This window comes from Brevundimonas sp. GCM10030266 (genome assembly GCF_042666595.1).
Lineage (GTDB): Bacteria > Pseudomonadota > Alphaproteobacteria > Caulobacterales > Caulobacteraceae > Brevundimonas.
Genome location: NZ_JBHTCY010000003.1, coordinates 329,513 through 444,855, shown reverse-complemented (window position 1 = coordinate 444,855; position 115,343 = coordinate 329,513). Strand labels below are relative to the sequence as shown.

At 68.4% G+C, this 115,343-nt stretch carries 85 protein-coding genes (2 of these 85 running past the window's edge); 52 read left to right on the top strand and 33 right to left on the bottom strand.

The genetic code is table 11. The features are described from left to right. The 5 genes from ACFQQC_RS11860 to ACFQQC_RS11840 form a co-directional block, all read right to left on the bottom strand. On the bottom strand, positions 1-1,594 hold the 5' end (the start) of the coding sequence (locus tag ACFQQC_RS11860; protein ID WP_376862599.1) for a helicase-related protein. 1,712 nt of this gene lie to the left of the window's left edge; only the first 1,594 of its 3,306 coding nucleotides appear in the window; it begins with the start codon at positions 1,592-1,594; its stop codon lies beyond the left edge, outside the window. Further along, the gene (locus ACFQQC_RS11855; protein ID WP_376862598.1) at positions 1,587-3,752 is read right to left on the bottom strand and encodes a catalase; all 2,166 of its coding nucleotides are present in this window, start codon (positions 3,750-3,752) and stop codon (positions 1,587-1,589) included. The genes ACFQQC_RS11860 and ACFQQC_RS11855 overlap by 8 nt, the downstream gene beginning before the upstream one ends. Before the next feature lie 238 nt (positions 3,753-3,990). Next, the gene (locus ACFQQC_RS11850; protein WP_376862597.1) at positions 3,991-7,284 is read right to left on the bottom strand and encodes a PAS domain S-box protein; all 3,294 of its coding nucleotides are present in this window, start codon (positions 7,282-7,284) and stop codon (positions 3,991-3,993) included. A gap of 139 nt (positions 7,285-7,423) precedes the next feature. Next, positions 7,424-7,828, bottom strand: coding sequence for a response regulator (locus tag ACFQQC_RS11845; RefSeq protein ID WP_376862596.1), 405 nt, complete (start codon positions 7,826-7,828; stop codon positions 7,424-7,426). Next, complete coding sequence (locus ACFQQC_RS11840) at positions 7,825-8,868, bottom strand: sensor histidine kinase (protein WP_376862595.1); 1,044 nt, start codon at positions 8,866-8,868, stop codon at positions 7,825-7,827. Before ACFQQC_RS11840 ends, ACFQQC_RS11845 begins: the two co-directional genes overlap by 4 nt. A gap of 348 nt (positions 8,869-9,216) precedes the next feature. On the opposite strand from ACFQQC_RS11840, the gene ACFQQC_RS11835 reads away from it, so the two are divergent. The 4 genes from ACFQQC_RS11835 to ACFQQC_RS11820 all read left to right on the top strand — a co-directional run bounded on the left by ACFQQC_RS11835 (position 9,217) and on the right by ACFQQC_RS11820 (position 10,313). Further along, entirely contained in the window at positions 9,217-9,516 is a 300-nt protein-coding gene (locus ACFQQC_RS11835; protein WP_376862594.1) for a GFA family protein, read from the top strand. 130 nt (positions 9,517-9,646) lie between these two features. Beyond that, the gene (locus ACFQQC_RS11830) at positions 9,647-9,910 is read left to right on the top strand and encodes a DUF2171 domain-containing protein (RefSeq protein ID WP_376862593.1); all 264 of its coding nucleotides are present in this window, start codon (positions 9,647-9,649) and stop codon (positions 9,908-9,910) included. Between the two features lie 6 nt (positions 9,911-9,916). Then, positions 9,917-10,123, top strand: a complete 207-nt coding sequence (locus ACFQQC_RS11825; RefSeq protein WP_376862592.1) for a hypothetical protein — start codon at positions 9,917-9,919, stop codon at positions 10,121-10,123. Then, positions 10,089-10,313, top strand: a complete 225-nt coding sequence (locus ACFQQC_RS11820) for a helix-hairpin-helix domain-containing protein (RefSeq protein ID WP_376862687.1) — start codon at positions 10,089-10,091, stop codon at positions 10,311-10,313. The genes ACFQQC_RS11825 and ACFQQC_RS11820 overlap by 35 nt, the downstream gene beginning before the upstream one ends. 327 nt (positions 10,314-10,640) lie before the next feature. Here the strand turns inward: ACFQQC_RS11820 and ACFQQC_RS11815 are convergent, their stop codons facing one another. Both ACFQQC_RS11815 and ACFQQC_RS11810 read right to left on the bottom strand, forming a co-directional pair. Then, positions 10,641-10,874, bottom strand: a complete 234-nt coding sequence (locus tag ACFQQC_RS11815) for a hypothetical protein (protein ID WP_376862591.1) — start codon at positions 10,872-10,874, stop codon at positions 10,641-10,643. Positions 10,875-11,101: 227 nt separating this feature from the next. Then, the gene (locus tag ACFQQC_RS11810; protein WP_376862686.1) at positions 11,102-11,344 is read right to left on the bottom strand and encodes an OmpA family protein; all 243 of its coding nucleotides are present in this window, start codon (positions 11,342-11,344) and stop codon (positions 11,102-11,104) included. 650 nt (positions 11,345-11,994) lie between these two features. Between ACFQQC_RS11810 and ACFQQC_RS11805 the strand changes: the two genes are divergently transcribed. Together ACFQQC_RS11805 and ACFQQC_RS11800 are read left to right on the top strand one after the other, a co-directional pair. Then, positions 11,995-12,237, top strand: a complete 243-nt coding sequence (locus ACFQQC_RS11805; RefSeq protein ID WP_376862590.1) for a hypothetical protein — start codon at positions 11,995-11,997, stop codon at positions 12,235-12,237. A 616-nt stretch (positions 12,238-12,853) separates the two neighbouring features. Then, positions 12,854-13,291 carry a hypothetical protein gene (locus ACFQQC_RS11800; RefSeq protein WP_376862589.1) on the top strand — a complete coding sequence of 146 codons (438 nt, stop codon included), beginning with the start codon at positions 12,854-12,856 and terminating at the stop codon, positions 13,289-13,291. Positions 13,292-13,796: 505 nt separating this feature from the next. Here the strand turns inward: ACFQQC_RS11800 and ACFQQC_RS11795 are convergent. Next, complete coding sequence (locus tag ACFQQC_RS11795) at positions 13,797-13,961, bottom strand: hypothetical protein (protein WP_376862588.1); 165 nt, start codon at positions 13,959-13,961, stop codon at positions 13,797-13,799. 317 nt (positions 13,962-14,278) lie between these two features. Between ACFQQC_RS11795 and ACFQQC_RS11790 the strand changes: the two genes are divergently transcribed. Together ACFQQC_RS11790 and ACFQQC_RS11785 are read left to right on the top strand one after the other, a co-directional pair. Further along, complete coding sequence (locus ACFQQC_RS11790) at positions 14,279-14,548, top strand: hypothetical protein (protein WP_376862587.1); 270 nt, start codon at positions 14,279-14,281, stop codon at positions 14,546-14,548. 353 nt (positions 14,549-14,901) lie between these two features. After that, the gene (locus ACFQQC_RS11785) at positions 14,902-15,102 is read left to right on the top strand and encodes a hypothetical protein (protein ID WP_376862586.1); all 201 of its coding nucleotides are present in this window, start codon (positions 14,902-14,904) and stop codon (positions 15,100-15,102) included. 306 nt (positions 15,103-15,408) lie between these two features. Here ACFQQC_RS11785 and ACFQQC_RS11780 read toward each other — a convergent pair whose 3' ends face one another. Together ACFQQC_RS11780 and ACFQQC_RS11775 are read right to left on the bottom strand one after the other, a co-directional pair. Beyond that, positions 15,409-15,618 (bottom strand): hypothetical protein, encoded by a 210-nt coding sequence (locus ACFQQC_RS11780; RefSeq protein WP_376862585.1) that lies wholly within the window; start codon positions 15,616-15,618, stop codon positions 15,409-15,411. 286 nt (positions 15,619-15,904) lie between these two features. Beyond that, the gene (locus ACFQQC_RS11775) at positions 15,905-16,237 is read right to left on the bottom strand and encodes a hypothetical protein (protein ID WP_376862584.1); all 333 of its coding nucleotides are present in this window, start codon (positions 16,235-16,237) and stop codon (positions 15,905-15,907) included. Positions 16,238-16,918: 681 nt separating this feature from the next. On the opposite strand from ACFQQC_RS11775, the gene ACFQQC_RS11770 reads away from it, so the two are divergent. Next, complete coding sequence (locus tag ACFQQC_RS11770) at positions 16,919-23,356, top strand: IPT/TIG domain-containing protein (RefSeq protein ID WP_376862583.1); 6,438 nt, start codon at positions 16,919-16,921, stop codon at positions 23,354-23,356. 263 nt (positions 23,357-23,619) lie between these two features. Here ACFQQC_RS11770 and ACFQQC_RS11765 read toward each other — a convergent pair whose 3' ends face one another. Then, the gene (locus tag ACFQQC_RS11765) at positions 23,620-24,528 is read right to left on the bottom strand and encodes an AraC family transcriptional regulator N-terminal domain-containing protein (protein ID WP_376862582.1); all 909 of its coding nucleotides are present in this window, start codon (positions 24,526-24,528) and stop codon (positions 23,620-23,622) included. Between the two features lie 153 nt (positions 24,529-24,681). Here ACFQQC_RS11765 and ACFQQC_RS11760 point away from each other — a divergent pair, with 153 nt between their 5' ends. Next, the gene (locus ACFQQC_RS11760) at positions 24,682-25,617 is read left to right on the top strand and encodes an oxidoreductase (protein ID WP_376862581.1); all 936 of its coding nucleotides are present in this window, start codon (positions 24,682-24,684) and stop codon (positions 25,615-25,617) included. After that, positions 25,614-26,870: an MFS transporter gene (locus ACFQQC_RS11755; protein WP_376862580.1), complete on the top strand. Its 1,257-nt coding sequence runs from the start codon at positions 25,614-25,616 to the stop codon at positions 26,868-26,870. Before ACFQQC_RS11760 ends, ACFQQC_RS11755 begins: the two co-directional genes overlap by 4 nt. A gap of 128 nt (positions 26,871-26,998) precedes the next feature. On the opposite strand, the gene ACFQQC_RS11750 is transcribed toward ACFQQC_RS11755, so the two are convergent. Both ACFQQC_RS11750 and ACFQQC_RS11745 read right to left on the bottom strand, forming a co-directional pair. Next, positions 26,999-28,192: a glycoside hydrolase family 5 protein gene (locus tag ACFQQC_RS11750; protein WP_376862579.1), complete on the bottom strand. Its 1,194-nt coding sequence runs from the start codon at positions 28,190-28,192 to the stop codon at positions 26,999-27,001. 72 nt (positions 28,193-28,264) lie between these two features. Continuing rightward, positions 28,265-29,437: an MFS transporter gene (locus ACFQQC_RS11745; RefSeq protein ID WP_376862578.1), complete on the bottom strand. Its 1,173-nt coding sequence runs from the start codon at positions 29,435-29,437 to the stop codon at positions 28,265-28,267. Positions 29,438-29,616: 179 nt separating this feature from the next. Here ACFQQC_RS11745 and ACFQQC_RS11740 point away from each other — a divergent pair, with 179 nt between their 5' ends. From ACFQQC_RS11740 to ACFQQC_RS11715, 6 genes are all read left to right on the top strand, one after another. Next, positions 29,617-30,651, top strand: coding sequence for a LacI family DNA-binding transcriptional regulator (locus ACFQQC_RS11740; protein ID WP_376862577.1), 1,035 nt, complete (start codon positions 29,617-29,619; stop codon positions 30,649-30,651). 138 nt (positions 30,652-30,789) lie between these two features. Beyond that, complete coding sequence (locus ACFQQC_RS11735) at positions 30,790-33,513, top strand: TonB-dependent receptor (protein ID WP_376862576.1); 2,724 nt, start codon at positions 30,790-30,792, stop codon at positions 33,511-33,513. An 84-nt stretch (positions 33,514-33,597) separates the two neighbouring features. Continuing rightward, positions 33,598-36,090 (top strand): glycoside hydrolase family 3 N-terminal domain-containing protein, encoded by a 2,493-nt coding sequence (locus tag ACFQQC_RS11730; RefSeq protein WP_376862575.1) that lies wholly within the window; start codon positions 33,598-33,600, stop codon positions 36,088-36,090. Between the two features lie 321 nt (positions 36,091-36,411). Beyond that, the gene (locus tag ACFQQC_RS11725; protein ID WP_376862574.1) at positions 36,412-37,341 is read left to right on the top strand and encodes a HEPN domain-containing protein; all 930 of its coding nucleotides are present in this window, start codon (positions 36,412-36,414) and stop codon (positions 37,339-37,341) included. Between the two features lie 109 nt (positions 37,342-37,450). Continuing rightward, entirely contained in the window at positions 37,451-37,708 is a 258-nt protein-coding gene (locus ACFQQC_RS11720) for a hypothetical protein (RefSeq protein ID WP_376862573.1), read from the top strand. A gap of 747 nt (positions 37,709-38,455) precedes the next feature. After that, positions 38,456-39,106, top strand: coding sequence for a GntR family transcriptional regulator (locus tag ACFQQC_RS11715; protein ID WP_376862572.1), 651 nt, complete (start codon positions 38,456-38,458; stop codon positions 39,104-39,106). Here the strand turns inward: ACFQQC_RS11715 and ACFQQC_RS11710 are convergent. From ACFQQC_RS11710 to ACFQQC_RS11695, 4 genes are all read right to left on the bottom strand, one after another. Beyond that, a complete protein-coding gene (locus tag ACFQQC_RS11710; RefSeq protein WP_376862571.1) occupies positions 39,103-39,711 on the bottom strand; it encodes a GntR family transcriptional regulator in 609 nt (202 codons plus the stop codon). The two genes, ACFQQC_RS11715 and ACFQQC_RS11710, sit on opposite strands and share 4 nt — an antisense overlap. A 182-nt stretch (positions 39,712-39,893) precedes the next feature. Further along, on the bottom strand, positions 39,894-41,225 hold the full coding sequence (locus tag ACFQQC_RS11705; protein WP_376862570.1) for a HipA domain-containing protein: 1,332 nt from the start codon (positions 41,223-41,225) through the stop codon (positions 39,894-39,896). Between the two features lie 5 nt (positions 41,226-41,230). Further along, the gene (locus ACFQQC_RS11700) at positions 41,231-41,797 is read right to left on the bottom strand and encodes a helix-turn-helix transcriptional regulator (RefSeq protein ID WP_376862569.1); all 567 of its coding nucleotides are present in this window, start codon (positions 41,795-41,797) and stop codon (positions 41,231-41,233) included. A 143-nt stretch (positions 41,798-41,940) separates the two neighbouring features. After that, positions 41,941-43,341, bottom strand: a complete 1,401-nt coding sequence (locus tag ACFQQC_RS11695) for a tyrosine-type recombinase/integrase (protein ID WP_376862568.1) — start codon at positions 43,339-43,341, stop codon at positions 41,941-41,943. Between the two features lie 308 nt (positions 43,342-43,649). Between ACFQQC_RS11695 and ACFQQC_RS11690 the strand changes: the two genes are divergently transcribed. The 17 genes from ACFQQC_RS11690 (at position 43,650) to ACFQQC_RS11610 (ending at position 74,130) form a co-directional block, all read left to right on the top strand. Continuing rightward, on the top strand, positions 43,650-44,270 hold the full coding sequence (locus tag ACFQQC_RS11690) for a secretin and TonB N-terminal domain-containing protein (protein ID WP_376862567.1): 621 nt from the start codon (positions 43,650-43,652) through the stop codon (positions 44,268-44,270). Positions 44,271-44,347: 77 nt separating this feature from the next. After that, a complete protein-coding gene (locus tag ACFQQC_RS11685) occupies positions 44,348-44,974 on the top strand; it encodes an energy transducer TonB (RefSeq protein WP_376862566.1) in 627 nt (208 codons plus the stop codon). A 4-nt stretch (positions 44,975-44,978) separates the two neighbouring features. Further along, positions 44,979-45,524: an RNA polymerase sigma factor gene (locus ACFQQC_RS11680; protein ID WP_376862565.1), complete on the top strand. Its 546-nt coding sequence runs from the start codon at positions 44,979-44,981 to the stop codon at positions 45,522-45,524. Beyond that, a complete protein-coding gene (locus ACFQQC_RS11675) occupies positions 45,521-46,510 on the top strand; it encodes a FecR family protein (RefSeq protein ID WP_376862564.1) in 990 nt (329 codons plus the stop codon). Before ACFQQC_RS11680 ends, ACFQQC_RS11675 begins: the two co-directional genes overlap by 4 nt. Positions 46,511-46,646: 136 nt before the next feature. Then, complete coding sequence (locus tag ACFQQC_RS11670; RefSeq protein ID WP_376862563.1) at positions 46,647-48,230, top strand: ShlB/FhaC/HecB family hemolysin secretion/activation protein; 1,584 nt, start codon at positions 46,647-46,649, stop codon at positions 48,228-48,230. Next, complete coding sequence (locus tag ACFQQC_RS11665) at positions 48,230-49,963, top strand: DUF2341 domain-containing protein (protein ID WP_376862562.1); 1,734 nt, start codon at positions 48,230-48,232, stop codon at positions 49,961-49,963. Before ACFQQC_RS11670 ends, ACFQQC_RS11665 begins: the two co-directional genes overlap by 1 nt. Before the next feature lie 15 nt (positions 49,964-49,978). Next, a complete protein-coding gene (locus ACFQQC_RS11660; RefSeq protein ID WP_376862561.1) occupies positions 49,979-50,389 on the top strand; it encodes an ExbD/TolR family protein in 411 nt (136 codons plus the stop codon). 4 nt (positions 50,390-50,393) lie between these two features. Continuing rightward, positions 50,394-51,083 carry a hypothetical protein gene (locus ACFQQC_RS11655; RefSeq protein ID WP_376862560.1) on the top strand — a complete coding sequence of 230 codons (690 nt, stop codon included), beginning with the start codon at positions 50,394-50,396 and terminating at the stop codon, positions 51,081-51,083. A 19-nt stretch (positions 51,084-51,102) separates the two neighbouring features. Further along, the gene (locus tag ACFQQC_RS11650) at positions 51,103-52,866 is read left to right on the top strand and encodes a putative porin (RefSeq protein ID WP_376862559.1); all 1,764 of its coding nucleotides are present in this window, start codon (positions 51,103-51,105) and stop codon (positions 52,864-52,866) included. Between the two features lie 660 nt (positions 52,867-53,526). Continuing rightward, positions 53,527-66,036, top strand: coding sequence for a filamentous haemagglutinin family protein (locus tag ACFQQC_RS11645; RefSeq protein WP_376862558.1), 12,510 nt, complete (start codon positions 53,527-53,529; stop codon positions 66,034-66,036). A 58-nt stretch (positions 66,037-66,094) separates the two neighbouring features. Next, a complete protein-coding gene (locus tag ACFQQC_RS11640; protein WP_376862557.1) occupies positions 66,095-66,901 on the top strand; it encodes a SapC family protein in 807 nt (268 codons plus the stop codon). Between the two features lie 4 nt (positions 66,902-66,905). Further along, positions 66,906-67,550 (top strand): OmpH family outer membrane protein, encoded by a 645-nt coding sequence (locus tag ACFQQC_RS11635; RefSeq protein ID WP_376862556.1) that lies wholly within the window; start codon positions 66,906-66,908, stop codon positions 67,548-67,550. 11 nt (positions 67,551-67,561) lie between these two features. Continuing rightward, positions 67,562-67,999, top strand: coding sequence for a hypothetical protein (locus tag ACFQQC_RS11630; protein WP_376862555.1), 438 nt, complete (start codon positions 67,562-67,564; stop codon positions 67,997-67,999). Positions 68,000-68,341: 342 nt separating this feature from the next. Next, positions 68,342-68,809, top strand: coding sequence for an RNA polymerase sigma factor (locus ACFQQC_RS11625; RefSeq protein ID WP_376862554.1), 468 nt, complete (start codon positions 68,342-68,344; stop codon positions 68,807-68,809). Next, on the top strand, positions 68,806-69,732 hold the full coding sequence (locus ACFQQC_RS11620) for a FecR family protein (protein WP_376862553.1): 927 nt from the start codon (positions 68,806-68,808) through the stop codon (positions 69,730-69,732). The genes ACFQQC_RS11625 and ACFQQC_RS11620 overlap by 4 nt, the downstream gene beginning before the upstream one ends. A gap of 114 nt (positions 69,733-69,846) precedes the next feature. Continuing rightward, the gene (locus ACFQQC_RS11615) at positions 69,847-72,729 is read left to right on the top strand and encodes a TonB-dependent receptor (RefSeq protein WP_376862552.1); all 2,883 of its coding nucleotides are present in this window, start codon (positions 69,847-69,849) and stop codon (positions 72,727-72,729) included. Positions 72,730-72,783: 54 nt separating this feature from the next. Next, positions 72,784-74,130, top strand: a complete 1,347-nt coding sequence (locus tag ACFQQC_RS11610) for a metallophosphoesterase (protein WP_376862551.1) — start codon at positions 72,784-72,786, stop codon at positions 74,128-74,130. A 123-nt stretch (positions 74,131-74,253) separates the two neighbouring features. Here the strand turns inward: ACFQQC_RS11610 and ACFQQC_RS11605 are convergent, their stop codons facing one another. The 3 genes from ACFQQC_RS11605 to ACFQQC_RS11595 all read right to left on the bottom strand — a co-directional run bounded on the left by ACFQQC_RS11605 (position 74,254) and on the right by ACFQQC_RS11595 (position 78,293). Further along, complete coding sequence (locus ACFQQC_RS11605; RefSeq protein WP_376862550.1) at positions 74,254-76,668, bottom strand: TonB-dependent receptor domain-containing protein; 2,415 nt, start codon at positions 76,666-76,668, stop codon at positions 74,254-74,256. Between the two features lie 7 nt (positions 76,669-76,675). Continuing rightward, on the bottom strand, positions 76,676-77,668 hold the full coding sequence (locus tag ACFQQC_RS11600; RefSeq protein WP_376862549.1) for a FecR family protein: 993 nt from the start codon (positions 77,666-77,668) through the stop codon (positions 76,676-76,678). Between the two features lie 91 nt (positions 77,669-77,759). After that, entirely contained in the window at positions 77,760-78,293 is a 534-nt protein-coding gene (locus tag ACFQQC_RS11595) for an RNA polymerase sigma factor (protein WP_376862548.1), read from the bottom strand. A gap of 236 nt (positions 78,294-78,529) precedes the next feature. Here ACFQQC_RS11595 and ACFQQC_RS11590 point away from each other — a divergent pair, with 236 nt between their 5' ends. From ACFQQC_RS11590 to ACFQQC_RS11550, 9 genes are all read left to right on the top strand, one after another. Beyond that, a complete protein-coding gene (locus ACFQQC_RS11590; protein WP_376862547.1) occupies positions 78,530-79,303 on the top strand; it encodes a phosphatase PAP2 family protein in 774 nt (257 codons plus the stop codon). Then, positions 79,300-80,448 carry a glycosyltransferase gene (locus tag ACFQQC_RS11585; RefSeq protein WP_376862546.1) on the top strand — a complete coding sequence of 383 codons (1,149 nt, stop codon included), beginning with the start codon at positions 79,300-79,302 and terminating at the stop codon, positions 80,446-80,448. Before ACFQQC_RS11590 ends, ACFQQC_RS11585 begins: the two co-directional genes overlap by 4 nt. Positions 80,449-80,452: 4 nt before the next feature. Continuing rightward, positions 80,453-82,027, top strand: coding sequence for a glycosyltransferase family 39 protein (locus ACFQQC_RS11580; RefSeq protein ID WP_376862545.1), 1,575 nt, complete (start codon positions 80,453-80,455; stop codon positions 82,025-82,027). Positions 82,028-82,276: 249 nt separating this feature from the next. Further along, the gene (locus ACFQQC_RS11575; protein WP_376862544.1) at positions 82,277-83,077 is read left to right on the top strand and encodes a DUF3313 family protein; all 801 of its coding nucleotides are present in this window, start codon (positions 82,277-82,279) and stop codon (positions 83,075-83,077) included. A gap of 87 nt (positions 83,078-83,164) precedes the next feature. Further along, entirely contained in the window at positions 83,165-83,734 is a 570-nt protein-coding gene (locus ACFQQC_RS11570) for a DoxX family protein (protein ID WP_376862543.1), read from the top strand. Then, a complete protein-coding gene (locus tag ACFQQC_RS11565; RefSeq protein WP_376862542.1) occupies positions 83,734-85,155 on the top strand; it encodes an efflux transporter outer membrane subunit in 1,422 nt (473 codons plus the stop codon). The genes ACFQQC_RS11570 and ACFQQC_RS11565 overlap by 1 nt, the downstream gene beginning before the upstream one ends. Next, positions 85,152-86,399 (top strand): efflux RND transporter periplasmic adaptor subunit, encoded by a 1,248-nt coding sequence (locus tag ACFQQC_RS11560; protein ID WP_376862541.1) that lies wholly within the window; start codon positions 85,152-85,154, stop codon positions 86,397-86,399. The genes ACFQQC_RS11565 and ACFQQC_RS11560 overlap by 4 nt, the downstream gene beginning before the upstream one ends. Beyond that, on the top strand, positions 86,396-89,482 hold the full coding sequence (locus ACFQQC_RS11555; protein WP_376862540.1) for an efflux RND transporter permease subunit: 3,087 nt from the start codon (positions 86,396-86,398) through the stop codon (positions 89,480-89,482). The genes ACFQQC_RS11560 and ACFQQC_RS11555 overlap by 4 nt, the downstream gene beginning before the upstream one ends. Further along, positions 89,479-89,952, top strand: coding sequence for a DoxX family protein (locus ACFQQC_RS11550; RefSeq protein WP_376862539.1), 474 nt, complete (start codon positions 89,479-89,481; stop codon positions 89,950-89,952). Before ACFQQC_RS11555 ends, ACFQQC_RS11550 begins: the two co-directional genes overlap by 4 nt. 47 nt (positions 89,953-89,999) lie before the next feature. Here the strand turns inward: ACFQQC_RS11550 and ACFQQC_RS11545 are convergent, their stop codons facing one another. The 8 genes from ACFQQC_RS11545 to ACFQQC_RS11510 form a co-directional block, all read right to left on the bottom strand. Then, on the bottom strand, positions 90,000-91,352 hold the full coding sequence (locus tag ACFQQC_RS11545; protein WP_376862538.1) for a metallophosphoesterase: 1,353 nt from the start codon (positions 91,350-91,352) through the stop codon (positions 90,000-90,002). Beyond that, positions 91,352-94,270, bottom strand: a complete 2,919-nt coding sequence (locus tag ACFQQC_RS11540; protein ID WP_376862537.1) for a TonB-dependent receptor — start codon at positions 94,268-94,270, stop codon at positions 91,352-91,354. The genes ACFQQC_RS11545 and ACFQQC_RS11540 overlap by 1 nt, the downstream gene beginning before the upstream one ends. A gap of 84 nt (positions 94,271-94,354) precedes the next feature. Beyond that, positions 94,355-95,302 carry a FecR family protein gene (locus tag ACFQQC_RS11535; protein ID WP_376862536.1) on the bottom strand — a complete coding sequence of 316 codons (948 nt, stop codon included), beginning with the start codon at positions 95,300-95,302 and terminating at the stop codon, positions 94,355-94,357. Continuing rightward, positions 95,226-95,840, bottom strand: a complete 615-nt coding sequence (locus tag ACFQQC_RS11530; protein WP_376862535.1) for an RNA polymerase sigma factor — start codon at positions 95,838-95,840, stop codon at positions 95,226-95,228. The genes ACFQQC_RS11535 and ACFQQC_RS11530 overlap by 77 nt, the downstream gene beginning before the upstream one ends. Before the next feature lie 85 nt (positions 95,841-95,925). Then, the gene (locus tag ACFQQC_RS11525; RefSeq protein ID WP_376862534.1) at positions 95,926-96,726 is read right to left on the bottom strand and encodes a phosphatase PAP2 family protein; all 801 of its coding nucleotides are present in this window, start codon (positions 96,724-96,726) and stop codon (positions 95,926-95,928) included. Between the two features lie 22 nt (positions 96,727-96,748). Beyond that, on the bottom strand, positions 96,749-98,326 hold the full coding sequence (locus ACFQQC_RS11520; protein WP_376862533.1) for an alkaline phosphatase D family protein: 1,578 nt from the start codon (positions 98,324-98,326) through the stop codon (positions 96,749-96,751). Between the two features lie 74 nt (positions 98,327-98,400). After that, positions 98,401-100,620 carry a TonB-dependent receptor gene (locus tag ACFQQC_RS11515; RefSeq protein ID WP_376862532.1) on the bottom strand — a complete coding sequence of 740 codons (2,220 nt, stop codon included), beginning with the start codon at positions 100,618-100,620 and terminating at the stop codon, positions 98,401-98,403. A gap of 273 nt (positions 100,621-100,893) precedes the next feature. Continuing rightward, the gene (locus ACFQQC_RS11510; RefSeq protein ID WP_376862531.1) at positions 100,894-102,147 is read right to left on the bottom strand and encodes a TetR/AcrR family transcriptional regulator; all 1,254 of its coding nucleotides are present in this window, start codon (positions 102,145-102,147) and stop codon (positions 100,894-100,896) included. A gap of 147 nt (positions 102,148-102,294) precedes the next feature. Between ACFQQC_RS11510 and ACFQQC_RS11505 the strand changes: the two genes are divergently transcribed. Genes ACFQQC_RS11505 through ACFQQC_RS11495 form a run of 3 tightly spaced genes read left to right on the top strand, consistent with a single transcriptional unit; the run spans position 102,295 to position 106,210 of the window. Further along, positions 102,295-103,905 carry a DUF4173 domain-containing protein gene (locus ACFQQC_RS11505; RefSeq protein WP_376862530.1) on the top strand — a complete coding sequence of 537 codons (1,611 nt, stop codon included), beginning with the start codon at positions 102,295-102,297 and terminating at the stop codon, positions 103,903-103,905. 2 nt (positions 103,906-103,907) lie between these two features. Beyond that, the gene (locus ACFQQC_RS11500; protein WP_376862529.1) at positions 103,908-104,618 is read left to right on the top strand and encodes a response regulator; all 711 of its coding nucleotides are present in this window, start codon (positions 103,908-103,910) and stop codon (positions 104,616-104,618) included. Further along, the gene (locus tag ACFQQC_RS11495) at positions 104,615-106,210 is read left to right on the top strand and encodes a histidine kinase dimerization/phospho-acceptor domain-containing protein (RefSeq protein ID WP_376862528.1); all 1,596 of its coding nucleotides are present in this window, start codon (positions 104,615-104,617) and stop codon (positions 106,208-106,210) included. Before ACFQQC_RS11500 ends, ACFQQC_RS11495 begins: the two co-directional genes overlap by 4 nt. Here the strand turns inward: ACFQQC_RS11495 and ACFQQC_RS11490 are convergent. After that, positions 106,207-106,614 (bottom strand): DUF983 domain-containing protein, encoded by a 408-nt coding sequence (locus tag ACFQQC_RS11490; RefSeq protein WP_376862527.1) that lies wholly within the window; start codon positions 106,612-106,614, stop codon positions 106,207-106,209. The two genes, ACFQQC_RS11495 and ACFQQC_RS11490, sit on opposite strands and share 4 nt — an antisense overlap. A 194-nt stretch (positions 106,615-106,808) precedes the next feature. On the opposite strand from ACFQQC_RS11490, the gene ACFQQC_RS11485 reads away from it, so the two are divergent. Beyond that, positions 106,809-109,628, top strand: a complete 2,820-nt coding sequence (locus tag ACFQQC_RS11485) for a tetratricopeptide repeat protein (RefSeq protein WP_376862526.1) — start codon at positions 106,809-106,811, stop codon at positions 109,626-109,628. 46 nt (positions 109,629-109,674) lie between these two features. Here the strand turns inward: ACFQQC_RS11485 and ACFQQC_RS11480 are convergent, their stop codons facing one another. From ACFQQC_RS11480 to ACFQQC_RS11470, 3 genes are all read right to left on the bottom strand, one after another. After that, a complete protein-coding gene (locus tag ACFQQC_RS11480) occupies positions 109,675-109,953 on the bottom strand; it encodes an HU family DNA-binding protein (RefSeq protein WP_141627534.1) in 279 nt (92 codons plus the stop codon). A gap of 120 nt (positions 109,954-110,073) precedes the next feature. Continuing rightward, positions 110,074-110,865 carry a flagellar type III secretion system pore protein FliP gene (gene fliP / locus ACFQQC_RS11475; RefSeq protein ID WP_376862685.1) on the bottom strand — a complete coding sequence of 264 codons (792 nt, stop codon included), beginning with the start codon at positions 110,863-110,865 and terminating at the stop codon, positions 110,074-110,076. Between the two features lie 32 nt (positions 110,866-110,897). Then, positions 110,898-111,173 carry a flagellar biosynthetic protein FliO gene (locus ACFQQC_RS11470; protein ID WP_376862525.1) on the bottom strand — a complete coding sequence of 92 codons (276 nt, stop codon included), beginning with the start codon at positions 111,171-111,173 and terminating at the stop codon, positions 110,898-110,900. Between the two features lie 148 nt (positions 111,174-111,321). On the opposite strand from ACFQQC_RS11470, the gene flgB reads away from it, so the two are divergent. The 5 genes from flgB (at position 111,322) to ACFQQC_RS11445 (ending at position 114,345) form a co-directional block, all read left to right on the top strand. Then, the gene (gene flgB / locus ACFQQC_RS11465; protein ID WP_376862524.1) at positions 111,322-111,732 is read left to right on the top strand and encodes a flagellar basal body rod protein FlgB; all 411 of its coding nucleotides are present in this window, start codon (positions 111,322-111,324) and stop codon (positions 111,730-111,732) included. 17 nt (positions 111,733-111,749) lie between these two features. Next, positions 111,750-112,169, top strand: coding sequence for a flagellar basal body rod protein FlgC (gene flgC / locus ACFQQC_RS11460; protein WP_376862523.1), 420 nt, complete (start codon positions 111,750-111,752; stop codon positions 112,167-112,169). A 9-nt stretch (positions 112,170-112,178) separates the two neighbouring features. Next, the gene (locus tag ACFQQC_RS11455) at positions 112,179-112,478 is read left to right on the top strand and encodes a flagellar hook-basal body complex protein FliE (RefSeq protein WP_376862522.1); all 300 of its coding nucleotides are present in this window, start codon (positions 112,179-112,181) and stop codon (positions 112,476-112,478) included. Positions 112,479-112,594: 116 nt separating this feature from the next. Beyond that, positions 112,595-113,908, top strand: coding sequence for an amidohydrolase family protein (locus tag ACFQQC_RS11450; protein WP_376862521.1), 1,314 nt, complete (start codon positions 112,595-112,597; stop codon positions 113,906-113,908). 53 nt (positions 113,909-113,961) lie between these two features. Then, positions 113,962-114,345 carry a VOC family protein gene (locus ACFQQC_RS11445; protein ID WP_376862520.1) on the top strand — a complete coding sequence of 128 codons (384 nt, stop codon included), beginning with the start codon at positions 113,962-113,964 and terminating at the stop codon, positions 114,343-114,345. 3 nt (positions 114,346-114,348) lie between these two features. On the opposite strand, the gene ACFQQC_RS11440 is transcribed toward ACFQQC_RS11445, so the two are convergent. Continuing rightward, a protein-coding gene (locus tag ACFQQC_RS11440) for an acyltransferase family protein (RefSeq protein WP_376862519.1) crosses the window boundary here: on the bottom strand, positions 114,349-115,343 show its 3' portion. 157 nt of this gene lie beyond the right edge of the window; 995 of the gene's 1,152 nt are visible here — the last part of the coding sequence; its start codon lies beyond the right edge, outside the window; its stop codon occupies positions 114,349-114,351.

Here is a 115,343-nt window from a genome sequence, read left to right as displayed (position 1 = left end):
TCTGCGCGCTGACCTCCGCGCGCCGCCGCAGCCAGGCGTCCGACCCGAGCGTGTCGAGGGTCACCGCCGACGGCTCGGAGCCGTAACGCCAGATCCGGCCGAATTCCTCCATCGGCGCGAGCACTGTCGCCCCGCCCCGATACTCAAGCCTCAGCACGTCGCGCTCGAAGCCGTCGACCGAGACGCGCTCCAAAGCCTGGAGCACGCCGAGGCCATGCGCCTCATGGATGACGACGTCGCCCACCCGAAGCTCCGGCTCGCCGATCACACTGGCCGCCTGGGACACGGGTCGGGCGACGCGGCCGCCGAGCACATCGGTCGCACTCAGCAGGGTCAGGTTCGTCGCCGGGTCATCGTATCCCGCGCCCGGATCGGCGACGAGGGCGACAAGCGCGCCCGGGGGCGCCGCGCAGGCGTCGGCCCAGCGCGGGACAGGCGGCGGGAGGTCCAGCGACTGGCGTTTCAGGAGGCGGGCGATCAGGCGCAGCTCCGTTTCGGTCGCGGCGAAAACGACGCGTCGGCCCGCGGCCTGACGGTCGCCGATGAAGGTCTTCAGCGCCCGCCCGGGGCTGCGTTCGCTCGCGAAGACCGGCAGGGCGGCGGCGTCCGCCGGCGGGTCCAGCAAAACTGCGGAGGCCAGGGCCGTCTTCGCCTCCGCGGCGGTCAGGTACAGGCCGGCGGGGTCGGCCGGTCGCGCGGGGGACGCGCCGAAGGTCCCGGCGGCGGCGTGGCCCTCCCGGACGACGTCGAGGAAGCGTTCGCATCGGGCCGCCGTGTCCGCCTCCACGAAGAGCGTCGCCCCGCCGATCAGATCGAACAGGGTCTCAAGTGGACCAACGGCCTCCGCCATCCGGTGCTCGCAGCCGTTGTCCCGCTCGACGTCGTCCGGGAGATGCAGTTCGGAGGCACCGATGAGAACCGCGGCGTCGAGATCGTCCTCAGACCGCTGCGACAAGGGATCGAACCATCGCAGGGTCTCGATCCGGTCGTCCACGAGGGTGACCCGGATCGGGCGCGGCGCTGCGGGCGGATAGACATCGACGACCTCCCCGAGAAGGGCGATCTCGCCCGGCGAATCCACGCGGTCATCGAACAGGTAGCCGGTCCGGCGCGCGAAGGCCGCCAGGGCGTCCCGATCAAGCGGCTCTCCGGCCCCAAGGGAAAAGGTCGCGGCCCGGGCCTCCGGCGGGGGCAGGCGCTGGAGCGCCGCATCGGGGGAGACGACCAGCACCTGGCGCGGGCCCGGTTCCGACAGGCGGCGGAGCACCGCCAGGCGTCGCCCCTGGCATTCCCGGGAGGGCGAGGCGTGGTCGTAGGGCAGGCTGTCCCATGGCGGAAGAACCAGGACCTCGACCTCCGGATCGGCCAGACCGGCGAGCGCCCGACCGATCTCGTCCGCCCGGGTCTCGCCGGTGGTCACCAGCACCGTCTGACCGTCCGTCATCCGCTCGACGAGCCGGGCGGCGATCAGGGCGGGGCTGGACCGGCCCGGTTTGCCGGCCGGCTCCGCCTCCGCGGCGCCCCCGACCAGCGGGGTTTCGCCCAGCGCCCCCTCAGGCGACCCGTCGGCCGCCGTCGATCGGGGCTCAGGCAAGGTCTCGCACCTTGGGTTCGCGATCCCACTGACGCGTTGCGGCGGCGGACGTGAAAGCCTTGACGGACTTGCCCAGGACGATCACGCCCGCATCCGGCTCCACCGACGCCTTGTCGAGCAGCGGTTGCGCCTCCGCCGTATGGCCGATGGCTTTCAGGTGCCCGAAGGCGTCCCGCACGAAGTCCACGGCGGCGCTGTCCTCAACCAGCCGGGCGCACCCCTCTTCGGAGAGAACCAGGGCGACGGCGTCAAACAGCACCGAGGGCGCACCCTGGAGCTGCCGGTCGGCGAGGAGGGCGGAGCCGTCCTTCAGCGTCACCCCGCCGATCTTCGGCGCGATGATCTGCACCTGCGCTCCGGCGGCTTCGGCCGCGGTCTTCACCCGCGTCACCGCGTCGCCGTCGGTTCCGTCAGCGACGAGCAGGCCGACCAGGCGCCCCTTCAGCGTGTCCGGATACTTGCCGACGATCCGCAGCGCGGGGCTGTCCGCCAGATCGACCGGCGGCGCGGCGGGAACCGAGGCGTCCGGCAGGTCCATGGCCAGGCCGTCGGCGACGCGGGCCGCCAGGTCTTCATCGACGTTGCGCAGATTGGCCAGCACGCGCAGGCGCACATGGGGAAGCGTGACCTTCGACAGTTCGAACACCAGGGCGCTGGCCAGGTGGGCCTGTTCGATTTCGCTCTGCGACCGGTAGAACAGCCGCGCCTGGCTGAAGTGATCGGCGAAGCTTTCGGCGCGCAGCCGGACCTTGCCCTCCTCGACCGGCGTGCGGAAGCTGCGGAAGCCGCCCGCCGGGTCCTCCCGCGGGCCGCCCGCCTCTCCGGCCTCGGCCAGGCTGTTGGGCTCGTAGTTGGCGCGCCCCTTCGGCACGGCCATCTGCATCTGTCCGTCCCGCTGGAAATTCTGGAAGGGGCAGCCCCTGGTCTGGTTGATCGGGAGCTGATGGAAATTCACCGTGCCCAGCCGGGACAGCTGGGTGTCCTGGTAGGAGAACAGCCGTCCCTGCAGCAACGGGTCCTCCGAGAAATCGATGCCGGGCGGGATGTTGCTGGGCAGGAAGGCGACCTGCTCGGTCTCGGCGAAGAAATTGTCCGGGTTGCGGTTGAGCGTCAGCTTGCCGATCACCCGCAGCGGATGGAGCTCCTCCGGGATCAGCTTGGTCGCGTCCAGGATGTCGAAGGGCAGGGCGTCCGCCTCGGCCTGGGTCAGCACCTGCACCGCGAAATCCCATTCGGGGAAGTCGCCCTTGTCAACGGCGTCCCAGAGATCCCGCCGCAGATAATCCGGGTCGGCCCCCGCGATCTTCACCGCCTCGTCCCAGCAGGTGGACTGGGTTCCCAAGCGTGGCCGCCAGTGGAATTTCACGAACACGGCCTCATCCGCCTCATTGAGCAGGCGGAAGGTGTTGACGCCGAAGCCCTCGATCATGCGGTAGGAGCGGGGGATGGTCCGGTCCGACATCTGCCACATGACCATGTGGGTGGCTTCGGGCATCAGGCCGATCCAGTCCCAGAAGGTGTCGTGCGCGCTGGCGGCCTGCGGGAAGCCGCGATCCGCCTCCATCTTCACCGCATGGACCAGGTCGGGGAATTTGATCGCATCCTGGATGAAGAAGACCGGGATGTTGTTGCCGACGAGGTCCCAGTTGCCTTCCCGGGTGTAGAATTTGACGGCGAAGCCGCGCACGTCGCGGGGCGTGTCCACCGATCCGGCCCCGCCGGCGACCGTCGAGAAGCGGACGAAGACCTCGGTCTTCTCGCCGACCTCGGTCAGGATGCGGGCGCGGGTCAGGCCCGCCAGGCTTTCAGTCAGTTCGAACACGCCGTGGGCGGCGTTGCCGCGGGCGTGGACGATCCGCTCGGGGATGCGCTCGTGGTCGAAGTGGTGGATCTTCTCGCGCAGGACGAAGTCCTCGAGCAGGGACGGTCCACGGCGTCCGGCTTTCAGCGAGTTCTGGTTGTCGCTGACGGGGACGCCGTGGTTGGTGGTGATCCGCTGGTCCGGGGCCGCGGCGTGCTCGTGGCGCTCGCCGCCGTTCCCGGTCGCGGCCCCTGTTGCCGCTCCCGATGCGGCGCCCGACCCGGTGTCTGACACGGCCTTCCGACGGGGCGCGGTGGCGGGCTTGCTGCGGGGAGCGGATGTCTTGGCGCGGGCCATGGGCGAACCTTCTGGTGAGAGGAGGCGCGGACCGTCGCCCCTGCGACCGGGCGTCCGCGCCCCGTCTGCCAATCCGTCGCCCGCCTGCCGGTTCCTAAGTCCGTTCGCCGACGTCGCGATCGGCCGTCGCCGGCCTCGTTAGCCGGCGGCGACGCTGATCCACTCAGCTGAAACCGTTCGCCAGGGCGGACCGGCGCGGAGCCTGGGACATGACAGGCGATGCGTCGCCGGGGCGCCGTCAGCCTTCGAGGCTGGTCGCCAGGTCGCGCAGGCGGAAGGGCTTGACCAGCCGCGGCAGGTCAGGGTCGATGCCCTCGACGTCGGCGTAGCCCGAGATGATCAGCAGGCGCCGATCCGGGAAGCGGCTCCGGAAAACCCGGGCCAGGTCCGTCCCGGACAACCCCGGCATCAGATGATCCGTGACCAGGACGTCGGGCGATGCGCCGCCGTTCAGGAGGTCGAGCGCGGCTTCCGCGGACCCCGCTTCGATCACCTCATAGCCGAGGTCCGCCAGCATGGCGGCGGTGCTGGAGCGGACAATGTCCTCGTCATCGACCAGCAGCACGACGCCGGTTGCGGCGAAGGCGGTCGTGTCGGGCGCCTCCGCATCGACGGCGGCCATGCTGGTCGCCGGCAGCCAGAGGCCGACATCCGTGCCGACCCCGGGACGACTGTCGATGGTCAGCGCGCCGCCGAGCTGGGCCGCCAAGCCATGCACCATGGACAGACCCAGCCCGGTGCCCTGACCGATCCCCTTTGTCGAGAAGAACGGCTCGATCGATCGCCGGAGCGTCTCGGCGTCCATGCCCTTCCCCGTGTCGGCGACCGAAATCCGGACATAGGGGCCGGGCTCCAGGCCGGCCGGGTGATCCGGACCGACGTCCTCGACCTGCGCCGACAGGATCAGTCGTCCCCCGTTGGGCATGGCGTCGCGGGCGTTCACGCTCAGGTTCAGGATCGCCATCTCGATCTGGTTCTCGTCCGCCACGGCCGACGGCAAGCCCTCGGCGACGTCGACGATCACCCGGGTCTGGGGGCCGGAGGTGCTGGCGACCAGTTCCGCCATGCCGCTCACCAACGCGCCGATGTCGACCGGTCGGGGCTGCAGGGGCTGACGACGGGCGAAGGCCAGCAGGCGCTGGACGAGCACGCGGGCGCGCTCCGCGGACTGGATGGCGCCGTCGATCAGGCGCCGCTCTCGCTCATCGCCCACGCCGCGGCGGTGCAGGAGATCCAGGCTGCCGACGATCGGCGTCAGCAGGTTGTTGAAGTCATGGGCGACCCCGCCGGTGAGGCTGCCCATCGCCTCCATCTTCTGGCTTTGCCGCAGGGCCTCCTGGGCCGCCAGCAGTTCCGCCTCGGCCTGCCGACGCTCGGAGATATCGGTGGCGACGTGGAAGGCGGCGACGATGGTCCCGCGCTCGTCGCGCAGGGGGGTGTAGGTGATCTCCCACTCCGGCTGGCCGTATTCGGGGCGGCCGAACACTTCTGTGACGGTGAAGCTTTCGCCGGACAGGGCCCGCGCCATCAAGGTCCGCATCGCCGTGCGTTGCGGGTCGTCGAACAGCTCGGGGAAGACGTCGCCGATGCGCGTGTCGAATCCGTTGACCCGTCGGAAGGCGTCGTTGTGCGCCTTGTTGAAGGCGACGAGACGGAAGTCCTGATCGAAGGCGCAGATCGCCGACGCCGTGGCCTCCACGATGTCATGGTACTGGCGCAGCTCGGCGGTCCGCTCCGCCACCTGGCGCTCCAGGGTGTCGTTGAGCTGAAGCAGCTGGGTCTCGGCGGCCTTGCGGGCGCTGATGTCGTTGAAGAGGATGGCGACCCGGTCCTCCCCGGGCTGGCCGGTCGGGAAGGCGTGGACGTCGAACCAGCGGCCCATGGCTTCCGATCCGTTCTCGAACCGGGTCGCGACGCCGCTTCGGGCGACCGCCCCATAGCTCTCGAACCACTGCGGCTCCAGGCCAGGCACCAGTTCGCTCGCCCAGCCGCCGACGGCGTCGACCAGACCGGTCTGACGCTCGAACGCCGGATTGGCCTCGATGAAGCGGTAGTCGACGGCGCGATCCCCTTCGAACCGCATCTCGACGACACAGAATCCGACGTCGACCGCCTCGAACAGGGTGCGGTAGCGGGCCTCGCTCTCCCGGAGGCGCGCCTCGGCCCCGACCCTCTGGACCTGCGCCCAGCAGCGCTCGACGACGGTCTCCACGAGCCGGATGTCCTCGTCCGTCCAGTCCCGCGGCCGCGTCTGGTGGACCGCCATCATGGCGACGAGGCGATCGTCCTTGACCAGCGGGCAGCAGACGATGGCGGCGATGTCGATCGACAGGAACATGTCCCGGCCGTCGGCGGGCTCCAGCTCGCCAGCTACGTCCTTCACCACCAGCGTGCGACCCGACCGCATGTCGGCCGCAGCCCGCGAGCCGAACAGGTCCAGGCTGTAGGCTCCGGCGGAGGTCTTCACGCCCGGGGCGGTGTAGTCGTCGCGGATATGGAACTGGTCATTGTCCGCATCGACGTCGGCATAGGCGCACCGGGACGCGCCCAGGCGTTCGGCGAGCAGGCCGGCCGCCAGCAGCATCGCTTCGGGTGCGGTGGCCGCCTCCTGCAGCGACTCGTCGAGCGTGCGGAGAAACCGCAGGCGGCTCTCGCTCTCTCTCAGGGCGCGGTCCGCGGCCTTGCGGGCGGTGATGTCGATCGCCGTCCCGACCACCCGAACGCAGGCGTCCGTCTCGTCGAACAGCCCCCGACCCTTGGCCGCCACCCAGCGGACGACCCCGTCTCCCTTGCCGACCGTGCGATACTCGACGTCGTAGAGGGCGCGCTGGACGGGATCGCACGCCGCGTGGAAGGCCGCGACCGCCTGGTCCCGGTCCTCCGGGTGCAGGCCTTCATAGAAGTCGGTCATCGAGACGGGTTCATCCGGCGAGATGCCGAACATGCCCTTGACGATCGGCGGCCAGATGAGTTCGTCCCTGACGATGTCGACATCCCAGAAGCCGACTTCGGCCGCCTGGGTCGCCAGTCGCAGCCGTTCCTCGCTGACGGCCAGGGCGATGCGGCTCGCCTGGAGTTCGGACAGGTCGAGCATGGCCCCGATCATCCGCTCGGCCCGCCCTTCCGAATTCCGGATGATGCTGCCCCGATCCAGGATTTGTGCATAGGATCCGTCGGCGCGCCGGAAGCGGTATTCATCGCTCCAGCTCATCGCACCGCCGTCGATCGCCGAATGGATGCTCTCGTCGATCCGGTTGCGGTCCTCCGGATGGATCTGGGCGATCCACCACTCGCCTGTGCGATCGACGTCCGAGGGCGCATGGCCGTAGCTGGCTTCGAGCGCCGCATTCCAGGCGACGTGATTGCTCGCGAAATCCCAGTCCCAGATCGCATCGTTCGTGGCCAGGGCGGCGAGCCGGTAACGCTCTTCGAGGGCCGCGAGCGCGGCTTCGGCCAGGCGTTGGCCCTCCAGGGCGGCGGCGAGGCGCGCCTCCGGCGCAGTATCGCAGGGGGAGGGAGGCGACGCCGTCATTAATCGCCAGCCTGAACCGGGCGCCAGGCGCGGGGAAGGGCGTCGCGTCGCGGACGCGCTGTGTCAGACTGAGGTCCGTTCATGGTCTTCCTCTTATCCCCCAAATACCCGTCACCCGACGCCGCCCCGCGTCCAGCGGTCAGTTTGGCTGTCCGTCGCCGACGAAAGACCATAGCGTCCTGGCGAGTTTCGCATCCGAATACGGCTTGGCCAGGAAGATGGATCGCGCGGGCAGCAGTTCGGCCGCCGGCCGAAGGTTGCCGGAGGTCAGGATGATCTCGATCGGCGGCCACCGGTCCCGGATGGCGACTGCGAGCTGCGCGCCGCTCAGGCCGCCGGGCATATCGATGTCCGTGAAGACGATGCGGATATCCGTCCGCGCCTCCAGAATCTGCACGGCTTCAGCGGCGTTGCGGGCCTCGACGGGCGTAAAGCCGGCCTCGGCGACCGCCTGCAGGGCGGCCATGCGCACGATGGGTTCGTCCTCGACGACGAGGACGTATCGCTCGGGGTTCGGAGGAGGCGAACGGTCGTCGCTGATCATGACAGGCGGAGCTCCTCAAGCGACGCCGTCAACACCGCGTTTAATCCACGGGCCTCGTAACGCAGATCGACCTTTCCAGATCCAATCAAACCGGCCTGGATCAGTTTGGAGCCGAATCCCCTGCGTGCGGGCGGGGACACCGGCGGACCCCCGCGCTCGGACCACTCCAGGAGCAGGTCGCCCCCTTCAATGCGCCAGAGCAGGGTCACCCGGCCCTCCGTGTTCGACAACGCGCCATGTTTGAGCGCGTTCGTGGCCAATTCATGGGCGATCAGGGACATGGACAGCGCAGCCCTGGCCCCCAGAACGACGGGCGGACCGCGAAGCTCGAAGCGTTCAGCGGGAGCCAGACCGGTCAGCACGTCGGTCAGCAGACCGCCCAGGTCGACGTCCTCCCAGTCGTCGCGGAGCAGGACGTCGTGAGCGGCGGACAACGACTGCAGGCGGCCCTGGAAGTCCGCCAGGGCGTGGGGCGCCGACTCCGTGCGCAGCGTCTGGCTCGCAATGGCCTGAACCAGCGTCATCGTGTTTTTCAGCCGGTGGGTGGTCTCCTGCTGCACCAGGCGACGCTGTTCCAGGAGTTCGTCCTTCTGGAACAGGACGCGTCTCAACTCGAGCTGCGACATGACCTGCCGTCCCAGAACATCCAGGGCCTGGCGCTGGAGCGGATCCAGCGCGCGCGGCCGCGTGTCCAGCACGCACAGGGTGCCGATCGGCAGTCCCTCCGCCGTCTTCAGCAGCTTCCCGGCATAGAACCGCAATCCGTTCTCGGCCGTCACCAGGGGATTGCATTCAAAGCGTGGATCCCGCCGCGCGTCGGGCACTTCCAGAAAGTCTTCTTCCAGAATGGCCTTGGCGCAGAAGGATGTGTCGAGCGGCGTCTCGCGCACGCCCAGACCCACCTCAGCCTTGAAGAACTGCCGATCCGATCCGATCAGGTTAACCACGGCGATGGGCGCATCGCAAATGCGCGCCGTGAGGGTGGCGACGTCATCGAAGTCGCGTTCCCGGGGCGTATCCATGATCCGGTAGGACGCCAAGGCGTCCAACCTGAGTTGCTCTCGGCTCAAACCGTCCACCGCAATGCTTATGGCTGCGCTTGCTAAAGGGGCGGCCCCGCAAGATCGTTCCGCCGCTGCGCGCCCCGTCCGGAAGCGTCTACAGCCCGCCCCCTGGATAAACCCTTCGCTCGACGAGGCCGGCCCCGGCGCGAGTAGGGCGGGTGGCTCGGTCGTGAACCTGGACCCTCGACGACGGATCGAAGCGCCGGGGTCGGCGTTGGAGGCCACATGCCAGCCGACGTAAGATCTCTCCGCGGCGGATGCGCCTGCGGTGCTATCCGCTTCAAAACTCTGTCCGACCCTTTGCGGACAGGGCTCTGCCACTGCATGGTCTGCCGGAAGGCCCACGCCTCGGCCTTCAACCCGTTCGTCGTCTTCCCGGCGGAGGCCGTGGAAGTGACGGGCACGCCGCGCAGCTGGTTCAGCTCGTCCGGCTACGACCGACGGTTCTGCGGTGACTGTGGTTCACGCATCCTCGCCGTCAACGGCGATGAGGTGGAAATCTCGCTGGGAAGTCTGGATGAGCCGGGCTTGCTCGCCCCTGAATACGAGTCCTGGGTTTCGCGCCGTGAACCCTGGCTTCGCCCCCTCGACACACCGCAGCACACGGCCAACCGCCTTGCCTGATGTTCGGCGACGGCGACGGTGTGTCGTCCCCGGCGCCGACCCGAAGTTTCCCGGGCATGGCGCCTGGTCCGACGCTCGGGAACGTCGGGCGTTCGGCCCCGTTAGCTGTGGCTGTCAAAAGGAGACCCACATGACGGACCTCTCGCAGATCAAAGAGCACATGGAAGTCATCGGCGCCGACGGCGTCCATCTCGGCACCGTCGACAGGGTTGAAGGCGACCGGATCAAGCTCACCAAAGCCGACAGCGGGTCGCACAGCGACCATCACCACTACCTCTCCGGCGGTCTCGTCGCCGAAATCGAAGGCAATCAGGTCCGGCTGTCCGCCAACTCAGACAACGCGGCGTTGCTGGAGGAAGAGGAAGGCGGCGAGGCGATCGCCGACCGGAAGTAGCGCCGAATGAACCTCGACAGTACGGCCATCGCCACCCGCCTTGTGGCGCTGCGCGAGGCGCTAGAGGCCAAGGTCTGGCCGACAGCCGTCGACGCGGCGATCCATGGCAATCACGACCGGATCCGGGATCTGGTCAAGCTGAAGGTGGACATAGAGGCGATCACATTCGCGCTCGAACATCGCCCGGTCGACCCTGCTGAGGGCGCGCCTTGAGACTCGACCTGACACAGCGACGGCGGAGGAGCTTGACCGCATCGACGGCTTGCGCGGTCATGGCTTCGAGATTGTTCGCTATCGCGAGGCGTGGGGGCGCTTCACCCATCTTCGTCAGTTGAGCGAGGTCCCCGGCCTGGCGGGCAAGACCGATGACGCTGGCGCCCATATCGCAGTCGAGACCACCTGACGCCCCCGTCCCGAGGCGAGAACACCCCGCGAGTATCGAGGCGGACGATCCGTCCAGCGAAGACGCTCTTGCGGCGTGGAAAGCCGGGAGGCGGCCCGACGGGATTTGCCCGGGGGAGGCTGTCGGGCCGCCGCGCCCGCTCCCAGGCGAGGTCTCGGACGCGCAGACCCTGTAGACCGATCCGGTCGGGAGGTCTGTCCGCTGGCCGACGGCGCGCGGATATGTCTCAGCGGCGATGTCGACGGTTGCCGCCCAGCACGGCGATGATGCCGAGCAGCAGAAATGCGGCCATTATCCCGATGATAACGAAGACGATCTGCAACTCCATCAAATGCGACCCCGCTCGATTGACTGTTGCACCGAGGGGGCGCTGCTGGAGGCGATGATGTCCGGGTCGACGGCGTCCAGCGCAGCCCATGCGTCGGTCAGCAGGCGCGGCTGATCGGGTTCAAGCGTGGTCACCCGATCGTGTGTGGAGCGGGCGTTCAGCCCGTTCTCCGACGGCTCGTCGCCCTGGATCAGCCTTGTGCCCTGCGTCTGTCGCAGGGGTGTCTTGCGCATCGGCACGGTGTGATCTCCCCGTTTTCCCCATGGTTCAGTGCGACACCCGCGTGGCGGTTCCTGTGTCGGTTTCCCCGCACGACCCGATCGCTTCTCAAAGCCGCAGCGGTTCTCCACGTGCGCTTCGCGGTTTGGCGCAGATTGGCGGATTTGCATTCTCATAGGATCAAGGCGAGGAGGTCTCCGCTTTCGAACCGTTCCAGACCGGTCCTGCGGTCGCGGGACAGTCACCGCGCATCATTGGCTATGATGACCGTGAGCGTGTTGCGGTTCCGTGCCAGACCATCAACGCTCGAACCTTCGGCGACCGGTCGATCCTCGCCGAAACTGATCGCCTCCATCCGGCTGGGCGCGACGCCGTGATCGATGAGATGGTCGCGGACGGCGTGAGCGCGACGGTCGCCCAGCGCCAGGTTGTAGTGACGTGAGCCTCTAGGTCCGTGTTGCCTTCGATCCGCGCAGTGGCCCACGGATTGTGCAGCAGCCACCTCGCCTGTGCATCGAGTTTCGGCGCGGCCTCGGGGCGAATCTCGGCGCTGTCCAGGTCAAGATACACCACACGGTACAGTCGGTCTGCGGCGAGGATATCCTGGTCTGCTTGCGTGGATTGCCGCGCCACGGCGTTGCCGGCGGCCAGCAGAATGACCTGACCCAATAGAACCGCGCCTATCGGCGCGAATGTGAGGAAAGCGCGAGTCATAGCACCCCGTTTCTCTGAGATGTCTGCGTCGCCCGGAGGGCCAAAAAAGGCTCTGCTCTCGCTCACGGTCGACGTCTGCGTCCCACCCCCTCGCGGACGAATGCCGGGTCCGTTGAATGGGCCCGGCTGCTGCTGCGGATTTCATTCAACGCGCTTGCGGCTCACGCATGATTTGGGCGCGCAAGGGGCGGTCATGTCGGTTCGGCCTCAGTCTCCAAACGATCTCAGGATTGATACGCAGTCCCGGATCGATGGCCGGGACCTTGCATATTGGTTTTCAGGTCAGACGTCAGGCTCGACGGCTGGCTACGGCGGCGGCGCACCAAACCTTCACCGGCTCAGGAGCGCCGTCGCCGGCCATGGTTCGCCCTGATAACTTATGGTTAGTTCCGGATTGCGCTTGCACGTTCGGAGGGTTTCATGGCTCACTCCAACAGCGACGCTTCCGTCGCAGTGGAGGGACTATCGATGAAAAAGAAACTCGGTCTCCTGAGCGCCGTGGCGCTCTTCGGTTCGATCATCATGCCTTCGGTCGCCGCCGCCGATCCGAACTGCAACTGCTGGTGGGTTGAAGAACGAAACGCCTACGGCGACGTCATCGGCGGTCACTGGGAGTGTCCGAGCGTCCTCATCTGCCAGATCACCGTCACGCCGGAAGGCTGACGACGATAACCCCGGGGGAAGGCCCGGGGTTATTTTATTCCGTCGGTGCCGCCTGTCGCGCGCGAACCGACCCGATTTCGCGACCCACGTGTCGGAGCGCAGACATCCGCATATCCAAGCGCTGTTGGGCACAAGAAGCCGGACCCTACGCTCGGATACACCGGGTTAGCGCTGAAGACGTTGGTCCAGGTGAGAGTCCATCGCACTGTCGAAGTCGAACCGAGCGGTCAGCTCGGACAGGTCTTTCGTCTCCGAAGCCATGTCGTTGTCACCCTCTGCTGTCAGGGCTCCGACGAATCGGATGGAACGGTCATCGACTCCGCCGCTTAGCGACGGCATGCAGTCGGAAGTCGCGAGGTTAAGGATTGAAGCCCATCAGGCTAGAGTGGTGGCCCTGGTGTCGAAAGATCCCCTCCTGGCCCTTCGTCTCCTCCAGATTGCCAGCGATTGTGACCGACAAGCCGGCCGCATCGAGGCCGGCCTCGTGAAATCGCACTAAAACCATCGCGCGCTTCCCCTTTTAAAGCCTTCTCCGGAGATCAAGCAGTGCGATCTGAAGCAGCACTCGACTGTGCGCAGGGCCTTCGGGATAGTGGGCGACAACTGGAGAGTACCGATGCGCTCATTCCTCCTGGCTCTCTTCGTCCTGGCCCTGCCGCTGGCTGCGGAGGCGCAGGACTTCCGGTACATCCCGACCGACAACAGCATTGCCGTCGCCCTTGATCTCGACAGCGTCGCGCGCGTCGGGTCACGCCGTACGTTCTCCATGATCGCAACAGCCAGAGGGGTGGCGCCGAGCCCGGGGTACATCCTGGTGGAGCACGACCTTGATTGTTCAAGCTCGACGATCCTGACCGTGGCCATCACGGGGTTTCGAGGTAGGGGCGAAGGACAGCGCCTGGCGCACGACGCCGAAGCGGCGCCGCTCATTCAGGACCCGGGATTACTGGCAGTTGGCCGGCTGCTGTGTGGGGGCGAACCGCCGCCCGAACTGAAGTTTCAGTCCGTGGGAAGTTTCCTCGAATGGGCCTCGCGCCAGGCTTCCGTCGATTAAATCTGATGTGGACGCGCGCGACGCGACATCCGCTGACGCACATCCGTTCGCAAACGTCGACGCCGCGGGAACCTCAAGATGTCCAACCGCCCGTCAGACGGGGGCGTCCGCATCTGCCGGCGCCGCGTCGGCTCGTCATGGCGTCCGGAGGCGACAACCAGAAGCGCAGCCTTGCCAATGCGAGGCGCCGAGGATGACGACGTTTTCTTTTGAGCGGTCAAGCCGACTTCGGGCAGAGCTCGGCATGCAAGGCGGACTGCCAAGCCTATTCGAGGCAGCACATTTCCGAACGAAAGCGGCGGCCTTCTCCCCAAGGCCGCCGCTCGTGCCCTAACAGGCGCCTCCGCCGTAAGCAGAGACCTCGGAACGTTAGCGCGAGGTGCCTAAGCGTTCCTGAACAAAAGGCGGCGACTCCCTGCTCGGAGCCGCCACACCGCCCTCAAGGGCCTTCCCCGCCGGGGCGGAGGTCTGGGATGCAAACCGCGTAGCCCAATAAGCGTTCCAATCAGTCCGGCGGGGTCTGGACGATCCCCTCGACGGGATCGCCGGCCGGGCCCTGGCGGTTCTTCTCCGGACTGTCCGACTGCGGATCGTCAGACGGTCGGGTTTCTTCCGGCCGAGCGGTGTCGTTTTCGGTCGGGAGTCGATCAGGGGAGTTGGCGTCGGTCATGGGGTTCTCCTTAGGCGGAAATCAACCCGACCGCCGACTGACCGTTCCTCAGCTTTGCCTGCCGCGCCGGCGCGCGTCTAGGACTTGGGAGCCGCCACATACGAGGCAATCCAACTCGCAGAGGGGCCAAGCGGTGATCGTCCCGATCTCGCGATAGCGTTGCGAATAACGATCCACTTCCTCCAGCGGCCTCAATATTGTCGGGCGTCGCGTCCCTCACTCTCGAGACCTCTCATTCGCCTCTTGACCCCAGCCCGACTGCTCCCAAATCGACCGCCCGAAGGACGAGGGGGCCTTCGTCGATAAGAGGGAGAACCATGCAGAAGGTCATCGTTGAGCCCGTTGAAGGAGGTTGGACGGTGAACGTCGAGGACGTCGACAACCCGATGATGTTTGCGAGTGGAAGAGCTGCGGAGGACGCAGCCCGCAACCTGGCGATGAAGCTGGCGGCTGGTGGCGCTGATGTTGAACTGGAGTTGCGACTTCGCGGAGGCGAACGGGCGGCCAGGTTCGTCGTCCTGGCGCCGGTGGAGCATGAGGAGGGACCTCTGATACTCAACACCAGCCGGGAAGCGGCCATGGCCTGATCGAGGGCGGTGGCGGGGCCTGCTATCCGGCCCTCCACGCCCAAGGCTTCTGGAAATTGCCGGACCACGTTCCCTGGCGGTTCCGTTGAGCGTCAGCTTCGAACACCGCATGGGCGCTGTGGCGTCTGAAGTTCCAGACGCGAAGAAGCCCCGGCGACAGGGGCGTCGGCGCCGGGGCTTCCCTTGATGGGGACGTTGGAGACGTTCCGAATGTCGAACGGAGCCGTCTCCGCGTGGTTCCATGTCGGACTTGCGACTCAGGAACCCCGCTCGCCGAACGGCGCTGACTCCTCTAGAAACAGGGAGGTCGCGCGATGCCGATGCGAAAGACACCCCTGCGAGAGACGCAGGGCGTGGAGCTGATCCAGGTCGAGGACATCTCGACCGACGGGACGAAGGTGCGATCAACGCGCTACCGATTGACCACACTCCGACCAGACCAGCCTCGTGTGATTGCCGACGAGCGCGAGGCGCTGGATGCTTTCGATCTGGAAGTCATAGCCTCCAGCGCTGATCCGGGGGTACAGAAGTTGATCGACGCGGAGCGGCGCTAGGATGGCCGGACCTATCACACTCGCCGCCGTGTTCGCCATTGCGATGGCTCTCGGCGTGACCCTTTTCCTGATCATCGGAAGTAGTGGCCGCAGCAACTGAGGCCGACATCCCCGTCACCGAGCGCTGCGAGCAGGTGACGGAGAGGAGCGCAGCCCTGGAGGTGTTCGGCGAAACGAACCCTGACCTTCGGCCGGCGGCTCCAACCAAGGTTACCCGGGTCAGGTTCCGCCCAGCCCCTGAACGAAAAAAAGCCCCCGCCCGCTTTCCGGCGAGGGCGGAAGTTCTGAGATAGGGAATCGGGGGTCTCAGCAGGCGTAGTCCTGAGCCTGCTGGTAACACCAGCCGTAGTCGCCCCAGATGACGTAGCAGCGGGCGAGGTGCTGAACCTGGCACTCGGTCAGGTCCACAACCCGTTTGGTCGTCGGGATCTGGGCCGGCGTGATCGTTGCGGAACCCGCGCTGGTGGCCGAGGTCGTGGCCAGTGCGATGGCCAGGAAAGCAGCTTTCAGTTTCATGGTGTCCTCCCGTTATTGGAGCGTTCAGTAATCTACGGTTGCCGTGTCATGGCAACCCCAATTAGTCTCGGGCGCCGAACCGGGGGACGACATGGCGCATCAGATCCGCGAAAACCAGCGTCGTGCGCGCTGCGCTGGGCGAGCTGTGGGAGGCGCGTTTCCACACGCTACTCTCTCCATCCCTGACCAACCGGGACGCCTGGCTGACCCTCAGTGAATGTGGCGTGACACAGGAAAATCTTCAGGCCGCTATCCGGCGCGCATTCAAGCCGCCGCCCACCGAAGCCTAACAGCCCCAGAGAAGGAGGCCGCCCCGGCGAACCGGGGCAGCTTCGAACGCCTCATGGAGAAGGGTATTGGAGCCTCGCTCGTTCATCAGCCGGGCCATAATGTCCCGCGCCCCCAGCGTTTCGTGCTCGTTCGCCTGGACGCCCGGCGCCGTGGCGCCCAGCTCGCGGATTTTGCGCCTGATGACGGGGCTGTGTCTCAGGCCGGCGACCGCCCGCGCGCCGGGCTGGGCGCGCGCGCGGTTCAGCCATGCCGGGGCGGGAATGACGGTCTCCAAAATAGTTAACGTGAAGCGTGCGTCCGAGCGGTTTCCGTTGTAAGATCTGTGCACGCTCGGCATTTCCATCGGCTGGCCGGCCGTCGGCGGCGTCGCACCGGACCTTCATTGGACGAGGTGCGACGCCGCTTTCATTTCAGGCGGTCATGGCTAGAATGATCGCGCGCGCATCGTGCGCAGCGGCCCGGCGCCACCATCCCGCCCCCCGCGGCGCGCGCCGGGCCGCGAGCGATGGACGAACCGCGGTCACCTGTGGCAACCAGGGGTATGCAAGGACGCCGCCCGGACTGGTTCGAACTGATGCTGATCACCCTTCTGATCGGCGCCTTGGGGCTTATGGCTGTTCTGACCCTCATGCAGGGGCTCGACTGATAAGTCCCGGCGTTAGATGCGTGAACACCGGCATCCCGGCCAGCACCACGATTGCGCCCCGCTGATCGCCGGCTGCCCTGACGTCGGCGCTTCGGCTCGTCGCGCGGCGTCAGGTCGCCACCTGCCGCAAGCGGAACGGCCATGGCCGCGAACTTCGGATCCATTCTGACGGAATAACGTCGCCCGTCTTACGAACTTCACAGGTCGGCGGCGATGATAAGTCGTGGGTGTATCAGGGAAATCACAGTTTCCCGTAGCGTCGTTTGGCGTTAGGTTGCACGCCACTTTCGATCACCTTCGGGCTGATCGACGCCGTTTGGGGGCGGGCTCGAGGGGGGCCGGCGGACGGTGGGATGGACGACCATGGCTTTCGATCTGATGACGCGATCCGGCGGGGTTGCAGGGCGCGAACACTCGTTCACGGCAGGGGCCAGCCGCGTCGCCTCACAGGCGATGCTCCTTTTCGCCCTGCTTTTCATCGCCCTGTTCGCCGCGGGTCCGGCCGCCGCGCAAAGCCAGGTGACTGTCAACGGCGCCCGCTCCGGCGTCGGCTGGAACGACCAGAACTACTATCCTAACGCCGGCGTGCTGTACGGCGAAACGCCCTCGAACGGCACGGGCTATGAACTGGCCTATTTCACTTTCGCGGTGCCGGCCAACCGGGTCTTCGACTCGGCCGAGCTGAGCTACAACTACTGGCAATACAGCGGCGCCGCTCACACCATCACCTTCGTCTTGCTGAATGGAACGCCGTCAACGGACGGCGGCGGCCAGGCCACGGTGCGCAACGCCACCGCCATCGCCACCCGGACCTCGACCGCCGGGAGCGACATCACGCTCGGGTCCAATGTTCTCAACCGCATCAACAGCCTTTCGGCGGCAGGGGGCGGAACCCTGGTGATCGGCGCCTGGGCGCCCCAGGGCGTGGATTATTTCGGCGAGTTCACGTCGGCGACGCTGAACGGCGTCGCGCCGGTTCCACCAACCATCACGAGCCTGAACCCCAGCGCCGGACCGACGACCGGAACCACCGCAAGCCTCCAGGGCACGAATTTCGAGAACCCGACCCTGACAGTTGACGGCGTCTCCGTGACGCCGAACACGACGACGACCACGGCCATCACTTTCAACCTGCCAGCGCACGCGGCCGGCCCGGTGCCCGTGACTGTCACCACCATCGGCGGGACGGCGACCGCCACCTTCACCTACGTCAACCCGCCCACCGTAACCGCGATTGCGCCCCAGGCCGGGCCCACGGCCGGCGGGACCAGCGTCGTCATCACCGGCACGGGCTTCAGCGGCCTGAGCGGGGCCTCCGCTGTCCGGTTCGGATCGGCCAATGCAACCCAGTACACGGTCAACAGCGCGACCCAGATCACGGCCGTTGCGCCTGCGAACGCGCCCGGAGTCTATGATGTCCGGGTCACCACGCCGGGCGGAACCAGCGCGATCTCCGCCGCGGACAAGTTCACCTATGTCGCGGCGCCCACCGTCACTGCGATCTCGCCCAACGCCGGCCCGACCGCCGGCGGCACGTCGGTGACCATCACCGGCGCCGGCTTCTCGGGGGCGCCGGCCGCCGGCGCGGTCCGGTTCGGGGCCGCGAGCGCGACCTACACCGTCAACAGCGACACCCAGATCACGGCCACCTCGCCGGCCAACTCAGCGGGGGTCTACGACATCACCGTCACGACGCCGGGCGGAACGAGCGCCACCTCGACGGCGGATCGCTTCACCTATGTGGCGGCGCCGACTGTGACCTCGGTTTCGCCCAACGCCGGTTCGCCGACCGGCGGCCAGAGCGTGACCATCACCGGGACCGGGTTCTCGGCGGCGAACGCCACCGGGGCGGTCAGCTTCGGCGGGACAGCGGCCACCTACACGATCAACAGCAACACCCAGATCACGGCCACATCGCCGGCGAGGACCGCCGGGACCATCAACATCCAGGTCGCGACACCGGGAGGGACGAGCGCTGCAAGCGCCGCCAACCAGTTCACCTACGCCGCGTCGCCGGTGGCGACCTCGCAGACTTACGGGTCGATCATCGCCTACAATGAGGGATCGAACCTGACGACAGGGATCGATCTCAGCTTCTATCTGTCTGGTGGCGGTGCGCCGACCAGCTATGCGGTGGGTTCGGCGACGACGGCGCAGGGGGGCTCGGTCACCGTCAACAGCGCGGGCCAGGCCACCTACACGCCTCCCGTCGGCTACCGGAGCGCCAACGACAGCTTCACCTGGACCGCGAGTAACCAGGGCGGGACCTCCAGCACGGCGACGTTAACCGTCACGATCGGCAATCCGACCCTGGCCGTCACCCTGCCGTCGGTGACCGCCACGGTCGGAACCGCCTATAACAGCGGCGCTACGGCGCTGGAGTTTTCGGGCGGGCGAGCCACCTATTCAGTGACCGGCATCAGCGGCCTCCCCAACGGAATGACCTTCAACGCCGGGACCCGCGTCCTGTCGGGGACGCCGACCGTTGCCGGGACCTACACCCTGAATTTCACGACTACCGACAGTTCGTTGGGGGCCGGTCCCTTCACGGCGACAGTCTCGGCTGTCCTGACCATCAGCGCCCCTCCGGCGCCGGTGGCGTCTTCCTCGACCATCGGGACGCTCGCCTATAACAGCGGCGGCGCAGCGCCGACCGTTTTCAGCGTGGCCGGCCAAGCCAGCAACAGCCCCACGAACTACGCAGTGACCTCCGCACAGACGGTTCGCGGCGGCTCGGTCAGCATCAGCAATGCCGGTCTGGTGACCTATACGGCCCCCGTCGGCGTGCGCGGCAATGACAGCTTCGGCTGGACCGCGAGCAACGCCGGCGGCACGTCCAATACGGCGACGGTCACGATCCCGCTCGGCGATCCGACCTTCTCCGGCGCACTGCCGGCCGCGAGCGGGACGGTAGGGACGCCCTACAACGGCGGCGGCGCCGCCGTGACCGTGACCGGCGGCGTCGGCCCCTATTCCGGCTTCTCGGCCAGCGGCCTTCCGGCCGGCCTGACGATGAGCAGCTCGGGCGTCATCTCCGGCACGCCGACGACAGCCGTAAACGCCACCGTCATCGTCACGCTGACCGACAGTTCGACCGGAACAGGCGCTTTCACGAGTTCGTTCTCGGCGCCCCTATCGATCACGGCGCCCAGCATCAGCCTTTCACCGGCTGCCGGGTCCCTCCCGGGGGCGCAGGCGGGCGTCGCCTACGCCCAGTCGCTGACCGCCGCCGGCGGGATTTCCCCGTACACCTACGGCGTGACCGCCGGCGCGCTGCCACTAGGCCTGACGCTGCAGAACGGCGCCATCGCCGGGACCCCCACGGGCAGCGGAACCTTCAACTTCACCGTCACCGCGACCGACAGCAGCGGCAACGCCTATTCGGGCAGCGCCGCCTACAGCCTGACGGTTGGCGCGCCGACCATCGTCGTCAGCCCGACCGCCTTGCCCGGGGCCACGGTGAACGTCTTCTTCAGCCAGACCCTGACCGCTTCGGGCGGCACCGCCGGATACAGCTTCGCCCTTGACGGCGGCGCGCTTCCCGACGGCGTGACGCTCTCGGCCGCCGGAGTCCTGTCGGGGACGCCGACTGAGGCGGGCGCCTTCCCGATCACCATCCGCGCCACCGACGCCACGACCGGCGGGACCTACTCCGGCACGCGTTCGCTGGTCCTTACGGTAGGCCAAGGCGCCCAGACGATCACCTTCGACGTCCTGGGGACCGCCTCGCTGTCGGCGTCTCCCCTGACCCTGGCGGCGACCGCGACCTCCGGTTTGGCGGTGACGTTCACCTCAGAGACCGGCGCCGTGTGCACCGTGGCCGGAAGCAGCCTGACCCTGGTGCAGACGGGGACCTGCACCATTCGCGCGGAGCAGGCGGGCAATACGGCTTGGAGCGCCGCGACGCCGGCGTCTCGCAGCTTCACTGTCACCCCCGCCCATCTGGCCCTCGGTGCGGCTCCCGCATCGGGCCAGCAGGTCGGAGCCGACTACAGCCAGGCGAACACCGCGACGGGCGGCGTGGCGCCTTACGCCTATGCCCTGAACGCCGGCGCCCTGCCGCCCGGGGTCAGCCTGGACGCCGCGACCGGCCTGGTGTCCGGCACACCGACCGTGGCGGGTGCGTTCAGCTACCAGCTGCGCGTCACCGACGCCCAGGCGGTCCCGGTCACGGCCATCGGCCCGATCATTTCGGTGATGATCGCTAGGGGCGTCCAGACAGTGAGCTTCACCTCCGCGGCCCCGGCTCCCGCGACCGTTCCCGGCCCCGACTACACGGCGACCGCGAGCGCGACCTCGGGCCTGACGGTCGAGATCCGTCTGGCCCCCTCCAGCACGGGCTGTGTCTTGACCGGGTCCACGGTGCACTTCACCGGCGCCGGCTCCTGCATTCTCAACGCCGACCAGGCGGGGGATTCTAACTGGAACCCCGCCCCCCAAGCGCAGCAGAGCTTCGTTGTGAACCTGAGCCCGCCAGTCGTCGCCGACGTCTCGGGGATTTTCGTGTCCTACAACAGCGGCGGTTCCCGGATCGACCTGTCGAACGCCATCAGCGGCGGTGCGCACACCAGCGTGTCGATCACGTCGGGACCCGCCCATGGCGCGCTCTCCGTTAGCGGGGATGTGGTCACCTACACGCCGACAGCCGGCTATTTCGGTCCGGACAGCTTCAGCTTCGCCGCGACGGGGCCCGGCGGGACCTCGTCCCCGGCGACGGTCAGCCTTACGGTGGCGGCGCCGCCTCCGCCGGTGGTGACCCCGCCGACGGACCCGGTCGTGGTGACACCGCCCGCGGGCGGCGGCGTCCAGCCGGTGACGGTGGATCTCAGCGCCCTGTCCTCGGGCGTCTTCGATGACGTCCGCGTGGGCGCAGATGGCCAGAACGGCTCTGCAACGATCAGCGGCGACGGCTCCGCCGGCGCGCCCTGGACCCTGACCTATACACCGGCGGCCGACTTCATGGGGACGGACACCGTCTCGGTAATCGCCTCCGGCCCCGGCGGGGAGTCGGCTCCGGCTGTCTTCACCTTCCAGGTGGCGGGCAAGGCGCCCGACCTGACGGCCTCGACCGCTTCCAACGCCTCGGTGACGATCTCGCCGACGTCGGGCCTGGTCGGCGGACCGTTCAATGCGGTGCGGATCACCCGCGCGCCGGACTTCGGGACGGCGACCGTCAACGGGCTGGACATCGTCTTCACGCCCGGCGTCGCCAATGGCGGGGCGACCTCGCTGGACTATGTCATCGACCTGCCATTCGGCAGTTCGGCGACGGGCCGGATCGACCTGGTGTCGAACCTGGTCCCCGGCGCCCAGGCCCTGACGGCGGAGACCCTGCAGGGCGTGCCGGTGACGGTTCGCATCAGCGACACGATCGGCGGGCCCTTCAGCGGCGCGGCCGTGGTCTCGATTGATCCGGCCGATGCCGGTACGGCGACCATCGCCGGATCAGGCGCCGCCTGGGATCTGACCTTCACCCCGGACGGCGCCTTCAGCGGCGAGGCGACGGTGACCTTCAGCCTGACCAACTCGACCGGCACGACCGACGGAACCCTGACCATCGCGGTTGAGGCCCGGCCGGATCCGTCCCAGAGCGCTGAGGTGCGGGGCGTGGCGACCGCCCAAGTCACCTCGGCCCGACGCTTCGCCGACGCCCAGCTCAACAATTTCCAGCGTCGTCTGCAGGCGCTGCACGACGGGACCAACGACTCGTCGAACGGCCTGAGCCTGAATGTGGGCTTCGGCGGTCAGTCCGATCTGGACAATGACCCGCGGACGGCCCTGCGCCGTCAGCTGGGGGTGCGCGATGAGGTCGATCCGGGCGCCCGCGACGATCGTTCGCGAGAGATGCTGGGGCTCGATCTCTGGGCCGGCCGCAACGCCGGACCGCAGGCCTCGACCTCCGGCGGGGACCGTCTCGGCGCCGCGCCGTTGGTCGGCGGCGCCGGCCGCGAGGGCGGCTCGAGCGTCGGCTTCTGGACCGCCGGTTCGGTGGACTGGGGCCGCCAAGACGCCCAAGGCCAGCGCGACTATCGCTTCACCACGCAAGGAGTGACGGCGGGCCTGGACGTGCGGGTCGGCGACAGCCTGATCCTCGGCGGCGGCCTCGGCTACGGCGAGGACAAGACGAAGATCGGCGACAACGGATCGGTCTCCGAAGGCTCGGCCCTGACCGGGGCCCTGTACGCCAGCTGGCGTCCGGCCGAGGCCTTCTATGTGGACGGGGTGATCGGTTACGCCGACCTGGACTTCGACGCCCGGCGCTGGGCGGAGGGTCTGGGCGGCCAGCCGGACGGCTATGCGATGTCCGAACGCTCGGGCGACGTCCGCTTCGCTTCGGCGGCCTTCGGGCGGCTGCTGCGCGGCGGCGGAATGACGGCGGACCTCTACGCCCGCGTGGACGCCCGTGAGATCAGCCTGAACGGTTTCACCGAGACCGGCGTCGGCCGTGCCGCCCTGGTCTGGGATGCGGTCGACCAGAGCAGTCTGTCGGCCAATCTCGGAGCCGCCTGGCGCTGGACGGTGGAGACGCGTCGCTTCGGCCGGATCACGCCCAGCGCACGTCTGGAGTGGTCGCACGAGCTGGAGGATGTCGGGGCGCAGGGCGTTCGCTACGCCGACTGGGCCGCCAGCCCGACCTATCTGGTCCCGCTGGACGCCTGGTCGCGCAACGCGATCAACCTCGACCTGGGGGCCGAATGGTCGCTGAGCGACCGGATGATGCTCAACCTCGGTTATCGGGCCAACCTCGGCGACGCGAGCACCAGCCAAGGCGCGAACATCCGCCTGAAGTACGGCTGGTAGGGACCGGACAGGAGCCGCGGCGATCCCCGCGGCTCCGATCAGTTCGGACATGAAACGCCGCGCGGTCCCTGCGGATCGCGCGGCGTTTCTGTCTGGCGAACGCACGTGTCGCGTGCCTCGCGCTGCCGCGGAATCGACCAGACGGCTCACCGCCTCAGCGGGCTGGTAGGCCTGTTTCGTCAGCCCTTCGCCAACAGCGACCACAATCCGAGACCGAACCGCGACCTCGACGCGCACTGCCGGCCCGCAAACGTCAGGACGCTCTAGTGAACCGACTGAGTCTCGGCAGCCGCTGCGCGCGCGGCCTGGGTCTCCCGCCGGGGCGGTGAGCCAAACATGCGGGCGTATTCGCGACTAAACTGGGAGACACTCTCGTAGCCGACGGAGTGGGCGGCGGTACCGGCTTTCTCCCCGTCCGTCAGCATCCGGCGGCGCGCTTCCAAGAGCCGCAGGTGCTTTTGATACTGAAGCGGCGCCATTGACGTCATGGCCTTGAAATGCTGGTGGAAGGCCGACGGACTCATCCCCGCCGCCCCCGCCAGTTGGGCCACGCTGAGCGGCGTCTCGAAGTGATCGCGCATTTGATGGATCGCGCGAACGATCTTCTGGGAAGGCCCATCCGGCAGCACCATTCGGGCGATGTTCCGGCCGGCCGGTCCGGTCAGCAGCCAGTAGGCGATCTCTTTCATGACGCCCGGATAGAGGATTTCGACAGCGTCCGGCTGATCCGCGATCTCAAGCAGTCGGATCAGGGACCATGTGATCCGGTCATCGAGATCAGTGACTGTCATGCCAAAGTCAGAGATTCCACGCGCAGGCACGTTCTCGAGGCGAGACGCGACGTCGAACAGAATGTCCGGATCCAGATTCAGCACGCACCCCGCGAACGGTCGTTCGGGCGACGCCCGGACGATCTGGCTGAGCACCGGCGCCTCGATCGTCACGACCAGGCACTGCATCTCGCCATAGGTCACTGCGGTGTCGCCGACGAGCATTTCCTTGGCCCCCTGGGCGACAACGCAGAGAGACGGGCGATACCCCATGTGGCGGGGCGGCACCCCCGTGTGCGTTCTCAGAACGCGAAAGCCCGGGACCGGGGTCTCGTACGCACCGTCGACGATCTCCCGGTCATCCAGAAGGGTGCAGATGGCGGTCGTCAGGGCATTCGACATGGTTGCAGATCCTTATCGGACGATGGAGGCAAGTTAGTCAGGCCCCTCCAGGGCGCCAACCGAGGCTGGAGGATCAGGCAAAAAACTTGAGAGTTCCGACATTCGCAAGATGACGCGGAGACGACAGGCTTTGGGCGTTCGAAGCCCACATCGATGAAAGCCTACGCCATGACGCGATGGACGACCCGTGACATTACCCCCCAAGCCGGCCGAACCGCGATCGTGACCGGCGCCGGCGGACTCGGCTTTGAGGACGCGCTGGAGCTGGCGCGGGCCGGGGCCGACGTGATCCTGGCCAGCCGAAATCCGGACAAGGGCGCAGCCAGCGTCGACCGCATCCGGCGAGAGGTCTCGTCGGCGCAGGTTCGCTTCGAGGTCCTGGACCTGGCCGACCTGACGTCGATTGAGAACTTCGCGTCGCGCCTGACGAACCAGATCTCCCGACTGGACATTTTGATCAACAACGCGGGCGTGATGCGGCCGGTCCGCCGCATGGAGACCGCCGACGGCTTCGAGCTGCAACTCGGCACAAACTACCTTGGGCATTTCGCACTTACCGGGCGGCTCTTGCCGCTGCTGCGAGCGGCGGGCAGCTCGCGCGTCGTCACGCTCTCCAGCGTTGCGGCTCGTCGCGGAGCGATTGACTTCGACGACCTTCAGGCAAGCCGCAAGGCCTATGATCCAATGGCGATCTACAGTCAGTCCAAGCTGGCCTGCCTGATGTTCGCGCTCGAACTCCAGCGACGCAGCGAGACGAACGGATGGGGTTTAAGCAGCTTGGCCGCCCACCCCGGCCTGTCGAGCACCGAACTGCTTGATAACGCGCCCGGCGCAGGCCGCCGCGTTCCGATGATCTATCGCGTTGTACGCGCGGTGATGATGCAGCCGCCGTCGCAGGGCGCCCTGCCGACCTTGTACGCAGCGACCGATCCAGGCGCGAGGCCGGGCGGCTACTACGGGCCGGATGGACTGGCCGAGACACGCGGTCATCCCAGCTCGGCGCGTTGTCCCGCTGCGGCCCTCGACACCGCCGCCGCGGCGAGATTGTGGACTGCGTCCGAAAACCTCACCGGCGTGACCTTCCAATGACGACGGCAAGCCGAGAGTTCGTGCACGGTCCGCGCGCTTGGGCCCTACTAGCCGCGCTAACCCTGGTCAGCATCTTCAGCCAGATTGATCGGATCCTGCCCTATATTCTGGCCGAATCCATCCGTACGGACTTGGGTCTGAGCGACACCGAGCTTGGCCTGATTACCGGTTTGGCGTTCGCGGTCTGCTACACCCTGTTCTCCCTGCCGTTGGCGCGGGCGGCGGATCGTGGATCACCGCGGCTCGTTCTTCTGGCCTGTTTGCTCGTCTGGAGCCTGATGACGGGACTCGGCGGTCTCGCCAGCGGCTTCGTCGTGCTGGCCTTGACCCGGCTGGGCGTCGCCGTGGGGGAAGCCGGCGGAACTCCGTCAGCCCATGCCCTGATCGCCCGCCGGATCGCACCGGAGAAGCGCGGGGTCGCCATCGGTCTGTTCGCCATGGGCATTCCGTTGGGCACCATGATCGGCTTCATTGGCGGCGGGCTCATCGATGAGGCCTTCGGCTGGCGCGCCGCCTTCCTCGGCGCCGGCGCGCTCGGCCTGACAGTGGCTCTGATCGCCTGGTTTGCGGCCGGTTCGACGCCGCCGCTCCGGCCCCGGCCGGAGCAGGTTGAACCGTTCTCCCGCTCCGCGATGCGCCTCCTGACAGTTCCGGCCTTCCGCTGGTTGATGGTCGCGGCGCTGGCCGTCGGATTCGCCACTGCGCCCTTCTATACCTTCACCGCTCCTTTCCTGATCCGCACGCACGGGTTTACGACCGCTCAGGTCGGCCTGTCATTCGGCCTGCTTCAGGGTCTGACCGGCGTCATCGGCGCCTTGGCCGGGGGACGCATGTTTGATCGCGCCATGCGGCGCAATACGCGTCATCCTCTCCTCGCGCCGGCAATCCTGCTCGTCGTGGGGGCGGCATCCACGACAGGAGCCCTGTTCGCGCCAACGGGGTGGATGGCGATAACCCTGTCCGTCCCGGCCATGCTGGGCTTCGCCTTCCTCCTGCCTTGGGTGTTTGGCGCGGGGCACCGGATCGCCGGTCCGGGAAAGGAAGCCTTGGCGTCGAGCCTCGGGCTGATCGCATCGGGCCTGTTAGGCCCCGCCCTCGCACCGGTAATGGTCGGACTCGTTAGCGACGGTGCAGCCGAGGCTGGCCTCGCTAACGGCTTGGGACTGGCGCTGCTCATCGGACCTGCATTTTCAGTCCTGACAGCGCTCGCGCTGACGGCCGCAGGCAACCGTATGAGATCCAGTTCTGCCTGACCCATCCGCTGGCAGTCGAGCGGGAGTGGTCCAGAGGTTTCCAATAAGCGCCAGCGCCAGAGTGTCGCGGGCGAGAGGCCCCGCGAACCACGCAATCGGGACACTCGAAGTCGGTTTGAGGCTTGGGCTCAGGTCGACCGGGCGTCCGCTGGGCGGGTGTCCAGGCAACCGGGATTGAAGCGCTCCGAACCGTCCCAGCTGCAGGCGCCGTCGATGCAGTCAATCAAGTTGCTGGAGAAGCGCTCCGAGCCATGATCATAGAGCTCGAACCACCCGCCATCGTCCCAGACGGCAGTGGGCATCGCGTGCGCCCTGGCATGACGGGCAACAAAGAGGGCGTACCACAGGCGCACATTGTTGCAGGTCATTGTGGGGAGGATGCTGTTCCAGCCCACGCCCCATTCCCCGATGAAGACCGGCATGCCGCCGCCAGGGCCATCCGCCCAGGCCGCCATGGTCCGCATCGGGCCGTCCATATCCTCTTCGGTCCAGGGATCGGCGTAGTCGCCCTGATTGTCTCCGTTGAAAGCCCACGGATTGTAGTGGTGAAAGGTCGCCATCAGATACTCGTCCGCGCCGCCGCCCACGACGTCGAGCGTCGGCCAGGCCGCCGCCATTTCGGCGGCGCCGAACCATTGGTTCCCCCCGATGATGAGGATGCGCTGCGGATCGCGGGCGCGGATCCGCGCATAGGCTTCGCCGGTCATCGCGCGCAGCGTCTCGGGCGCCATCGGCTCATGGTTGGACAGATGGGGTTCGTTGAGGATCTCATACATAAGCCGCCCGTCCCGGTCGCGGAACTGCGTGGCGATATCAGACCAGAGGGTGGCGAGGGCGCCGGCGTCGCCACGATCCTTGAGCCCGCGTTCATGGTGAGCGTTGAGCACCACATACAAACCCGCCTTCGACAGGGCATAGTCGATCACGGCCGCCAGTTCGGTGAAGCGCGGCGCCTCCGAATCCAGCAGGCCTGACTGGGGATCGGCAAGGGTGCTTCCGCTGACCGGTTCCGTCCAGGTCACCGGGATCCGCACCACGCGAAAGCCTCGGGCGTAATAGGCATCGATCTTACCCCGGGCGGCGGCAAGCGTCGGCGGGTGCTGGTCGTTGTCGAACATCTGACCGAGATTGAAACCGTGACCCATGGCGTCGCTCGCTTCACGCGCCGTGGGGCGTTCCGCAGGCATGGCCCTGGTCAGCGGCAGGACCTTGTCCGCGGCGACGGGCGGCGCTGCGGCGGCAACGGTTGATGGTTCAACGGTCGCCGACAGCAGCCCCGCGAGGACGGCGGCGGCGAGGCGCGGGGAATAGAAAAATGGCATGGCAGCTCTCCAGCGGATCCAGGTCTATGCCAGCAGGCGGAATCAGAGGCGGCGCGTCCTGCCACGAAAGCATCAGCGCACCTTGCGCACGCCCAGAACCATCAAGCCGCCGGCGATCGCGATGACCGCCAGTAGTGTCATCAATCGGGGCCAATCCGCGCGGTCGGGCCCGAGAGCCGCGAGCGCCAGAGCGGGGGCGAGGATGGCCGGCAAGGTGTTGGTGAGATTCATGATGCCGAGGTCACGGGCCGAATCGCGACGGGACGGCAACACCTGGGCGACAAGGGCTGCGTCGACCGTCGTGTAGAGACCAAAACCGACGCCGTAGACGACGTAGCCGATGAGGGGGCCGGGCCAGCCGGGCGAGACGGCGAAAACGATCAGGCCGGTCGCCATCAGAAGTGCGGCCAGCACGATGAACCCCTTGCGGTGGTTCAGGCGGTCCGACGCGAGACCGCCAAGAAAGCCGGACAGCACCGTGAAGAGGGTCGATAAGGCGATCAGCCGCGCCAGTCCGCTCTCGACCGAAGCGCCGGGGAAATGCTCCGCGTACCGGGCGTGGTCAGCGAGGTAGAAAAGCATATAGGCGTTCACAACGCTGGCGGCGATCTGCAGGCAGAACCGGGAGCTCCAGGTAAAGCCAAAATCCCGGGAGAGGCGATCACGTGGGAGCGCGTGACCGTCTTCGGACGGCGGCGGCGTCGTATCCCGCAGGCACAGCAGCAGGGGCAGAAGGCAGGCCGTGACCAGCAGGCCCAACACGAACAGCCGCAGTGCGCCTTCAGGCAGGGCAGGGGCGGTGACCAGCACGCCGCTGGCGGCGCCCACGGGGGCGCCCAGACCGAGAAAGGCGGCGACGCCACCTTTCTGCCGGTCAGGCGCCTGGTCCGCCAGGATGGCGGTGAGCGGGGCGAACAGCATGTTGAACGCCAGCTGGAACAGCATCACACCCGCGATCAGCCGCCCGGGCGTCGGCGCCGTCGCGATGACGCCGTAGGCGAGAAGCACCCCGACCAGGCCTGCCAGGATCCAGGGACGGCGCCGGCCCAGCGGATTGCGAGTCCGATCGCTCGCCCAGCCCACGGCGACATTGGCGACGCTGGCGATCACCGCGCCCCAGAGGGTGACCAGGCTCAGGAGGCCGACTTTGTCAGTCGGCGCGAGCGCTTCGGCCCGAAGGGGCACCAGCAGGGTGAGCAAGGGAACAAAGGCGACGAAGGCGCCGATATAGGCCAGCGTCAACATCAGGACGAAGCCTGCGCCAACGGGCGTTTGCGGACTGTCCGCCCGGTGTTCGACTGCCCTCATGGCGGCGAGAGTGGCGAAAACGGCATTCGGGCGCGAGCGGAATCTTGCGCCGGGGCGCACGTCCGCCGCATATCGGCGGAACGGCGGCGGACTGCGCCGGTGAGGTGACCGCAACAATGACCGCGACCATTTACGATGTCGCCGCCTTGGCGGGCGTATCCATCAAATCGGTCTCGCGGGTTCTGAACCGGGGTCCCAACGTCAGCCCGGCGCTGGAGCAGAAGGTGCAAAGCGCCGTCGCGACGCTCAACTATCGCCCGAATCTGTCGGCCCGGAGCCTGGCGGGGGCCTCTTCCTATCTCATCGCAGCGTTCGTGGACGCCGAACTGACGCTTGAACACTGGCGCAGCGGGCGCGGCAACGACTACCTCAGCCGGCTGGAATACGGGGCGCTCGTGGAGTGCCGGAAAGCGGGCTACCACCTGATGGTCGAGCTGGTCGATTACGGCTCGCCTACCCTGGAGACCTGGCTGTTCTCCCTGTTGCGGTCGTTGAAGCCGGATGGCGTTTTGTTGACCCCGCCGAATTCGGATGACGCGCGGGTGCTTGATGTGCTCGAGCGCAACGGCACGCCCTTCGTCCGGCTCGGCGCCGAGGTCGACCTGGAGCGCGGCATGAGGGTCTTCATGGACGACCGACAGGCGGCGGCGGACATGACCGCCCACCTGATCGCCCTGGGCCATCGCCGCATCGGATTCATCGCAGGGCCGTCTGGCTATGCGGCCAGCCGCAAGCGGCAGGAGGGCTTCGAAGCGGCCATGGCGCGCCAAGGCCTTCCGGTCGATCCGGACCTGATCGTGGACGGCGACTTCACCTTTGATTCGGGTCGCCGGGCGGGCGCCGCCATCCTGGGGCATGCCGAACGGCCGACGGCGATCTTCGCCAGTAATGACGACATGGCGCTGGGCGTGCTCAACGCAGCGGCGGCCCTCGGGGTGGCCACGCCCGCCTCGCTCGCGGTCTGCGGGTTCGACGACACGCCGAGCGCCCTGCTCAGCACACCGCCTCTCACGACCATCCGCCAACCCGTGGCCGAGATGGCGGCGGCCGCAACCCGCCTGCTTCTGCCGAGCTCGGCCGGAAAGCCCGGCCATGCCGAGCGCGTCGACTTCGTGCTTGTCGACCGCTCATCCACACGGCCGCTCGACTGAACACGTTTTATGACAGCGCTGTCAAAGCGCGTTGACAGCGCTGTCAAATCCGCACAGGTGTGTTTCAGGGAAACAGGCGGGCTGCGGCGCGTCATCACGAGGAACCTCGGCAAACGGGGGCCGCGGGGAGGAAAAATAATGATCCGGTTGAAACGTTCGCTGCTGCTTGGCTGCGCCTCGCTGGCGCTGGGGTCCGTGTCGGGTGGCGGTCTGGCCAACGCCCAGGAGGTCGATCCGGCGCCGACCACGCAGGATGAAACCGCAGAGCTTGGCGAGGTCGTCGTCACCGCCGAGCGGCGGGAGCAGTCGCTGCAGAATTACGCCGGCGTCGCCCAGGCCATCTCGGGCGATGACCTTCGCGCGGTGGGCATCGACCAGATCGAAGACCTGCAGTCGGCCATCCCCGGCCTGTCGATCTCGAACCAGGAAGGCAACGTCCAGATCTACATCCGGGGCGTCGGCACGGCCAACAACACCGAGCTCGGCGACCCTTCCGCCGCCACCCATCTCAACGGCGTGTATCTGCCGCGACCGCGAGGCCTGGGCGGCCTGTTCTTCGACCTGGCGCGTGTTGAGGTCGCCAAGGGTCCGCAGGGCACGCTGCGTGGACGCAACGCCGTCGCCGGCACCCTGAACATCATTCCCAACATGCCGCGTCTGGGATCGAACGAAGGGTTCATCCAGGGCGAGGTCGGCGCCCTCGACACCTATGGTTATGAAGGCGCGGTCAACCTGCCTCTGGGAGAAGACCAGGCGCTTCGCCTGGCCGTTTACGGCGTCGACCGCGGCACGGCCTATGAGAACGTCGGCAATGACCAGAGCCTGGATCCGACCGGGGAGCAGGAACTGTTTTCGGCGCGGGCGACCTATCTGTACCAGCCCAACGACCGATTCCGCCTGACCTTCATGGGGGATTTCGAGTCGGAGCGCGGCACCGGCTATCCCGCCACCAACATCCGCAACGGTCTCGTCGGCGGCGGAACGCCGGACCAGCTGGAGCTGCGCGAGGTCCTCTATCGCGGGCCGCAGGGCCTCGTGGAGAACGACAACTGGGGGCTGGCGCTGAACGCCTCCTATGACTTCGGGCCCGCCGTGCTGGACTACACCGCCAGCCGCCGCAGCGTGGACTACTACCAGGTGAACGCCGCGAGCGAGGGCGTGGTGCGACCGGGCTATGGCGCGGAGGATGTGGACTATGACAACTTCGGCACCCAGTACTGGCTGACCCTGTCGGAGTCGGATGTTCACGAACTTCGCCTGTCGTCCGCGCCCGGCGCCGGAACCGTCTGGTCCACGGGCCTGTTCTATTTTGAGGAACGACAGCAGGTCGGCTTCCTGTCGGTGGTCGACAAGGGCCAGTTCTACTCCGGCACCGAATTCACCTTCCCGGATGTCCGCTCCGACTCCTTCGCGGCCTATGCCGACATCACCTATCCGCTGACCGACCAACTGCGGGTGAAGGGCGGCTTCCGCTATACCGAGGAGAACAAATCGCGGCGCGGGATCGGAGGCAACTGGTCGCTGGGCCTCGGTTCGGACGGCTTCGCCTGTTGCTTCACCACCCGCCTGGGCACCGAGGGATTCCGTCCCATCTTCACCGGTCGCGACAGCTACGCGCCGCCGACCCCCGGGGACAACCAGGCCGCCGCCCGCTATTTCCTGGGCGCGTTCAGGCCGGGCGCGCGCGACACCTTCCTTGACCAGATCGCCGGCGTCGCGGACGGCTCGCGCCCGAACGGGACGTGCGTCAACCGCCCCGACACCCAGCCGTCATACGGCGGTCAGGTCTGCCCGGCGAACGGGCAGCACAGCTTCTTCCAGATTTCGGCGCCGGGCGAGCAGGTCGGGTCCTACGAGGACGCGTTCAGCGACTGGCGGGTCGGTTTCGAATACGACCTCACTTCGGACCACCTGTTTTATGGCGCGATTTCGACCGGTCACAAGTCGGGCGGTTTCAACGACACCATCGTGGTCAACGGCGTCTCGACCGCGCCGACCTTCGCACCGGAATCGGTGACCCTGTACGAACTGGGCGTCAAGAACACCTTCCGACCCGCCTTCGGCCGCGTCGACATCAACGCCAACGTCTTCTTCTATGACTACGCCGACCAGGTCTTCCAGACGCTGGTTTCGCTCGGCACGGGGCCCGGCGGCGCCAGCGCCGGGTTCTCGCAACAGAACATCAATGTCGCCCAGTCGACCATTCAGGGCTTCGAACTCGAGACGCGCTTCAGCCTTCCGTTCGGCATGCGGCTGGACCTGATCGGCTCATACATCGACGCCCAGGCCGACAATGGGGTGCTCACCGACACCCGAGGGACGGATTACGGCGACGGTACGCCCAATTTCAACATCGATATCGGCGGCAATGACCTTCCCAACGTGTCGAAGATCAATCTGAACGCACACCTGCAGCAGACGATGGATCTGTTCGGCGGTCGCGCAGACTTCCACCTGCTCGCCAACTATCGCTCGTCCTACTTCCTGAGCATCTACAACGAGCTGCCGGTGATCCAGTTTACGGCCCGCCCGACCGATCCCGCAGCGGCGGCGGCGTACGACGCCTTCAAGACTGCCATGGCCGGCGCGACGGTGGATCCGCGCGCCGCCCTGACCAGCCCTTTCCTGCGCAGCACCGACGCACGCGAGGGCGGCTTCTGGGGGCGCCAGGAGGGTTATGTAACAGTCAACATCGGCGCGGGCTGGGAGCCGTCGAGCGGTCGCTACCGGATCGAGGGCTACGTCAACAATCTGTTCGACGAGACCGTCGTTGAGAAGCAGCTGGTGTCGGACCAGGTGGTGAACGTCCTGTTCCTGAACCAGCCGCGCACCACCGGCATCCGCCTGCGCGCCAATTTCTGACGCGCCGGCCCTGAGTCTCCTGACTGGGACGGCGTGGTGGAACCCCGCGCCGTCCGTTTTTTTGAATCGCGCCTGAGGTCCAGCATGTCCGCGTCCCGTCGAACGCTCCTCACCGCCGCCGCCCTGGCGGTTGTTCTGTCTGCTGGCGCTGCCCCCTGCGTGGCGGCGCAGGAGACGCCGTCGGCGGGCGCCAATCCCGCTGTGTGGCCGCAGGCGGCCAGCCCCGCCGCCTTGACTGATGCTGCGACGGAAGCCCGGATCGACGCCCTGATGGCGCGTATGACCCTCGAGGAGAAGGTGGGGCAACTGATCCAGGCCGACATCGGCTCGATCACTCCTGCAGACCTCGCGGTCTATCCGATCGGCTCTATCCTGGCCGGCGGCAACTCGGCGCCCGAAGGCAATGAGCGCGCTCCGCTAGCCGACTGGGTGGCGCTGTCGCGGGCCTTCCGGGCGGCCGCCGCCGACCGTCCTGGCGCGGCTATCCCGCTGATGTTCGGCATCGACGCCGTACACGGTCACAACAATATTGTCGGCGCGACGCTGTTCCCGCACAACATTGGCTTGGGCGCGGCGCGGGACCCGGACCTGATTGAACGCATTGGGGCGGCGACCGCTCAGGAGGTGGCCGCCTCAGGCGCGGACTGGACCTTCGGTCCCACCCTGGCCGTTCCCCGCAACGACCGCTGGGGACGCGCTTATGAAGGCTATGGCGAACATCCAGAGATCGTCACCCTCTACGCGGGCCCGATGACTCGGGGGTTGCAAGGCGTGCTGGTCGAGGGACGTCCGCTCGCGGCCGAGCATATCGCTGGCTCCGCCAAGCATTTCCTGGCAGACGGAGGCACTACCGACGGTATCGATCAGGGTGACGCCGTCTTGTCCGAGGCCGACCTCATCGCCCTGCACGCCCAAGGCTATGTGCCGGCGATCGATGGCGGGGTTCTGACGGTCATGGCCTCCTTCTCCAGCTGGAACGGGGTCAAGATCACCGGCAACCGGTCATTGCTGACCGACGTCCTCAAGGACCGGATGGGATTTGCCGGATTTGTGGTGGGGGACTGGAACGCCCATGGGCAGATCCCTGGCTGCAGCAATGAAAGCTGCCCGCAGGCGATCAATGCGGGACTGGACATGTTCATGGCGCCCGACAGCTGGCGGGGGCTGTATGCGAACACCCTCGCCCAGGCACGGGCCGGCGAGATCTCCGCCGCCCGGCTCGACGATGCGGTGCGCCGGATCCTCAGGGTCAAGTTCAAGCTCGGCGTATTCGACCGCGATCGGTCGCTGGAGGACCGACCCGAGGTGCTCGGCTCCGCCTCGCATCGTGATCTTGCCCGGGAGGCGGTGCGCAAATCCCTTGTCCTGCTCAAGAACGAGGGAGTGCTGCCCATCCGTCCCGGCGCCCGGGTGCTGGTCGCCGGGGAGGCGGCGGACTCGATCGGCCAGGCCTCCGGCGGCTGGACCGTATCCTGGCAGGGCGCCGACACGACCAATGCGGACTTCCCGGGCGGGACCTCGATCTGGTCCGGCCTGAAGGCGGCGGTCGAGGCGGCCGGGGGTTCGGCGACCCTCAGCGCTGGCGGCGACTACGAAGCGCGTCCGGACGTGGCGATCGTGGTGTTTGGGGAGACGCCCTACGCGGAGTTTCAGGGCGACGTGGAAACCCTCGACTACGGTCCCGAAGAGCCCCTGGCCCTGTTGCGGCGGTATAAGGCGGCAGGCATTCCCACGGTTTCGGTGTTCCTGAGCGGTCGGCCGCTGTGGACCAATCCCGAAATCAACGCGTCAGACGCCTTTGTCGCGGCCTGGCTGCCCGGAACGGAAGGCGCGGGCCTGGCGGATGTGCTGGTGGCCGGTCCCGATGGGCGTTCAGCCCATGACTTCAGCGGTCGGCTGTCCTTCTCCTGGCCCCGTGAGGCCGGTCAAGACGTGCTGAATGTCGGGGACGCCGAGTACACGCCGCAGTTCGCCTATGGCTACGGACTGGACTATGCGGCGCCGGCGCACATCGGCCGCCTGTCGGAGGAGCCCGGCGTCACCGCCCGTCGCGCCAACGTCGACGCCTATTTTTCGGATGGTCGGATCCAGGCGCCCTGGTCGCTGATGCTGCGGGACGGCGGCGGCGACAGCCGGGTCGGCACGGTGCTGGCGGCGACCAGCCCCCGCGGCGCTGTGGCCGTGCGACCCACCGACGGCGCTGCGCAGGAGAGCGCCATGGCGTTGACCTTCACCGGGGCGGGACAGGTTCTGATCACAGGACCGGCGGTGGACCTGTCGCGGCAGAGCAATGGAGATATGGTCCTTGGGCTGTTGATCCGACTGGATGCGCCCCTCGCTGATCCGGTTGAGGTCGGTTTCGGCGGTCGCTGGCTCGACATCACGGTTCCCCTGGCGGCGGCAGGAAACGGACAATGGATTCCGGTCCGCATTCCTCTGAGCTGTTTCCCGTCCGCCGACCTTAACGCCATCGAGACCCCGTTCGCCCTGCGGACCGCAGGGTCGCTGCGCGTGTCCCTGGCGGACATTGGCCTGACGACCCGGACAGCGGAAGCGCGCTGTCCGTCCGCTCGCTGATCTTGGGCCCTCCACGCCCGCGACCGTCACAGTAAGGCTGGACCTCAAGCTGACCGCGCTCACGCACCTCGTTCGCACGATCCTAGGCGGGGAGCGGACGTTCAGCAGGTCTCTAGCGAGTCGAAACCCGGCCCTCACCATACGTGATCGTTTGCGCTATTCTTCAATCCGCCCGGTGCGGCCCCCGCGTATGTCCAGGCTTCGGCTAAAGGCGTGGGCGCGTGTCATCTCACATGTTCTCAACGCCCGGCGCACTCTCTGTCGCAACCGGTGGTGTTCATCAACGCTGGCCCCAAGCTTCAAACGCGCTAGACTCCTCCTATGAAGTCGACCCTCGACCATCTGCCGGAGCGTCAGCAGCAGGAGCTCGCGCATATCCGCACGACCCTGCTGACCGAGTTTGAGGCCGCCCTGCGTCAGGGCGCCGGCGGCACGGCGGAGTGGCGCAAGGGGGGGCAGGTCCTGAAGATCATCCTGTTCGGCAGCTATGCGCGCTCGGACTGGGTTGATGAACCGGACAATGGCTATCTCTCCGACTTCGACCTGCTGGTCATTGTCAGCCACGCCAAGCTGACTGACATCGCCGACTACTGGTGGGTGGCCGAGGACAAGATCCTGCGCGACGTCAGCGTCGGTCGCACTGTCAATCTCATCGTCCACGACCTCGCCGAAGTGAACCAAGGCCTCAGCCGCGGGGAATACTTCTGGACCGACATCGCCCGCGACGGGGTCATCCTCTACGAGCTCCCAGGCCATCCCCTCGCGGCGCCGAGGCCTATGACGCCGGCCGATGCAGAAACTGCGGCGCAACGATACTTTGACATCAAGCGCGCCGATATCGACGTCCGGCTCGATACGGCGACCCACGTCCTGTCTCAGGATACTTCTCAGGCTCGACGAAAGAACGCCGCCTTCCAGCTTCATCAGGCTGTTGAAGCCGCCTACATCTGCTTCCTGCTGGTCCACACCTTCTACTTCCCGCGCTCCCACAACATCAAATTCCTCCGCTCCCTCGCCGAGGACGTCGACAAGCGGCTGGTTGCTGCGTGGCCGCGGGAGCACCGTCTGGACCGCCGTCGCTTCGAGACGCTGAAGCGCGCCTATGTGGAAGCCCGTTATTCGGATCAATACGATGTCGGCGAGGAAGACCTGGCCGCCATCGCCGGTTCGGCGACGCGTCTGCGGGATCTGGTGGCGGAGGCCAGCCGGGACTGGATCGCCACTCTCCGAACGGCGGCGGCAGGATCCTGAGCTCCTCCCCGAACCGGCTTCCCTGTGTCGCGCCGGCCCGAAACGGGCAGGGGTGGAACCCGGGCCGTGATTGCGGCATCGTAGCGCTTCTCTCGACAGGCCCGATCGTATGAATACAGACGCTCTGCTGGACGACCCTAACTATCGGTTCGGCGTCATCATGGGCCGGATGCAGGCGATCACCGAGGTGATGGCGCTGTTCGCCCCCGGGGCCGACCAGCCGGACGACCTGCCGGGTCAGCTGAGAGACATCGTTCTTCGGGAGGATCGCCTCGCGACCTGGCTGGAGCAGTCCCGGACCGAGTGCGACCTCGAAACCGAAATGCTACAGGCCGAACTGGCCCGCGCCGAGTTGACCCAAGGCTGAGCCGCCCACTGAGAATTATGAGGCGATCGGATCGCCGTCTCGGGCGCCCGCCCACGCCGTGGTGGAACGCCGTCCAGGCCTCTTCCAAACGAGGGGAGGGGCGGGGGCGAAAGCCCCCTCGCCAACCCTCGCCGTGCATGCAGCACTAAGCGCCCTGAACCACCCGCGCCCCACGCGTTCAGGCGCGTGTGAGTGGTATCGGGCGCTTCTTTCCACCTTGGGGTGGCGCCCGCTTGCAAACCCGACGACCTTGATTCAAGTTCAGCGGGCGTTGACCCGAGGGAAGACGCCGAGGCGTGAGAACCTCGCTTGAGACGCTCAATCCATCTTCACTCCGCAACGGCGGCGTGGCCGGCGCGCATGTCCAGGCCTTCGGGCTAAGGTTCGCAAGGGGAGGTTCATCGCCTCGGCGACCTGTCTCGCCGTCATGCCACGCGCGCGCCGGACAGACCGTGCGGCCTGCCCGATCAGGCGGGCGTCGCTCAGAGTGTCCGAGGGTGCGGAGGGCATCGATGTTCACCTTTCGCTACCAAAGGTGCGGTTTTCGTCCGGGGGGATCAATGCATGCGTGTGCGACTTTTGTGGGTGGATGCAGAGTATTTTTCACGCCCCGCCACAAACTGGCGGGCGGTCGACAGGCGTGTGGCGGATCGACCGAGGAAGTTTTTCGCAGACGCGGCGCGGCGCTTCGCGCGACGATGAAGGCCCCTTCAGCACTCTCGACGGAGCGAACCGGCCGGAGTTGTCATGGCGCGTAATCGCGACCCCTTCACCCAGGCGCTGACCGCCTTGCGCGACCGGATTCAGTCCGGGGCGCTGGCGGGCGGCGCCCCGGTCATCGTCCAGGATGAGGCGGCCCGTCTGCGTCTCTCCACCACGCCCGTCCGCGAGGCGCTGGCGCGGCTGAGCGGAGAGGGGCTGGTCGAACGGGCGGCCTCCGGCGGCTATGTCACCCGTCGGCTGGACGCGGCGGCGGCCCGGGATCGCTACGCCATGCGCGAACAGTACCTTCGGATCGCTCTGGATCTGAACCAGAGCGCGCTGGGCGGCCTGAAGCCGCCGGCGCCGTGCTTCGACGCCGAAGACCCGCTGGCCGCGGTGGAGCAACTGTTCACCCTCCTCGTCTGCAGCGCCGGCAACCAGGTGCTCGTGGAGGCCTTCGGCCGCGTGTGCGGGCAACTGTCGCGCTTTCAGGCTGTCGAGGCGCGGCTTTTCCGCGACCTGGCCGACGAAGCCTCGGACCTCTACCGAACTTACGGCGAGGCGCCGGCGCCGGCTGTGTGGGCGGCGATCGCCCGGTATCATGATCGTCGCCTTGCGGCGGCCGGACCGCTGGCGGCTCTGGTCTGGAGTACGGGTTCGGTCTCGGGCGACGAGGCGATCAAGGCGGGTCGCTAGGCCGCAGCCAGCATTCGGGTGAGCCGCTCGACCCGGGCGCAACGCTGCTCATGATACTGCTGCACCTGATCCAGCAGGTCGGGTATCCGACCAGCGGCGATGATCGTGGTCATTGCGCGGATCGCTGAGCCGTCTTCCGGATCGAGATGGCGTTCCGCCTCCAGGACGGGTTTCATACGGTCGCGAACCCGGCGCGACGCCTCGATCAGGGCGGCGTTCGCGGACTGCTGTACAATGGCGTCGAACAGCGCCTGGACGCCGTCGTCGATCCTGATCTCCGCCGCCGCTTTGCGCAGGGACGCCAGCCCCCTCGGGCACAGGATGAGTGCGGCGTGCAGATAGGCCAGTTGCAGCTCGAACAGATCAATCAAATCCGACGCGCTCAGTGCGGGATAGAAGTAACCGTGGCCTCGCCGGCGGTCGATCAGCCCCTCTCCGGCGAGGCGGGCGAGGGCTTCCCGAACCGGCGTTGGACTGAAGCCGACCTCCGCCGCCACCTCGGTGACGACGATCGGTTCGCCGGGAACAAAGCGACCGGCGTCTGTCAGACGGCGCACGGCGCCCAGGGCGGCGTTGTAGGGGTCTCGGGGGATCGGCGCGTTCATCTCGCCCTCTACGCTTACGGGTGGACCGGCCCCTCCCTCGCCGATCCCGACGTCCGTAAGCAGATCAAATATACCGCATTCAACGCAAGGTTATATTTGTCACGTCAAACTTTGGCGGATCACCCGCCAAAAATTGGCGGCCAGTCGCGGTGTCGGCGCACTGTCGTTCCGCTCACGCCGGCCTAGCTGCCGCTGAGCCAGCCGCCGCCGCTGAGCTGGAAATGATCCCGTTCGCGCAGATCCAGCTCCAGCCCACAGGCTGCAGCGACGCGCTCGAGGTTGGCGCCGATCAGGTCGTCCAGATCTTTGGGCGCGATCTCCCGGTCAGCCGCCGCCCGATCCAGCGCAAGCATGAGGGACGCCAGATCGCCCTGTGCGAAGCGCAACGCCGCGGCGTCGCCGAAGCCGAACGTTCTCAGCAGGATCGCCATGTCGGCCGCGGTAATGTCTTCCACCTTTTCGGCCGCGCCCATCCTGAACCCCATCTCCGGCCGCAGGTTGGTCGACAGGCGCGTCGGGAGCAGGTCGTAGGCCGGCGCGAGGTCCGGGATGGCGCCTCGCGCATAAAGGAGGGAGTGGTTCTTGGCGTGGTTGTCGGCGTTGCCGACGCAGGCGTTGAAGACCGTGAGCTTCAGGAACTCCCGCAGGGCTCTGGCCGGCGCGGCGGTCCGCTGCAGCAGGTCGTACACGCCTGCGGCCGTGAAGGCCCGCTCCGGTCCGCCGTTGCGTTCATATTTCAGGGAACCGGGCAGGCCGAGCGCCTGCGCGAAATCCTCCTGATGGAGCCGCCGCACGGTCCCGTGCTCGATCACCCGGTCGTAACGCTTCACGAGGATGGTCGGATGTCCGTCGAACTCCGGGGTTTCGGGCACCACCACGTCCAGCCCAACGGCGCGCGCCAACTGCGCCGAGGCGCGCTCCAGCTCGGCGTCCCGGCGGTCCTGGACCTGAGGCGTCTTGAGGATGTGGGTGGTCGGCGCGCCGGTTCCCGGACGCGGCAGGGCGAAGCCGCCGTCCGGCAGACGAGTCAGGGCCATCTTCTGCTGAAAGCCCGCTACGGGGGACGGATCGCGGAGCTCGTCAGGCAGGGTGTCGCCCCGCGCCATGCGGCGCACGAAGTCGGCGAGCTCTTCTTGCGGGAGGGCGATGTAGTCCGTGTCCAGGACGCCCGGATTCTTGACCGGGCCTGCGCCTCTGGGGACGCACGAAATGGCGCCGGGGCAATCCGCCCCCAGAAGCTCGAGCAGCGCGACGAAGTCGCCTCGGTCGATGGCGTTCAGATCCATCAGACGACGCATCTGGTCGTTCTCTGGAAGCAGGTTCTCGAAAAAGGCGCGTGTCGCCGCGTCGCCGTAGGCGTTCAGATCGAACGGCATGGAGAGCGACAGGGGGATCGCCTCCGGACGGGCGACATAGGCTTCCTCGTAGGCGAACACGGCGGACCGATCTTCCCGGGAGACGAGGATGCCGGCCGGGCCGAACTGGCCGTCAAGGTAGACGTCGAGAACACGCACGGCCGCTACCGAACACGCGCGAAGAGATCGACGCCGACATAGCGGCAGACCTTTAGGACCTTGTCGATCTCCAGCGAGGCCTTGCCGGTTTCAAGCTCCGAGATGAAGCGACGTCCCGTTCCTGCGGCGTCCGCCAGGTCCTGCTGGGTCAGCGACATGGCCAGGCGGCGCTCCCGCACGATCCGACCGAGGTCTGATACGGATTGAATGGGCAGGGCGGTCGTCGCGGGTTTTGGCGGAGGCGGCAGTGCAGCCTGGGGCGCACCCTCGGCCCCCTCTGGGGCCCGCGCCGTTGAGGTGAGGAGAGCCGGATCCAGGAGCGTGGACGGCAGGGTTAGGGTGCTGACGGTCCTGCCGATCCGGTCAAGATGGGTCAGTCCGCCGAGGCTGGTCAGCGCGCTGACCCGGCTGCCGAGGTTCGCCAGGTTGCCGATTCCCGAAAGGGACAGTGGCGTCGTCAGTTGGCTCACCTTGCCGAGTGGCGTCTGGCTGGCGCTCTTCAGCGCCTGCTCCAGGGCGCCGGTCTGTCGAACCCCGCCGCACGCTGTATCGCGTTTCGCCTCGTCAGACATGATCTGCTCCTGTTCGGGAACATAATCCTCTAGGAAGCGCCGTTCAAGGGCTTATGATGCCGTTCGGGGTCAGATCCTCCGCGAAAGACATCTTTTCTGAGCTGTGCACCCGATCGGTATCATCTCTGTCAGAGCTGGGCAGATCACCGTGCGTGATGGGATGACAACCAATCGGTGTCGTTGGCCACCTCCAGGCCGAACATCATGCCCCTGATGATGCCTGTTCTTTGCGGGGCAGGCTTATGATCATCCTTGTCGACGATGTGCAGCAGCAGGGATTGCCATGCCTTCAGCGCGGCGCGCTTGTCGCTCATGTACTCGTTGACGTCATAGTGAGCGCTCGACACCTGAGCGCCGCCGCCGGCGTCCGACCCATGCCCCAGCACCTTGGACCGGATAAACGGCGAGACCCGCAAACGTTCGCTTGTGAGCGCCGTTGAGCCGGTGCGGCGCAGATCGTGGACGGTGCGGTCCTCGACCCCGATGCAGACTCTCAACCGGCTCATGGCGCGGGTGAGGGCTTCGGCGTTGATGGGCTGGGTGTTGTCCTGGGGCGTAGGGAAGACGGGGCCTGTTCGACGGTCCGCAGGAAGCTTTGACAGGACGATGGCCTCCCGGATGAGGTCGATCGCCAAGGAGGGCAGGGGCACTTGATGCGGCCTGCCGGATTTCATACGCTCGGGCGGGATGGTCCACACGGCCTGGTCCAGATCGAGCTCGTCCAGATCCATGCCGACAATCTCGGCCCGGCGCTGGAGAAGGAGCGTCGCCAGTTGAAGGGCGATCCGAACCTGCCGACCGATGTAGACCTCGGCCCCGTCAGGTGATCTGAGCGGCGTGCGCCCGCTGAGCGCGTTCCAAAGCAGCTGCAGTTCATGATCGCGCCAGATCTTCAGGCGCGGTTTGCCGGCATGCAGGGTGGGAAAGCCCATGGCCGGGTTGACCTCCACCACCTCTTCGTTGATCGCGAAGTTGAACACCTGCCGGATCAGGGCCTGGACGCGGTTGGTCTGGGCGCCGATGCCCTTGGCCGTCATGTCGCGCAACAGCGCCTTGACCGTTGCGCGCTTGATCGACGAGACCGGGAGGCTGGCGAGGACCGGCTCGATGTGACGCTCGCAGAGGCGCTGCTCATAAGCCAGGGTGCTGGCCCGCTTGATCTTCCGCTTCGGCTGCCACTCCCCGGTGGCGCACGCCAGCCAGTAGGCATCAAGTAGATTGCCAAAGGTCGCCAGGGCGTCCTTACGCGCGGCCTCTCGTGCGTCCTGCTTCTCGCGAAGCGGGTCCCCGCCTCCGTCAATGAGGTCTCTCAGCCGCCCCGCTTCCAGCCTCGCCGACTTGAGGCTCATGACCGGATAGTCCCCCAGCTTGTGACGCGCGTTTCGCCCGTCCAGACCCCGGTAGCGAAGAAGCCAGGTGCGGCTGCCCTTGTGCGTGCACCGTATTGCCAAGCCGGTGCAGCCCGCGTCTGATACCTCCAGTCGTTGACTTGGATTCGGTTTCAGGCTGCTCAGAAAACGGTCTGTGAGGGTGACGCTGGGCATCGCTCAATCCTCCAAAACTGGGACCCCTGTGGGACACAAAAGGCCGCAACTCAAGGATACGCGATGAAACGGTAGGGTCAACTAAACAGCTGAATATATTGTGTTTTGGAACCCTGTGGAACGCGACGAAACTGGCTGAATACAACCCTGGGTTGGTTCCTAAAGCCGAGGTCGCAGGTTGGAGTCCTGCCGGGGTCGCCAAGGTCTTCCATCGGACCGACGATATCGCCCGCAGATCTGCGGTGAAGTGGTGCGATTAGCTGGGGTAATTGCGTCGAATGTGGTCGGTGCGATCCTTGCGAGCGATGGTGCTTATCGCGGTCGCGCTGTTCAGCGGCGGCGTCGGCGCGCAATCCACCTACCGGTTCGACCTGCCGTCACAACCGCTTGAGCAGGCGCTGACGGCCTTCTCGGAGCGGACCGGGCTGCAGATGCTGTACGACAGCGAACTGGCGCGGGGACGACAGTCAACGGCGATTTCCGGACAGTACGAGCCGCGCGAAGCCCTGGCTCTGATGCTGGCCGAGAGCGGGCTGGCGGCGCGTTTCACGGCGGCGGGAGCCGTAGTGATCTATGCCGGCTCGTCTTCGGCGGTGACACTGAGCCCCCTTACGGCGGTCGCGGCGCCGGTGATTGGCGGCGCTGCAGACGGTCCCGCGGCTCGCGCCTACGCAGCGACGGTTCAGGCGCTCATCACCGAGCGCTTGCGGCGATCCCCGGAACTCGGTGTCGGGGACTATGGGGTCAGCATCCGGCTCTGGGTGGGGCCCGAAGGCGGCGCCCGGCGGGTCGAATTCCTTTCCGGATCAGATGACCCCCATCGGGACGAGGCCTTTGCCGCCCTGATCCGATCGCAGGCCTTTCCAGCCCCGCCCGAGGGACTGCCCCAGCCCATGCGCATCGCTTTTCGCGTCCGGCGCGGGGGCTGACATCAAAGCTTCACGGGATTGTCGCGGCCTGTGGTCTAGGGAGCGAAATCCGCAGAGGCTCCGATCAGGCGGCCGCCATGATTACGCGAAACTGGGTATTGGGTGCGTCCATCTCGGCGGTCCTGCATGGCGGGGCCGTCGCCATGCTGCTCGTGGCGGTGAACGCGCCGGGCGGCGCTCCGGCGCAGGAAACAGCCCAGCCGGTGATCGAACTGGAGCTGTTTTCCACGCTCCGTTCGGCGCCGGGCCTTGATGCGCCAGCACAGGCGGCGCCGGATCGACCCGGCGAGACAGAGCGCGCGGCGAGCGAAGTGGTGGCGAGCGGCCGAACACAGTCCGAGCTGAAGCGAACCTCGTCGGATACGGCTCCTTCTTCCAGCGCCGCCGCCAGCGCGGCGCCCGACGCCCGGCTGGTCTCCGAATACTATCGGAACCTCGAGAGCCACCTCGCCCGCTATCATGCCTATCCCGAAGCCTTGCGGGCGCGCCCGCGGGGGACGGTGCAGGTCGGTCTGATCGTCGGGCGCGACGGCAGGTTGATGGATGTCTGGATTCAGCGCAGCTCGGGCGTCGCGGGCCTTGACCAGGCGGCGCTGGCGACGGTGCGTAATGCGGAGCCCCTGCCGAGCCTGCCGCCGGACCTGCCCGGCGCGATCGATCTGGTGGTGCCGCTGAACTACGAAGCCCGACCGGCGGCGAGTTGATCGCATGGTGACGGAAGCGACGGCCCGCCTGAGGGGGCATCTGGTCGAGAAGTATGAGTTCCTGCTTCTGCGGCTCAGCGCGCGGCTCGGTTCCCGTGAGCAGGCCCGGGACGCCCTGCAGGACGCCTATGTGAAGCTGTCGCACACCGAGGCGCGTGATGAGGTCCGGCATCCGACCGCCTACCTGTTCCGGATGGCGATGAACCTGGCTTCCAACGCCCGGCGTCGCGACCGCCGTCTGTTGGGCTTCGACGAGGTTGCGGCCCTGCTGGATATCCCGGACGAGCAACCGGATCCCGCCGCCGTGATCGAGGCGCGATCCGAGCTTTCCCGCATCAAGACTGCAATGGCCGACATGAGCCCGCGCCGCAGGGAGATTTGCGAAGCGGCCTGGGTGGATGGAGTGTCGACCCAGGAGATCGCGGATCGCCATGGTCTCGCGCAGCGAACCGTGCAACTGGAATTGCAGCAGGCCGCCAAGGCCTTGCAGCAGGTTCTGGATGGAGCCGCGATCATTCCTTTGCGCCGTCGGGAAGATGGCGTGTCATGACTTATGGGAAGACCTTGTCGGGCGGAATGAACCCCGGAGAGCAGGACGTGAACGAGGCGGTGACGCTTGAGGCGCGCGGCTGGGTAGGTCTGCTTCTGTCGGGAGCGGCGACCCGGGAGGATGCGCTGGCGCTGAAGGCCTGGCGCGCAGCGGATCCGCGCCACGAAACGGCTTTCCGACAGGAAGGGCGGCTGTTGCGGCTGGCGCGTGAGGCGGTCGACGAACTGCGCACGGAGGCGGCGGCGACGCCCGTCCGCGCGCGGAAACGTCTGAACCGACGAATGGTGATTGGCGGGGCGCTCGCGGCCTCGGCAGCCGGCGTCGTCGTCATCACCGGTCGGGAAGCCCTGCCGGTATTGCTGGCGCCGGGCGCGGACTTCGCCACCGGCAAGGGGGAAAGTCGGCGGGTCGATCTGGCCGGCGGGGTTTCGGTGCAGTTGAACACCCTGACCCGGATCGCCCTGCGTCCGGAACTCGGTGCGGGCGCCTTCCAGATATTGAACGGTGAGGCTGTCGTCGATGTGGCGCCCCGATCCGCTGCACTGGCTGTGGTGGCCGAAGGCGGGGAGACCCGGACGTCGGGTGGCCGTCTGTCCTTCAGATGCATCGGCGGCGAGGTGAAGGTCTCGTGTCTCGAAGGTCTGGCCCAGGTTCAGCTGGGCGCTTCGACCGCGACCCTGCAGGCGCAACGGAGCCTGACCTACGCAAACGGCGCCCTTCAGGCCGTCATCCCGATCGATCCGGGCGTCGAGGCCGCCTGGCGGCAGGGGCTGCTGATCTTCCGTGACCGGCCGCTCGGCGATGTGATCGAGGAGATCAATCGCTATCGTGAGGGGCGGATCATTATCGCCGACCCGCGGCTGGGCGCGCGGCGGGTGAACGGGGCCTTCCACACCGCCCGTATCGATCAGATCGTAGACCAGATCCGGCTCGCCTACGGGGTGCGCGCGACCCGTCTGCCGGGCAATGTGGTGCTGCTCGCCTAGGTGACGGAAAACCGCCCCGAAACCATCGCGAAAACTTCACGATAAATCTTTGCGCGCGTCTCCGGCGCGCGTGTCTCTCCCCTGACGGCCAAGTGCGGCGCGTTCGCGGCCCGGCCGCGGCGTCACCGGGGGATTGATGCTTTATCTGAAGACCAGCTCCGCGCTTCGAGGCGCGACGGCGGCGCTCGTTCTGGGCGCCGTGTTGTCGGTTCCTGCTGCAGCTTTCGCTCAGGAGGCGCCGGCCCAGACCTTCGATATCCGCGCATTCCAGGTTCGCGGAAACACGGTGCTGGCGCCGGATGCGGTGGAGCGCGCGGTATATCCCTTCATGGGACCGGGGCGGTCGGAGGCCGATGTCGAAAGCGCCCGGGCGGCGCTTCAGCAGGCCTTCGAGGACGCGGGCTACATCGCCGTTGCGGTCTACATTCCCGAGCAGTCCGTCGAGGGCGGTATCCTGCAGCTGGAAGTGCAGCCGCAGGTGATCGGCCAGGTCACGGTGGAGGGCGGCGACCGGGCGAGGATCCTGGCCCAGGCGCCGTCGTTGACGCCGGGGGAGACGCCGAACCTGCCGGCTTTCCAGCGCGACGTCGTGGCGCTGAACCAGAACCCGAACCGTCGGGTGACCCCGGAACTTCGCGCCGGAACGGCGCCGGGTTCACTGGATGTGGTGCTGACGGTCGAGGAGACCACCCCATGGAAGGCCTCGATCGAGGCCAACAACTACAGCTCATCGGCGACCTCGGAATACAGGGCGTCTGCGACCGTGCGTCATGACGATCTCTGGGGGCGCGGTGACAGTCTGAGCTTCACCATGCAGACGGCGCCCGAGCGGACAGACGACGGGACCGTCTGGTCGTCGAACTACCTGCACCGCCTGGGGCAGGGCGCACAGCTGATGGTCTATGGCGTCCATTCGGACAGCGACATCGCCGTGATCGGCGGCACCAGCGTTGTCGGTAGAGGCAATATTGTCGGGGCTCGCTACATCCGGTCGCTGGGGGCGACGGAAGGGTTTTACCATGCGCTGACCCTGGGCGTGGACTGGAAGGATTTCCAGGAAGACGTGCGGCTGGGCGCGGATCGGGCGTCGGCGCCGATCGAATACTTCCCGTTCACGGCGTCCTGGCGCGGCGACTGGATGGGCGAGACGGGAACCAGCGACCTGTCGCTGTCCGCGACCTTCGCCTTCCGGGGACTGGGCGATGGCTGGGAAGAGTTCGACGCCAAGCGATACAACGCCCGTCCCGGCTTCCTTGTCCTGAAGATGGACAGCGGTCACACCGAGGAGCTTCCGGGCGGCGCCCAGTTCCATGGCCGTCTGACCGGCCAGTGGTCGGCTGACCCCCTGATCTCGAATGAGGGCTTCTCGATCGGCGGGATCAGCACGGTGCGCGGCTATTCGGAGTCCGAAGTCCTGGGCGACTGGGGCTTCGCGCTGCAGAGCGAGCTGCGCTCACGCGATATCGCGCCGGACTTCGACCTGTCCGGCTTCAACGAGCTGCGGGTTCTGACCTTCGTGGATGTCGGTCACGCCACAATCCACGACCCGCTGATCGGTCAGTCGGCGTCCGATGGCCTGATCAGTGCGGGCGTCGGCGCCCGCATCCGTCTCTTCGACCATTTCAACGGGGCGCTCGATGTGGGCGTGCCGATCCTTGAAGGACCGAGCACCGATACGGGCTCGCTGTTCGCTCGCTTCCGCATCTGGGGGGAATTCTGATGTTCGCTAAACGTCTCAACAAGGGCGTGGCCGGAGGGCTTCTGGCCGCCGTCGCCGCCCTCGCGGTGGCCACGCCGGCCCTGGCCTGGTGGGAGCAGGAGTTCGCCTATCGGACCCGCATCAACCTGAACACCGCCGCCGCAGGCGTCTCCGCCGAGGTGGCGCGCGCGCCGGTTCTGGTGCGTCTGCACACCGGCAATTTCAACTTTGCTGACGTGAAGGCGGACGGCTCGGATCTGCGCTTCGTCGCCGGTGACGACCGCACCCCCGCCAACTTCCACATCGAGCGCTGGAATGCGCAGGAGCAGCAGGCGCTGGTCTGGGTGGATGTGCAGAACCTGCAGCCGGGCCAGCCGGCGGCGATCTACGCCTACTACGGCAACGAGAAGGCCGAGGCCGGTCAGAACCGCGCCGGGACCTATGGCGACGACTACCGTCTGGTCTGGCATTTCGACGAGGCCGGCGCGCCGCGCGACGCGACCTCGAACGGCGTCAACGGCGTGGGCGGCGAAGGCCGCAACGCGGGCGGCCTGATCGGCTCCAGCCTGATGCTGGATGGACAGGGCGCGACCCAGGTTCCGGCCTCGGTGTTCAGCGGCGGTCCGTTGAGCGTCAGCTTGTGGGTCAAGCCGACCTCGGACGGCGCGATACTGAACGTTCCGGGCGTGATGGCCCTGACCGCGCATGGTGGCCAGCTGGTCCTGCAGGCCGGGACGGGCACGGCGACCTCGGCGCTGGAAGCCGGCGCCTGGACCCATGTGGCGATCAGCGCTGACGGTCAGACCACCCGACTGTTCGTGGGCGGTCAGCCGGTCGGCGAGATCGCCGGCGCCCTGACGGCGGCGACCGGACCGGCCCTGCTGGGGCAGGGCTTCGCGGGTGAGGTCGATGAGTTCCGCGTGGCGGGCGTCGCCCTGCCGGCCTCGGCGTTCCAGCTGGCGGCCGCCAGCGAGGGGCAGGGCGCGCGTCTGGTCGCGGCGGACACCGCCGAGGCCATCGAGAGCGGCGGCGGCCACGACTATTTCGGCATCCTGTTCAAGGCGCTGACCTTCGACGCCTGGGTGGTGATCATCATCCTCGGCTTCATGCTGGCCGCCGCCATCGCGGTCATGGCGTCCAAGGGGATGACCATCGGCCGGGTGCGCCGGGCCAACGAAGACTTCATGGACGCCTATCGTCCGTCGGCGCGCCAGTCGAACGGCCATGACGGTCTGGGCGACCTGCCCGCCGATCTGGCCAAGGGCTCGACCCTGGCGCGGCTTTACCGGATCGGTCAGCAGGAGCTGGCGCTGCGTCTGTCGGAAGGCCGCTCGTCGGGCAGCCGCTTCGCCCTGCGCGCCCAGTCGATCGCGGCCATCCGCGCGGCCATGGACGCCGGTCAGGTGCGGGAGAGCCAGAAGCTGAACGCGCGCATGGTGCTGCTGACCATCGCCATCTCGGGCGGTCCCTTCATCGGCCTGCTGGGCACGGTGCTGGGCGTCATGATCACCTTCGCCATGGTGGCGGCGGCCGGCGAGGTGAACATCAACGCCATCGCGCCGGGCATCGCCGCGGCCCTGCTGGCCACCGTCGCCGGTCTGGCCGTCGCGATCCCGGCCCTGTTCGGCTACAACTACCTGCTGTCGCGGATCGAGGAGATCACCGCCGACAACCAGATCTTCGTCGACGAGCTGGAAAAGCGCATCGCCGAAACCTGGCAGGACGTCCCCGCTTCGCCCATCGCGGCCGAATAAGGGAGCGCCCCAGCCATGCAGGTCCAGGGCAAGAAACCCTACAACGAGATCAACATCACGCCGCTGGTCGACCTGACCTTCGTGCTGCTGATTATCTTCATCCTGCTGACCACGGCGGCGGTGCAGGGGATCAAGGTCGATCTGCCCAGCGCTTCGTCGGCCCAGACGATGAACGAGCCGAAGTCACGGGTGATCGCCGTGTCGAACGACGGGACCCTGTCGATCGACGCGGTGCCGGTGTCGATGTCCGAACTGGAAAACGAACTGCGGACCAGCATCGCCACGACGCCGGATCTGGCCGTCATTCTGCGCGGCGACCGCACGGTCCAGTACGACCGCGTCATGCAGGTGCTGGACCTGTGCTCCAAGGTGGGCGTGCCCAGCCTGGGCATGGCCGCCACCCGTCCGCCGGGCGGGGGAGCCTGAGGCCATGAGCTACGCCTTCATGGCCGAGCCGCCGCCGCCCAGACGCAGGGGCCGGATCAACTGGGTCCTCGTCGGTGGCGTGCTGGCGCTCGGCGCCATCGTGGCGGCGGTGCTGATGCAGCCCGCCACCGTGTCGGATCGCCCCAATGAGCTGAAGACGACGCGGGTCATCCAGCCTCCGCCGCCGCCCCCGCCGCCGCCGCCCGAGGTGACGCAGGAGCGGCCGCCCGAGCCGGTTCCTTCGCCGGTTCCGGTGGAGCAGCCGGTGGATACGCCGCCGCCGGAGGCTCCGTCCTCGGAGCCGACGGTGGGCGACAACGCCCTGACCGCCCGCGAGGGCGCCGGCCCGTCCAACTACGGACTGGTCGGAGGCGATGGCTCCGGCGGCCGCATCGGCGGACGGCCGGGCGGCGGCGGCAACGGCTTCGCGGCCTATGGCGGCATCGCCCACGCGGCGGCCCGTCAGGCGGTCCAGGCCGATCCGGTGCTGAGCCGGGGCCGGTATTCGGTGCAGCTGCAGGTGCGGGTGGATGCGGAGGGCCGGATCAGTTCGGTCAGCATCATCCGAGGCACCGGTGACGCGCGCCGCGACGCCCGCCTGATCGAGGTCCTGACGGGCCTGCAACTTTCTCAACGTCCGCCTGCCGGTCTTCCGACCATGCGGATCGAACTGAACGCCCGACGCGGCGGCTGACACTCCCGGGGATAGAACCATGAACCGTACGAACCGAATGAAGCCGGTGCTTCTGGCCTGCGCTGCGGGGATCGCCCTGATGGCGGCTCAGCCCGCCGCCGCCCAGCAGGTCGACTCGACCCGTCTGCTGGAGCTGATGGTGACCAAGGGGCTGGTGACCCGCGAGGAGGCCGACGCCCTGCTGGCCGAGGCCACGGTGGCCCCGACCCCGGCGCCCTTGCCGCCGGTTCCGGCCGGGGGCGTGGACGCTCAGGGCGTCCAGACCATCCCCTACATCCCGCAGGTCGTACGCGACCAACTGCGCGACGAGCTGCGCGCCGAATTGGGCACCCAGGCCCAGGCCGAGGGATGGGCCCGTCCGGGGGAGGTCCCGGAGTGGACCCGCCGCATCCAGGTCTATGGCGATGTCCGCCTGCGCGGAGAGGGGCGCTTCTTCGACGACGGCAACGCCGACATCTTCACCGACTATGGCGCGATCAACGCCGGGGACCCGCAGAACCTCAATGATCTGACGCCCGGCTATGTGGCGCCGCCGTTCCTGAACACGCTGGAGAATCGCCAGCGCCTCCAGTTGCGCGCCCGCCTGGGCGTGAAGGCGCAGATCGCCGATTGGATCAGCGCTGACATCCGTCTGGCCACCGGTTCGGATCGTTCGCCGGTCTCCACCAACCAGACGCTCGGCGCCAATGGCGGTTCAGGCTACGAGATCTGGCTGGATCGGGCGGCGATCCGCCTGACGCCGGTGGAGGGCGTGGCCGTGGATTTCGGCCGCTTCGCCAACCCCTTCTGGACCGGTGATCTGATCTATGACGCCGATCTGAATTTCGACGGTCTGGCCTACAGCGCCAACGCGCCGATGGGCGATAACCTGACCCTGTTCGCCGCTGCCGGGGCCTTCCCGGTGTTCAACACCAGTCTGAACTTCGGTTCACGCAATGCGCCGATGGGCAGCGCCTCCACCGGCCCGTACGAAAGCCAGGATCGCTACCTGATCGGCTCGCAGGTCGGCGCCGACATCCAGGCGAGCGAGACCATCCGGCTCAAGGCCGCCGTCGGCTATTTCCACTACGACAATGTCGAGGGTCAGCTGTCGGCGCCTTGCAACTTCGACGAGGTCGTCTGCTCCACCGACGCCACGCGTCCGGCCTTCCAGCAGCACGGCAACACCCTGTTCCCGATCCGGAACATTCTCGCTGATCCGGCGAACCCGACCGCCAGCCCCGAGAACCAGTATTTCGGTTTGGCCTCGCAGTTCGAGATCCTGCATCTGCGCGCCGCCATGGAGTACCGCCCCTCGGCCCGCTTCGGGCTGCGGCTGGACGGGGAGTTCGTCAAGAACCTGGGCTGGGACGAAGACGTGCTGGCGGTGCGCGCCGTCAACAATCTGGGGCCGGACATCCTGGTCCCCAATCCCGCTACGCCTGATCCGAACGACACCATGCCGGCGCCCGGCCCTTATGACGGCGGCGACACCGGCTGGCAGCTGAAGGTCAACCTGGGCTCGATGCTGGACCTGGGTGAGGGCTCCGCCTGGGTCGCCCAGCGCGGCGACTGGTCGACCATGATCGGCTACCGCCATCTGGAATCCGATGCGGTGATGGACGCCTTCGCCGACTCGGACTTCCACATCGGCGGCACCAACGCCAAGGGCTGGTTCATCGGCGGCCATTACGCCATCGGTCCCAACACCCTGCTGAGCGGTCGCTGGATTTCGACCGACGAGATCGCCGACGCCCCGTTCTCGGTCGATCGCCTGTTCGTCGACCTGAGCACGCGCTTCTGATCATGATCGCCGCGCGTCCGTCCTTCCTGTTCAGCCGCCCGGCCGCGTCCCTTGACGCCGCCGGAGGCGACGCATGGGCGGCGAACGGCACGGCTTCCGTCACGTGCTCCGAGCTTCGCCAGTTCCCGGTCCACGTGATGGCGGACCCGCCCGGTCGATCCCCGGTCGGGCGGGTCTTCGCCCTCCTTTGTCTGATCCCCCTGATCGTTGCGCCAGCACAGGCGCTGGCCCGGCAGGCCTCCCCTGCGCCGTCAACACCTGCACCGACCCTGCAGATAGGGGCGGACGCGCCCCGGTCCGGGCCCTGTGTCCAGGTCGATGTCGGAGGGGAGCGCGTCGGGCATCTGGACTGCGCCACCGAGGCTTTGCAGGCCGCGGCGCGGGTCGCTCGCGATCAGGCCCGCGCCCCGTTGGACGCGCCTGTCGTTGGTGCGGGAGCGCCGGATGCAGCCGTCGGGGTCTCCAGCCTGTCAGGCGCGCGACTGCGTCTTGGGCCGGCGCTCGGCGCCTCGGTCCACCGGCCTCCGCAGGGCGCCGCTCCGCCGGCTCGAGGACGCTGATGAGACCGCCCTTCGATCTTCCGACGCGCCCCACGGCCGTCGTTCTTCATGACCCTTATTCCGCCGCGCTCGCGGCGCCCGTCCTTGCGGAGCTCGACCAATGACCGTCTCCAAAACCACCAACCTGCGTGACCGCCTGCTGATCGGCGTGTCGCTGGGCTCTATCCTGCTGGCCGGCGTCGCCGAGGCCCAGCAGGATGCCCGCGGCCGTGGCGGTGCTGTCGATCCGGCGGCCGCCGCCGCCCGCGCCGCGCAGGCCCAGGCGGCCCAGGCCGCGCAGGCGAACTCCGCCAGCCAGCGCGCCATCGCCTCCTTCCGCCGCGCCGCGGACGGTCGGGACGCCATGCGCGCCGCCCAAGCCGCTGCCCGCGCCGCTGCGCTGGCCGGTCAGTCCGGTGTCCCCAATGGACTGGGACAGGGCGGGCTGCAGGTCGCGGACGACGTGGAACTGGACCCCAGCCTGTGGGTGGGCGCCAATGGACCGACCCAGACGGTGGGCGCTGATGGCCGCACCCTGGTCAACGTCGATCAGACTCAACAGCAGGCCATCCTCACCTGGAACAGCTTCAACGTCGGTCGTGAAACCGACCTGCGCTTCAACCAGCAGGGCGCCGACTGGGTCGTCCTGAATCGGGTTGTCGGAAACTCAGCCGATCCGTCGCAGATCCTCGGCACGATCAAGGCCACCGGCTCGGTCTACATCATCAACCAGAACGGCGTGATCTTCGGCGGCGCCTCCCAGATCAACACCCGGAATCTGATCGCCTCGTCGGCCAACATCAGCAACGACCAGTTCCTGAATCGCGGCATCTATTCCAGCCTGTCCAACGGCGCCTATGTGCCCACCTTCACCAACGCCGGCGGCACCGTGCGGGTCGAGGCGGGCGCCCAGATCACCACCAACACCCCGACCAGCGTGACGGCGGGCGGCGGCTTCGTGCTGCTGATGGGGACCGAGGTCCACAACGCCGGGACCATCACCACCCCGCGCGGCCAGGCGGCCCTGTCGGCGGGCGACAACTTCATCCTGCGCCGCGGTTACGGCACCGAGGAGAACCCCTATTCGACCACGCGCGGCAATGAGGTGCGCGGCCTGATCAACGCCGGCTCGGCCAGCGGGACGGTGACCAACACCGGTCTGATGGAGGCCGCCCAGGGCGACATCACCCTCGCCGGGCGCACCATCCGTCAGGACGGCGTCATGGTGGCGACCACCTCGGTCAATCAGCGCGGCACCATCCACCTGCTCAACTCCGCCACCGACGCCGAGGGCTCGGTGACCCTGGGTGAGGACAGCCTGACGCTGATCCTGCCGGAGCTCGAGAGCACGGATACGGCCCTGAACGGGCAGCGCGACGCCCTGATCACGGCCTCGAACACGGCCAACCTGAACCGGGGTACGACCACCAACGGCGGCTTCAACGACCGCTCGCTGCTGGCTGACCGGCTGGATCAGTCCCGCATCGAAATCGTCACCGGCGGTGACGTGGTGTTCGAGGGCGGCTCCCAGACCATGGCCCAGGGCGGTCAGGTGGCTGTTCAGGCCAACAGCGGCCGGATCACCGTCGAGGACGGCGCCACGATCGACGTCTCCGGCGTCATGGGTGTGGCGCTGGACATGGAGTCCAACTCCATCCGCGTGAACATCCAGGGCAATGAGCTGCGCGACAGCCCCGGTAACCGGGACGAGGACGACATCCGCAGCCGCGACGTCTGGGTCGATGTGCGCGACCTGGTCCTGCTGCCGGACGGCACGGGTGGCTATGAGGGCGACCGCTGGTACACGCCCGGCGGCCTGCTGGAGGTGGGCGGCTACCTTGGCAACATCCGTCGCGGAATCGGCGAATGGACCGCCGTGGGCGGGACCATCACCCTGGCCGCCAGTGAGGTCGTGGCCGAGCGCGGCGCGGTGCTCGACATCTCCGGCGGCTCCATCGACTACGCGGCGGGCTACAGCCGCTCCAGCCTGCTGCTGGGTGAGGACGGGCGCCTGTACGACGTCCGCAACGCCCCCGCGACCATGCGCTTCGTCGGTCTGGGCAACGCCTATCTCCGCCAGCACGACCGTTGGGGCGTCCAGTATGAGGAGGTGTTCAACAACCGCCTGTTCTCGCGCGCCAACACCCTGCGCTGGGAGGAGGGCTACACCGTCGGTCGTGATGCAGGCCGCCTGATCCTGTCCACCCCCACCGCCGTCATGGAGGCCGACATCCTCGCCGGCGTCATCAACGGTTCGCGTCAGACGCTGGCGCGCCCGGAGGGGATTACGGATGGTTATGCGCTGTCGCAGCACACGGTGGCGCGCGCGGGAACGCTGGTCGTGGGCGGCCATACCGCGCTCGGCGCCACGAATCCGCAGAACACGGACATCGTCATCGGCGACATCGAGGCCGTCACCGGCGGTCTGAACACCGGCGACGCCCTGCCGGCCGATCGCGCCAATACGGTCCGTCTGGATGCCGACTATCTGAACGCACAGGGGCTGGGCGGGCTCGAGCTGCTGACCGGCCGGACCATCTCGATCGAGGGCGACCTGACCCTGGCCAACGGCGGGCGCGTCAGCCTGACGGGGCCGCAGATCGACATCACCGGCTCGATCACCGCTCACGGCGGCTCGTTCATTGCCAGCAACATCCTGCGCTCGCCGGCTGCCGGCGCCGTTCCGACTCCGTTGACCCTGAACGGTCAGGCCGGGTTCCGGCTGGCGGATGGCGCACGGATCGATCTGACCGGCGAATGGATCGATGCGCGCGGCGCGGCCACCGCGCCGAACCTCGGCTTTATCAACGGCGGCGACGCGCGCGTGGAGTTCACCCATGACGCCATCCTCGAGGCGGGCAGCCGCATCGACGTCTCGTCTGGCGGCGCGGTCCTGAACGACGGGCGCGTGCGCGGTGGCGTCGGCGGCGATGTGCGCCTGACCACCAATGCGCTGGCCGGTTCGACCGTCTATGGCGGCGTGCTGCATGCCGACGGCGCGATCACCGGCTATGGCGTCAACGGCGGCGGGACGCTGTCGATGGAAAGCGCCGGACTGGCGCTGATCGGCGGCGAGCGACCCGAGGATCATGAGGGGCTGTTCGTTTCGGCGGACCGCTTCGCCAGCGGCTTCTCGGTCTATGACATCAACGGGCACGGTGGGTTGAAGGTGGCGGACGGCGCGACGCTGGACGTCGTGATGCCGGTCTATCGCTTCCTGGACGGCAGCACGATCTCGCCGACCGCCGGGACGCCGGAGCTGTGGATTCCGCCGCTGCATCAGGAAGATCCGCGCGCCGGCGCTCTGACCCAGAGGGGTGGGGCGAGCCTGAGCCTGCGTTCGGTGCGCAACCTGGCGGGCGGTACGGTCGAGATCGGCGAGGGCGCGGTCGTCAGCGTCGATCCTGGCCAATCGATCCGGATGCGGGGCGTGAGCCAGCTGACCGTCAACGGGCGGCTGAACGCCTGGGGCGGGCTGATCTCGATCGATCAGGAGCGCCTCGATCTGGCCTTGGGGACGAGCCTGCACAACCGGTCGATCTGGATCGGCGAGAATGCGGTGCTGGACGTCGCCGGGCGGGCCTTCACGGCCACGGACGCCAACGGTCGGCGCTATGGCCTGGTTCAGGACGGCGGCCGGATCGAGCTGGGCGGGACGCTGAACTGGGAGACGGGCGGCACGGTGGATCGTCGTCCGGCGGACCTGCATCTGGTCATCCGCGAAGGCGCGGTGCTGGACGCCTCGGGCGCCAGCGCGGTGCTGGACCTGCCGGGACTGGACAGGAATGCTGGCTGGCGCACGACGACGGTCGGCGGGAACGGCGGGACCATCGTCCTGTCGTCACAGGTCGGCATGCACCTGGACGGCGAGATGCGGGCCTCGGCCGGGGCGCCGGGCGCCTCGGGCGGCACGCTGGCGGTCGCCTTCGGCGGCGCGATCTATGATCGCAACAACAATAATCCGGCCCTGTTGGCGCCGCGCTACCTGATGCTGGGACAGAACCGCGCGGACAGCGTGCTGGGCGAGGGACTTGAGGCCGGTCAGGCCGATCCGGGACTGGTCTATGGTCACGCCAGCCTGGGCGTCGATCAGATCACGGCCGGAGGCTTCGGCCATCTGTCGCTGTTCGGACAGATGCGGGCGACCGGCGACCTGAACCTGACGATGAGCGAGAGCCTGCGTCTGTCGGGGCCGGTGCTGGCGGCCGCGGGCACGCCGGACGGACTGAACCTGCGCCTGGCCGCGCCGCACGTGCTGCTGGGCCGCCCCATCTACACCCCGCCGCCGGGTGAAACCTACCTCTATCCCGGCGAGCCCCGGCTGAATGACGGGCGCCATGACACCGTCACCGTCGAGGGCGATCTGATTGAGCTCCGCGACCTGGTCGAGTTCTCCGGTTTCAGCGACGCGCATCTGATCAGCCGCGGCGACATCCGCTTCCTGAAAGCGAACTACACCATCGGCTCGATCGGTCAGACGTCGGCGCTCATCGCGCCGGACCTGCTGCGGCTGACGGCGGCCCAGATCTATCCGGCCTCGGGCGCCTTCGGGACGGTCTTCCTGGGGCGGACGGGAGAGTTCAGCAGCATCTTCCCCAACCCGGAAGGTCGCCTGATCATCGCACCGAACGGACCGACTCCGGCCATGCCCTATTCGGCCCGGGGCAGCCTGAGCTTCGAGGCGGCCTATGTCGAACAGGGCGGCGTGGTGCGCGCGCCGTTCGGCGGACTCAGCTTCGGCTCCCAGAGGACCGAGTTCCCGTCCAGGATCGTCCTGATGCCCGGCAGCCTGACCTCGATCAGCGGCGCGGGCTTGGCCATGCCCTATGGTGGCACGGTTGACGGCGTCCGCTATCTGTACGACGGCGAGGAGGTCGTGCCGAGCAGGCGCGGCGTCAGCTTCAGCTTCGGCGAGCTTGAGACCCGAGAGGGTTCGGTGATCGACCTGAACGGCGGCGGCGACCTGCTGGGCGCGGGCTTCATCAGCGGACGCGGCGGCTCGGTCGACGTGCTGCGCACGGCCTTCGCGGACGCCAATCCGGGCTTCGGCTTCAGCCAGTCGGGCAATCAGGTCTACGCCCTTGTCCCCGGCTATGCGGGGTATTCGCCGGTCGTGACGGACGCGGCCCTGCCCGGTGTCGGACGGCAGGTGACCATTCCGGCGGGCGTGCCCGGCCTTCCCGCCGGGACCTATACACTGATGCCCGCGACCTACGCCCTGCTGCCCGGCGCCTTCCGGGTCGAGGTCGGGCAAGGGAGCGCGGCGGGTCTGTCCGGCGTCACGGCGACCGGCGCGGGCTCCTTCGTCGCGGCGGGCTATATGGGCACGCTGAACACCGGCCAGCGCGACGCGCGGGCCAGCGCCCTGCTGATCACCCCGGCGGACGTGGTGCGCAAGCACACGGGCTATAACGAGACCAGCCTGAACGACTTCGTTCTGGCCGATGCGGCGCGACGCAATCTGCCGCGCGCGGCGCTGACGGACGACGCCGGCACTCTCTCACTTAACCTCGCGCGCGGTGCGGGTCTGGGCGACACGCGGGCCCTGAACATCAAGGGCACGACCCTGTTCGAGGCCGCCAAGGACAGTCAGGGCTATGCCGGTTCGCTGAATGTCAGCGGCCTGGTCCTGACAGGGCTCGAGATCCTGGCCACCGGCGGCCGGGCCGAGGTGGTGGACGCCAACGGCGCCGCCATCTTCGCCGACGACCTGAACGCCTTCGCGCCGGGCCGGATTTCCATCGGCGCCCTGGGCAACAACACCCAGACCACGACCGTCGTGCTGCGCAGCGGCGCGACCCTGTCGGCGCCCGAGGTCTCCCTGACCGCGACCACGGGCGGACGCGGCGTCGTGATCGAGCAGGGCGCGACCATCTCGACCGTCGGTCGCGGCCCAGCGCCCTATGACAATCGCGAAAGCCTGATCACCAGCCCGCAGTATGCGACGCTGACGGTGTCGAACGGCTGGGTGAACCTGCTGGCTCCGACCAATCTCGAATACGGACAGGCGATGATCGATCTGGGCGCGTGCCTGACGGTCTGCGCCGGCGAGACGCGAATCGTGTCCGAAGGCACCATCGGGGTGTCGACCCTGGGCGCCTTCGAGCTGCGCGACAATGTCGCCTACGGCACGAAGAACCTGGTGCTGGCCGTGTCGGCTGTGAACCTGGGCTCGAACGAGACCCTCGCCGACGTGCGGGCCTCGGGCCAGCTGCCGCCGGGCATGACGCTGAACCAGCAGGTGCTGGAGCGGCTGCTGAGCGGCAACACCGCCATCGGCGCCCCGGCGCTGGAAGCCCTGACCCTGAACGCCCGCGAGTCGATCAACCTGTTCGGCACGGTCGAGCTGGACACCTATGACGACGCGGGCAAGTCCATCCTGTCGCGCCTCGTGTTCGGCGCCCCGGCCATGTACGGCTATGGCTCGGCCAGCGACACGGTGACTATCCGCACCGAGGAGTTCATCTGGGCGGGCACGGTCGGGGTCAATGCGGGCGGGCTGAACAACGGCGCGAACCCGTCGGACAGCGCGGCGCTGACGCCCGGCGCGGCCGTTCTGGGCCTGCTCGGCGACAGCGTGCTGAACATCGTGGCGGACACCATCCGCTTCGATCACGCCCCGAACACCCAGCCCATCGCCCTGGTCCCCTCCGACCGGCTGGCGCTCGGGTTCAGCCGGGTCAATCTGACGGCCAACAAGGGGATCATCGCCGACGCGCGTGGGTCACTGAACGTCTACAATGACCAGAACGGCTATGTGGCCGGGCAGGGGTGGCAGTACAGCGGCGGCGACCTGAACATCGTCGCGCCCGTGATCACCTCCGGCTCGGGCGCGGTGCTGGCGCTCAACGCCGGCGGCGCCGTCGACATCCGCGGCGGCGGCGCGACCTATGATCCGGTCAACCAGCTGGGCGGCGAGCTGCGCATCTCGGGCCGGACGATCAACCTCGACACCGCTGTCGTCCTGCCCTCCGGGAAACTGGTGCTGAACGCGGTCGAGGACGTGGTGCTGGGCGACAACGCCCGCGTCGATCTGGCTGGTCGCGAGATCACCATGTTCGACGTCAAGAAATACAGCTGGGGCGGCGACCTGGTCCTGACCAGCCAGAACGGCGACATCCGGGCCGAGGACGGTTCGGTCATCGACCTGTCGGCCCGCTACAATCGCGGCGGCTCGCTGACCGCGACGGCGCTGGGTCAGAACGCGGGTCGCGTCGATCTGCTGGGAACCATCAACGGCAGCGCCAGCGGCATCTATGACGCCGGCGGCACCGTGGTCCCGTATGACGCCGCAGAGGTGACCATCCGGGCGCAGGTGCTGGAGGACTTCGCCGAGCTGAACACCCGCCTGAACACCGGCGGCGTCTTCGGCGCCCGCCGCTTCCAGATCAAGCAGGGCGATCTGGTCGTCGGCGACGAGGTCAAGGCGCGTGAGGTCCAGATTGTGCTGGACGGCGGCGACCTGACCGTCAACGGCCGCATCGACGCCTCGGGCTTCCAGGTGGGCGCGATCCGTCTGGCCGCCTCGGGCGACCTGACGGTCAACGGGACGCTGGACGCCCACGGGACCGGCCTGCGTCGCGACAGCTACGGACAGATCATCGAGAGCCCGAACCGGGCGATGGTCGAGCTGACGACCCGCGACGGTCGTCTGGTGCTGGGTCAGGACGCGGTCATCGACCTGCGCGCGGGGACGGAATCGGCCTTCGCCGACGGACAGGCGCGCGGCACGCTGGACCTGATGGCCCCGCGTATCGGGACCAATGATGTGGCCATCGACGTGCTGGGGACGCTGGACGTTCGCGGCGCCAAGACGACCGCCGTCTATGGCTTCCGCACCTATGACGACGCCCCGATCAGCAACCTGCCGGACGTGTCGGGCAATCGTCCGCAACTGATCACCCAGGCCTATCTGGACGCGCTGGACATCGACAGCACGGCCTTCATGAACGCGGCCCTGGTCAACACCGGCCTGTCGGCGCGTCTGTCGGGGCTGGGCGACTATCGCCTGCGTCCGGGCGTGGAGATCGTCAGCAACGCCGCGACCAATCCGGGCGGCCACCTGACCGTCTCGGGCGACATCGACCTGTCGAACTATCGCTACGGCCCCGAGGCCAACCGCACCGATCCCGCCCTGCGCGGCTTCGGCGAGCCGGGGATGCTGGTCATCCGCGCGGCGGGGAACGTCAGCGTCCACGGCAGCATCAACGACGGCTTCGCCCCGCCGCCGGAAACGCCCGATGACAACGGCTGGGTGCTGGAGGAGACCCGCGACAATCTCGGGAACGGACTGACGCCCTTCGGCGGCGACATCATCGTGCCGATCGACGGGGTCCAACTGGACACCGGAACGATCTTCAAGCGCGGCACGCGCCTGAACTACGACATCCCGGTCCGAAACGTGACCCTGCCGTCCGGCACCACAGTGCCGGTCGCCGTCACCCTGAACGGGCCGCTCAGCCTGCCTGCCGGTCTGGTGCTCAGCGCCGAGGTCCGCACGGCGAACGGAACCGTCTATGCGGCGGGGACCGTGCTGCCGGAAAACCTGACGCTGACCAGCGGCGCCACTCTGGGCGCGGGCTTCCAACTGCGCGCCGCCGCGCCGGTGCAGGCCTTCACCTGGCCCAAGGGCGAGGTGCTGCCGGTCGATCTGACCACCAGCAGCCGCATCACCTTGGCGCGCGGATCGCTGATCCCGTCGATGACCAAGATGGAGCTGCCGGACAACCAGCCGATCAATCTGCGCCCCGTGGGCGCCGATGGAACCCAGGGCCGCAACTGGGCCTTGGCGAGAATGCTGGGGGAGGGTTCGACCTCATGGGATCTGACCGTCGTGGCCGGCGCCGATCTGGGCTCATCCGACCGCACGGCCCGCAATGCCCTGAGCAGCGGCGACATCATCCTGGCCGACGCCCATATCGGCAGCATCGGCAAGGTGACCATCCGCTTCGAGGGCGGCGGCCAATCGGTCTTCACCGTGCAAGGGGCGCTCGACAACTTTGGCGACGCCAGTTTCGCGGGCCTGACGGAGTCCGAGCTCGACGCCAAATTGCTGGCGGAGTGGGGTGGGACATTCCGGGACTTCTTCGGCTCTTCGCTGACTGAGTATTGTGGTCTGCTGGCGGCGGGGCAGTGCGAGACCCAGTCGGCCGGCGGCATGGTCTTCACCGAGCAGGGCGCGCTGGAGAATTTCGGTGACGCCAGCTTCGCGGGCCTGACGGAGCAGGAAATCGACGCCCGCCTCCTGGTGGAATGGGGCGCGACCTTCCGGGACGCGTTCGGGATGCCGCTGGCGGACTATTGCCAGCTTCTGGCGGCGACCGCGTGTCAGATGACGGGCGGCGAGTGGACGTTCACCGAGGCTGGCGCCGTCACGTGGTTTGGCGACGCGAGCGTCGCCGGTATGTCGCCTGCTGAAGTCGAGGCCTGGCTCCTCGCCAACTGGGGTTACTCGTTCGAGGACGTGTTCGGTCAGAACATGGCGGACTTCTGCGCAACCCGCAGCAACGACTGTATTATGGCGGGCGCCGAGCCGCCGACCGAGGTGCGCGAGTACACTGTCGGGCCGGGCGGTTCGAACTTCAGCGTGGTGCGCACCGGCGCGGCGGACATGACCCTGATCGCCGGTCGGGACGTGCAGATGTCCTCGATGTTCGGGGTCTATACCGCCGGGATGCAGACCTCGCTGGATGGGGTGGACAACGCCCAGTTCAACCTGCCGCGGGACGCCGTCTATCAGATGGGCGAACCCTTCGGAGCCGGCAGCCCCTATCTGGACGCCTGGAACCTGTGGAGCGCCTGGTATCCCGATCTGGGCGGCAATCTGACCATTTCGGCCGGACGCGACGTGATCGGCGACAGCTGGGGTGCGGACGCCCAGAACAGCGTGCTCTATCCCAACGAGCAGAAGGCGCGGTTCGCCTCGGCCAGCCTCGGCAACTGGCTGTGGCGTCAGGGAACGGGCGACACCGTCGGCGTCGATCCGGTGGCGACCAGCTGGTGGATCAACTTCGGTGCCTACGCCAACGATCTGCCGGGCAACTCCTTGTCCAGCAACCGGATCGTCGGCTTCACCGGCTTCGGCGCCCTGGGCGGCGGCAATGTGTCGATCACCGCCGGGCGTCACGCCGGCATCGTCGATCCGCGCGGCGGCGGTCTGGTCACCACCATCGGCGCGGGGGATCGGACGCAAGGATTGGTCGTGGCCATCGGTTCGACCGGCCGGGTGGTCGGCGACGACCTGTATCTGACCGGCGGCGGCGACCTGAACCTGCGCACCGGCGGCCTGCTGAACCCCAACGCTCGCGCGACCCAGATCCGTTCGGGTTCGGGCAACCAACGTCCCACCGGGGACGTGGCCGACACCAACGGGGTCCTGACCAATCTGCGCGGCGCGGTCAGCCTGTCGACCGGGGGCATGGGCACCTTCGGCGTGACCTATGGCGACGGCTTCGGCCTGCGGCCCAGCGATCCCTTCGCGGTCGGCGGCGGCAGCGGCATGGGCGGCATACTGCTGATGCTGGGCGACTCGGCGGCCAACCTCAGCACCCGGGGCGATCTGGTCCTGGGCGGCGTCGGTGATCCCGGCCGGGTCTGGCAGGCCACCAGCCAGGCCTGGTCCTCGGCGACGGAAAGTGAGGCCGGCGGCGGTGCGAGCTGGTTGTCCCTGTGGACCTCGAACACGGCGGTCAACCTGTTCTCGGCCGGGGGAGACCTGATGCCGATGTCCATGTCCGGCACGCCCGTGAGCAGCTGGAACATTCGGACGGAGGCCTTCGGCAACAAGCAGACGATCATCTATCCGTCGATCCTGCGCGCCGTCGCGGCGGGCGGCGATATCCGCATGGGGCCGGACCTCATGCTGTTGGGCGCAGGCGAGCCTTCCCAGACCGTCCTGTTGCTGGCGCCCTCGACCAAGGGGCAACTGGAGATGCTGGCCGGCGGGTCGATCATCGGCGGGGCCGGACGGGCCGACATCATCCAGTCCGGCGCCGACACCCTGCTGCCGTCGCCGTTCAATCCGGCCTTCGCCGTGTTCAACTGGCCGGGCATCCGATACGGCAACCTCTCGTCGGACGGCATTCAGGCCGCGCCCGAAACGCCGGTCCTGTTCGCCTTCGGCCCGAATACGGTGATGAACCGGTCGCCGCACCTGGGCGACCTGACCCCGGCGCGCTTCTATGCGGTGAACGGCGACATCATCGGTCTGAACATCGGCGAGATCACCCCTCAGAACATCGCCATCCCCGTCTACAACCGGCTACGGACCATACCGACCTGGTATCAGGGCGCGACGGCGGTTCAGCTGCGGGCAGGCCGGGACATCATGGCCCTGAACCTGCTGGCGGTGAACAACAACGAGCTCGACATCTCCATGGTCAGCGCCGGGCGGGACATCATCCACGCCGACGTCACCGTGGCCGGTCCGGGCGCGCTGGAGATCTACGCCGGTCGCAACCTGTTCCAGGAAGATGTCGCCGGCGTCCGCTCGATCGGCAGCCTGGTCCAGGGCGACGCGCGTCCCGGCGCCTCCATCTCCCTGTCGGCCGGCATGACCGGCGTGGAGTGGGACAAGCTGCGCGACCTGTATCTGGACCCGGCCAATCTGCTGGTCCCCAACGCCGACGGCCAGACGCCGCCGCTGGAGGGCTCGGGCAAGGTGGTCAAGGTCTACGACAAGGAACTGGTCGATTGGCTGGAGGAGCGTCGCGGCTTCGAGGGCACGCCGGAAGAGGCCCTGGCCCTGTTCAAGACCCTGGCCCCGGAAGAGCAACGCATCTTCCTGCGCCAGATCTACTACGCCGAAACCCGTGAGGCCGGTCGCGAGTACAACAACCCCGACAGCACCCGCTTCGGCAGCTATCTGCGCGGCCGTCAGATGATCGCCACCCTGTTCCCCGACGCGGATGCAGACGGCGTCGAGATCGTCCGCTCGGGCGACATCCTGATGTACGGCGGCTCGGGCGTTCGCACCGACTTCGGCGGCGATATCGAGATGATGGCTCCCGGCGGCGAGATCGTCATCGGCGTCCAGGGCATTGTGCCGCCGGCGACGGCGGGGGTCGTGACCCAGGGCGCGGGCGACATCCGCCTGTTCTCGGAAGGCAGCCTGCTGATGGGTCTGTCGCGGATCATGACCACCTTCGGCGGCGACATCTTCGCCTGGTCGGAGGAGGGCGACATCAACGCCGGTCGCGGCTCGAAGTCGACCATCCTCTACACTCCGGCCCGCCGCATCTACGACAACTACGGCAACGTCCGGCTGGCCCCCCAGGCGCCGTCGTCGGGCGCCGGCATCGCCACTCTCGACCCCATTCCGGAAGTTCCGGCCGGGGACGTGGACCTGATCGCGCCCCTGGGCACGATCGACGCCGGCGAGGCGGGCATCCGGGTGTCGGGCAACATCAACCTAGCCGCCCTGCAGGTGCTCAACGCCGCCAACATCGAGGTCAAGGGCGACTCCACCGGCATGCCCTTGCCGCCCGTGGTGAACACCGGCGCCCTGACCGCAGCCTCCTCGGCGACCAACGCCGTCGTGGCCGAGGCCGCCGAAGCCGCCCAGCGAGCCCGCCCGGCCCGTGTCGAGCCGCCGTCCATCATCACCAGCCGTTTCCTCGGCTTCGGCGAGTGACCTGATCCGGAGGCGGCGTGACCCCGCCGCCTCCGTTCTTCTTACCGTGGAGTATCCCATGTCTTCCGCTGCCCCGCAGCCGACCGCCGGTTTGCCGCTCTTCTATCGCGACCCACAGCCGCTGAACGCCGCCCAGCACGCCGGCTGGCGTCTGGCCGACGGCGATGCGGCCTTCGCCGCCCAGACTCCCTTCGTTCCCGTGGTGGTCGGAGAACTGGCCGCGGCGGCCCGCTGCTACCCCATCGTCTTCGCCGGCGGCGACGGCCAGCCGGTCGCCGTGCTGGGCCTTGAACAGCGCAATCTGTTCGTCGCCGAAGGTCGCTGGGCCGAAGGCGTCTATGCGCCCGCCTACGTCCGCCGCTATCCGTTCGGCTTCATCCGCACCGTCAATCCGGACGGCTTTGCGCTGGCGATCGACGCAGGCTCGGAGCGTGTCCTGCGCGAGGGCGAGGGCGGCGTCGCTTTGTTCGAGGACGGCCAGCCCTCGGCCCTGACGAAACAGGCGCTGCAGTTCTGCGACGCCTTCCAGGCGGACGCCGCCGCCACCCGCGCCTTCGCCGAGGCCCTGACCGCGTCGGGGCTCCTGATTGATCGCCGCGCCGACGCCACCTTGCCGGATGGCCGCAAGCTGGGCCTGGACGGCTTCCGGATCGTCGACGCTGAAAAGTTCGCCGCCCTGCCGGATGAGACGGTTGTGGACTGGCATCGCAAGGGCTGGCTGGCGCTGGTGCATTTCCACCTCGCCTCGCTCGAGCGCTTCTCGGTGTTGCTGGATCGTCAGAACGCCGTCGCCGCCGTGTCGCAAGACCATGTTTCGGAGCCGCAGGACGGCGCCGCCGCCAAACCCAAGACCAAGAAGGCCTGATCCCATGTCGATCCGTATGCTCACCCTCGCCGCCGTCGTCGCGACCCTCGCGCCCGTCGCGGCCACGCCGGCCATGGCCCAGACCATCGGCGGCGCCCGTGGTCAGGCCGCCCCGGCCGCGCCCGAAGCCCAGCCGCTGGGCGGACCTCTGGTGCCGGGCGTCTGCCTGCTGTCGCGTGAAGCGGTCTTCGCCAACGCCGCCGCCGGCCGCGCCGCTTCGGCCCGCCTGCAGGAGATCACCCTGGCGGCCCAGGCCGAGATCGACGCCGTGCGGCAGCCGCTGGAAGCCGAGGCCCAGGCCTTTGAGACCCAGGCCGCTTCCCTGCCGGAAGCCCAGCGCAACGAGCGCCAACAGGCCTTGCTCCAGCGCGTTCAGGCCCTGCAGGCCCAGGCCGCCCACAACGCCCGTGAGGTCGAGGCGACCCGCATGGCCGCCATGAGCCGCATCGCCGACGCCGCCCAGCCGGTGATCGCCGAGGTCTACGCCTCGAAGAACTGCGGCCTGCTGTTCGACCGCGGCTCGGCCCTCGGCGGAAACTTCGGCAACGACCTGACCGCCGGCGTGGTCGCGGCTCTGGACGCCCGCCTGCCGACCCTCACCTTCGAGCGTGAACGCCTGCCTCTACAGCCGGCCGGGACGGCCCAGTGAAACGGCCGCCGATGACGATGCGCAAGGTCGCGGGCCGCCTTCTGGCGGCTCTCGGCCTCGCCGGCGCCGCCTCGGGCGCGGCGCAGGCCCAGGACGCGGCGCAGGAGCCGCCGGTCGCTCCGGTCCAAGCGCCCGCCGCCTGGGTCGCCTATGCGGAAGAGGCGACCGGGGCGGTGTCCGCATGGCTGGAGGATGACAGCGCGTCATCGGTCGCGGTGCGGACCTATATGGGCGCCGCCGAGGCCGAAGCCGGCGAACCGCGTCCCTTGGAGCTCAAGCTCTGGATCGACGCCGAAGGCCGCGTCTCGCGCATCGACTTCACGCCGTTTGTTCATGCCGAGGCCAATGCCGCGCTGACCGACGCCCTCGTCGGTCGCGCCTTCACCGCTCCGCCTCCGGCCGGGATGTTGCAGCCTTTGCGGATTGAGGTGCAGGCGGGGGGAAGGTGATCCTGAGGCACACCGCTGGGGTGAGCCGCTCTTAAGTGGTTCGGCCCGAATTTGAGCCGCTCTTAAGTGGTCGCCTTAAGTGGTCGAACTTCTGGAACCCAAGGATTGTGGGCTCGAGGTGAGGGTGCGGCTCTGAAAAGTGTTGCGCCGCAGCTAACCGGTTAGGCGCCGTGCATTCGCGTTTCGGCCTTTTCCAAGCGCTCCATGGCCTGCGTCAAACTCGCAAGGCAAAGCGGGGCGGCGGAATCTTCGCGCGGGCGACATGTCCCTGTCACGTCACCAGACTAGCAGCGCGCCCTTCTGGTGTGAGGCGTGATGCAGGATTGCGAGAAGGGTTTGGCGATGCCGGCGTCGCGATGGCGGACCCTGGTCCGGCGTGTTGCGCGCGCGACCTTCCGGGACGATGCCGAGGACCTGCTGCACAGCGCCTATGTTCGCCTTCAGGGATCCACCAGCCTTGGCAAGGCGGATGATGCCGATGCCTATCTCGTGCGGACCGCCGTCAATCTGGGCATCGACGAGCATCGTCGCGACAGTCGGCGGCGACAGACCGCCGAGCCTCCGGGCTGGGATCAGATCCGCGATGGAGCGCCTCTTCAGGATGAGGCGCTTGTCGCGCGTCAGAAGCTGAATGAGATTGACCGCGTGCTGGCCGGTCTGGGCGAGCGGACACGCACGGTTTTCCTGATGCACAGGCTCGACGGCCTCAAACATCGCGACATCGCCGCCCGGCTGGGCATCAGCCAGGGCATGGTCGAGAAACACATCGCCAGGGCGGTGCTGGCCTTGGCCCGGGCGGTGAAGCCGTGAGGTCGGGTCGTCTGGATGATCTGGCTCTGGCCGAGGCTTCGCAATGGCTGGCCCGGATGCAGAATGACGCGCGGTCGGCCGACGACGAGGGCGCTTTCAAGCGCTGGCTTTCGGCGCGGCCCGAGAACGCCGCAGCCTTCGATCACGTCACCCATGTGTGGGACCTTGCCGGCGCGACCTCCAGCCAGCGGTTCCGGCCCCGGCCGACGCGGCGCGCCCTGATGGCCGCCCTCGGCGGGGTCGCCGCGGTCGGTGTCGGTGTCGGGATCTGGAACACGGCGGAGGCGCGGACCGTGCGCACCGGTGTCGGGGAACAGAGGCGGCTCACCACCCCGGATGGCGCCCGCATCGTGCTGGACACCAACAGCGATCTGAAGGTGCCCGGCAACAGCGACAGACCGCTCACCCTGCGTCGGGGGCGCGGGGGATTCGAGGTTCCCGCCACAGGGCGGCGACCATTCAGAATCGAGGTCGGAGCCTGGACCCTGTCCTGCGCGGGTGGTGATTTCGACGTCAGCACAGCGGACGCCGGGGACGACCTGGTGGTTCATCTGGGCCTTGTCGAAGCGGTGCGACACGGCGCGCCGACCGTTCACAAGGTCGCGTCAGGACAACAGCTGGATCTGGGGGGCGGACCTGTGCGGCTGGCCGCCATGGCGATCGATGCGGAGACGGCCCAGGCGTGGCGGAAGGGGCAGCTGGTCTTCGTCGATACGCCACTCGGCGAGGCCGCCGCGGCGCTCAACCGTTATGCGCAAAAGCCCATCCACGTCTCGGACAGTTTGCGCGACGTGCGGATCAGTGGCGTCTATCGAACCGGCGCGCCGGAAGCCTTCGCCCAGGCCGCCGCCATTCTGGTGGGTGGGGACGTGAAAGTCTTCCGTCAGCGGATCGAAGTCACCTCGTCGAAATCGACGTCATAAAACCTTGTAAAAAAACTCTGGAGGATTCCGGAGCGCCCCAACGTCCTGAAGTCGGCGCAGCGAACATTGCGCCTCTACATAAAGTCGGGGCTTAAAGTGATTTACAACTCTGGAATGAAGCTGCGCCACATCTTGGCGACGGGCGCGGCCATGGCGATCATGGCGGGCGCCGGACTGGCCCATGCACAGGACGCACGGGTCGTTCAGGTCGAGGTGCGGGCGCAGTCCCTGTCGTCGGCCCTGCGAGACATCGCGCGTCAGACGGGCCAGGATATCCTGTTCGCCTCCGATGCGACCGCGGACCGGACCGCCGTCGCGGTCACCGGACGACTGACGGCGCGCGAAGCCGTCGAGCGCGCCATCGCCGGACATCCGCTCGAGATCGTCGAACAGCCCAACGGCGCCTTGCTGGTGCGGCCGAGGTCGGCGTCCGCCACCTTTCCCGAACAGGCGGCCGCCGGCGCCGATCCGACCACGCTAGACGAGGTTCTGGTCACCGCGCCGATCCGCGACAGCCTGCAGCGCTCGCTTCAGACCCAGCGCAACGCCAACAATGTGGTGAGTGTCATCGCCGCCGACACCATTGGCCGCTTCCCCGACCAGACCGCCGCGGCGGCGCTGGCGCGCCTCCCGGGCGTTGGCGTTCAGCGGGACCAGGGGCAGGAACGCTACATCCAGATCCGTGGTGCGCCGACGCGCTGGACGACGACCGCCTTCAACGGCGTCAACGTTCTGGGCGGCGATGATCGCATCTTCCGCTTCGACTCCGTGCCCTCGACGCTGATCGATGAGGTGGTGCTGAACAAGACCCTGACCCCGGCCATGTCGGCGGAGTCGCTGGCCGGGCAGGTGGACATCCGCACCATCCAGCCTATGCGCCAGCGCGGCTTCAGCGGCGCTCTGGACGCCGGCGTCGGTCATGTCGACATGGGCGAAGGGCACCAGACCCTCTACGGCGGGCGTCTGGGCTGGTCCAATGACCGCTGGGGCTTCGTCGTTTCGGGTTCGCACTACGAGTTCGAGCAGGAAGCCGATAACGCCGAGCCGCGCTATGACGCGATGGGCATCTCCCAGCTCCGCGTGGCGAAATACATCACCCTGCGCGAGACCAACGCCCTGTCGGGCACGGTCGCCTTCCGCCCCGCGGACGGCCATCTGCTGTCGTTCACCAGCCTGTTCACCGAGTTCGACGACCACGAGCAGCGCAACCAGTACACCTTCTATCCCAACGGCGGGACCGGGACGCGGGACTTCCAGACCGGAGATCTGGTTTCCGTGGAAGCGCGAGGGCTGTTCAACGACGGCGGCGCCGTGAACTCGACGATCTACAACGTCCTGCACGGCGAACATCAGTTCGGCGAATGGTTCGGAAGCTGGGACCTGGCCTACACCAAGAGCGAGGTCACAAGCGGCAGCCCGCTGATCGAACAGCGCCAGAGCGATGGCCTGCGCTCGTCGATGCAGTATGTGCTGGGCGAGGGCAACATTCCGTTCGTGACCCTGTATGACACCGACCGGAGTGGCGCGACGCCGGTTCGCGGCGCGCAACGCACCAGTCTGGATCAACTCGCCTTTGACGAAGAGCGGATCACCTGGTCGGGCTCCGAACGGACCACGACCGACTACGCTCTCAAGGGCGACGTCTCCCGGGACTGGAGCGGTTTCGGGGGGCACTCGACCTTCGCGGCCGGCTTCCAGTTCAACGACCGGGAGTACGTCGACGTCGGCTCCTATGTGAACGTCACCCCGTCCGGCGCGACCGGCGGCGTGATCTCCGCGCGTGAACTGGCCGCCGCCCTCGGTGTCGAGTGGACGCCGCTGGCCCTGGTCGGGACCCGGGCGGTGGACGAGCGCTTCAACCGCGGCTTCACCTTCAACTACATCGACAACGCCGCCATGCGTCGTCAGGCGGAAGCCCTGCTGAACGCCGCGCGGGCCGCCAACGCCGCCGGCGCGGACTATGCGGTTCCGGAACTGGTTCCGACCCAGCGGTTCGCGATCGAGGAACGGGTTCTGGCCGCCTATGTCCAGAACACCTGGCGCTATGGGCCCCACACCGTTCTGGCCGGTCTGCGCGCCGAACAGATCGACGTGGAGTCGAACGGCTTCGTCACGGTGGACGGCGCCGTCTCGCCAATCTCGCTGGCCAGCGATGACCTGAAATTCTTCCCCAGCCTGCACTGGAACATGGATGCGACGGACGACCTGAAGATCCGCGCGGCTTTCGTCACCGGTTCGGCGCGTCCGAACTTCAGCCAGCAGAGCGCCAACACTTCGGTCAGCGACCTGAACCAGACGGTCTCGGGCGGCAACCCGTCCCTGAAGTCGGAGACCGCGATGGGCTTTGACGGTTCGGTGGAGTGGTATTTCGCGCCGTCCGCGGTGCTGCAGGCCAACGCCTTCTACCGTGACGTCAAGGATGTGCTGTTCTCCTCGACCCGGGTGGTCGGCGACGACACCTACGACTTCGGCGGCATCGATCGTTCGGGTTACGACTACTCGACCACGGTCAATGGCGAGGACGGCAAGCTCTACGGTCTCGAGCTCATCTACAGCCAGCCCTTCACCTTCCTGCCGGGGCCGTTGTCGGGGCTCGGCGTCGAGGCCAGCATGGCCTTCCTGGACGGCGAGTTCACCACGCCCTCCACGGCCGGGACCCCCGGACGGGTGGTCAGCTTCCCGGGCACCTCGGACCGGCTGACGAACCTGTCGGTCTTCTATGAGAAGTACGGGCTGTCGGCGCGACTGAGCTACCAGCACCGCACGGGATGGCTGGACGAGGTCGGCTCCACCGCCGCCAGCGACATGCACTGGGACGCGACCGAGCGGGTCGATCTGTCCATTCGCTACCAGGCCACGGACAACGTGACCCTGTTCCTCGACGCCAACAATCTCGGTGACGAGCGTGGGCGGCGATACCAGGGCGCATCGGAACGCACCTACGAACTGGAGGGCTTCGGTCGGCGCTTCATGGTCGGCCTGCGCTCCACCTTCTGATGTCTGTAGGGGGAGGGCGCCCGGCGTCCTCCCCCATCTCTTTCGAGTTCGCCCATGTCCCTGTTCGTCGTTCTTCTCGCCTTGCTTGGCGCCGATCCCGACAGCCGTTATGCGGCCCGGCCCCACGCCGACCGGATCATCCTCTCGCCAGGGAATGACCCGGCCCGGGAAGCCTCGGTGGCGTTCAGGACGGACCCGGGCCAGACGACCGCCCGGGCCGAGATCGCCCCCGCTCTGGAGGGGCCTGGGCTGGAGCAGGTCGCGCGACCGGTCGACGGGATCAGTCGGGAGATCCGGACGGTCAACGGCGAGGCCGTCTATCATCAGGTGCGGTTCACTGGCCTGGCGCCCGAGACCCCCTATGCCTACCGCGTACGGGGGGCGGACGGCTGGAGCGAATGGCTGCAGTTCCGGACCGCCTCGGCCGAGGCCGAGCCGTTCCGGTTTGTCTATCTGGGCGATGTGCAGAACGACATCCTCGCCAACGGCGCCCGCACGGTGCGTCAGGCGCTGAAGGCTGCACCGGATGCGGCTCTGGTGGTCCACGGCGGCGATCTGGTGGCGCAGGGCCGCACCGGGAATCACGATGACGAATGGGGTCAGTGGACCGAGGCGGGCGGCTATGCCTACGCCATGATCCCGCAACTCCCCGTCGCCGGAAATCACGAGTATGTCGCGGCCGAAGACCCGCAGGGGCGGCGGATCGACGTGCTGGGCCCACATTGGCCGCTTCAGTTCGTCCTGCCGGGCGGCGGCGCGCCGGGACTGGAGCAGACGACCTTCATCCTTGACCATCAGGGCGTGCGGTTCATTGGACTGGACGGGACGGCGGCGCTGGCGGACCCGGAGTTGCTGCGCAGTCAGACCGAGTGGCTGCGCGGGGCGCTCGACGGCAATCCGGGCCGCTGGTCGGTGGTGGTGATGCACCAGCCGGTGTTCACCTGCGCGCGCCCGACCAATACGCCGCTGCTGGAAGCCGCCTGGCGTCCCGTGCTCGAGGCCAGCGGCGCCGATCTGGTCCTGCAGGGACACGATCACTGCTACAGCCGCATCTCGCAGCCGCCGGGCTTCGTCGCCGAGGAGGGCGAGGTCGGGCCGATCTACGTCGTCTCAATCGCCGGCCCCAAAATGTACCAGCTGAATGCGCGCGCCGTGTCGGAGGCGGATCGTGTGGCCGAGGACACCCAGCTGTATCAGGTGATCGAGGTCGCCGGGGAACGCCTTCAGTACCGCGCCTACACGGTGGCGGGCCGGCTCTACGATGCGTTCGATCTGGAGAAGTCTGCGACCGGCGAGCGTCTGGTGACGCCCGCACTTCCTGGCCAGGCGCGGGTGTGCGAGGCCGGACAGGGACCGGACGGCCTGGCCTGTTCCGGGCGAGACCTGCGCAACCTGCGTTAGGCCTGTCACCTCCTGACCGGCGAGCAGAGGATTTCGGCTCGTACGCCGGGGCCCGCGCCCTCAGTTCGCGCACCCGTGCCGGGCGAGGCGGCGTCATCACTTCGGGAAGGAGACTCTGGAACGTCAGAAGCGACGGGACAGGGACAGCGAGAGATTACGTGGGCGTTGAGGCGTGTTCACGGTCTCCCGACCGACCAGGAAGGGGTTGCCGTAGCCGAACGTGTCCCCGTTTGCGCCGAATAGATTATCTAGACGGGCAACGGCGGACCAGTCCCCGAACTCCACCGCGGCGGCCAGTTCGGACGTCACGTAATCTCCCATCTCGGACTGCACCGTCGGGGAGAGTTGCTGCACGGACTGACCGACATAGCCGACCGAGGCGCTGACCCAGCTCCGCCGGCCCAAAACATGCGCATCCCGTCGCAGGGTCATGGCTCCCAGCAGGCTGGGAACGCCCGGCAGGTCGGTATCGATGGCCAGCGGATAATCCGCATCCCCGGCCTCCAGTTGGGCCGTATTGCCCATCAGATTGAAGTCGAACCGCCACGGCCCCTCTCGCCAGACGCCCTCGACCTCCAGGCCGCCGCTGTTGCCGTCGCCGATGTTGGCGGTGAAGGGCAGGCCGTCCTCGGACACGCGATCGGACTGGATCGAGCGCCAGTCGACGCCGAACCCGGCCAGGCGAAGCGAGAGACGATCCTCGAACAATCGCCAGCGCAAGCCGGCCTCCCAGCTTATGAGACGGTCCGGGCGGTAGGCGCGAAAAGGCTGGCCGCCTGCGCCCGGCTGGCCGTAGCCCTGGTCGAGCAGGGCGCCGCCGTTGAAGCCGCCGACGCGATAGCCTTCACTGATCTGGGCATACAGAAGGAGGGTGTCGGAAAGGTCATATTCGGCCACCGCCTTGGCGGCGAAGCCGTCGTCCGCATTCCGGCCCTCGAAGAGACCGGCGCCGCGTATCGTCTGGACCGTGGAGGATTCGGTCAGCACCTCGAAATACCGGCCGCCGAGGGTCAGGGTCAGTCGATCTCCGGGCGCCCAGGACGCCTCGGCGAAGAGGCCGAGATCCCGGGTGCTGTCGTCCTTGATCGCGCTGAACAGGGCCTCGTCGCTTCCGGCTTCGCGGATATCGCCGGTGCGCGCGTGGCTGTACTGGGAGACATAGAGTCCGATCAGGCCCGAGACGGCCCGGTCGGTCGGCGTGGCCAGCGACGCCTCCAGCGCAATCGCGCGGATGCTGTCCGCCTCGTCATAGGCTATCGGCGCGCCCGATCCGCCCAGGCTGGCGGCGGCGCGTGTCGCATCGTAGCGCCGGTCCAGGTCATGGATCTGGGCAGCCCCGCTGAGCTTGACCCGTCCCCAGGGTCGATCTCCCGTGACGGAGACGGTGATGGCGCTGAAGTCGTTGTTGCTGGGCTCGCTCTGGCTCAGCGAGCGGTCATACGGCGATCCGGATGCGAAGGCGTACTGGGTGTCGTTGATGGCCAGGTTCTGGTTGATCGAGGCGATCCGGACCTCCCAGTCCGGATCGAGCCGCCACAACAGGCTGACCCGGGACCCGTGGCGACGGGTCTTGCCGGTGTTGGTCAGGCCGAGGCCCGGGTCATCAATCACCCCTTCGAGTACTTCGCCGTACAGGACAGCGCGAAGCGCCAGCCGCTCCCGGACCAGAGGCAGGTTGACCATCAGATCGGTGGAATAGCCGGGGGAGGTGTCGGCGGCGAAGGTCAGGCCGCCCGAGACGTCCGCTTCGAAGAGGTCGATGACCGGCGACCGGCTGACCAGCTTCAGCACCCCGCCCATGGCGCCGGCCCCGTACAGGGTGGCCTGGGGACCGCGAAGAAGTTCGACCCGCTCCAGATCAACCAGCCGCAGGTCCGGGTCGGGGGCGTTGTAGGTGAGGCGGGTGTCGTCGAGATACAGGCCGACCATCGCCTGGGTCTGGCCGGTCAGGGCGCTGTCAGCCAGGCCGCGCACGAACAGCTTGTTCCGGCCGGGCCCCAGATTGGTGACGGTCAGTCCCGCGAGCCGCGTCGACAGGGCGGCGGTGTCGCGGCGGGCCGAGGCGTCGAAGCTCGCGCCATCCAGGGCCGAAATGGCGTACGGGGCGTCGCCCAGTTCCAGGTCGCGCTTCGTGGCGGTGACCACCACCTCGTCCAGGGTTGAGATGGGCGTCGGTTCCGGCGGCCGGACGGTCGGGGGCGGCGCCGGGGGAGCGGGCCGCTCGCGGACGATGACGAAGGTCCGGCTGTCGATCCGACGGACGCCGCAGCCGCTCCCGCGCAGCATGATCGCAAAGGCGGCCTCGACCCTATGCGCGCCCCGGACCGGACGGGACCGGCCGCAGGCCGTCGCCGCGCTGGTCTCGATGGAGACGCCGGCCTGGGCGCCCAGCTGCAGGGCCGCGCGGCTCATGGGCTGGGCCGGAACGTCAAAGGTGATCGTCGCCTGCGCCTTCGCCTCGCCGGCCGCCAGCGCGCCTGTCGCAAGAGCGCAGGCCGCAGCCGCCAGGATCATCGGGCAACGCACATCGGGCCTCATGCCGGGTCTAGCGCAGGCTCAGTTCGATGACGCCGTATCTGCGCGAGGCGGTGACCGGCAGGAAGGCCTCAAGCCGGCGCACGGTGGCGTCCTGGTCCTCCAGCGCGAGAACCCCCGTGAACCGGAGACGACCGGCGTCTTCCGACACCCGGACAGGCGTGGCGTAGGCGCGGCTCAGGTCCGCCGCGACCTCCGACAGGGGACGATCTTCATAGACCAGCCGTCCGCTGCGCCAGCCGGCAGGCGTCACGGGGGCGTCGCGCACCTCCAGGACGGGCGCCGCATCCAGCCGCGTGACGGCCTGGCCACGCGTCAGACGGACGTTGCGCCCGGCGTCCGCCAGGTCGGACACGCGCACGACGCCGCGTGATACGCGGACCTCCGTGCTGTCGTCGTCCCGGCGGACATCGAACGCCGTCCCCAAAACCTCGATCCGGCTCTGGCCCACTGTGACGCGGAACGGTCGGTTCACGTCGCGGGCGACATCGAAGGCGGCCTCCGCATCGTCCATCTCGACCAGCCGCTCGCGCCCCGACAATCGCACGGACAGACGTGAGGCGCCGTTCATGGCGATCGTCGAGCCGTCGGCAAGACTGACGATCCGCTGTTCGCCGGGGGCGGTGACGTAGACGGTCTCGCGCGTTCCGAGCGCCGGCCCGAACATGACGACAGCGACGGCGGCGGCGGCCACCAGACCGGCAGCCGCGCCCCAGGCCCAACGGGGCGGGCGCGCGGGGACACTCCGCCGCGGGCCCGGCAGCGGAGCGATCGCCGGGGCGGAGCGGGCCAGCGCGGCGTCCAGGGCCGCCGGATCCTCCTGCAGCGCGGCCCAGAGTCCCTCGGCTTCGGCCAGGGCGTCGGCATGGTCAGGCGACTGGTCCAGCCAGGCTTCAAGGGCGAGGTAGTCCGCCTCGCCCATGTCGTCGCCGGCCAGCCGAACAGCCCAGGCCGAAGCCTGTTCGAGAAGGACGGGGGAGCGGGCCGAAAGGGGCTGGGTCATGAGGTGTGCACCGGACGCCGGAAACGGCGTCCATGGAAAGAGACGCCGCGGCGCGTGCGGGTCCACAATTGAAGATGGCGAAAATTCGACATCAAGGCCATCCCACCCGGCTCAGCAGGGCGCCGAGCGCCGTGCTCAGATACTTCTCTACCGAACTGCGCGACACGCCCAGTTGCGCGGCGATCTGCGCATGGGTCAGTCCGTCGACCCTGTGCAGGCGCAGGGCCGTGCGGACATTGGGCGACAGGGTTTCGAGCGTGGCGGTCACCTGGTCCAGCTTTAGCCGGGCCCAGGCGGCGTCCTCCGGCGACGGGGTGTCGGACACGGACAGGCCGTCCGCGCTATCGACCCAGGTGTCCGACCAGGCCTGCTCGCGCGTGGCGGACCGCCGGCCCTGACGGGCGGCGTCCAGCAGCAGGTTTCCACCAACCTTGTAGAGGAAGGCGAGGGGATTGAGGACCTCCGCCGCCGCAGCCTCGGACAGGGCGTCGATGCGCACGTAGATGTCCTGGACAATGTCCTCGGCGCGGTCCGCCGACCGGGTTCGCGCCGTGAAATGCCGCACGAGTTCGGGCCGGCGATCCAGGTAGACGGCGAGCAATTCGGTCTTGGCGCGCGTCCCCACCCTGGTCTGGTCTCCGGTTCCGCTGCAGCTCAGCAGGCGGACTTGTCCGACGGCCCGAAGCCGCGCGCAAGGGGGGCGGTGACGCTCCGCGATTTTTTGCGGGCGTCGATTGAGAGGTTGCGAAGCCGGCGACGTCCTTGACCGGAACGCCCCGGGAAATCGGGCGCGATACCCTCTCGGACCGGAGCCTGCATTGTGACCATGACCCTCGCCGCCTCGTTCCGGGGCGTGGCGCCGTGACGGCCCGAACCGGGGTCATCTCCCCCATCCGCGTAGCCCTCGAAGCCCCGGTCAGGGCGACACAGACCGACTGGACGATCCCTGGTCTGGTGGTCTCGATCGTCGTGGCCAGCCTCGCGTTTCACTTCGCTCCGATCCTCGATCTGGCGGTGAGCGACGCCTTCCATGATCCGGTGGCCGGCTTCAGCCTGGCGGACAATACCGCCTTGCGCCTGTTGCGGGCCAGTTCGACCTGGGTCCTCGCCGGCCTGCTGATCCTGGCGCTCATCCGGATCATCCTCCACGGTGTGCGTGGGCGAGCCGGTTGGGCGCGTGGCCGACGTTGGGTCTGGCTGCTGACGGGTCTGCTGGTCGGCCCGGGGTTGCTGGTGAACGGCGCGCTGAAGTCGCTCTGGGGCCGGCCGCGTCCGGTCGGCACCGATCTGTTCGGCGGCGAGGCCCCGTTCCAGAAGGCCTGGGTGGTCAGCGACTGGTGCGAGCGCAACTGCTCGTTCGTCAGCGGAGAGGCGTCCTCTGCGGCGTGGATCGTGGCGGCCGCCTTCCTGGCGCCGGGGCGGGTCCGTCCTTTTGTCGTCCTGCTCGCGACAGCCTACGCCCTTGCCCTGTCGGTCAACCGGATCGCTTTCGGCGGCCACTATCTTTCAGATGTCGTGCTGGCCTGGCTGCTCTGCGCCCTCGTCTTCGCCCTGCTGTATCGGCTCATCGTCGGGTTCGGGCCGCGGGAGCCTGTTCGCGCCGCGCACACCTCCGTCCGGAAGGTCGCGTCTTGACCCCGCCGAACTCTGCGGCGTCGCCGCTGACAGCGGTTCCGCTGCACGGGCGACCGGACGCGGCGCGGACCACCCGTCGGGTGACGGTCGTGGTCCCGACCTACAACGAGCGTCGCAATGTCACCGCCCTGCTCAGGAAGTTGCGCGCCGCCCTGGGCGGACTCTCCTGGCGGGTGATCTTCGTCGATGACGATTCCCGGGACGGCACCGCGCGTCTGGCCCGCAAGCACGCGGTTCGCGATCCGGCGATCCAGTGCCTGCAGCGCATCGGTCGTCGCGGATTGGCCGGGGCGGTCATAGAGGGCGTTCTGGCCAGTCCGGATCGCTATGTCGCGGTCATCGACGGGGATCTGCAGCATGACGAACGGCTGATCCCGGCCATGCTGGCCCGGATACAGGCCGAGGACGCGGACGTGGTGATCGCCAGTCGCTTTCTCGACGCCGCGGCTCCGGTCGAGGGGCTCAGTCCCTTGCGGTTGGCCGGCAGCCGGCTGGCGACCCGTCTCGGCCGCCGGGCGCTCAAGGCCCGGGTCACGGACCCCATGAGCGGCTTCTTCCTCGTGCGACGCGATCTGGTCGAGGCCGTCGCTCCCCGCCTGTCGACGGAAGGCTTCAAGGTCCTGTTCGACATCATCGCCTCGGCTCAACGCCCTCTCAGGATTATCGAAATGCCCTACAGGTTCGGCGATCGCGCCGCAGGCCAGAGCAAGATGGACCGTCGCGTCGTGCTGGACTACCTCGGCCTGCTGACGGCCAAGCTGAGCAATGATCTGATCTCGCCGCGGCTGGCCGGTTTCCTCGCTGTCGGCGCCACCGGGGTCTTCATCCATCTCGGCGTGCTGCGGGCCCTGTTGTCGGTCGGGTTCACCCAGGCCCAGTTCATCGCCGCGGCGACGGCGATGACCACAAACTATCTGCTCAACAACAGCCTGACCTACCGGGACCGGCGCAAGCAGGGGCTGGCCCTGCTGACCGGCTATCTGGCGTTCTGCCTCGCTTGCAGCCTGGGACTGGCGGCCAATGTGGGCGTCGCCTCGCTGGTGCGCGCCCACGGCGAGGTGTGGTGGGGCGCCGGCCTGGCCGGGGCGGCGGTCGGCGCCCTGTGGAACTACGTCTGCGCCTCGCTGGCCGTCTGGCGAAAGTAAGGGAATGCAGGAGACCGGCGAACGTGGACCGGGGCTGTGGACGGTCATCGGCGTGGTCCTTCTGGTCGCGGTCGCCAGGCTGGCGTTCGCCGGCCTTCTGCCGCTGACGGAGGACGAGGCTTACTACCGCCTCTGGTCGATGGAACTGCAGGCCGGCTATCACGACCATCCGCCGATGATCGCCTGGTGGATCGCGGCCGGTCGGACCCTCGCGGGGGACAATGCCCTGGGGGTGCGGCTGTTGCCGGTGCTGGCCCAGGTGGCGGTCGCCGCCTTGCTGGTCTCCACCCTTCGCACGCTCGGCGCCGGACCGCGACCGGCGCTGCGGGCCGGCCTGTGGCTGAACGCGGCCCTGCTGGTCGGCATCGGGGGGCTGCTGGCTATTCCGGACGCGCCGACGACCCTGTTCTGGACCCTGACCCTGTGGGCGATCGCCCGCGCCATTCATCCCGCCGCCACGCCCGCACGGGCCTTGGGCTGGTGGGCGGTGGCGGGCGTGGCGGCCGGTCTCGCGGTCCTGTCCAAATACTCGGCGCTGTTTCTCGCTCCCGGACTGCTCCTGTGGCTCTGCCTGACGCCCGAGAACCGCCGAAGGCTGCTCACGCCCGGCCCCTGGCTGGCCGCGATCCTGGCGGCGGCGGTGACCGCGCCGCATCTGGTCTGGAACGCGACGAACGGCTGGGCGTCCGTGCTCAAGCAGTTCGGTCGGGTCGAACCACGCGCCTTCTCTTTCTGGGGTCTTCCTGAACTTCTGGCGGGACAGTTCGTCCTGCTCAACCCGATCATCGCCGTCTTTCTGGTCACGGCGATCTTCGCCCGGCGAAAAGGCGCTCCGCTGGCCGCGACCGCCTTGCTCTGGGTGACGGCGGTGCCGTTTCTCGCCTACCTGGCGGTGCATGCGCTGCATGATCCGGTGCAGGCGCACTGGCCGGCGCCCGTCTATCCCGCGCTGATTGGCCTGGCCGCGCTGGCCGCCGAGCGGGCCGGGGAGGGATCACGTCCCGGTCGTCGGTGGCGAAGGGCTGCGCCGGTTGTCGGGCTCGGTCTCGCGGGCCTGATCCTGATGCTCGCTGTGACGCCGGCGCTTGATCCTGTGACGGGACCGGCGATGCGACCCCTGCGGGGCTGGCCGCTCTTCGCCGAGGCCGTGCAGGCGCGGGCCGTCGCTCCCATCGCGATGAAGGCCGCGGACGAAACCCCTCGAGGCGAACGTAGAGGCGATGCGCCGACGGCCGCCTGGATCGGAACGGCGAGCTATGGTCTCGCGGCCCAGCTGCAGGCCGAAAGCGCCCTTGAGCTGCCGGTTGTCCAGTTGAACGACAGGGCGCGTTACGCGACGCTGCCCGCGACGGTTCCTCCCGACTTCGCCCGCCCCGGCCTGGTCGTCGATCTCCCACGGAGGGTCTCGGCCGAAGCTCTCGGCGCCTGCTTCGCGAAGGTCCAGGCGCTGGCGCCGATCCACAGGCCCGTGGCTGACAGCCCGGCGCGCGCCGTGACCTATGCCGTGTACCGGGTGGAGCAACCCCGACGTCTCGTCGCCGGCGGGTGCCGACTGGGCCGCGACCTGACTACGCCCTGAAACCCTCTCTGCTGTTCCGCGCGGAACGGCGCCGTCCTGCCAGGCTTCGGGCGCGGACCGGGCCGTTTGCCGGCGCGCGATGTGTGTCCCGCCACGCGGAGATTCCCCAAGGACGGTCGGGCCCTCGTCGTCTCTCTCCGGTGAAGTTTTTTGACGTCATCGGTTGAGAGGTTCCCGACGCGGCGACGTCCTTGACCGGAGCGCCAAGGAACATCGGGCGCCGACATCCATCGAGACGGAGCCTGCCCCATGACAAAGACCCTCGCCCTCCTCGCCCCCGTGGCTCTCGCCGCCGGACTGAGCGCCTGCCACACCACTGCGGCGCCGGACTCCGGCTACCTCGGCGGCTACTCCGACATGACCGCGCAGAAGCGTGGCATGGGCGCCAATGTCCGGCAAAGCCGGGACGACGCCGCGTCGGACGCGGTGACCGCCGTCTTCCTCGAACCCGCCGTGTTCGCGCCGGCCGTGGGCGAACGCCTGACCGACGTCGAGCGCGCCATGGTGCTGCGCGAGGTCGACCGCCAGATCTGCTACGAGGTGAGCGAACGCTTCAATGTGGTGACGGCCCCGTCGCCGGACGCCGCGCGCGTCCGCACCGCTGTCGTGCGGCTGCATCACACCGGTCGCTTCGGGTCCGCGGCCAGCGTCGCCGCCGGCTATTTCGTGCCCGTCATCAACCTGCGGGTGCCGGGACAGACGGGTGGCCTGGCCATCGAATCTGAAATGCTCGATGCCCGTTCGGGGCGCCAGATCGCCTCGATCGCCTGGGCCCGCAACGCCCAGTGGGTCGGCCGGGACTCGCCGTCGTTGTCGCGGGTCGGCGACGTGCTGCAGATGGCCGAACCGCTCGGCGACGCGGTGGGGGACGCCTTCTCCACGTCATCGCGCGAGGTGACGGAGAACCCGGATCCGGATCCCTGCGCCGCCTTCGGGTCCCGCAACAATCTGGGGCGTGACGCCGCCAGTTTCGCCTTCGGTTTCGCCACCGGACTGTATTCGCCCGAGGTCGCCGGCACCGGCGCCCGTCGCGCGCCCCCGCAGCGCTGACCCAAAGCCGCCGCCCGCGTCCGACCCGGATAGCGGCGCGGCGGCGCCTGCGGCCCGACGCCCCTCATCTTCCCCCGGAACATCGTCATGACCCCTGGCCCCTGGTCGGCGTCCGCCGTCCTTGCAAATCCCCTGCGCCGGCGCGTCCGCCGCCCTCGCACCACGGCGGAACTCCGCCAGCATCGTTTCTATCGCCACCTGCTTCTCTGGATCCTGCAGACCTGGCTGGCCCAGTTCTATCTGTTCGCCGGCTATACGAAGCTGACGGAAGAGCCCCACCTGCTGGAACTGCTTCTGACCTGGCCCTCGCGCGTGGATGCGGCGGTGGTCCAGGCGGCGGGCTGGCTCGAGATCGGCCTCGCGGTGGGGGTGCTTTCGCCCCTGCTGTCGTGGACCCGCTTCCGGCCCGTCCTCCAGGTCGCCGCCGCCCTGCTCATGATCAACGCCCTCGGGATGGCGATCTTTCATGGTCTTGAGGGACAGGTCTACATCACCGTGGTCAACCTGTTGCTCTCCGTCATAGCGGGGCTGGTTCTGGTCGGACGTCGCGACCGCCATGAGCTGTCGCTGAAAGCCGGAACCCTTGGCCATGGGGCGCGGGGCGGGGGCGTGGCAGGCCCGCGCCATGCGCATCAGATCGTCCGGGAGGATCGCTGATGCGCGTCGCCTTCGGCGGTCGTGCACGGCCGATGATCGTCCTTCTGCCCGGTCTGTGCGGCCTGGCCGGGTGCGCGTTGCAGGGACCGTACACGCCGCCCGCGACCGTTGATGACAACAGCCGTCTGGCGCCCATGGCGCCGCTGGCCCCGCCCCTGGCCCCCGGAGCCGCATGGTGGAAGACGCTCGACGACCCCGCCGTGGACCGGCTGGTCGAACAGGCTCTGGTCGCCAATCCCGATCTGGATCGCGCGGTGGCGCTGATCGCGGAAGCCCGCGCCCTGGCCGGAAGCGCGGCGGCTGCGCAGTCGCCGTCCGTAACCTTTGAGGGCGGCGTGTCCGGCGAGTCGACGCGGCCGGCGTCGACGTCTGGCGGCGGATCCCGGACAGTCGGGACCGCCGGCCTCGCCGTCGCCTGGGAACTCGATGTGTTCGGTCGCGTGCGCGGCGAGGTCGAGGCGAGCCGCAATCGGCTGGACGCCCGGGTCGCCGAGGCGGAGGCCGTTCGTCTGGCCCTGATCGCCGATGTCGCCGACGGAGTCACGGGATTGAGGGCCTGTCGCACCTCCCTCGAAGCCCTATCCCTGGACATCGCTTCGCGACGGACTGTGCTGGATCTGACCCGGGCGCGGCGGGAGGCGGGCTTTGACGCCGACCTCGACGTCTTGCTGGCGAGGACCGGTCTGGCCAATGCCGAGACCGCCCGGGCCCTGCGCCTGCAGGAGTGCGATGGGCTGGTCAACGCTCTCGTCCTGCTGACGGGCGCCGAGGCCGCCACGGTCCTCGATATCCTTGAGGCCGCGCCCTTCCAGCCGCCGGCCCTGCCGCCGCCAGTCCGGCTGCCAGGCGCGGTGCTGCGCTCCAGCCCGTCGGTGGTGGCTGCCGAGCGCGCGGCTGAAGCCGCCTGGGCTGACATCGGCGTCGCCAGGGCCGAACGCTGGCCGCGGATCGACCTGACCGCCGTCCTGACGGGCCAGTGGCTGAATGCTCTGGGGACGACGACAGAGTCCGGCACGGGAACCGCGGGGCTCGGCCTCGTGCTGCCCATCTTCGACGGAGGGCGCGGCGCTGCGGCTGTGGCCGGCGGCGAAGCGCGCTACGCCGCCGCCCTGGCCGACCTTGATCGCGCCCTGCGCCTGTCGGCGCGCGATGTCCGCAATGCTTTGTCGGCGGCGGCCTCCGCCCGCAGCCGGGAGCTTTCCGCCCTCGACGCCGATGCGGCGGCGGCGGCGACCGTGCGCGCACGCGAAGCCCAGTGGCGGGCGGGCGCGATCAGCCAGTTCGAGCTGGAGGCGGCCCGCCAACAGGCATTCGTCGCCCGCGACAGCGTCATCACCGCCGGTCGGGACGCCGCCCGCTCCTGGGTCGCCCTTGTCCGCGCCGCCGGCCCCGATCTCCTTCTTTCAGAGTCTGTCCAATGAACCGCACAGCCGCTCATCGCTTCCGCCTTCCGATCGGCTGGCCCTTACCCCCGCGTCGGCCGCGCACCTGGTGGATCGCCAGCGCCGCGGTGGTGGGGCTGGGCCTCGCCGGCGTCGTCGTTCTGGGTCTCTCGGGGCCGGCGGCCGGGGAGCCCGAGGCCGGGCCGCGACCATCCATCACCGTGACGCTTGGCGCAGCCGAAATGCGGATGTGGCCCTCGACGCTTGAAGCATCAGGAGCGGTCGCCGCCTGGCAGGAGGTGATCCTCGCCGCCCAGATCGGTGGGCTGCGGCTGACCGAGGTCCGCGTCAACGTCGGCGACCGGGTGCGTCGGGGTCAGGTGCTGGCGGTGTTTGATGCAGCGGCGCCGCGCGCCGAGGCGGCGCGGCTCGAGGCGGCCCTCGCCCAGGCTGTCGCAGCGGCCCGGCGCGGGGACGCCGACTTCGACCGCGCCCGCAGTCTGGCGGGGAGCGGCGCGTTGAGCGACCAGGAGGTGCTGCGCTACGCCACCGAGGCCGAAAGCGCCCGCGCAGGGGTGCAGGCCGCCCGGGCGGCGCTCGACGCCGCGCGCGAGCAACTTCGCTATGTGGTGGTGCGGGCGCCGGACGACGGGGTCATCGCGGCGCGGTCAGCGACCGTCGGCTCTGTCGGTGGTGTGGGGACTGAGTTGTTCCGCATGATCCGGCAGGGACGTCTGGAATGGCGCGGTGAGCTGACCGCGGCCCAGCTGGCCCGCGTCTCGGTCGGCCAGTGGGTGGAGCTGAGGCTGCCGGACGGCAGTGCCGCCCGGGCGCGCGTGCGCCAGACCGCGCCGGCGCTCGATGAAAGCACGCGGCTTGGCGTGGTCTATGCCGACCTTGTCACGCCCGGGTCAGCGCGCGCGGGCATGTATGCGCGAGGCACGGTGATGATGCCGGAGACACCGGCGGTCGTCGCGCCGGCCCGCAGCGTCGTGCTGAGGGATGGCCGCCACTACGTCTACACCACGACGCGGCAGGGCGACCTCCTGGCGACCCGCGCCCATCAGGTGACGCCGGGGCGGCGACAGGACGGCGAGGTCGAGCTTGTGCAGGGCGCGCCCGTCACGCCTTTCGTGGTGGATGGCGCCGGCTTCCTCAAGGACGGAGACCTTGTGCGGCAGACCCGCCGGGGCGCTGTTCCGGCCACGCCTTCCCGTCCGCCAACCGGTCCGTCCGGTGACCAAGCGGGAGCTCAAGCGCCCGCAGCAGGAGCCGGCGCATGACCCTGGCGACCTGGTCTCTTCGCAACCCCATTCCCGTCATACTGCTCTTCGTCCTGCTGACGATCGCCGGCGTGTGGGGGTTCACCTCCTTGGCCAAGCAGGACCTTCCGGACCTGGACCTGCCGACCGTCACGGTCAGTCTGGTGCAGCCCGGGGCCGCGCCCGCTCAGCTGGAAACGGAAGTCGCCCGCAAGGTGGAGAACGCGGTTGCCGCGGTCGCCGGGCTCAAGCATGTGACCACGACCATCACGGATGGCAGTGTGTCGATACAGGCCCAGTTCCAGCTGGAGAAGCCGCTGGCGACCGCCCTGTCCGAGACCCGTGACGCGGTCGACAGCATCCGGTCGGACCTGCCGGAAGACCTGCAGCCGCCGATCGTGACGGCGACCAACGTGGTCGGCGGCGCCATCCTCACCTATGCGGTTTCCGCCCCGGGCCTGGACGAGGAGGCCCTGTCCTGGCTGGTGGACGATGCGGTCAGCCGCGCCGTGCTGAAAGTCGAGGGCGTCGGGCGGTTTGCCCGCGTCGGCGGGGTGGATCGCGAGATCCGTGTCGAGGTTGATCCCGTCCGCCTGACGGGGCTGGGCGTGACGGCCGCAGACGTCTCCCAGGCGCTGCGCGCCATGCAACAGGAAAACTCCGGCGGACGCAGCCAGGTGTCCGGAGGCGACCAGGCGGTGCGGGTGATCGCGACTGTGAAGGAGGCCGCCGATCTTGCGGCCCTGCCGATTGTCGTGGGCGACCGGCGTTTGCGTCTCGATCAGGTGGCGACGATCCGCGACACCACCGGCGACCGGTCACAGGGCGCACGGCTCGATGGCCGGCCGGCTGTGGCGTTCGAGGTGTTTCGGGCGCGTGGCGCCGACGAGACCCGGATCGCGGCGGGCGTCGCCGATGCCCTGAATACGCTGGAGCAGGAGCGGCCCGGGGTCCGCTTCACCGTCGTGGCGGACACCACGGTCAACACCCAGGACCAGTTCAGTGGCTCCATGCAGATGCTGGTGGAGGGCGCGATCCTGGCGGTGATCGTGGTCTTCATCTTCCTGCGCGACTGGCGCGCGACCCTGATCGCCGCCGTGGCCCTGCCCCTGTCGATCCTGCCCACCTTCGCGGCCATGTCCTGGATGGGGTTCAGCCTCAACACCGTGACGCTTCTGGCCCTGACGGTGAGTGTCGGCATCCTCGTCGATGACGCCATCGTGGAGGTGGAAAACATCGCCCGGCACCGACAGATGGGCAAGCCCGCGGCGGTCGCCACCGCCGACGCAGTCAACGAGATTGCGCTGGCGGTGCTGGCGACAACCCTCACCCTGGTGGCGGTCTTCCTGCCGACCTCGCTCATGCCGGGCTTGGCGGGGATCTTCTTCAAACAGTTCGGCTGGACCGCGGCCATCGCCGTGCTCGCGTCCCTGCTGGTGGCCCGTCTGGTCACCCCGTTGATGGCGGCCCGGATGCTGCGCGATCATCCGCCGAAACCGACGCGCGATGGCTGGCTGATGACCCGCTACCTGGCGACGGTGCGCTGGTCGTTGCGCCGGCGCTGGATCGCGCTCGGTGCGACGGTCCTCGCGTTCGGCGCGTCGGCGGCGATTGTGCCCTTCCTGTCCACCGGGATGATCCCCGCCTCGGACACCGGCCAGACGACCATCAGTCTCGAGCTGCCGCCGGGCAGCGCCTATGCGGACACCCTGGCGGCGGCGGAGTCGGCAAGGGCGGCGGTCGCGAACCTTGAGGGCGTCGACTCCGTCTTCACCGCCATCGGCGCCGGTGGGGAAAGCGCAGGAGGCGATGTGGCGGCCGCCGTACGCCGGGCCACCCTCATCCTCGACTTGGCCGACCGCGGCGCCCGACCGGGCCTGCAGGACATCGAACGGCAGGTCCGCGAGCGCATGGCCGGCGTACCCGGCGTCCGCTACTCGGTCGGCGGCGGGGGCGGCCCCGGCGGAGCCCTGTCCCTGATCCTTGCCGGCGACGATGCCGACGCCCTCAAGCAGGCGGCCCTGCGTTTCGAGAACGAGCTGCGCGCCGTGGGCAGCCTGTCCAGCGTCTCCTCCACCGCCTCCCTCGAACGGGCGGAGCTGGTCGTGCGGCCTGATCTGGAACGGGCGGCCGAGCAGGGCGTGTCGACGGCGGACATTGGCGACACGGTGCGGATCGCCACCAGCGGCGACTATGTGATGGCGCTGGCGCGGCTGAACCTCGAGAATCGCCAGACGCCGATCCGGGTGCGTATGTCCGATACGGATCGCGCGGATTTCGACACCCTGGCGGGGCTGCGGGTCGCGGCGGCGAACGGGACCGTTCCCCTGTCCAGTCTGGCGGACATCCGCCTGGAGACCGGGCCGTCGCAGATTGATCGCTACGATCGCCAGCGCTTTGTCACCGTCAGCGCCGATCTGAACGGCATGGCCCTGGGCGATGCGACAAGGCAGGCCATGGCCCTGCCGGCGGTGCGGGACCTCCCGTCGTCGGTCCAGTTGATCGAGACGGGCGACGCCGAGCTGGGGGCCGAGCTGGGCGCGGGCTTTGTCTTCGCCTTCGTGACCGGCGTCCTGTGCATGTATTGCGTCCTCGTCCTGCTGTTCCGGGATCCCTTGCAGCCGATCACAATCCTGTCCGCGGTGCCGCTGGCGCTCGGCGGGGTGTTCGTGGCGCTGCTGGTCACCGGTTCGGAACTGAACCTGCCCGTGATGATCGGCGTCGTCCTGTTGACCGGGGTGGTGACCAAGAACTCCATCCTGCTGGTCGAGCATGCGCTCGTCGGCATCCACAAGGAGGGGCTGGGGCGCGGCGAGGCCTTGCTGGCGGCCTGTCACGCGCGGGCTCGCCCGATCCTCATGACCAGTCTGGCGATGATCGCGGGCATGGCGCCGATCGCACTGGGCCTGGGCGCGGAGCCCAGCTTCCGCCAGCCGATGGCCATAGCGGTGATCGGCGGCCTGGTGACCTCGACCCTGCTCAGTCTGGTGTTCGTGCCGGTCGCCTTCAGCCTGATGGCGGGATTTGAAGGTCGCGTCGTTCGGCTGACCCGTCGGCTGCGGTCGTCCGGAGCCACGCCGACCTCCGCGCCGGAGGTCCGGTGAGCCTTTCGGGACCGGTGCAGGCGCGGCGTGGCGGGGCGTCCGGGAGGGCGCCGCCGCCCGCCGCCGGGTTCGGGCGGTTCACCGGTCCCATCCTGTTGACGCTGAAGGGCTGGCTTGCCCTGTTCTTCATTGCTGCGGGCTACGCCAAGCTGTCCCAGCCCGCCGACATCCTCGCCAATCTGATGATCTGGCCCGCGCGGGTGGATCTGGCTTGGGTCCGGGGCCTGGGCGCTCTTGAGATTGGCGCAACCCTGTTGCTGGTCCTGCCGGCGCTGCTGGACCGGCCCTCGACCCGGACGGCGGCGCTGGGCGGCGTTTGCCTGCTGGGGGGCGAGGCGGCGGCGTTCGGTCTCTGGCACGCCCTGACCGGGGCGCTGACGCTTGTGCTGACCGATACGGCCGTGGCCGCGGTGTGCGGCGGGATCGTCCTGGGGCAGCGCGGCCCGCCGCGGGCGCCGGAGACGCCCTGACCCGATACGCCGACCCTGCTTCGGCGTTCGCCCGGGATACCCGGCCTTCAGTCGGACGGCGCGGGATCCGTCGCGGCCGACGGCTGACGGTCGATCAGGCTCCGCCCCTCCGTGGAGCGTTCAATCTCGAAGGCGTCCCTGATCCGGCCCGTCGCATCAAAGGCGTGGAAGGAGAGGCGGCCGGGGGTCAGGTCCACGATCTGGAACAGCTGTGTGTCGCCGATCCGCACATCCGCCTGCGTCGCGGACTGGGGGTTGAGCGGATACATCTTTCCGCCCGCGATCGAGACCACATAGACCGGGCCGTCCAGAGACCGAGTGCGCCCGGCCTCGACCGGACCCGCGTCCGGATCGGAGGCGCGGCTATAGCAGTGGTCATGGCCCTGAAGGACCAGATCGGCGCCGTGCGACTCCAGCACCGGGCGGAAGGTCGAGCGGATGCGCGTCGGCTCATAGTTGCGGCCACAGCTGAACACCGGATGGTGCATGACCACGATCTTCCAGCGGTCGCCGGCGCTGTCGAGGGCCGCGCGCAGCCAGTCCCGCTGGGCCTCCAGGGTGCCGAAATTCAGGGCTGAGGTGGTGTCCAGGACGATGAACCGCACGCCCTGATGATCAACCAGATAGCTGGTCGCCTGCGCGCCTGTCGCGCCGTTGTCCGGCAGGGCGAACTGGACCGGCCAGTGCGGCCCCAGACGGGTGTAGTCGGTGTCGCCGTCGGCGGTGCGGGTCTCTAGGTACTCGTGGTTCCCGGCCGCCGGGATTTGCGGAAGCGAGGCCAGAAGGGCGCCGCCGGCCTCGGTCCACTCGCCCCACTCGGCGTCATGGGGATCGCCGTCGCGCTGCTGCACCAGATCGCCCGCGTGCACGACTAGGGCGGCGTCAGGCGCTGTCCTCCAGGCCTGCCGTACGGCCCGCGCCCCGACCTCAAGGACGTCGTTCTGAAGGTCGCCCAGATAGACGAAGCGGAAAGGCCGCGCCTCGGCCGCCGCCGTTCGGAAGGACCGCCATTCGCCCCAGCCGTCGGCCCCGCGCAGGCGATAGGCATAGGCGGTGTCGGGCGTCAGGTCCGTGAACCGGACCTGATGGTAGCGGGCGACGCCCAGCGGGGTGGACAGCTCGGTGGTCCGGCCCTCGATCCGCTGCGCCGCATCCTCGATGTCGGGACCGCCGTCGTCAACGACGAGCTCGGCGCGGGCCGTCGTCTGACGGGGATCGGTGCGCCAGGCGACGGCCATTTCGCGCGCGGGATCGGCCCCCGGCGTCAGCACGACCCGGTCCGGCCAGCCGCCCGCTCGCCAACGCTCGACCACCGCCGGCCGCACGCTGTCAGGATGCAGCTCCTGGGCGGCGACCGGGGAGGCGGCGATCAGCAGGCCGGCGAGCAGGCTGACGCTCATCAGAAGCTGGCTCGCACGCCGAGCTTCACCGTCCGGCCGAAGGCGGAGTTGGTGTAGAGGATCGCGCCGTTTTCATCGCCGCGATAGTAGTCGATTTCCGCCTCGTCGGTCAGGTTGGCCGCGTCCAGATAGAGGCGGACGGTGTCGGTCAGGTCGTAGCGCAGGTTGAAGTCCACCTGGGTCACGGCGCGGCTGTAGACGTCCGATTCCGGATTGCTGGACAGGATGGCCAGAGCCTCGCCCTTGTGGTTGGCGGCCAGGCGCACCGACAGGCGGTCGTCTTCCCAGCCGAAGGAGAGATTGCCCAGGAAGTCGCGCTGGTTCGGCAGGGAGAACATCTCGCCGGCGCGGACGCTGGCCGAGGATTCGGAGTCCGCGAAGGTGGCGTTGGCCTGGACAAACAGGCCCGACAGCAGGCCCGGCAGGAAGGTGAAGCTCTGGGTGGCGGAAAGCTCCAGGCCGATCACCTCGGCCTCGTCGCCGTTGATCACGGTCTCGATGGCGGCGAACTCGTCCGAGACGCCCGCCGGCAGTTGCAGGCCCAGCAGCGGCAGGTCGGCGCCGTCGCCCTCGAAGTCGATGAAGAAGTTGTCGATCTTCTTGTAGAAGACCGCCGCCTGCAGGGCGGTGTCCGACGACGGATACCAGGCCGCCGAGACATCAACCGAGTCCGCCGTCAGCGGCTCCAGCCAGGGATTACCGGCGAACAGGTCGCGGTCGGTCGGATCGTTCTCGTTGAACTGCACCCGCATGCGGTTGGCTCGGTCGGTGAAGTTCGGGCGCTGAATGCCGCGGGTGGCGGAGGCGCGGATCACGAGGTCGTCGGTCGGCTCCCACCGCACGTGGAGGCCGGGGAACCAGTCGGTGTAGCTGTTCGACAGCGTTCCCAGGTCGATGATGGTGCCGGTGCCCGGCTGGCCGTCCGGCCCGCGTCCCGAACCGTCGAACTCGGTGAACCAGCCCTGGCCCTCCGCCTCGGTGTGCTCGACGCGAACACCGGCGATGACCTTCAGATTATCGGCGGGCTCGACGGTCAGCTGGCCGTAGCCGGAGGTGACGTCCTCGGCGTTGAAATAGTCGACCGCGACCGAGAGATCCTCACGTTGGTAGGCCGGCTGGGCCAGCAGGACGTCGCGGGCTTCAAGGAAGGCTTGCCAGGCGCTGCCGGCGGTCGGGAAGAAACTGTCATAGCCCCGGCCCGGGACATCGAAGATGTCCAGATCGGCCATGTCGATCGAATAGCCGTAGGTGCGCGGATTGCCCGAATATTCGCTGCGGTCGTTGAATTTCTCGCGCCAGCGCGCCTTGACGCCGAAATCGACGCGAGCAGGCATGCCGAAGTCCAGCTCGCGGCCCAGATCCAGTCCCGCCGTCCAGATTTCGTCCTCGCGCACTTCCGGCACGAACAGCAGCTGGTTGAATTGATAGTCGCCGGGATCGAAGGGATCGTCGCCGTCTCCGCCGTCGCCGATCGCCGGGGTCAGGCTGAAGTCCTCGCCCGAGAAAACCAGGTCGACCAGCAGATCCTCGGTGCGGAACCGACCGCGCATGGCGTCGGTGTTCTCGAACTTCGACAACGACCAGTCCAGCTGGGCGCCGATGTCCCAGCCCCCGCGGGTCAGGTTCAGTCCGGTCGACAGGCTGGTGATGGTGTCGTGGATGTCCTGGAAGAACAGCCGGCGCTCGTTTTCAACGATGTCGAAACGGCCGCCGCGCGGGCCCAGTTCAAGGATGTCCTCGTCCTCGGACTCCTCGATGACCCAGATGTCCTGGAAGCTCAGATCCTCGTCATTGAGCTTGCTCCATGTCCCGCGCAGGAACAGCTCAGTGTCCTCGACCGGGCGGTATTCCAGATTGACCGAGGCGTTCCAGCGGGTGCGCTCGCCGGTCTCGGTGACCTGGATGACTTCGTTGGGACGCAGGTATTCGGGTTCATCCGCTTCAAGGGCGGTCACATAATCGACGCCGCCGTCCGCCTCGAGCTCGGTCCCGGCGATGGGGCGTCGCGAATAGGCCAGGCTGGCGCCGAAGCCGAGGCGATCATCCATGAACCGGCGGGTGAAGTTGGCCGAGATCTGCTCGCCCCATTCCTCGACCACATCGCCATAATAGCCCTCGACCCGCAGCTGGGCGGTTTCGCGACCGGAGAAGGCCGACAGGGTCTTCAGGTCGATCACGCCGCCAATGGTGTCGGCGTCCTGGTTCGGCAGGGTGGATTTGCTGATCTCGATCTGGGCCAGTTGTTCGTTCGACACCGAGTCCAGAGACACGGAGGCGGTGTCGACATTGGAGGTGCCCAGACGAACGCCGTTGACGGTGACGGCGGTGAACTCGGACGGCAGGCCGCGCACGGAGACGCTGCGGCCCTCGCCCTCGGAACGGCCCAGCGAGACGCCGGGCAGGCGCGACAGGGACTCGGCCACGTTCTGGTCGGCGAACTGGCCGATGTCCTCGGACGAGACGACATTGACCAGATTGTCGGCTCGACGCTCGACCCGCTGGGCCTGCTGGAGCGCGGCCAGAGACCCGGTGACCACGACGTCGGTCAGGGTGGTGGAGTCGGCCAGCGACGGGCGGCCCGCATCGTTGACGGCGCGCAGGGTGATGACGCCGCGGCTGTCCTGCACGATGGTCAGGGGCAGGCCGGCGATGACCTGACGCAGGGCCTGATCACGGGTCATCGCGCCGCGCACGCCCGGCGAGGTCAGGCCTTCGACGGCGGCGTAGGGGTAGAGGATCTCGGCCCCGGCCTGCGCCGCGAAGGCGTTGAGCGTCGCCGCCGCCGGTCCGGCCGGCACGTTGAACCGGATCACCGCCTGCTGCGCCGCCGGCGTCTGGGCCAGGGCCGCGGCCGGCAGCGCCGTCAGCAGAGTGGTCGAAAGAAGCAGGGCGAGCGTGCGCGAACCTCTGGAAGGCATGTGTATCCCCGATTTTGCCTTGGTCGCCGGTCGGGCTGTTCCGCCGGCGTCTGCCCCCAAGGACGAAGGGGATCGGGCTATCCGCTACCCGGCGGTCGATTTTCTTTCGATGACGACGCCGCTGGTCGTCGGGCGGGCCTTGAGATCGAAGCTCTGCTCCAGGGCGGTCAGGAAGGCTTCGGGGCGAACGGTGTCGAACCGCCCGCCGATGCGGATGGCGGCGACGGCGGGATCGGCCACCACCAGCTTTCGATCCAGATAGCGGTTGTACTCGGTCACCGCCTGGCCGAGCGTCTGGCCGGCGAAGACGATCTCGCCCCGTCGCCAGGCTGTGGCGGCGGCGATATCGGGGGCGTGTTCCGGGGCGACCGGACGGCCTTCGGACAGGCGAACCTTCTGCCCGGTCAGCACGGTGGTCGCGTTCGCGCCGCGCCTGCCGACCCGCGCGCCGCCGTCGATCACCAGCACCTCGGGCGCGGCCTCGACGGCCCGGGCGGAGTAGCCGCCGGGGGCCAGCAGAATCTCGTCTCCGGCGATGCGCAGGGTCGCTCCGTCGAGCACGTCCCTGTCGATGAACAGCGCCGCCTCGCCCTGCTCAAGCCAGACCTCGCTTGTCCGTCCGCGCGTCTTCCACGACACCCGACTGTCGGTGTTCAACTCGATCGTCAGGCCGGGCGCGGCCTCGAACCGGCGCATCTCGCCGACCGCTGTCGCCGCATGGGCGCGGTCGTCGCGGAACAGCAGGGCGCCGCCGCCGCCGATGGCGAGAACCGGGCCGATGACGGCCGCGGCGCGCAGGAAGGCCCGGCGGCCGCGATCTTCGAAACGCGTCTGACGGAGAGGCGGCGTCGCATCGTCCGCATCGTGCGCCTGCTCCATGGCTTCCCAGTCGGCCAGAGCCTGGGCGAAGGCGATGCGGTGGCGGGGATCGGCGTCTCGCCAGCGCGCGAAATCGTCAGGCCGGGCGGTTCCGGCGTCGAGCCGCACCACCCAGTCCGCCGCTTCCGCCTGCAGGTTCGTGTCGCTGCTCACCGCGCTGATCGTTCCCTTCCGTTAGGTCGCTCTGTAGCGCCTGCATCACTGATTGTAGGCCCTTGGAGAGGTGGGTCTCCACCGTAGAGACGGACAGGCCCAAACGATCCGCTATCTGACGAGTGCTGAGATCGTGAAATTTTCGCATTTCCACGCATTTTCGCCTCTGCGTGGGCAGGGCGGCAATGGCGTCGCGGACGAGTCTGAGCCTCTGTCGGCCCGCCAGCTGGGCGAAGGCGTCGGGCGCCTCGTCCTCCATCACCAGCAGGGCGTCGTCGCCGCGGCGGTCGAACGGGGTCAGCCGCGCCTGACGCAGCCGGTCGATGGCGAGGTTGCGAACGATCAGCAGCACATAGGCCTTGGGGCGGGCGATGGCGCGCCAGTCGGCGAGGCCGATGACCTTGACGTAGGCTTCCTGGACGATGTCGCGCGCGGCATCGTCATCCGTGGCCCAGCGGCGCGCCTGACGCAGATAGGCGGCGGCGTGCGGCAGAACCTGATCGATGAACCAGCGATCCGCCTCCGACACCGGGATCATGCGTCGCCCTCCGCATACTGGAAGGGCGTGGGTAGTCGGTTCCGGTTACACCCGGCTCACGATCCCTTGTCGGTTCGGTGACAACTCAGCGGGTCTGTTCCTGTCGGACGCGCCGCAGCTCTTCGGCGGCGACCTCGAAGTCTGCCCGGAATTCCGGGTTCGCTTTCAGGGCCGACACGATAACGGCGCCGACCACGCGACCGGCCTCGACATCGCTGGCGTAGTGGACGCCGCAGATCATCCGGCTCTCACCGTAGGCGATGCCGCGCGCTAGAATGGCGTCGGCGCGGTCGGGCGCCATTTCCGCCAGCACCAGCGCCCAGGCCCACCCCAGCGCCGTGTGGCCCGAGGGATACGAGCCGCTCGGCCCCAGCCAGGGCTCGGGCGTGAAGCAGGTGTCCGCTGGCTCGACGACGAAGGGGCGCTGGCGGAAATAGCCGCGCTTGGCCGGCGTCTGGATGGTCTCCAGATCGCCCAGCATCCGGCCCAGCAGAAGGGTCAGGGTCGGCATCTGTTCCGGGACGAATTCGATGCCGAGCGCCTCGTTGAAGATGCGCGGCGCCGACGGGGTCTCGATCTCGTTGTCGGCGGCGGCCTGCGCCCAGCGCGGCGTGCCCTTCAGCGCGCGGGTGGCGCGGTAGATGGCGATGTCGTCCTGCTCGCGCAGGGAGCCCGGCTCAGGCGGCGGCGGCAGGAAGTTGGCGGCGTTCGGCGCGGTCGCCTTGTTCAGATAGCCGTGCGGATGGTCGCGGAAGCCGGTCCAGAAGGTCGGGGCCTCAACCCGGGCGGCGGTCTGGTCCGCGGGGCCGTCGGTCGTGGCGCAGCCGGCGAGGACAAGGGCGAAGGCGACGCCGGCCAGCGGGCGGGCGTGGAAGGAAGCAATCATGGGAACTCTGGAACTGTAAAGGTCAGGCGAGCTGGGCGCCGGGGCGGCCGTTCTCGACCACCCAGGTGTTCAGCGTGGACAGGGTGGCGCGCGGATCGCGGGGATCGCTGATCTGCTGGTAGCGGGTGGTCATCAGATCGGGCGTGACGTCGATGGAGATGTAGCCCCGCACGCGGCTGTCGAAGAATTTGATGTGCGGATTGGCGGGCATGGCGCCCATCAGGCCCTCGTAAGGCGGACCGCCCGAGGTGATGGAGGTGCCGACGAACTCCGTCGCCACCACAGGGGAGCCCTCGTCCTCGCTGTTGAGCAGGACATCGTTGGTCCAGAACGAGTGATAGTCGCCGGCCAGCACCACGGGGTTGCTGGGCTTCAACGTATTCAGGGCGCGGGTCATGCGGTCGCGCGCGGCGGGGAAGCCGTCCCAGGTGTCGGTCCAATAGCGGGTCTCGTCGCCCCGGTTCTCGAAACGGACTCCGGCCATGACAAGGTTCTGGCCCAGGATGTTCCAGCGGGCGTCGGTGCGCGCCAGCCCGTCGTAGAGCCAGGTCTCCTGATCGAAGCCCAGGAAGGTCCGCGACGGATCGAGGCGGTCGCTGCACTGGCTGTTGGGGACGATCTGGCCCTTGGCCCCGCCCTCGATGGTGCAGGCGCCGCGTGATCGGTACTGCCGCCCGTCCAGCATGTAGAACTCGGCCAGCTGCCCATAGCGGATGCGTTTGTAGATCGGCATCTGCAGCAGGGCGTCCACCCGCGTGCGGCGGATCGGCATGGCCTCGTAGAAGGCCTGATAGCCGGCGGCGCGACGCTGGACGAAGCTGGCGGTCTCGCCGTCCTTGTCGGGCCAGACGCCGGAGTAGTTGTTCAGCACCTCATGGTCGTCCCACGTCACCAGACAGGCGGCGGCGGCGTGCAGGCGCTGCAGGTCGGCGTCGGTCCGGTGCAGGGCGTAGCGGTTGCGGTACCCGGCCAAGGTGGTGGCTTCCTCGAAGCCGTAGTTGCGCACGTTCGAGGCCGCGCGCTCGCCGGTGCGGCTGTATTCGTAGATGTAGTCGCCCAGGAACAGGGTCAGGTCCGGCGCCTCGTCAGCCATGTGGCCATAGGCGCTGAAGTGGCCGACTTCCCAGTTCGAGCAGGAGGCGACGCCGAGCTTCATCCGGTGCACGTGCGCGTTTGGCGCCGGGGCGGTGCGGGCCGTGCCGATGGGGCTCTGCTGGCCGGCGGCGGTGAAGCGATACCAATAGGGGCGACCGGGGCGCAGGCCCTGCACCTCGACGTGGACGGCGTGGGCGGTGGAGGCGTCGGCGGTGACGCGACCGCCCGCGGCGATGCGGGTGAACCGCTCGTCCGCCGAAACCTCCCACAGCAGATCAATCGGGCCGGACAGGCCGCCGAAGCCGTCCGGCGCGATCGGATTGGCGGCCAGCCGCGTCCAGATGACGAAGCCGTCGGGCCAGGGATCGCCGGCGGCGACGCCGAGCGGAAAAAGATAGGCCCCGCCAGCGTGGGCGCGGCCGAACTGCAGCACGACCGGCGCGGCCACCAGACCGCCGATCAGGGCGCGGCGGTTCAGGGACGGGGAGGGGATCAGCAGAGACATCGGCGGCGTCCGGGGCAGATCAGAACAAAGGACCGGCGGGTCGGGCGAACCGACCCGCCGGGGAGAGGCTTCGCCTAGAAGTCCATCGACAGGCGCAGGCCGACGGTGCGGCCCTGGTTCGGCGAGGCGGTCGGACGGGCCGAGCCGTTGAAGCCGTTGCGGGTCTCTTCGTAGTAGGTGTTGAAGAGGTTGCGGCCCCACAGGGTCACGCGCCAGTTGGCGTCCTGCGGTCCCATGCTGAAGTTGGCGTTCCACAGCCAGTAGCCGGGCAGGACCGAGCTGGAGGCGGCGTTGTAGATGGCGTCGCGCTGCATGTAGTTGGTCTCGGCCCGCCAGTCGAAGCCGGCCATGCCCCAGTCATAGGCGACCGAACCGCCGTAGTTGTATTTCGGGAACTGGAGCGGCTCGCCCGAACGGTCGTTGGTGATGATGACGTCCCACGGGCCGTCGACCGGGTTGGCGGCGTCGGTGGCCGCGCCGTCGATGGCGAAATACTCGGTGTATTCGCCTTCCTTGTAGCCGAAGTTCTGGCTGATGGTCAGGCCTTCGATCGGCATCCAGCTCAGCTCGATTTCACCGCCGTAGATTTCCGACTTGGGCACATTGGTGATCTTGCCGAGGCGGCCGGATTCGCGGTCGTACTCGAGCCCCTGGATCTGCTGGTTCTCGTAGTCATAGAAGAAGACCGAGCCGTTCAGGCGCAGGGTGTTGTCGAACAGGTCCGACTTGAAGCCCGTCTCATAGGCGATGACGATCTCCGGCTTGAACGGGGTCGCCGAGGTGCCGTTGTAGGTGGTGAAACCGCCCGACTTCACGCCCCGCGCCACGCTGGCGTACAGCATGGCGTCGTCGGCCAGGGCGTACTCGACGCCGAAGCGGCCGGTCACTTCCGACAGGTCGGTTTCGTAGGTGACTTCCGGCCCGACGGGCACGTTCAGGCGACGGGTGCCCGAGGTGGTCAGGCTGCGGTCTTCCTGTTCCCAGCGCAGACCGGCGATGATGTTCAGGCGATCGGTCACCGCGAAGCTGTTGTGGGTGAAGATCCCCATCGCCTGCACCGACTGGTCGTAGGGCGTGTTGATCAGTTCGCGGTTGGCGCCGCGGAACTGGGTGTAGAAGCCGCCGTCCAGGCTCTCGTCGGCATAGTGGGCGCCGACCATCCAGTTCAGGCGGCCGATCTCGTTCGACAGGCGCAGCTCCTGCGACAGCACGTCCAGGTCGTTGTAGAAATAGACGTCGGACTCGTTGAAGCGGGTGCCGTCCCAGTCGTTGTATTCCGAGCGGCTGAAGGTCTGGTAAGCGGTGACCGAGTTCAGGGTCGCCCAGCCCAGATCGGCCTCGATCCGCGCAGCCAGGTCCAGACCGTCATTGTCCCGTCCCGGCTTGGAGCCGAGCGCGCGGCCCGAAACGGCGGCCATTTCCGGCGACAACTGCCAGCCGGTGATCCGCCAGGCCGTGTCGGTCGGGTAGGTGATGCTGCCGTCATTGACCGTGTAGGGCGCGCGCAGGCGGAAGCCGAGGCCGTCCGACTTGTCCATCGCGTAAGTGGCGGCCAGATCGACGGTGACGTCCGGGGTGGCGTCCCAGGTCAGGCGACCACGGATGGCGGTCTTGTCGCGGTCGCCCAGACGTTCGCCGGTGTCGCGATGATACTGCCAGGCGCCGCCCTGTTCGGTGACGGCGGCCAGACGACCCAGCAGGCCCTCCGTGATCTGGCCCGAGACGTAGCCTTCGACCTTGTAGCGGTCATACGAGCCGTACTCGGCGGTGAAGCCCGAGCGCAGATCAGCGGTCGGGGCGTTGGTGATGATGTTCACCGCGCCGCCGGTGGTGTTGCGACCGTACAGGGTGCCCTGCGGTCCACGCAGGACCTCCATGCGGGCGATGTCGAACATCGCGCCCTGGGTGGTGATCGTATAGGGGTGCGCGACTTCATCGACATAGACGCCGACGGTCGAGGAGTTGTTCGAGGAGTATTCGCGGGTGCCGATGCCGCGGATGCGGAAGCTGGGCTGTCCGCTGCCGAACTGGCTGTCGACTTCCAGGTTCGGGACGACGTTCTCGATGTCGTTGACGACGTTGACGCCCTTTTCGTCCAGTTCCTCGCCGCCGATGACGCTCAGGGCGATGCCCACGTCCTGGCTGTTCTGGGCGCGACGCTGGGCGGTGACCACGACGTCATCGAGGGCGGCGGCCGATTGCGTGGCTTGCGGTTCGGATGCGGTCTGGGCCGCGGCAGGCAGCGCCGCCAGGGCCAGGATGGCGCTGGACGCGCCGAGAAGGAGACGTTTCATTTTTTTGACCATCCATCGGGCGACGCGCGGGGTGCCCCCACCCTCGCGGGCCGAAGTGTTTTGGGATGTTGTCGAACGCCTGTTCGTCTGGCCGAAGGGTCGAGGCGGCCCCTGCGATGGGGAGGGGCTGGGACCGCCGTCGCGACGAAGAAAAACAAACGTTCGACAACAATCCGCCACTAGGATGGCACGGCTATGCTTTTGTGACGCTTGCCTGAAGTGTTTCTGTCAGATGTTTTCGGGCTTTGTGACGGCGCGCCGAAAACGTTTGTTTTAGAGCGCCTTGCGGGCGATGAGGCCGTAGGCCGCGCTCTGGAGATCGTCGGCGGTGACGGGCGTGCCGGTCGCCAGGGCGGTCAGGGCCGCGCCCTTGTACCAGAGGGCGAAGCGGGTCGCCGCCAGTCGGGTCAGGTTGAAGTCCGTCGGCCAGATGCCGCTCTGGTTGTAGTAGGTGCCACCACCTTCGGGCCCGCGCAGCAGCATGGCCAGATCATGCAGGGAGGTGTCGCGCCGCGCCTCGATGCAGATGCTGGCGATCAGGCGGGCGTAGCGGACGTAGAAGCCCTCGGATTCCGGCTGAATGGACGCCAGCGGCGTCATGCGGCGGGTCCAGCTGTCCATGTCCACCAGCGCCGGATCGCCCTCCGGCTTCTGGCCGGCGAGATAGCGCGGCATGTCGCGGAAGACGGCGTGCCACACCGCGTCCAGCACGAATTTCCGCATGTCGGGCCAGTGGTAGGCGAGGGTGGAGGTCGAGGTGCCGGCCACGGCGCTGACCGAGCGGTTGGTGATTGCCGTCAGGCCGCCGGTCAGGATCTGGTCGGCGGCGATGTCGAGCAGTTTGCGCCGCATGGAGCCCGGCTCCACCCCTTCGGTCGGGGCCCGGGGCAGGACGAGACGGTCGCGATACCAGAGGGTCGCCGTCGCCGGTCCTTCCCGCAAGCCGAGGGCGCGGTCGACCAGGGCGCCCAGGCCCTCGGCGGCGATGGCCTCATAGTCGGGACGGCCGCTGAGGGCGCCGGCGTAGAACTGTTCAATCGTCAGGGTTGCGACGAAGGTCGCGGAAAAATCAGCTGTTCGATTGTCCGGGCCCAGATGACCGCGCCAGGACTCGACCCGCAGCGCCGTCCAGCGCCGCATCAGTTCACGCCTCGTGGGATCGGCCTCGGCATCCAGCATCAGCGCCTCCCAGATGCGCACGAAGCCGGCGTCGTCGGCGGCGCGCAGGCGCAGATAGGACTGGACCAGCGCCAGAAGGCTGTCGCGTCCCGGCGGCAGGTCTTCCGTGGCGCGGAAGAAGGCGGCGTGGAACTCGGCATCCCGGCGCAGGGCCTCTTCGCCAACCGCCTCGATCAGCCCGGCCTTGGTTCCGAACAGATTGACGATGACCGTCGTGCTCTTGCCGATCGCCTGGGCGAGGTCGCGCAGCGTCAGGCTTTCCAGTCCGACGCCGGCGGCGTGCGCGATCGCGGCGTCCACGATCTGCGCGGCGTCGATGGAACGGCTGTTCGGATCGGGGACAGGCATCCGCCTCCCAATGACCGCGTGTGGCCGGCCTGTCGAGACTGAACCTCTGCACGGGTTCTGCACGCCGTCTCCGCCGAGGCTCCTTGGGCTGTCCCGGCGCTCTGGACTCCGGCGCGCGACAAGGACGCCGCAGCCAAGGGGAGATCCATGCTCGGCACACATTCATTCACCCGGTCCGCCTTCTGGCTGAAGGTCGGTCTGGCGGCCTTGCTGGGCGGTCTGGCCCAGTTCCTGTTTATCGGCGGCTTGCCATGGGGCGCCGTCGTCGGCGGCTTCGCGGCGGCATGGCTGCTGGCGGTCGTGGCGGCGCGGCCCGGGTTGAGGCGCGACCCCCGCGCGCTGATCGCGCTGCTGGCCGCGTGCGGCCTGGCGCTGCTGATGATCGAGCGGCCAGGCTTGCTGGCCTGGCTGCTGTTCGGCCTGATGCTGACCGTCGCGGTCCTGTCGGCCCGGGTGAAGGCGGGCGAGCCGGTCTGGCGCTGGTGGCAAAGGCTGGTCGTCCACGCGGTCGTCAGCGTGGCCGGGCCGTTCATCGACCTGCACCGACTGACCCGGCGTCGGCGGCGGCCGCGCCTGCACCGCCAGTCGCCCCTGACCCTGATCCGCGCCCTGGCCCTGCCGGTTATCGGCGGTCTGGTCTTCCTGACGCTGTTCGCCCGCGCCAATCCGCTGATCGACGAGGCCCTGCACGCGGTGCATGTGACCGGGCCGTCGGGCGAGATGATCGGCCGGGGCGTGTTCGCCCTGTTCGTCGCCCTGGCGACCGGCGCGCTGTTGCGGCCGCGCTGGCGTCGCAAGCTGATGGCCCTGCCGTCGCTGGGACAGCGCGCCCTGCCGGGCGTCAGCACGGCCTCGGTGATCCTGTCCCTGATCGTCTTCAACGCCCTGTTCGCGCTGCAGAACGGGCTGGACATCGCCTTCCTGTGGAGCGGGGCGCCCCTGCCCGGCGAGATGACGCTGGCCGACTACGCCCATCGCGGGGCCTATCCGCTGATCGCCACCGCCCTGCTGGCGGGCCTGTTCGTGCTGGTCGCCCTGCGGCCGGGATCGGAGACGGCGCGGCGGCCACTGGTGCGTCGTCTGGTGGTGTTGTGGGTCGGGCAGAACATGGTGCTGGTCGCCTCGGCCCTGCTGCGCACGGCGGACTATGTCGAGGGCTACGCCCTGACCCGGTTCCGCATCGCGGCGATGATCTGGATGGTGCTGGTCGGCGTCGGCCTGCTGCTGATCTGCTGGCGGCTGCTGAAGGGCAAGGACGGCCACTGGCTGATCGACGCCAATGTGAAGCTGGCGTTGATCGTTCTGGCCGCCGTCAGCGTCGTCGATCTGGGCGCGATCGCCGCCAGATGGAACGTCCGGCACGCCCGCGAGATCGACGGCACGGGCGCGGTGCTGGACCTCGGCTATATGCGCAGCCTCGGCGCCCCTGCGCTGGTGTCGTTGGTCGAGCTGGAGCGGACCACGACAGACGCCGATCTGAAGGACCGCGCCGCCGCGGTGCGCACCGACATCCACCGGACCCTGCGCCGCCAGCAGGCCGACTGGCGTAGCTGGACCTGGCGGGGTGCGCGACGGCTGGCGAAGGTCGAGGCCATGGCGGCCGAGCGTCCGCTGGTCACGCCGAAGCCCGGTGACCGGACCTGGGAGGGTGAAATCCTCAGCCGGCCGCCTCCGCCCGCGCCCGAGGCGCCGGCCCCGTCGCTCCTGCCGCCGCAGGAGACCGCACCCACCCCGTTGACCTCTGCCTCCGGAGTCTGAACATGGCGATCATGCAGCGCACCGTTCTGGTGGTCGATGACGACCCCCACATTCGCGACCTTCTGACCTTCGCCCTGCGCAAGGCGGGACTGGCCACGCGTGAGGCCGGGGATGGGGAGGCGGCGCTGACCGATCTGGAGGCGCATCCCTCCGATCTGGTCGTGCTGGACATCAACATGCCGCGCATGGACGGGATCGAGACCTGCCGCCGCCTGCGGGCGAAGGGCGACACCCCGGTGCTGTTCCTGTCCTCGCGCGACGACGAATTCGACCGCATCCTGGGCATCGAGCTGGGCGCCGACGACTATGTCACCAAGCCGTTCAGCCCGCGCGAGGTGGTGGCCCGGGTCGCCGCCATCCTGCGCCGTACGGCGCGGACGCCCGCGCCCCTGCCGTCCGGCGCGGTGACCCACGGCAAGCTGTCGCTCGACGCCGAGGGCTGGCGCGCCGCCTGGGCCGGAGCCGAGGTGCCGCTGACCGTCACCGAGTTCGCCATCGTGCGGGTGCTGGCCGCCCAGCCGCGCATGGTCTTCACCCGCGACGCCATCATTGACCGGGTGCACGGGCCCGGCTTCGCCATGACCGACCGGACCATCGACAGCCATGTCCGCAACCTGCGCGGCAAGTTCGCGGCGGTCGGCGGCGGAGATGTGGTCGAGACCCGCGCCGGGCTCGGCTACCAGCTTGGGCCCTGTCTCGGCGCCGCCGCGTGACCCCACGTCCGGCGAAGGGCGAGCCGGGTCGTTTCCGCCTGTTCGTGCGGCGGCACTGGCCCGCCCTGCGGCTCAGGACCATCCTGCTGGCGGTGCTGCTGTTCGCGGCCCTTCTGCCGGGCTTCGCGGGCATCTTCCTGCGGGTCTATGAGAACACCCTCGTCCGCCAGACCGAGGCCGAACTGGTCGCCCAGACGGCGGTTCTGTCGGCGACGGCGGAGGCGCTGTGGCCCGGCTCGCGCCTGACCTCGCCGACCGAGGCGCAGCGGCTGGCGCCCGGCTGGTATCGGCCCGAGGGGGCGACCATCGACCTGGGCTCGACGCCCGTCCTGCCCGCCCGTCCGGCCGCTGCGCCGGCGTCGCCGCCGCGTCCGGATGCGATGGCGGTCGGTCAGCGGCTGGACGCCATCATGGAGGAGACCAGCCGCACGACCCTGGCCTCGATCATCCTGCTGGACCGGGACGGCACGGTGGTGCGCGGCTTCGGTCAGGGGGGCAACTGGAGCGCCCTTCCCGAGGTGAGGTCGGCGCTGGCGGGTCGGCCCTCGACCGTGCTGAGGCGGAACGACGGCTATCGTCCGCGCTATTCGATGGAATGGCTCAGCCGGGCGTCGGGCCTGCGCATCCATCACGCCCGACCGGTGACGGTGAACGGGCAGGTGGAGGGGGTGGTGCTGGTGTCCCGGTCGCCCCGCGCCCTGTTCAGGGGCATCTATCAGGATCGCATCAAGATCGCGCTGGGCATCGTCGGGGTGCTGGGCTTCATCGCCTTCCTCGCGGTGCTGGTCTCGCGCGGCATCGCAAAGCCCATCGAGGCGCTCAGCCGGGCCACGCGCGAGGTGGCCAGCGGGGGCGGACAGGCGCCGCCGCCGCCCGCCACCGCCGCCATCGAGATCCGCACCCTGTACGAGGATTTCGGCGTCATGGCCGAGGCCATTGATCGTCGCTCCCGCTACCTGCGCGACTTCGCCGCCGCGGTCAGCCACGAGTTCAAGACCCCGCTGGCCGGCATCAACGGCGCCGTCGAACTTCTGCAGGATCACGACGACATGTCGCCGGCGGAGCGCCGCCGTTTCCTCGACAACATCGCCGCCGACGGTCGCCGTCTGTCGGCGCTGGTCACCCGGCTGATGGATCTGGCGCGGGCCGACATGGCGCGGCCCGAGGCGGGGCTGTCGGTGGACCCGCGACCGCCGCTGCTGAAGGCCGTGGACGCCGCCTCGCCGGACCTGACGATCACTCTGGACCTGCCCGCCGATATGCCGCCCGTCGCCGCCCCCGAGGCGACACTGGAGGTGGTGGTGGCGACCATGCTGGAGAACAGCCGTCAGGCCGGGGCGAGGACCGCACGGATCGCCGCCCGCGTCGCCGGCGAGACCGTGATCCTGTCGATCTCGGACGATGGGCCGGGGGTTACGCCCGCCGACCGCCAGCGCATCTTCGAGCCCTTCTTCACCACCCGCCGCAGCGAGGGCGGCGCCGGGCTGGGGCTGTCCATCGCCCGCGCGTTGCTGGCCGCCAATCAGGCGACGCTGGACCTTGTGCCGTCAGAGGGTGGGGCGGTGTTCGAGATCGGTCTGCCGAAGGCCTAGCGCCAGGGCGTCCCGTCGCCGTGTTTGCCCACGCTCTTCCACTCGGGCGGGGCGGCCTTGTGCACGAATTGCTCCGAGACCAGCCAGCCCTTCAGCGGGCGCAGCACGGCCAGACAGGCGAGGGTGAGCAGGGGCATGGTCACGACGAAATGCACCCAGACCGGCGGGTGGACCGTGAACTCGAACCACATGAACAGCCCCATGCCGATCACCCCGACCAGGCTCATGCCGAAGAAGGCCGGGCCATCCGCCGGGTCGGCGAAGCTGTAGTCCAGGCCGCAGTTCGGGCAGTTCTCGCGGATCTTCAGGAAGCCGCGCAGCAGCGGACCTTCGCCACAGCGCGGGCAACGGCAGCGCAGGCCGGTCTTCAGGGTGCTGAGGCGCGGATATTCGGGTTCGCTCATGGCGTGTCCGGCTCCTTCGTGACCGGATGTCGGCCTGTCATGGACAAACCGCAACCCGGGCTGTTTGTCACGGTGGGCAAATTGACTACGCAGAACCCCGGTCACCATCCGTTAACCGCGTTTAAAGAGCAGTCGCGCGAGTGTGCGCGCGTATGTCCGGGGCCCGCACCAGAACGCGCATCCTGAAGTCGACCGTGGCGGCCGCCGCGGCCGGCGCGGTCGTGCTCGCCCCGCTGGCGCCGCTGTACGCCCAGGAAGGCGGCGCCGCGCCGCTGGATCCGGTGACCATACGGGTCGGCGCCAACGAGACCTTCACCCGCGTCGAGTTCGCCGGCGTCATCGGCGCCCGGTCGCAGGTTCGTCGCGACGGCCGAGACGTGATCGTCCGTATCGGCGCGACCGCCGCGCCGGACATCTCGCGCCTGCGGGTCGATCCGCCGCGCGGGGTGGAAAAGGTCGAGACCCGCGCCGTGCGGGGCGGCACCGAACTGGTCCTGACCCTGGCCGAGGGCGCGGACATCCGCACCGGATCGGCTGACGGGGCGGTCTTCCTCAACCTGTACGCCACCGCCCCCGAGGCGCCCGCCACTCCGCTGACCCCGGCGCAGGTCGCGACCGTGCCGGTGGTTTCACGCACCGGACCGGACAAGGTCAGCCTCGACTTCAAATGGGAACAGCCCGTTGCGGCCGCCGTCTTCCGGCGCGGCGATGCGGTCTGGGTCGTGTTCGATACGCCTGCCCGCTTCAACATGGACGGCGCCCGGGCGCTCGGTCCCGCCACAGGCGCCCACTGGACCGCCGCGCCGGATCATGTCGCCGTCCGCATCGCCGCGCCGCGCGCCCTGAGGGTGTCCGCCGTCGCGACCGGCTCGACCTGGACGGTCACTATCGGCGGTCCCGCCGCCTCGGCCGGGGGCGTCACCGTCGATCGTGATGACAGCGGCGAGCCGGTTCTGGTCGCGCGCATGGCCGGGGCGACCAAGGCGATCTGGCTGACCGATCCGCTGGCCGGGGATCGCTTCGCAGCCGTCACCGCCCGCGCTCCGGGCAAGGGCTTCGCCGACAGCCGCCAGACCATCGACATGACCCTGCTGCCGACCGCGCACGGTCTGGCGGTGGAGACGATGGTCAGTGATCTGGCCGTCCGGGCGGATGGCGATCTGGTCACCCTGAGCCGTCCGGGCGGCCTGACCCTGTCGGCGCCGTCCGCGACCCTGGAGGCCGCCCCCGCCGAAGCGGGCGCGCCGCAGAAGGGGCGCTATCCGGGCCTGATCGTCGAGGGGTGGGAAAGCACGGGTCATGCCGGCTTCTCGGCCCGGTATCGCGAGTTGCAGGATGCCGCCGGCGTTGAGGCCGCGGCCGCCGGCGACGACCCCCGGGCACCGATCGAGGCCCGCATGGCGTTGGCCCGCTTCCTCGTCGCCTCGGGCCTCTATTACGAAGCCATCGGTGTGATGAACGCCATCGTCGCCCAGGCGCCGAACATGGCCGGTGAACCCGAACTGCGGGGTCTGCGGGGCGCATCGCGGGCTGCCATCGGGCGACTGGCGGAGGCGCAGGGCGACTTCGCTTCCGCCGCCGTCGCCGGTGATCCCGCCTCCGCCGTCTGGCGCGGCTATATCGCCTCGAAGCAGGGGGACTGGGAGACGGCCCGTCAGGCCTTCTCGGCGGGCGCCGGGGCCGTGGACGACTTCCCGCCGGTCTGGCGCGCCCGCTTCGGCGCCGCCCATGCCGAGGCCGCGCTGGAAAGCGGCGACCCGGAAGCCGCGCGCGCCCTGCTGACCTATGTCTTCAGCCAGAACGCCCCGCCCGCCGACCAGCTTCAGGCGCGCATCGTGCAGGCCCGGCTGTTCGAACAGGACGGCATGGGCGACCGGGCGCTGGCGGTTTACCGCGCCGTCGGTCGTGCGCCGCTGGACAATCTGGCCGTCCCCGCCCGTCTCGGCGTGATCCGCCTGTCTATGGCGCGCGGTACGATGAAGGCCGACGCCGCGGCCAAGGAGCTGGAGGCGCTGCGCTGGCGCTGGCGTGGCGAAGCGACCGAGCTGTCGGTCATCCGCCAGCTGGGCAAGCTGTACCTGTCGCAGGGCCTGTACCGTGAGGCGCTGACGGCGCTGAAGGGCTCGGGCGGGCGGATGCAGCGCCTGCCCGGCGCGGCGGATCTGCAGATCGACCTGTCCAACGCCTTCCGCATGCTGTTCCTGGAAGGCGGCGCCGACGGGCTTCAGCCGGTGCAGGCGCTGGGCCTGTTCTACGATTTCCGCGAACTGACCCCGATCGGCGCCGACGGCGACGAGATGGTGCGCCGTCTTTCGCGACGGCTGGTGGATGTGGATCTGCTGGATCAGGCCGCCGAACTGCTGGAGCACCAGGTCGGCAGCCGCCTGGAGGGCGTGGCCAAGGCCCAGGTCGCCACCGATCTGGCCACCATCTATCTGATGGACCGTCAACCGGAGAAGGCGCTGCAGGCGATCTGGAGCTCGCGCTCAACCCTGCTGCCGACAGCCCTGAACGCCGAGCGCCGGGCGCTGGAGGCGCGGGCGCTGATGAACCTGGGCCGATACGATCACGCGCTGGAAGTGCTGGGAACGGACGCCTCGAACGAGGCCAAGGCGGTGAAGGCCGAGATCTTCTGGAAGCAGGAGAACTGGGGCGGCGCCGCGACCCTGTACGAAGGCGCGCTGGGCGACCGGTTCGCGAATCCGGCGGCTCTGACCCAGGACGAGGAAGCCCGGCTGATCCGCGCCGGCGTCGGCTATTCCCTGGCCCGCGACACGGCGTCCCTGACGCGGTTGTCGCGAAACTATCGCCCCTATATCGCCGGGGCCCGATCCAAGGTCGCCCTGTCGATCGCGCTGGAAGGCATGGGCGGGACCGAGGGCACGGCCTCGGTCAGCGACTTCGCCACCCTCAGCGCCACGGCCGACACCTTCGCGGGCTGGGTCAATGAGATGAAGGCCGAGCTCAGACAGAAAACGGGCGGGAATCGCCCTGCGACACCCGCCCGCTCCTAAGTCAGCGAAGGCGGCGATCCCGAAGGTCCGCCGCCCCGAAACTCGCTTACTTGTTCACCGCATCCTTGAGCGGCTTCGACACGCGGAAGCGCACGGCCTTCGAGGCAGCGATCTGGATCGTGCCGCCGGTGGCCGGGTTGCGGCCTTCACGGGCGGCGCGGGCGGCGGTGTCGAACACGCCGAGGTTCGAGATGCGCACGTCGCCGCCGGCGACCAGCGACTTCTGGATGTTTTCGACGATCGCGGTCAGAACGCGGCCGGCGTCGGCTTGGCTGACACCCGCGTCCTTGGCGACGGCGGCGATGAGTTCGGCTTGAGTGGTCATTGTGGGTCGTTTCCCGATTAAGTTCGCCCCGCGAGTCAGGGGCGATGACGGACGGATCAACGCCGCTTTTTATCCGCAAGGCAAGCGGCTTTGGCGCTGAAAGGCCCACGGGCTGGGGATTTACCCGCCTCCGGACGCTCTCTGGAAGCTCTCCACGAGGCTCCCCGCGACCAGTCTCCAGCCGTCCACGAGGACGAAAAAGATCAGCTTGAACGGCAGCGAAATGACCACGGGCGGCAGCATCATCATACCCATGGACATGAGCACGCTGGCGACCACCAGATCGATCACAAGGAACGGAACGAAAAGGAGAAATCCGATTTCGAAGGCGCGCTTCAGCTCGCTGATCATGAAGGCCGGGGTGACCACCCGCAGGGGCAGGTCGATGGCCTGCTGCGGGGCCTCGATGTTGGACAACCGGGTGAACAGGGCGAGGTCGTCCTGATCGACCTGACCGAGCATGAAAGTCTTCACAGGTTCTGATGCCGCATCGAAGGCCTGTGGCAGCTCCATCTGCTGATCCAGCAGGGGGCGGATGCCCGAATCATAGGCGTCCTGCCAGGTCGGAGCCATGACGATGGCGCTCAGAAACAGGGCCAGGGAGACCAGAACGGCGTTGGGCGGCGACTGCTGCATGCCCAGCGCCGTGCGGAGCAGGGACAGCACCACGATGATCCGCACGAAGCTGGTCGTCATGATCACGATGGACGGCGCCAGCGACAGCACGGTCATCAGGCCGACCAGTTGGACGACCCGCTCGGTCAGGCCCGCGCCGGTGCCCAGATCGACGTTGATCGCCGCGCCGCCGGACGCGACTTCCTGCGCCAGGGCCGCCAGCGGCCAGCACAGGCAGAGCAGGGTGGTCAGCAGCGACAGCAGGGCCGCGCGCTTCAGCTCCGCCCGGGTGGGCATGCCGAACACGCCCTTCAGGCCGGCCCCGGCTTTCACTTGCCCGCCTCCGGGCCGCGCGGCTCGATCAGCTCGCGGCCTTCGCCCAGCAGGATCAGGCGCTCCTCGCTGTCGACCTTGACCAGGACCAGACGACGGGCCGGGTCCAGCACCAGGGTCTCGACCACCTGCATCCGGCGCTCGCCGCGTTCGGCGCTGAGCCGGGCCAGCAGCTGGGGCGCATAGCGACGCGCCGCCCAGGCGGCCAGACCGATGATGCCGAGGGTGAAGGCGAGGGCGAAGACGGCCCTGAGCAGATCGAGGAAATTCATGCGAACGGGCCCCGCCGGAGACTGATTCCGACGCCGCAGATTTCGGCGATCATGGTTAACGTCGTGTTGAGATAACCCCTCGTTAACCATGCAGACGGCATTTTCTGCCTATCGACCTTGGGCGATCCGCGCCCGGAGACCCGATGCCGTGGGCTTCACCGACCTTCCGCTGCTGAGCCAGATCAAGGGCCGCCTGTCATGGCTGGACCAGCGCCAGCGCGTGATCGCCGAGAACGTCGCCAACTCGGACACGCCCGGCTATGTCGGTCGCGATCTGAACCAGCCGACGGACTTCGCCGCGGCCATGCGCAGTGGGGGCGGCGGTCTGCAGATGACCCGCACCAGCGCCATGCATATCGCGCCCGCCGGACAGGCGGCGGCGCGCTTCGACACGGTCAAGGCGCCGGACTCCGAAACGACCCTCGATGGCAATGCCGTGGTGGTCGAGGAGCAGATGCTGAAGATGGCCGAGAGCCGCATGGCCTATGACGCGGCCATCGGCTTCTACCAGAAGTCCATGAACATGCTGCGCACCGCCGCGCGCGCCCCCGGCCGCTGATAGAGGGAGAGTAACCGATGCCCGATCCCGTCCCGCCCCGGAACAACGCCATGGCCGTCGCGGCCGGCGCCCTGAAGGCGCAACAGTCGCGCATGCGTATCATCGCCGAGAACATCGCCAACGCCCAGTCGACGGCCCTGACCCCGGGCGGCGAGCCCTATCGTCGCCAGATCCCCGTCTTCCAGGCGCGCGAGATCAACGGCGCCACCAGCGTCACCCTGGCCGAGGTTCGCCCCGACCAGAGCGAGTTCAACACCGAGTACGATCCCTCGCACCCGGCGGCCAACGCCGAGGGCTATGTGCTGCGCCCCAACGTCAACACCCTGGTCGAGGCGATGGACATGCGCGAGGCCCAGCGGGCCTATGAGGCCAACCTGAACGTCATCGAGACGGCGCGGACGATGGAAACCCGCACCCTCGACCTGATCAAGCGATAGGACTGAGCCATGAATCCGATGATGGCGGCCAAGGCCTATTCGGCGATCCAGGGCGGGGCCATGCCGACCGCGCCGGCGACGGCGCCCCAGCAGTCCGGCTTCGCTGAGATGCTGACCAATGTCATGGGCGACATGACCCAGGCGACGCGGGGCGCCGAAACCCAGATGGCCACCTCTGTGCAGGGGCAGGGCAGTCTGATCGACGTCGTCACCGCCATCAGCTCCGCCGAGGCCTCGCTGGAGCAGGTCGTGGCCGTGCGTGATCAGGTCATCTCGGCCTATCAGGAAATCATGCGGATGCCGATCTGACGGTGAGCCGGGGCGATCCGGTCCAGCTTACGTCGAATTCACGTGGCGTTCCGCATCCACCGGGCGATGACGAGGCCTCTAGGGTGAACGCCTGACTGGAGCCTCCATTGTCCCGCATGACCCTCGCCGCCTGCGCCGCGGCCCTGCTGACCGTCGCCCTCCCCACGACCGCTTTCGCCCAGCGCGGCCCTCAGCCGGTGGTGCTGGTTCGCGCCGGCAACCTGTTCGATTCCGAGGCCGGTCGGATGGTCGGGCCGCGCGACATCCTGATCCGGGGCGACCGCGTGGCCGAGGTCGGGCAGGGGCTGACGGCGCCGGAAGGCGCGATGGTTGTCGACCTGTCGCAATGCTCGGTCATCCCCGGGCTGATCGACGCCCACACTCATTTGCTGCTGGAGCAACGCAGCGGCGAGGGGCTGTCCAATGTGGCCGCGCGGGATCACGGCGTGCAGGGCGATGTCTACCGCGCCCTGACCGGCGCCCAGCGGGCGCGAGGTTACCTGGAGGCGGGCTTCACCACCGTCCGCGATCTCGGCAACTCGGGTCGGTTTCTCGATCTTCAGCTCGAGCGTGGAATCAACGACGGTCTCGTGCCGGGGCCGCGCATCTACGGTTCCGGTCCGGGGCTGGCGCCGGCGGGCGGTCAACTGGAGCCTCAGCCGGTGGACCACCATGACCTGATCGAGGGCGAGTACCGGATCATCAACGGCGCGGACGACGCCCGGGCGGCGGTGCGCGATGCGGTCGCGCGCGGCGCTGACGTCATCAAGATGTTCCCCGAAGCCACACCCCAGCGCACCCGGCTGTCGGTCGAGGAAATGGCCGCCATCGTCACCGAGGCGAAGCGGCTGGGCGTGCCGGTCGCCGCCCACGCCACCTCTGACGCCGCCATTCGCGAAGCCGTCGAGGCGGGGGTGAACTCGATCGAGCACGGCTACGAGATTTCCGACGACACCCTGCGGCTGATGGCCCGCAAGGGCGTCTGGCTGGTGCCGACCGATCCGTCGCTGGAAATGGCGCTGGAGTTCACCCGCAGCTGGCCCCGGCAGCCGCCGCGTGAGGAGGTGGATCGTCACCTTCAGGCCGGGCGAGATCGGCTGATGCGGGCGCATCGGCTGGGCGTCCGCATCGCCCTGGGTTCGGACCTCTACTTCCCCTATGCCCCCGGTCGCGGAGCGGGCTCGCGCGGCACGATGGACGGCTATGTCGAGGCCGGATTGACCCCGACGCAGGCCCTCCAGTCCGCGACGTGGGAAGCGGGGCGTCTTCTGGGCGACGACGGGCTCGGCGTCCTGCGTCCCCGGTCATGGGCTGATCTGGTGGCGGTTCAGGGCGACCCGACCGCCGGCCTGTCGCCGTTGCGCGCCCCGCGTCTGGTGATGAAGGGCGGACGGATCGAGGCAGGGTCAGCGAGCGCCTGCGCCAGCTGACACGGAACGGCTTGGGCGGTTGTACGCTGCCTCCCGGAACAAGGGAGATCGCCATGCTCAAGGATCGTAGCTCATCCGCCATCGTCGCCGTCAGCGACCTCAACCGCGCCCGCGTCTTCTATGAGGACATCCTGGGCCTGACCCTGCTCGAAAGCAGCGCCGAGAACGGGGTGCTGGTTTTCCGTACCGGCCAGACCCAGCTGACGGTCTATGTGTCAGAGTTCGCCGGGACCAACCGCGCCAATGCGGTGACCTGGGAGATGAAGGGCGATCTGGTCGAGGTCGTGGATGACCTTCGATCAAAGGGCGTCGCCTTCGAACACTATCCCGACATGGGCCTGACGCTGAACGGCGACATCCACGAAGCCGGACCGATGAAGCTGGTCTGGCTCAAGGATCCAGACGGCAACATCCTGCATCTGATCGAGGGGATGTAGGCCTCAGCCTTCGATCGACACCACCGGCTGCAGCTTCGGCTCGGCCGTATGACGGCGGCGCGATTTCAGCCAGCCGCGGATGCGGTTCTGGATCGGGGTGTCGATGATCATGTGGAACAGGAAGGCGAAGACGAAGGCCGCCGCCACGCCCGCGACCCACAGCGCCCACTGCACCGGCGAGGGCAGGGCCAGTTTCGCGACCAGCACATTGGTCACGCCGAACCAGGCGATCCGGACCACCTCATTGGTGATGAACATCGAGAACGAGACCTGCGCGGCCTTCTCGATGAATTTCGACGGGCGCGGGGTCGGCGTGGCGCCGGCGGCCAGGATGATGGTCGAGATACAGGCCAGCGAGATCAGGGCGTGCTTGTCGAAATACTGGACGAAGGCCAGCGCCAACGCGGCGCCGATCCCGGCCCAGCCCGCCAGCTTCGGTGCGATCCAGACCTTCTGGGCGAACCAGGCCAGGCACATGCCCAGGAAGAACAGCGGCAGGGCCCGGAAGAAGCCGAAGCCCATCGGCATCTGGTAGACGGGGTAGCCCAGCAGGGTCCAGGTCAGCTGGTTGGCCAGCAGGTACACGGCGATGCCGGTCGCCAGAACGCTCCACGGCCCCAGCTTCACCAGACCGCGCAGGATCCACGGGAAGGCCAGGTAGCAGCCGATCAGGGCCGAGACCGACCAGCTCGGCGCGTTCCAGCCATAGCCGCCGGGAATGCCGAAGGCCTGCGTCAGCGTCAGCTGCGCGGGCAGCTGATCCCAGCGGAACCACTCGGGCGATCGCGGGCCGAAGCCGAAGGCGCCGCCGACGACGACCAGCGCGACCAGCGACAGGCCCATGATCAGATGGGCCGGGACCACGCGCAGATACCGCTTCAGGAAGAAGTCCCCCGCCGACATCGAGCCGCGCGACACCGAGGCGCCATAGACCCGCATCAGCACATAGCCGCTGTCGATCAGGAAGAAGTTGGTCAGCAGGAAGCCGCCGCGCTCGA

Excerpts from the sequence above, each read along its gene's own strand:
- ACFQQC_RS11855 (WP_376862598.1), bottom strand. The coding sequence starts at position 3,752 with ATGGCCCGCGCCAAGACATCCGCTCCCCGCAGCAAGCCCGCCACCGCG.
- ACFQQC_RS11850 (WP_376862597.1), bottom strand. The coding sequence starts at position 7,284 with ATGACGGCGTCGCCTCCCTCCCCCTGCGATACTGCGCCGGAGGCGCGC.
- ACFQQC_RS11845 (WP_376862596.1), bottom strand. The coding sequence starts at position 7,828 with ATGATCAGCGACGACCGTTCGCCTCCTCCGAACCCCGAGCGATACGTC.
- ACFQQC_RS11835 (WP_376862594.1), top strand. The coding sequence starts at position 9,217 with ATGGTCTGCCGGAAGGCCCACGCCTCGGCCTTCAACCCGTTCGTCGTC.
- ACFQQC_RS11830 (WP_376862593.1), top strand. The coding sequence starts at position 9,647 with ATGACGGACCTCTCGCAGATCAAAGAGCACATGGAAGTCATCGGCGCC.
- ACFQQC_RS11825 (WP_376862592.1), top strand. The coding sequence starts at position 9,917 with ATGAACCTCGACAGTACGGCCATCGCCACCCGCCTTGTGGCGCTGCGC.
- ACFQQC_RS11815 (WP_376862591.1), bottom strand. The coding sequence starts at position 10,874 with ATGCGCAAGACACCCCTGCGACAGACGCAGGGCACAAGGCTGATCCAG.
- ACFQQC_RS11805 (WP_376862590.1), top strand. The coding sequence starts at position 11,995 with ATGGCTCACTCCAACAGCGACGCTTCCGTCGCAGTGGAGGGACTATCG.
- ACFQQC_RS11800 (WP_376862589.1), top strand. The coding sequence starts at position 12,854 with ATGCGCTCATTCCTCCTGGCTCTCTTCGTCCTGGCCCTGCCGCTGGCT.
- ACFQQC_RS11795 (WP_376862588.1), bottom strand. The coding sequence starts at position 13,961 with ATGACCGACGCCAACTCCCCTGATCGACTCCCGACCGAAAACGACACC.
- ACFQQC_RS11790 (WP_376862587.1), top strand. The coding sequence starts at position 14,279 with ATGCAGAAGGTCATCGTTGAGCCCGTTGAAGGAGGTTGGACGGTGAAC.
- ACFQQC_RS11780 (WP_376862585.1), bottom strand. The coding sequence starts at position 15,618 with ATGAAACTGAAAGCTGCTTTCCTGGCCATCGCACTGGCCACGACCTCG.
- ACFQQC_RS11770 (WP_376862583.1), top strand. The coding sequence starts at position 16,919 with ATGGCTTTCGATCTGATGACGCGATCCGGCGGGGTTGCAGGGCGCGAA.
- ACFQQC_RS11765 (WP_376862582.1), bottom strand. The coding sequence starts at position 24,528 with ATGTCGAATGCCCTGACGACCGCCATCTGCACCCTTCTGGATGACCGG.
- ACFQQC_RS11760 (WP_376862581.1), top strand. The coding sequence starts at position 24,682 with ATGAAAGCCTACGCCATGACGCGATGGACGACCCGTGACATTACCCCC.
- ACFQQC_RS11755 (WP_376862580.1), top strand. The coding sequence starts at position 25,614 with ATGACGACGGCAAGCCGAGAGTTCGTGCACGGTCCGCGCGCTTGGGCC.
- ACFQQC_RS11750 (WP_376862579.1), bottom strand. The coding sequence starts at position 28,192 with ATGCCATTTTTCTATTCCCCGCGCCTCGCCGCCGCCGTCCTCGCGGGG.
- ACFQQC_RS11745 (WP_376862578.1), bottom strand. The coding sequence starts at position 29,437 with ATGTTGACGCTGGCCTATATCGGCGCCTTCGTCGCCTTTGTTCCCTTG.
- ACFQQC_RS11740 (WP_376862577.1), top strand. The coding sequence starts at position 29,617 with ATGACCGCGACCATTTACGATGTCGCCGCCTTGGCGGGCGTATCCATC.
- ACFQQC_RS11735 (WP_376862576.1), top strand. The coding sequence starts at position 30,790 with ATGATCCGGTTGAAACGTTCGCTGCTGCTTGGCTGCGCCTCGCTGGCG.
- ACFQQC_RS11730 (WP_376862575.1), top strand. The coding sequence starts at position 33,598 with ATGTCCGCGTCCCGTCGAACGCTCCTCACCGCCGCCGCCCTGGCGGTT.
- ACFQQC_RS11725 (WP_376862574.1), top strand. The coding sequence starts at position 36,412 with ATGAAGTCGACCCTCGACCATCTGCCGGAGCGTCAGCAGCAGGAGCTC.
- ACFQQC_RS11720 (WP_376862573.1), top strand. The coding sequence starts at position 37,451 with ATGAATACAGACGCTCTGCTGGACGACCCTAACTATCGGTTCGGCGTC.
- ACFQQC_RS11715 (WP_376862572.1), top strand. The coding sequence starts at position 38,456 with ATGGCGCGTAATCGCGACCCCTTCACCCAGGCGCTGACCGCCTTGCGC.
- ACFQQC_RS11710 (WP_376862571.1), bottom strand. The coding sequence starts at position 39,711 with ATGAACGCGCCGATCCCCCGAGACCCCTACAACGCCGCCCTGGGCGCC.
- ACFQQC_RS11700 (WP_376862569.1), bottom strand. The coding sequence starts at position 41,797 with ATGTCTGACGAGGCGAAACGCGATACAGCGTGCGGCGGGGTTCGACAG.
- ACFQQC_RS11695 (WP_376862568.1), bottom strand. The coding sequence starts at position 43,341 with ATGCCCAGCGTCACCCTCACAGACCGTTTTCTGAGCAGCCTGAAACCG.
- ACFQQC_RS11685 (WP_376862566.1), top strand. The coding sequence starts at position 44,348 with ATGATTACGCGAAACTGGGTATTGGGTGCGTCCATCTCGGCGGTCCTG.
- ACFQQC_RS11680 (WP_376862565.1), top strand. The coding sequence starts at position 44,979 with ATGGTGACGGAAGCGACGGCCCGCCTGAGGGGGCATCTGGTCGAGAAG.
- ACFQQC_RS11675 (WP_376862564.1), top strand. The coding sequence starts at position 45,521 with ATGACTTATGGGAAGACCTTGTCGGGCGGAATGAACCCCGGAGAGCAG.
- ACFQQC_RS11670 (WP_376862563.1), top strand. The coding sequence starts at position 46,647 with ATGCTTTATCTGAAGACCAGCTCCGCGCTTCGAGGCGCGACGGCGGCG.
- ACFQQC_RS11665 (WP_376862562.1), top strand. The coding sequence starts at position 48,230 with ATGTTCGCTAAACGTCTCAACAAGGGCGTGGCCGGAGGGCTTCTGGCC.
- ACFQQC_RS11660 (WP_376862561.1), top strand. The coding sequence starts at position 49,979 with ATGCAGGTCCAGGGCAAGAAACCCTACAACGAGATCAACATCACGCCG.
- ACFQQC_RS11655 (WP_376862560.1), top strand. The coding sequence starts at position 50,394 with ATGAGCTACGCCTTCATGGCCGAGCCGCCGCCGCCCAGACGCAGGGGC.
- ACFQQC_RS11650 (WP_376862559.1), top strand. The coding sequence starts at position 51,103 with ATGAACCGTACGAACCGAATGAAGCCGGTGCTTCTGGCCTGCGCTGCG.
- ACFQQC_RS11645 (WP_376862558.1), top strand. The coding sequence starts at position 53,527 with ATGACCGTCTCCAAAACCACCAACCTGCGTGACCGCCTGCTGATCGGC.
- ACFQQC_RS11640 (WP_376862557.1), top strand. The coding sequence starts at position 66,095 with ATGTCTTCCGCTGCCCCGCAGCCGACCGCCGGTTTGCCGCTCTTCTAT.
- ACFQQC_RS11635 (WP_376862556.1), top strand. The coding sequence starts at position 66,906 with ATGTCGATCCGTATGCTCACCCTCGCCGCCGTCGTCGCGACCCTCGCG.
- ACFQQC_RS11630 (WP_376862555.1), top strand. The coding sequence starts at position 67,562 with ATGACGATGCGCAAGGTCGCGGGCCGCCTTCTGGCGGCTCTCGGCCTC.
- ACFQQC_RS11625 (WP_376862554.1), top strand. The coding sequence starts at position 68,342 with ATGCCGGCGTCGCGATGGCGGACCCTGGTCCGGCGTGTTGCGCGCGCG.
- ACFQQC_RS11615 (WP_376862552.1), top strand. The coding sequence starts at position 69,847 with ATGAAGCTGCGCCACATCTTGGCGACGGGCGCGGCCATGGCGATCATG.
- ACFQQC_RS11610 (WP_376862551.1), top strand. The coding sequence starts at position 72,784 with ATGTCCCTGTTCGTCGTTCTTCTCGCCTTGCTTGGCGCCGATCCCGAC.
- ACFQQC_RS11605 (WP_376862550.1), bottom strand. The coding sequence starts at position 76,668 with ATGAGGCCCGATGTGCGTTGCCCGATGATCCTGGCGGCTGCGGCCTGC.
- ACFQQC_RS11600 (WP_376862549.1), bottom strand. The coding sequence starts at position 77,668 with ATGACCCAGCCCCTTTCGGCCCGCTCCCCCGTCCTTCTCGAACAGGCT.
- ACFQQC_RS11580 (WP_376862545.1), top strand. The coding sequence starts at position 80,453 with ATGCAGGAGACCGGCGAACGTGGACCGGGGCTGTGGACGGTCATCGGC.
- ACFQQC_RS11575 (WP_376862544.1), top strand. The coding sequence starts at position 82,277 with ATGACAAAGACCCTCGCCCTCCTCGCCCCCGTGGCTCTCGCCGCCGGA.
- ACFQQC_RS11570 (WP_376862543.1), top strand. The coding sequence starts at position 83,165 with ATGACCCCTGGCCCCTGGTCGGCGTCCGCCGTCCTTGCAAATCCCCTG.
- ACFQQC_RS11565 (WP_376862542.1), top strand. The coding sequence starts at position 83,734 with ATGCGCGTCGCCTTCGGCGGTCGTGCACGGCCGATGATCGTCCTTCTG.
- ACFQQC_RS11560 (WP_376862541.1), top strand. The coding sequence starts at position 85,152 with ATGAACCGCACAGCCGCTCATCGCTTCCGCCTTCCGATCGGCTGGCCC.
- ACFQQC_RS11555 (WP_376862540.1), top strand. The coding sequence starts at position 86,396 with ATGACCCTGGCGACCTGGTCTCTTCGCAACCCCATTCCCGTCATACTG.
- ACFQQC_RS11545 (WP_376862538.1), bottom strand. The coding sequence starts at position 91,352 with ATGAGCGTCAGCCTGCTCGCCGGCCTGCTGATCGCCGCCTCCCCGGTC.
- ACFQQC_RS11540 (WP_376862537.1), bottom strand. The coding sequence starts at position 94,270 with ATGCCTTCCAGAGGTTCGCGCACGCTCGCCCTGCTTCTTTCGACCACT.
- ACFQQC_RS11530 (WP_376862535.1), bottom strand. The coding sequence starts at position 95,840 with ATGATCCCGGTGTCGGAGGCGGATCGCTGGTTCATCGATCAGGTTCTG.
- ACFQQC_RS11525 (WP_376862534.1), bottom strand. The coding sequence starts at position 96,726 with ATGATTGCTTCCTTCCACGCCCGCCCGCTGGCCGGCGTCGCCTTCGCC.
- ACFQQC_RS11520 (WP_376862533.1), bottom strand. The coding sequence starts at position 98,326 with ATGTCTCTGCTGATCCCCTCCCCGTCCCTGAACCGCCGCGCCCTGATC.
- ACFQQC_RS11515 (WP_376862532.1), bottom strand. The coding sequence starts at position 100,620 with ATGAAACGTCTCCTTCTCGGCGCGTCCAGCGCCATCCTGGCCCTGGCG.
- ACFQQC_RS11510 (WP_376862531.1), bottom strand. The coding sequence starts at position 102,147 with ATGCCTGTCCCCGATCCGAACAGCCGTTCCATCGACGCCGCGCAGATC.
- ACFQQC_RS11505 (WP_376862530.1), top strand. The coding sequence starts at position 102,295 with ATGCTCGGCACACATTCATTCACCCGGTCCGCCTTCTGGCTGAAGGTC.
- ACFQQC_RS11500 (WP_376862529.1), top strand. The coding sequence starts at position 103,908 with ATGGCGATCATGCAGCGCACCGTTCTGGTGGTCGATGACGACCCCCAC.
- ACFQQC_RS11490 (WP_376862527.1), bottom strand. The coding sequence starts at position 106,614 with ATGAGCGAACCCGAATATCCGCGCCTCAGCACCCTGAAGACCGGCCTG.
- ACFQQC_RS11480 (WP_141627534.1), bottom strand. The coding sequence starts at position 109,953 with ATGACCACTCAAGCCGAACTCATCGCCGCCGTCGCCAAGGACGCGGGT.
- fliP (WP_376862685.1), bottom strand. The coding sequence starts at position 110,865 with ATGCCCACCCGGGCGGAGCTGAAGCGCGCGGCCCTGCTGTCGCTGCTG.
- ACFQQC_RS11470 (WP_376862525.1), bottom strand. The coding sequence starts at position 111,173 with ATGAATTTCCTCGATCTGCTCAGGGCCGTCTTCGCCCTCGCCTTCACC.
- flgC (WP_376862523.1), top strand. The coding sequence starts at position 111,750 with ATGCCCGATCCCGTCCCGCCCCGGAACAACGCCATGGCCGTCGCGGCC.
- ACFQQC_RS11455 (WP_376862522.1), top strand. The coding sequence starts at position 112,179 with ATGAATCCGATGATGGCGGCCAAGGCCTATTCGGCGATCCAGGGCGGG.
- ACFQQC_RS11450 (WP_376862521.1), top strand. The coding sequence starts at position 112,595 with ATGACCCTCGCCGCCTGCGCCGCGGCCCTGCTGACCGTCGCCCTCCCC.
- ACFQQC_RS11445 (WP_376862520.1), top strand. The coding sequence starts at position 113,962 with ATGCTCAAGGATCGTAGCTCATCCGCCATCGTCGCCGTCAGCGACCTC.